Raw genomic sequence first — 112,648 nt, forward strand, 5'->3', positions numbered from 1 at the left:
CTACGGGGGTCTGCCACTCATGCTGGCTGGACGTGGCATTGGTGAACGGCGGGAAACCGTCGGGATCAGCGGAGTGCGGAGCTCTGCGCCTTTGCCCGGAAGAACGGTCCCGGGGACAGAAATCGCCGCGGTGGCGCGCCGGATGGCGTTGCGCGGTTGCAGCTTGCCGGCGTTCCGGCGGAGCGGATCGCGAAAATTACCACCATTTCGCGTCGTCAGGCGCGCTGCCACCCCTCATGTTTCAGGAGGGGACACCGCTTAGACAACCCCGAGCATGCGCTCGCGGGATCATAAAGGCGCGGGTGTCTGAATCTTTTTCCAACTATCAAAACGCATTCATGATGCGTGTTCGAAAAGCCCAATGATCATAGGCTTCGCGCGATTCCCGCCACAATTTATCCGGTAAAATTCGAGCGTTCCGCTGAACGGTTGCGCTAATGGTTGCTGTCATAACGCTGTCAGAAGCGATGAGGACAGCAATGGTTGACAAAACAGAAACATCGGGACGGAACGTCGTCGATCTCAGGTCCTATCAACAGGCGCGCATGGCCAACGGTCGGGCGCAGGCGATGTCTGCGCGTACCTGCCGGCATTGTGGTGCCGGGTTGATGGACGGCGAATCCGAAGACGATTGTTCCAGCGCGGGGATCAGCGCGGCTGCGCCGATGCCGCGGAAATTTTACGCGGACTAGAAAATCCCGCGCTTTTCGAGGAGCGCCAGAATGGCGCGGTCCTCAGCATGACTATTCCCCACCCGTTACCGCTGATCAGACGTGCTGGCCGCCATTGATGTGGATCTCGGCGCCGTTCACGTATGAACTCGTTTCCGTACACAGCACATAGATGATCTTGGCGACTTCGTCGGGCGTGCCGAGCCGATGCAGCGGGATCTGCTGATCGACGATGGTCTGCGTGCCCGGCGAGAGGATCGAGGTGTCGATCTCGCCCGGCGCGATGGCGTTGACGCGGATGCCGAGGCGGCCGAAATCCGACGCCATTTCGCGGGTCAGCGACGCCAGCGCCGCTTTCGATGTGGCATAGGCCGCACCGGCAAACGGATGCACGCGCGAGCCGGCGATCGAGGTGACATTCACCACTGAGCCCTTCGCAGCCTTCAACTGCTCGATCAGCCCGCGGGCCATCATGATCGGTGCGAAGAAGTTGACGTTGAAGACATGGCTCCAGGTCGCGACGTCAGTATCGATCGAGCCCATGCGCGCGCCACCTTCGGCCTTCGGCGAGATGGCGGCATTGTTCACCAGCGCATGCAGCGCGCCGCCGTTCAGCCGTTCCTTGATGTCGTCGATGGCGCGGACGGTGTCGTCATGGTCGGCGAGGTCGACCTGGATGTGATCTTCGGGGCCGGCATCCCATGGGCAGACTTCCGGAAACGGATGCCGCGAACAGGTCAGCACACGCCAGCCGGCGCTTGAAAAGCGCATCACGGTGGCATGACCGATGCCGCGGCTTGCGCCGGTGAGCAGCATGGTGCGCTTGGGCGCGTTCGATCCTGGATGGCTCACGGGTCTGGTTCTCGTCTCGTTGTCGGCGTTCACGGATACAGTCTCACCTTGGTCCAGGACGTATCTGGTGCCGCGGTGTCGCGGCGGAATTCGATGCGGTCGTGCAGGCGATACGGGCGGTCGTGCCAGAATTCGAACCGCTGTGGCGTGATGCGCCATCCGCTCCAGCCTGGCGGACGCGGAACGGCGCCGATCAGGTGCTTTGCGCCTTCCTTGGCGATGGCCTGTTCGAAGGCAAAGCGGCTTTCCAGCGGCTGCGACTGCTTGCTCGCCCAGGCGCCGATCTGCGCCTGTTTCGGGCGGGTCGAGAAATACTCGTCGGCCTCGGCATCGGTCACGCGGGTGACGGGACCGCGAATGCGGACCTGCCGGCGCAGCGACTTCCAGTGAAACAGTAGCGCTGCCTTGGGATTGGCGGCGAGCTCCTGACCCTTCTGGCTGGCGATGTGGCTGTAGAACACGAAGCCGTCGGTGTCGTAGCCCTTCATCAGCACCATGCGGACATCCGGCAGGCCGTCGGCGTCGACGGTGGCCAGCGCCATCGCGTTCGGATCGTTGGGCTCGGACGCCTTCGCCTCGGTAAACCACTCGGAAAACAGCGCAAATGGTTCCGCAGCGGCCGTAAAATCACCTGACGTTAACGGAGTTGAGTCTTTGATGGGGGAGGTCGTGTCGGTCATGTCCGGAGTTCCGCTTGCGTTGGCCTGTTGTAGAGAGCTCGCTGCTGCCCCTGCATAGGCAAGACCTATATAGGATACGGCAACGCATTGGCCTATCGGCCATCTGCCCGCTCGGTGCGGCTTTGACAGCAATTCTTATCGGCAGCACCCTCGGTGGTTGCAGTATGGGCCGAAACGAGTCCGCGCTGGCCAGGATGGAGGGCGGCGATGTCACCGGTTCGATTTCGCCGGCATCCGTCCAGGCCACCAATTACGAGCCTACCGAAGCCGATCTGGTCCTGACGCGTACGGCGGCCTCGGATGTGCTCACCAAGGGCAGCAAGGATTCCAGCCAGCCGTGGGAAAACCCGTCGACCGGCGCGCGCGGATCGGTGACGCCTCTGTCCAGTGCCTATGTCGCGGAAGGTCGCACCTGCAGGGATTTTCTGGCCAGCTATGTCAACGGCACCAGCGAAAGCTGGATGCAAGGTGCGGCCTGTAAGGGTGACCGCGGCAGCTGGGACGTGCATACGCTGAAGCCGTGGAAACGGAGCTAGTTTTCACCGGCGGGCCGCTTGCGGCCGAGTTGCAAAAATGACACGAAGTCACCAGATGAAGAAGCAGGCGGGCCGTGGCCCGCAAACCCAACATGCGGGCCGATTGCCCGCCTTTTAGTTACCTGAAGGAGAGACGACGGATGCGCGACCCCTATGAGGTCTTGGGGGTGCAGCGGGGCGCCAGCGCTGCGGCGATCAAGAGTGCCTATCGCAAGCTCGCCAAGAAGCATCATCCCGACAGCAACAAGGACGATCCGAAAGCCGCCGACCGGTTTTCGGAATTGAATGCGGCCAACGAGATCATCGGCGACGAGGACAAGCGCAAGCAGTTCGACCGCGGCGAGATCGATGCCGAGGGTAAAGCACGCTTCCAGGGATTTCCGGGCGGCGGCCGCGCCGGCGCGTCGCAGCGCGGCTTCGAGCATGCTTTCCGCGGCGGTCCCGGTGCGCAGCAGGGCTTTCCCGGCGGTGCCGGTGGCGGTTTCGAGGATATCCTCAACAGCATGTTCGGCGGCGCCAGCCCGCGCGGCGCGCGTCCCGGCGCGCAGGGCTTTGAATTCGATACCGGTGGCTATGCCGGCGGGATGCCCGATCTGGATCTGAACGTCGCCATGACGGTGACGCTGGAAGAATCTGTGAAGGGCGCCGAGAAGCGCGTGCGCCTGCCGTCCGGCAAGGAACTGAACGTCAAGATACCGGCCGGCGTCACGTCGGGCCAGCAGATCCGGCTCCGCGGCCAGGGCGAAAGCGCGCCAGGACATCGTCCCGGCGATCTGATGATCACCGTCACTATCGCTCCCCATTCCTTCTTCGAGGTGGATGGCAACGACCTGCGCGTCGATCTGCCGATCACGCTTTACGAAGCCGTGCTGGGGGCCAAGGTGCGCGCGCCGACACTCACCGGCGCCGTGGAGCTTTCAATTCCGAAGAACACGTCGAGCGGACGGGTGTTTCGCTTGAAGGGCAAGGGCCTGCCGCTGGCGGGAGGCGCCGCGGGCGATCTCTACTTCACCACCAGGATCATGCTGCCGGACGGCAACGACGCCGAACTGGAAGCCCTGATGGAGAAGTGGCGCGACGGGCACCCGTATCATCCGCGGAGTGATTTGGGGTGAGGCGAGCAGCGATCAGCTCGCTGTCCTCATCCCCCGATCTTCTCCGTCTGGTCATAGATCTGGCGGGCGACCTGGTTGAGCCGGTCCTTGTCGGTCGGGCCTGACACGACATAGCCGACGCCCTTGTCAGCCCAGAACATGGCGCCGTCCTTGTCCTGCGCGGCATAGCGCATCTGGGTGGCGTCGGCTTTCGCCGCACGCGAAGTGTAGAGCGTGTAGCGCTCGCCCGACGGGCTCTCATACATGAAGAAGGCCGCAGGCGCTTCGGGGCCGGGCAGCAAGCGTCCGCCAACCAGCTTCAATCCGGCCACCTCAAGTTCGGGTGCCTTGATCTCATAGCCAACTCGCTTCGACAGCCACTGCTGCAGGTGTGCGCGTTCATTGGCTGCGACTTCGACCGGATGACGGACTTCGACCACATAAGTCCGGTGCGCACCGAGCGCATCCACCGTGAAACTCCGGAATATCGACGGCGTGGTCGCTGCGCCGCGTGCGACCCAGCCCGCGCTGCCACCTGCAACGAAGGCGACCAGCGTTGCGGCGACTGCGCCGTAGACCCAGCGCCGCGGCTGCTGAACCAGTCGCTCGATTTCCAGCCGCTTTGGCACTGCCTCGTCGGCGATCGAATCGTAACGGGCATGCAGCAACTCGGCCATCGCGCGCCATGATGCGACGCGCTCGGCATCGTCGGGATGTGTCGTAAGCCATGCCTCGACATCGGCGCGGCGCTCAGCCGGCAATTCATTGTCGACGAAGGCGTGCAATTCGTCTTCGGTCACGGGAATGTTCGGTCCGGTCATTATCATCTTCCCTTTAAATCATTTGACCGCGCGCAGCGCCGGGCGCTCGCCGTCGAGATAGGCTTTGACATGGGCGCGGGCGCGGGCGAGGCGCGACATCACGGTGCCGATCGGCACGCCCTGGATGTCGGCGACTTCGCGGTAGCTCAGGCCCTCGAGCATCACGAGCAGCAGCACCGAGCGCTGCTCTTCGACGAGGGCGGCAAGGGCGCGCGAGATGTCGCGCCCTTCGGCTTCGGTGCCGCTGGCATCCGGATTGTTGTCGAACAGTTCGGTGAAGACCGGCTTGCGCGCCAGCGAGCGGCGGCGGTTGCGGTTCAGGTTGGTCAGGATCGTATAGAGCCAGCTTCTGAGGTCACCGCCGATGAACAGTTTTTCCGAGCGCAGCGCGCGCACCAGCGTGTCCTGCACCAGGTCGTCGGCAATGTCGGTGTCACGCGCCAGCGCTCGCGCATAGCGGCGCAGCGCCGGAATCATGCTCTCAACGCTTTCGCGAAAGGCGCTCATGGGGCTCGTGCCATCCGTTGCAATCCTGACGGTATCTTGGGCGGTCCGCAATTGCGCCGCATCTATCATAACACCTTGGCGGACCGTCTATTCCGGCGTTAAGCCCCGGACGGTAAACAGCCACATAACCGGGCTTTTGGGCTGTACCGGACGCAAGTGCTGGTGTACCCCCAAGGGCAGATCGGTATGGACTGCCAAGTTATCAGCCAAGCAAATAGGATGTGATATGAGCGAAGTTTCAGGCCTGATGAAGGGCAAGCGCGGCGTCATTCTCGGCGTGGCCAATAACCGTTCCATCGCCTGGGGCATTGCCAAGGCGTGCCAGGCGCAGGGCGCCGAAATCGCGCTGACCTATCAGGGCGATGCGCTGAAGAAGCGCGTGGAGCCGCTGGCGGCGGAACTGGGCGCGCTCGTGCTTGGTCATTGCGACGTCACGGATGCCGCGACCATCGATGCGGTGTTCGACGAGCTCAAGGTGAAGTGGGGCAAGATCGACTTCGTCGTCCATGCCATTGCGTTTTCCGACAAGAACGAGCTCGAGGGCCGCTATGTCGACACCACGGCGGAGAACTTCAGCAAGAGCATGCTCATCTCCTGCTATTCGCTGACCGCGGTTGCGCAGCGCGCCGAGAAACTAATGACCGACGGTGGTTCGATCATCACGCTGACTTATTACGGCGCCGAGAAGTGGATGCCGAACTACAACGTGATGGGCGTCGCCAAGGCCGCGCTCGAAGCCAGCGTGCGCTATCTGGCGGCTGACCTGGGCGAGAAGGGCATCCGCGTCAATGCGATCTCCGCCGGCCCGATCAAGACGCTGGCCTTCGCAGGGATTGCCGACTCCCGCTATCTGCTGAAATACAACGAGGTCAATGCGCCGCTGCGCAAGAACGTCTCGATCGACGAAGTCGGCCAGAGCTCGATGTATTTCCTGTCTGACCTGTCCTCTGGCGTCACCGGCGAAGTGCATCACGTCGATGCTGGCTATCACGTGCTCGGCACCAAGGTGCCGGATGCGCCGGATATCTCGATGGGCGGCAAGGACTGATCGCTTAGTCCATGCCGAAACCAACGATCTATTATATTCGCCACGGTCAGACCGAATGGAATGCCGCCGGTCGCTTTCAGGGCTCGAAGGACATTCCGCTCAACGATCTCGGTCGTGAGCAGGCGGCGCATGCCGGTGGTGTCCTTAAAGATCTGCTGGCGCGCGACGGGCGCACCAACGGCGATGTCGCATTCGTCTCCAGTCCGCTCGGCCGCGCGCGCAACACCATGGAATTGGTGCGCGGCAAGCTGGATCTGCCGCATGACGACTACGGCCTCGACGATCGTCTGCGTGAGATCGGCTTCGGCCACTGGGAAGGATTCACGTTGGCCGAGCAGGAAGCTGCGCATCCCGACATCTTTGCGGCACGTCTTCTGGACAAATGGAGCCTGCCGGCGCCGGGCGGCGAGAGCTATGCTGAGGTGCAACTCCGGATGCGCGAATGGGTTGACGGCCTGACGGGCGATACCGTTGCCGTTGCCCATGGCGGTACGGCGCGGGCGCTAATGGTGGCGCTGGGCCTTGAGACTCCGGACGGGGTCAGTGAGCTGCCGATCCAGCAGGGCGCGGTCTACGTGTTCAACGCCGACGGGATGGACAAGTTTAGTTAAGCATTGCGGCTGACCGGGCGATTTGACCCCTCGGACGGCCCGCGTTACGACATCTGCTCAAGCAGCGAGCGCCCCATGTCCCACAACACCTTCGGCCACATGTTCCGTGTCACCACCTTTGGCGAGAGCCACGGGGTGGCGATCGGCTGCGTGGTCGATGGCTGTCCGCCGCTGATCCCGCTGGATGTTGCCGAGATCCAGGCCGATCTCGATCGCCGCCGTCCCGGCCAGTCGCGCTTCACCACGCAGCGGCAGGAGGCCGATGCGGTCAAGATCCTGTCCGGGGTCATGGCGCATCCGGAAACCGGTGTGCAGGTCACGACGGGGACGCCGATCGCGCTGCTGATCGAGAACACCGACCAGCGCTCGAAGGACTATTCGGACATCAAGGACAAGTTTCGGCCTGGTCATGCCGACTTCACCTATGAAGCCAAATACGGGTTGCGCGATTATCGCGGCGGTGGCCGTTCGTCGGCCCGCGAGACGGCGACGCGTGTTGCGGCCGGCGCGATCGCGCGCAAGATCGTGCCCGGAATGACGGTGCGTGCGGCGCTGGTGCAGATGGGACCGCACAAGATCGACCGCGGCAATTGGGATTGGGACGAGGTCGCCCGCAATCCCTTCTTCTGCCCGGACAAGGACAAGGCCGCCTTCTTCGAAAGCTATCTCGACGGCATCCGGAAATCCGGCTCGTCGATCGGTGCGGTGATCGAGGTGGTCGCCGACGGCGTGCCGGCGGGATTGGGGGCTCCCATTTACGCCAAGCTCGACGGCGATCTGGCAGCGGCGCTGATGAGCATCAATGCGGTGAAGGGTGTCGAGATCGGCGACGGTTTCGGTGCTGCGGAATTGTCCGGCGAGGACAATGCCGACGAGATGCGCATGACCAATCACGGCCCGTCATTTCTCTCAAACCATGCTGGCGGCATCCTCGGCGGCATTTCCACAGGCCAGCCGGTCGTGGCACGTTTTGCAGTGAAGCCGACTTCGTCGATCCTGTCGCCGCGCAAGACCGTCGATCGCAATGGCGCCGATACGGACATCCTGACCAAGGGTCGTCATGATCCCTGCGTCGGCATCCGCGCCGTGCCGGTGGCGGAAGCCATGGCCGCTTGTGTGCTCGCCGATCATTTCATTCGGCATCGCGGACAGGTCGGCTAGAGTAAGTGACTGACCGAAGCCCGCGTTCGCGCGAGTTTGAAAGTGCCAGCCGTGTTGCCCGACAAGCTCAGAGAGATCATCGACTGGCTCAGTGACGGTGCGCGATCCGCGCCGACGCCATCGCGCATGATGGCGGAATGTTGCGAACGGCTTGTCGCTGCGGGGCTGCCGCTATACCGCGTCGGCATCTTCATCCGCACCCTGCACCCGGAAATCTTCGGCCGAAATTTCATCTGGCGTCCGGAGACCGGGGTGGTCCTCAGCTCGGTTGATTTCGACATTCAGGAGGCGCCTGAATTCCTCAGCAGTCCGCTTGCGCTGGTCTTCCGTGAAGGTGTCGAGGTTCGCAGCCGACTTCATGAGCCATCAACCACACCCTTTCCTTTTTTCGACGATATGCGCGCCGAAGGCGTTACCGACTACATCGCGATCCCGCTCACCTTCGTCGACAACATGCTCCACGCATCAAGCTGGACCACGAAGCAGCCTGGCGGTTTTACGGACGAGCAGCTTGCTGCCTTGAAAACGGTGCTGCCGACATTGGCGCGGTTGATCGAGGTCATCGGCATACGACGAGTGACGGTGACACTGCTCGATACCTATGTGGGCAATCGCGCTGGCGGACGTATTCTCGGTGGTCAGATCCGACGGGGCCACACCGAGACCATGCGCGCAGCGATCTGGTTGTCGGATCTGCGCGGCTTTACAGCGCTGTCGGATCGATTGCCGCCGGAAAGCGTCGTCGAGATTCTCAACCTTTACTTCGATTGTCAGGTGCCTGCGATCCTCAAGCATGGCGGCGAAGTGCTCAAATTCATGGGCGATGGCCTGCTGGCCGTGTTTCCCATTGCTGAGGATGATACGGATCGTTCGATGGTTTGCGGTCATGCGCTGGAGGCTGCGCGTGAAGCCAGCGCTGCCGTTGAAGCGCTGCGCTGGTCGGATGCGGCAGGTGCCGAAGAGCGCTTTCGCTTCGGTCTGGCACTGCATGTCGGCAAGGTACTTTACGGCAATATCGGCGGCGGCAACCGGCTCGACTTCACCTGTATCGGCCCGGCGGTGAACCTCGCCGCACGTCTGGAGAAGATCGCGGGCAGGCTGCATCGTACAGTGGTCGCGTCGACCGCTTTTGCTGGTGCGACAGACGCCGACTGGGCCGATCTCGGTGAATTTCCCATCGCTGGCTTCGCCAAGGCCGAGCAGGTCTATGGATTGGGCGATGAAACCGCGGTCGCCGGCTGAGGTCAGTCGCCGCGCAGATGGGATTGCTTGAGGGCCGCGGTCAGGATCATCAGGGTCACCCAAAGCCGCAGCATCGCGAAGCTGAAGATAAAGACGAAGAAGATCAGGTTTCGGATGAAGGTGTTCGTCGTCGGCGCCTGCCCGTAGATCGCAATCGCGTTGCGAACGAGACCCTGGACAAAACCGAGGCCGAAATAGGCGGCGGTCAGGACCAGAAGGCCCACGCCGAGCCACGCGCTTCGCCTGGCGAATTCACGGCAAGCCGCGAAGAAACGAACCCTGTTGTCATGGCGTTCGACGCCGACGATCATCAGCAAGATCAGCGTGGCGATGGAGGCATTCCAGATCTTTCCGGCCGCCGTCGGCTGATCGAACGCCATGCCATCGATGCCGCCCATGAAGTTCAGGTCCAGCGGCGAGATCCCGAGCGATACAGAGATCATGCTTGCTACAAGCATCAGCGCGCCGATACGCACCAGAATGCGCAGCGATAGTCGGAATTCATCCTCGAACGTCATGGCTCCGAGATGGGTCTCGCCGTCGGCAAGCTCGATCGACCGCCGTGCGGTCACCAGAAACGCGAGAAGAACGGCAACCGTGGCGACGAAGATGGCCGGCAAGGCGATAACGCCACCGCTGAACGCGATCACGCGCATTCCCGCTGCCAGCACGAGCCAAGGCAGGCATTCGATGAAGCGCAAAGGCCCGAACGACAATTCCGGCCGGGATACATATTGCTTGCGGAGTGCAATCGACATCTGGCGAGCTTGCCACATGCCGCCCAACCTCGGATTGAGCCGATCGTTAAATTTTTATCGTCTTGGTGGCCAAAGCAGAAGCGCCACGTCCTATTCTTCCGGCTCGGTCGTGAACAGAAGCGGATAGCCCTTGGCGCGGCCGGCATCTGTCGCGCGGGTCGCCTTGGTCTCGGCGACGTCACGGGTGAACACGGCGACGACGCAGACGCCGCGTTGATGCGCCGTCATCATTACCTTGGCGGCTTGATCCTCGGACATGCGAAATTCCGCCTTCAGCACCCGCACGACGAACTCCCGGGGCGTGAAGTCATCATTGACGAGGATAACCTTGTACAATTTCGGCCGCTCGACCTTCGGCTTGGTCTTAGTCTTGGTCTGCGGGGCGGTGACACTCTCGGGCATGCACACTCATCCGGACGATCGCGCTCTGTGGCGGCGGCGCGAGGATGGTCAGTCGGCCGGGCAATCCTTGAGGCGTTGCACGGCATCCTGATCGCCGCGCTGCACGGCCATTGGCTTCAGTTTACAGGCTCCGGGGACGTCGCGAAACTGCGGGTTCTGCGATAGTTTGAGATCGACCAATGCGGCGAGTGCGTCGGGCTCGCCAAGTTCCGCAGCCTGAACTGCCTCAAACAGAACGATGTTAAGCGAAGAGATCTGAATCTGCGGATGGCCGGCCAGCAACCGCAGGGCCTTTAGCCGGGAGTCGTAATCCCAAACCCCGGCAGTGATCAGCAAGTCGATCCCCTTTGGCACGTCGCGTGGCACCAGCTTTCCATCGAGATAAAGCTGGCCGAGCAGGCCACTCGCGCTCGCTTGATGGCGCTGGCTTTGCAAGATCGATAGCGCGCGCTTCGGATCGGCGGAGCCGCCTTCGCCATCGAGCAGCATCTGCGCCAGATCGGTATCGCCTCCCAGATGATCGCGCGCAGCCTCTTCAAATAGTTTGCGGGCGCGCACGGGATCGTTGGGACGCGTGGCTTCAGCCAGCGCCGCCTTGGCGCCAAACGAGCCGCCTTGGGCGAGACGTTCGAGTAAATCCCGGCCGAGGGTCTGCTCGTCCGGCTGCGGGGATCGCGCGAGAAGCCGGGCAAGCCTGATCTGCTGGTCCGCACGGGTGACGTTCTCCGGCAGCGGCAACCGAAGCACGCGCTCGGTCCAGTATCGTTCGGCCGAGGGGGCCCGCTTTACGATGCCGCCACGGCCATAGAGGATGGCGAGCCTGTTTACCGCTGACGGGTTGTCCAGTTCGGCTGCCTTGATCAGCGCGTGCTGTGCCTCGTCGCGCGCAATCAGTTGCGGGCGATCAAGATGATAGTCCCATGAATTGTGCGACTCATAGATTGCGTAATTTGCCTCGCCGTCGTTCCGGGCTGCGGCCTCGCGCAACAGTGCGACCGCCTCGGCGCGCCGTTCATGCGGCAGCGATTGAGCAAAGGCCACCTTGTTGCGGACATCGTCCGGAGCTGCAGCGAATGCTTCGCTGCAGGCGGCCTGGCGCATCCGGTAACGCAGCTTCTCTTGTTGCTCGGGGAGGTATTCGGTGGCGTTCCGCAAAAGACGGCGGCATTCGTTGGCTGCGTTGGCGCCGAACGGCTGAATAGGTTCGTCCTGTTCGGCGGCCCCTGTCTTGCGCTGTTCGGCAGGTGTTGAAACGAACAAAGCGATCGCTGCGCCGATGCAAGCGAGCAGTACGGCCCACACGATTGCGTGCCGCGCTGCGGGCTGGCGGCCACCGTTCATCGGCGCGTTCAAGGCGGCACTCATGTCGGCCATTCTGGTCGGCAATAGTGGATGTGGCGTTGGCGACATCCTGCGCTAGCTTTGTCGCGCGAACGTGCAAACCGTTCAAATCCGGGGGCAGGCGCCCGTTAACTCTGCCGCAGCGGCAGAGCCGCCATGACCGGATTGTGAACATGCCTGCAGGTTCCTGCTTTGCGGCTCGTCATTTGCATGTCACCATTCGATTCTCAACGGGAGGGCCGCTATGCGCTGGTGTGTCTCGATTGGAGCGGTACTCGTCGCGGGAGCGATGGCCGGCGGCGACGTCGCGAGCATGGCTGCGACAGGCCCGAAAGCGCAGTTTGTCCAGAGCAAGCAGGACCCCGTGGTCGATGTCGAACTGGTGCTGGCGGTCGACGTTTCCTATTCGATGGATATGGACGAGCTGGCGATCCAGCGCGAAGGCTATGCCCAAGCCATCGTCTCCAAGGAATTTCTTACCGCGCTCAAGAGTGGCCCGACAGGCAAGATTGCGGTCACTTATTTCGAATGGGCGGCATCGTCAGACCAGAAGCTGATTATTCCCTGGCGTGTCATCGATGGTCCTGAATCCGCCGACGCGGTGGCATCCGAAATCATGAAGACACCGATCCGCCGGGCATCGCGGACCTCGATCTCGGGCGCGATCTACTATGCCATGCCGCTGTTCGACGAAAATGCGCTGCACGGTCTGCGCCGGGTCATCGATATCTCGGGCGATGGGCCGAACAACAATGGAGGACCGGTGACGGTCGCACGCGACGAGGCAGTCGCGAAAGGCATCGTCATCAACGGCCTGCCGATCATGGCCAAGGAACTGTCCTACTCGACCATGGATATCGAAAATCTCGATCTCTATTACGAGGACTGCGTGATCGGCGGCGCGGGCTCCTTCGTGGTGCCGATCAAGGAGCGCGACAAATTCAAGGAAGCGATCCGCACCAAACTGGTGTTGGAAGTCGCAGGATTGATGCCCGAGCCGCGCGCGATTCCTGTCGCCAACACGACGAAGGAGCCCCGCGTCAACTGCCTGATCGGCGAGAAGATCTGGCAGGATCGCTGGGGGCGTTAGTTCCCGTTAGCCATCGACCCGCGCAATCGCGTGGAAAAACGTGCCGGTGACATGGCCGCGCCGTCCGCCGCGTTCTGCCATGGGTTCGGCCTGCGCGTTGCGGAGATCGACCAGCGGGTCGTCGCTGCCCGGATCAATCAGTGACGCATAGTGAAATTCATGGCCGCGGATGAGCGATCCCTTTGGTCCGATCGGACTGTCGGATAGCAATCGCGCCTCGCGATAGCCGAGATGCAAGCGCCGCTTGTGGAAACTCGTCGTGTGGCTGAGCAGCCCCGTCATCTCATGCCGGTTGCCGTCGGCATCCTCCAGGCCTTCACCGAGCACCATATAGCCGCCGCACTCGCCGTGGACCGAACGTGTCTGTGCGAAGCGCACCAGCCCGTCGCGGAATTTTTGCGCCGAGGCAAGCGTCGCCACGTGAAGTTCGGGATAACCGCCTGGCAGCCAGCAGCTATCGCAATCATCCGGGGGAGCTTCATTGGCCAGCGGGGAGAAGCGCAGGATCTCCGCGCCCGCGTTGCGCCAGCCATCGATCAGGTGCGGATAGATGAAAGTGAATGCGGCATCGACGGCAAGCGCAATGCGTTGACCAGGCGGTGGCAATGCTGGCGTGGCATTGAGCGTGGGCTCCCGCTCGATGGGGGCGGCCAGCGCGATGATGGCATCGAGATCGAGGTGCTTCTCCGCCATGTCGGCGAGAACGCCCATCCGTGTGGCAAGGTTGCCATGTTCGCCGGCCTGGATCAGGCCGAGATGGCGCTCCGGCAGCGCCAGCGCGGCATCCCGCGGAATGGCACCGACGACGGGGATGCCGAGTGGCGCGATGGCATCCGTGATGAGGCGGCGATGTCGGTCGCTGCCGACGCGGTTCAGGATCACACCGGCGACGCGGACGTCAGGACGATGACTGGCAAAGCCGCGCACCATAGCGGCTGCTGATTGCGATTGCGCGGTCACGTCGAGCACCAGCAGCACCGGCAACTTGAACCGCGCGGCGATGCTGGCACTGCTGCCGTCGCGGTCGGCGACGCCGGGCACGCCGTCGAACAGGCCCATGACGCCTTCGACCACCAGCAGATCGGCGGCTTCGATGGTGCCAGCCATCAGCGCCTGCAGCAGCAAGGGCGGCATGGTCCAGCTATCGAGATTGATGCAGGGAGCGCCGGTGGCGACCGCGTGAAAGGCAGGGTCGATATAATCGGGCCCGGCCTTGGCCGCGCGCAGTACCATGCCGCGCCGCGCCAGTGCGGCGAGCAGGCCGAGCGTGACCGTGGTCTTGCCCGCGCCGGATCGCGCTGCGGAGACCAGCAGGCCGGCGGTCATGATGGATGAACTTGCGACATCGCGGCGGATTACCGCGGCGACTGCGATGCCGCAAGGGCGAGGTCTAGGCAGACGCCTTTTCGCTCTTCGGCCAGTACTTGTCCCGCAAATGGCGCTTCACCAGTTTGCCGGTCGGCGTGCGTGGCAGTTCGGCCTCGAAGTCGATGCTCTTGGGGCATTTGATCGGGGACAGATGCTTGCGGCAGTACAAGATCAATTCGGCCTCCAGCGCCTTGCCGGCGCGGCTCATGTCGTGCGGCTGCACCACGGCCTTGACCTCTTCGCCCATCTCCTCGTTCGGCACGCCGAACACCGCAACATCGGCGATGTCCGGATGCGTGATGAGAACGTCCTCGGTCTCCTGCGGATAGATGTTCACGCCACCGGAAATAATCATGTAAGACTTGCGGTCGGTGAGGTAGAGGAAGCCCTCGTCGTCGAGATAGCCGACATCGCCGAGGGTGGACCAGCCGCGCGCGTTATAGGCGCGCTTCGTCTTCTCGGGATCGTTGTGATAGCTGAACTGCGGCGTATCGGCGAAATACACCGTGCCGATTTCGCCGGTCGGCGCTTCCTGGTCTTCTTCATTGACGATCTTGACGCTGCCGACCACAGCCTTGCCGACGGTCCCGCGATGCGACAGCCACTGCTGCGAGTTCGACACGGTGACGCCGTTGCCTTCGGAGCCGGCGTAATATTCGATCAGGATCGGTCCCCACCAGTCGATCATCCGCGCCTTGACGTCGACGGGGCAGGGGGCTGCGGCATGGATCGCGCCGTTCAATGAAGAGACGTCGTATTTCAAACGGACTTCATCAGGCAGCTTCAGCATGCGGACAAACATGGTTGGCACAAGCTGCGACTGGGTGATCTTGTGCTTTTCGACAAGCTTGAGGAATTCCTCGGCGTCGAAATGCTCCATGATCACCGACGTGCCGCCGAGCGTGATCGCCATCATGTTAAAACGTAACGGAGCCGCGTGATACAGCGGCGCCGGTGACAGATAGATCGAGTCCGATGTCATGCCGCACATGTTCGCGCAGAGCAGCTTCAGGAACGGATTCGGCACGTCGATCGGATTGTTCTCCGAGGCGCGCTTGATGCCCTTGGGGCGGCCCGTCGTGCCCGACGAATACAGCATGTCGTAGCCGGCAACCTCGTCGGCAATCGGCGTGGCGGGCTGAGTGGCGAGGGCGGTATTCCAGTCGCGGAAACCGGGGCGCGAACCGTCGACGATATAAAACATTGGCTCCGCGGCGTTGGTAATCAGCGGCGCAACCACATCGGCGCATTTCTCGGAAGTGATGACGACCCGTGCGCCGCAGTCTTTCACGATATAGGCGATTTCGTCCTGCGTGAGGTAGCGGCTGATCGCCGTGTAATACAGCCCGCTGCGCTGTGCAGCCCAGCAGATCTCCATGAAGTCGAGGCGATTCTCCATCAAGAGCGCGATGTGATCGCCGGCCTTCAGGCCGAGTGAGCGAAACAACTGCGCGCCGCGGTTGGAGCATTCGTCGAGTTCGCGATAGCTGAGCGCCTGGCCGGAGCCGGCCATGCGGTAGGCAATCTTGTCGGGACTGGTCTTCGCGTGAATCGACGGATGCGTCATGGAGAATTCCTTGGTGTTTCCTCGAAGACCGGCGGATTTTTCCGCTCGTGGTGTGGTTTGGTAGGCTCTCTCAGTTGTCATCCCCGCGAAGGCGGGGATCCATAACCTCCTTCAGTTGAGATGGCACGCGGCGGCCTCCGCGTTCTTGCTATCTCGATCGAGAGTATGGGTCCCCGCCTTCGCGGGGACGACACCATTGTTGTCGGAGTGCTTACAACCGCTCCACGATCGTCACATTGGCCATGCCGCCGCCTTCGCACATGGTCTGCAGCCCGTAGCGCTTCTTGTTCTGCTGGAGCGCATGGACCAGCGTGGTCATCAGCTTGGTACCGGAGCCGCCGAGCGGATGGCCGAGCGCGATGGCGCCGCCATTGACGTTGAGGCGCTTCGGGTCGGCGCCGGTGGCCTTCAGCCAGGCCGTCGGAATCGAGGCGAAGGCTTCGTTGACTTCGAACAGGTCGATGTCGTCGATCTTCATTCCGGCCTTTTCGAGCGCGCGCTTGGTGGCGGGCAGGGGCGCTTCCAGCATGATCACGGGATCGCCGCCCATCATGGTCATGTGGTGGATGCGCGCCAGCGGCTTGATGCCGAGTTGCTTGAGGCCCTTCTCGTTGACAACCATCACGCCCGACGCACCATCGCAGATCTGGCTGGCGGATGCTGCGGTGAGCTTGCCGTTCTCGGCGATCAGCTTGACGCCGCGAATGCCGTCGAGCGTCGCATCGAAACGGATGCCCTCGTCGATGTGATGGGTGTCCACGGAGCCATCGGCGCGGGTGATCTGCAGCGGGATGATTTCGTCCTTGAACCGGCCGGCCTCGGTCGCCGCAATAGCGCGCTGGTGGCTCTCGAAGGCGTATGTGTCGAGGTCATCCTTCGACAGTCCGTATTTCTCGGCGACCATCTCGGCGCCGGTGAACTGGCTGAACTGGATGTTGGGATAGCGCGCTTCCATGCCGGGGCTCTTGTAGTGGCCCATGCCGGCCTTGGACGCGAGAATGCTTGGCGAGCCCATTGGCACGCGGGTCATGCTCTCGACGCCGGCGGCGATCACGATATCCATGGAGCCGGCCATCACGGCCTGGGCGGCGAAATGCAGCGCCTGCTGCGATGAACCGCACTGGCGGTCGATGGAGGTGCCCGGCACGCTTTCCGGAAGCTTCGAGGCCAGCACCGCGTTGCGCGCGACGTTGACCGCCTGCTCGCCGCCCTGGCCGACGCAGCCCATGATGACGTCCTCAACCGAGGCGGGATCTGCGCCGGTGCGTTCAACCAGCGTGTTCAAAACCGAGGCTGCGAGGTCGGCCGGGTGCCAGCCGGCTAAACGCCCGCCCTTGCGGCCACCAGCGGTGCGTGCAGCGGCGACGATATAGGCCTCGGCCATGCGTGATCTCCCTTTTTTGCCTTGTTTGGCGGCGTTTTTCGTGGCGTTGAATGCGCGGGATTTAAGTGTCCGCGGAGAGTTTAGTCAATCGGTCAATTAACTCTTGAGTGCGGCCGATTGTTCGTATTATCTGCGCTCCGAATGGCACCGACTTTGAACCCCAGCACCTCTGTGAAAACCGCCGCTGCCCGTAATCCGACGGCCGACAAGCTGTTGCTCGCGGCGAGCGAGCTGATGATTGCCAGCAACTCCATCGAGGTGTCGCTGAGCGAGATTGCGCAGCAGTCCGGGGTCAATGCGGCGCTGGTGAAATATCATTTCGGCAACAAGGACGGCCTGCTGCTGGCGCTGCTTGCGCGCGACGCCGCCACCGAGATGACCAATCTGGAATATCTGCTGGCGCAGCCGATCTCGGCCACCGCAAAACTGCGGCTGCACATCGCCGGCATCATCAAGGCCTATTACCAGTTTCCCTACATGAACCGGCTGATCCACTACTTGCTGCATGAGAGCAGCAACGAGGCAGCCGATGAAGTATCGAAGTTCTTCGTGGGGCCGCTGCTCGGCTTCCATCGCCGACTGCTGGCAGAGGGGCTCGACTCCGGCGAATTTCGCAAGGTCGATCCGGTGCTGTTCTACACCAGTTTGATCGGCGCCTGCGACAACCTGTTCTTCAGCCGTCATGCCATGTCGCGCGCCATTGGCGTCGGCCCGGTGACCGATGAAGTCTGCCGCGACTACGTCGCCCATATGGAAGCGATGCTGCTCGGCGGGATCCTCACAAACAAGAAGGCCGCCAAGGCCTGACATCACGAGCTCAGAAGAAACGGCCCAAGGAAAACTGCCAAGAAAATTCAAAAATGTCGGGAAACGCCCAAGGAACTAAATTCAAGAACCAACAATAAGAAACGCCCAAGGACCAGTTCCAAGAACAACAACCAAGAAAACGCCCAAGGACCACTTCTTCTTTTTCTTCTTCGTCGCGACTCAAGAATTCAAGAAACGATCAGAAACGCCCAAGGAAAGGCTCTATCCATGCAGTTGAAAGACGTAGCCGTATTCATCACCGGCGGTGGTTCGGGCCTCGGTGCCGCGACCGCACGCGCGATGGCTGCCAAAGGCGCCAAGGTCGCCGTGTTCGACCGCGCGCAGGACAATGCCGAGAAGGTCGCTGCCGAAGTTAAGGGCGTTGCCACCGTCGGCGATGTCACCAGCGAGAGTGACGTGAAGGCGGCGCTCGCCAAGGCAGCGGCTGCGCATGGTACCGCGCGCGTGCTGATGAACTGCGCCGGTATCGGCGGTTCGCAGCGCATCGTCGGCAAGCAGGGCGTTTATCCGCTCGAGAAGTTCACCAATGTCATCATGGTGAACTTGATCGGAACCTTCAACTGCCTGCGTCTGTTCGCCGAGCAGCTTGCCACCGCCGAACCGATCGGCGAGGAGCGCGGCGTCATCATCAACACCGCCAGCGTCGCCGCCTATGAAGGCCAGATCGGCCAGATCGCCTACTCCGCCTCGAAGGGGGGCGTTGTCGGCCTCACGCTGCCGGCTGCCCGCGATCTCGCCTCCAGCAAGATCCGCGTCAACACCATCGCGCCGGGCCTGTTCCTGACGCCGCTGCTGATGGGCCTCAACGAGGAAGCCCGCGCCAGTCTGGGCGCGCAGGTGCCGCATCCGGCCCGCCTCGGCGACGCCTCGGAATACGGCAACCTCGCGGTCCACATCGTCGAGAACCCGATGTTGAACGGCGAAACCATCCGCCTCGACGGCGCCATCCGTATGGCGCCGCGGTAGTACTTGTCTTCTTCCCCTCGTAGCCGCGCGCCGCGGGAGAGGGTGCCTGAGCAAGCGAAGGCGGGAGAGGGCTCGTTGTGGCACCCCTCTCCCAAGTGAGTTTGTTTCTAACTCCTGCGCTGCCCTCTCCCGCAAGGGGAGAGGGCGCGGCAATGAGCGTCGGCAAGGCGCCAACGAGTGAAACGGGAGAGCGCGTGTGTCTAATCCACTGCTGATCGAACACGACGATGGCGTGGACCGGGTGACGCTTAATCGTCCGGACAGTCTCAACGCGCTCGATCCCGTGCTGATCGACGCACTGAACGACTACTTCCAAAGCCTGCAGCGCAATCGCAAGACACGCGTGGTCGTCCTCAAGGGCGCCGGCGCCAATTTCTGCGCCGGGCTCGATCTCAAACACGCAATGGCCGCGCGCTCCGGGCAGAATGCACCGCGCACCGTCACCGAATCCCTCGATTCCCAGCGCCGCATCGCGGATATCGTGATGCTGATGCGCCGCTGTCCGCAGCCGATCATCGCGCTGGTGCAGGGGGCTGCCGCCGGTGGCGGTTTCGCGCTGGCGCTCGCAGCAGATATCCGCATCGCCGCCAAGTCAGCGCGCATGAATTGCGCCTTCATCAAGCTCGGCCTCGGCGGCTGCGACATCGGCTCAAGCTATTTCCTGCCGCGTCTCGTCGGTGTCTCCGTCGCCTCTGAACTGATCCTCACCGGCCGCTTCATCCATGCCGATCGCGCGCTGGCTGTTGGGTTGGTGTCGGAAGTTGTCGACGACGGTCAACTCGAAGCTGCCGCTGCGCCCTATGTCGATGCGATGATGACCGCGTCGCCGGTAGGGCTGCGGCTGTCGAAGGAATGCATCAACATGTCCGTGGATGCCGGCTCGATCGAGGCCGTCATCGCCATGGAAGATCGCAATCAGGTGCTGTGCAGCCGCTCGGAAGATTTCGAGGAAGGCATTCGCGCATTCATCGAGAAACGAAAGCCGGTTTACGTCACACGTTGAAGCGTGATCTCACGCACCGAATACAAGGTCCGACAAACGAGACCATGGTTCGACAAGAACGGTTTTGGGAGAAACTACATGAACGCCCAGGCTGCCGCGGTGCTGACAAAGCCCGCCTTCCGCAAGATCCACTGGATGGAGCGCGACATCGATGTCGAGCGCCGGCCGGACGGCGTCATCGTCATGAAGTCGCTGATACCGTTGATGCCCTATGAGACGCATCTGCCGGCGTCTCTGGCGAAGTGGGCCAAGGAGCGTCCCGATCACACCTGGCTGGCCCAGCGCGCCGGCGATGACCGGCAATGGCGTCGGCTCAGCTATGGCGAGGCGAAGCGGACCGCCGATGCGCTGACCCAGGCGCTACTCGACATGAAGCTCGCGGCCGATGGACCGGTTGCGATCCTTTCGGGCAATTCCATCGAGCATGCACTAATGACCATGGCGGCGATGCAGGCGCGGCATCCGGCAGCGCCGGTGTCGCCGGCCTATTCGCTGATGAGCCAGGATCACGCCAAGCTCAAATATCTGTTCGACCTGATCAAGCCTGTCGCGGTCATGGTGCAGGACGGGCCGACCTTCCAGAAGGCGCTGGATGCGCTCGATCTCACCGACATCAAGATCATCCATGTGGCGCGCCCGCCGACGGGGATCGCCAGCACCGCCTATGCCGACATGGTCGCGACCATGGTTACGCCCACGGTCGACGCATCGCTCGCCCAGATCATGCCCGATACGGTCGGCAAGCTGCTGTTCACCTCGGGCTCCACCGGCATGCCCAAGGCGGTCATCAACACGCAGCGGATGATGACGGCGAATGCCGCGATGATGATGCAGACGCGCCCGCGCGATCCGAACGCGCAGCCGCCGGTCTATCTCGACTGGATGCCGTGGAATCACACCATGGGCGGCAACGCTTTGTTCAACCCGCTGCTGATCGATGGCGGCACGCTCTATATCGACGATGGCCGTCCAATGCCGGGCATGATCGACGAGACATTGCGCAATCTGCGCGAAATCTCGCCGACCTATTACGCCAATGTTCCCGCCGGCTATGCTGCCATCGCCAGCGCGATGGAGAAAGACGATGCGCTGGCGCGCTCGTTCTTCAAGAACCTGAATCTGATGGCCTATGGCGGCGCGCGTCTCCCTGACGATCTCTATGATCGTATGCAGGCGCTGGCCGTGCGCGCCACCGGCGAGCGCATCGTGTTCTATACCGGTTGGGGCTGCACCGAGACCTCGCCGACCTCGACCGGCACCTATTGGGACACCGAGCGCGTCGGCCTGATCGGCCTGCCGTTCCCCGGCGTCGAACTCAAGATGGTGCCGGTGGATTCGAAATACGAATTGCGCTTGCGCGGCGTCAACGTGATGCCGGGCTACTATCGCCAGCCGGACCTCACCAAAGCGGCCTTCGACGAGGAAGGCTTCTACAAGATCGGCGACGCTGGCATTTTCGTCGACGACAATGACCCCGTGCAGGGCCTGATCTTCTCCGGCCGCGTGGTGGAGGACTTCAAGCTGACGACCGGCACCTTCGTGCATGTCGGCTCGTTGCGCACCGATGTGATCGCTGCTGCGACGCCGGTGGTGCAGGACGCGCTGATCACGGGACAGGATCGCCCCTATATCGGCGTGCTCGCCTGGCCCAACCTGCCGGCCTGCCGCATCATGATCGGCGAGCCCGAGGCGACATTTGCCGATGTGGTGAAACATCCTGCGGTTCTTGCCTGTCTGAAGAAGGGGCTGCAGGCACATAATGCGTCGTGCGAAGGCGCCAGCAGCAGGCGCATTGCGCGCGCGATGTTCATGGTCGAGCCGGCGTCCATCGACGGCAACGAACTCACCGACAAGGGCTACATCAACCAACGCGCCGGCCTCGAACGCCGCGCGGCACTGGTCGCCCAGCTTTACGCCGAGCACCCCGGCGAAGACGTCATCATCCTCAACTAGACTTTCCATCGATCAGAACAGAGTACACCGCCATGAACTTCGATTTCTCCGACGACCAGAAGCAGCTCCGCGACGAGGCCCGGCGTTTTCTCACCGAGAAGTGCCCGCCGAAGGCTGTGCGCGCCGTGATCGACGGCAAGGCGCCCTATGATCGCGAGCTCTGGAAGGGCCTTGCGGATATGGGCTTCCTCGGCGTTGCCATCCCGGAAGCCTTTGGCGGCTCGGGTGCCGGTCATCTCGAACTCTGCGTGATCGCCGAGGAAATGGGCCGTGCACTCGCCCCGGTGCCGTTCTCCTCGACGGTCTACCTCGCCGCAGAAGCGCTGCTGCTCGCCGGTTCCGATGCGCAAAAGCAGAAGTGGCTGCCGGCGATTGCACAGGGCAATGCCGTCGGCACGCTGGCGCTGTTCGAAGGTTCCGGTAATCCGTCGCCAAAGGCGATCAAGCTCACCGCGGCTAACGGCGTGCTCAACGGCACCAAGAAGCCGGTGGCCGATGGCGCCATCGCTGACTTCGCGATCGTCGCCGCGCGCACCGGTTCGACTGGCCGCGATACCGACATCGCGCTGTATCTTGTCGATCTCACCAGCGAGGGCGTCGAGGCCAAGGCACTGACATCCATCGATCCCTCGCGCAATCAGGCCGAGATCTCGTTCAAGAATGTCAAGGCTGAGCTGCTCGGCGCTGCGAATGAAGGCTGGAGCATCCTCTCGCAGGTGCTCGACCGCGCCGCGGTGTTGATCAGCTTCGAACAGGTCGGCGGTTCCGACCGCGCGCTGGAAATGGGCCGCGACTACGCGCTCGACCGCATTGCCTTCGGCCGCCAGATCGGTTCGTTCCAAGCGGTCAAGCACATGCTCGCCGACATGTATGTCTCGGCGACGCTGGCGCGCTCGAATTGCTATTACGGCGCATGGGCGCTTTCGACCAACGCGTCCGAACTGCCGGAAGCCGCCGCTGCAGCACGCATCAGTGCGACGCAGGCGTTCCAGCACTGCTCCAAGAACAACATCCAGGTTCATGGCGGCATGGGCTTCACCTGGGAGTTCGACTGCCACCTCTACTATCGCCGCTCCAACGCGGTGGCGGTCGGGCTCGGCTCACTGTCTTATTGGGAAGACCAGTTGATCGAGCGCATGCGCCAGAAGAATGCGGCGTAAGGATCAATCGAGATGAATTTCGATGACACCCCGCAGGAGGCCGCGTTTCGCGCCGAGGCGAAAGCCTGGATCGCGGCCAATGCGCCGAAGCAATATGAAGACGAGCTGAAAAAGGCCGCGCTCGGCCGCATTCAGCTCAAGAGTGCGAATATTCTGGAAGTCGCGAAAGCCTGGCAGAAGAAGAAGGCCGATGCCGGCTGGGCCGTACCGCACTGGCCGAAGGAGTATGGCGGCCGCGGCGCATCGCCCATCGAGCGGGTGATCTGGCAGCAGGAAGAGGGCGTGTTCGGCAAGCTCGGGGCGCTCTTCATTATCGGTCACGGCATGTGCGGCCCGACCATGATGGCCTATGCCGCCGAGGAGCATAAGCGGCAGTATCTGCCGCCGCTGGCGTCCGGCGAGAAGATCTGGTGCCAGTTGTTCTCCGAACCCGCCGGCGGATCCGACGTCGCGGGTCTCCGCACCCGCGCGGAAAAGGACGGCGATGACTGGGTCATCAACGGCCAGAAGATCTGGACCTCCGGCGCGCACTACTCGGATTACGGCATCCTGATCACCCGTACCGATCCCACCGTGCCGAAGCACAAGGGCCTCACCATGTTCTTCCTGGACATGAAGAGCCCGGGCGTGGAGGTGAAGCCGATCAAGCAGGCCAACGGTCAGGCCGAGTTCAACGAGGTGTATTTCACCGACGTGCGGATTCCCGATGCGCAGCGGCTCGGCGCTGTGGGTGACGGCTGGAACGTCTCGCTCACCACGCTGATGAACGAGCGTATGGCGATCGGCGCCAATGTCGCCACCGGCTTCCCGGAATTGTTCGAGTTCTGCAGCAGCCTGATGCTGGATGACGGTCCGGCCATCGACGACCCCGCCGTGCGCTCCAAGCTTGCCAACTGGGCGGTGCGTGCCTCGGGCCTGCGTTATACGGCATTCCGTTCGATCTCGGCGCTGTCGCGCGGTGAACGTCCGGGTCCGGAAAACTCCATCGGTAAGCTCGTTGCCGGCGCCATGCTGCAGGATGTCGCGACCTATGCGCTCGATCTGCAGGGCGCGGCCGGCGTGCTGAACGGGCCGGAGGACGCGGAGGTCGCCGGCAAGTTCCAGGCGATGCTGCTGCGCTCGCCCGCCACGCGCGTCGAAGGCGGCACTGACGAGATTCTGCGCAACATCATCGCGGAACGTGTGCTCGGCCTGCCGGGCGACATCCGCGTCGACAAGGACGTGCCATTCAACAAGATCCCGACCAAGGGACGATAAGTCAGCCTGTAGGATGGGTAGAACGCAGCGAAACCCATCAATGTCCGCGCAAGCCCATCGATGGGTTTCGCAAGGGCTCTACCCATCCTACGCTTTCTTTTCTCATTAAGGACTACTGCCATGAACTTCGATGACACGCCGCAGGAAGCCGAATTCCGCGCTATCGCGCGCAAGTGGATCGATGCCAACGCGCCGAAAGAACTGGAAGCCGAGCTGACCAAGCCGTCGGCCAAGCGCGCCTCTGAGAAGCGCGACGCGATGCTCGATGTCGCCAAGGCCTGGCAGAAGAAGAAGGCAGATGCCGGCTGGGCCTGTCTGCATTGGCCGAAGGAATATGGCGGTCGCGGCTCGACGCCGATCGAGCGCGTGATCTGGCAGCAGGAAGAGGGCGTCTATGACAAGCTCGCGCGGCCCTTCGCCATTGGGCAGGGCATGTGCGGCCCCACCGTGATGGCCTATGCCTCCGAAGACCAGAAGCGCAAATATCTGCCGCCGCTGGCCTCCGGCGAGAAGGTCTGGTGTCAGCTGTTCTCTGAACCCGCCGGTGGTTCCGACGTCGCTGGCCTTCGTACCCGCGCGGAGAAGGATGGTGACGACTGGATCGTCAACGGCCAGAAGATCTGGACCTCCGGCGCGCATTACTCTGATTATGGCATCCTGATCACCCGCACTGACCCGAATGTGCCCAAGCACAAGGGTCTGACCATGTTCTTCCTCGACATGAAGAGTGAGGGCGTCGAGGTAAAGCCGATCAAGCAGGCCAATGGCATGCAGGAATTCAACGAGGTGTTCTTCACCAATGTAAGGATCCCGGATAGCCAGCGGCTCGGCGCCGTCGGTGACGGCTGGAACGTGTCGCTGACCACGCTGATGAATGAGCGTATGTCGATCGGCTCCCGCGTCGCCACGGGTTTCCCGGAGCTGTTCGAGTTCTGCAGCAACCTGATGCTGGAAGACGGTCTCGCCATCGACGATCCCAATGTGCGCTCCAAGCTTGCAAGCTGGGCGGTGAAGAATTCCGGCCTGAAATACACCAGCTATCGCTCGATTTCGGCGCTGTCGAAGGGCGAGCGTCCGGGTCCGGAGAACTCCATCGGCAAGCTGGTCTCCGGCATGATGATGCAGGACATCGCGATGTTCGCCGCCGATCTGCAGGGCGCTTCCGGCGCGCTGGTCGGCGCCGATGCGGAAGCAGCCGGCGAATTCCAGGCGACCATTCTGGGCTCGCCGTCCATGCGTATCGCCGGCGGCACCGACGAGATCCTGCGCAACATCATCGCCGAGCGCGTGCTCGGCCTGCCGGGCGACATCCGCGTTGACAAGGACGTGCCGTTCAACAAGGTCCCGACCAAGGGACGGTAAGCTCTTTCTTCCCCTCTCCCCCGTGCGAAGCGAAGCTTCGCTAGGTGGGAGAGGGTGGCCGCGCGAAGCGCGGACGGGTGAGGGGTGCCACAAGCTCCGAGCCCAGCCGTACCCCTCATCCGTCACGGCCTTCGGCCGTGCCACCTTCTCCCACAAGGGGAGAAGGAAGAAGTCGCGACGACAGAGGCTCCCATGACCGACTCCATCGACACGCTCGAAACCCTTCTGGCGTCACGTTACTCCTGCCGTGCCTACAAGACCGAGCAGGTGCCGCGCGCCATCATCGACCGCATTCTCAATGCCGCGCAAAAGACCGCGTCGTGGTGCAACAGCCAGCCGTGGCAGGTCACGATCACGTCGGGTGAAGCCACCAAGAAGTTTCGCGACGTGCTCTATCCCGTCGCGGCCGCGGGTACGCCGAATTCGGGCGACTTCCCCTTTCCGCGCGAATATCGCGGGGTCTATCTGGACCGCCGTCGCGAAAGCGGCTTCCAGCTCTACAATACGCTGGGCATCGCGCGTGGCGACAAGACGGCCTATGCCGAGCAGGCGCTGCAGAACTTCAATTTCTTCGGCGCGCCGCATGTGGCGATCATCACGTCGGACGAGGCGCTCGGCGTCTATGGCGCAGTGGACTGCGGCGGCTATGTAAACAATTTCATGCTGGCTGCGCAGGCGCTCGGCCTCGCGACCGTGCCGCAGGCGGCGCTGGCGTTTCACTCGGCCGTGGTGCGCCAGCATTTCGGCATGAGCGACGACCGCCGCGTCGTTTGCGGCATTTCGTTCGGCTATCCGGACCGCGAGCACAAGGTCAACAGCTACCGAACCAACCGCGCGCAGTTAGGCGATGTGGCGACGTTTGTGGAGTGACTCTGCTCACTTCCCCTCTCCCCCAGCGCAGCGAAGCTGCGCGCCGTGGGAGAGGGTGGATCGAACGCGAAGCGGTCGAGACGGGAGAGGGGCTGCCACGAGCTCCGAGCTTGGCTACCCCTCTCCCGCCGTCGCTTCGCTCAGGCACCCTCTCCCGCAAGGGGAGAGGGGAAGAAAAGTGCCACGGGCTTAACGTTTAAAACCGCGGTGCCCGTTTCTCCGCGAACGCCTTCGTGCCTTCCTTGATCTCATCGCCCCGCATGCTGTCCCGCGCGCGCTGATCGGCGGCAGCCTCGTCCAGTTCACCGCGGGCGAATTCGTTGATCGCCTGCTTCATGCCGCGCATGGCGATCGGGGCGTTGCCGGCCAGAATCATGGCGAGCTTGTCGACTTCCTCGTCCAGCGCCTCGGTCGGCACCATGGCGGTGAGGTAGCCGATCCGCAGCAGTTCGCTGGCTTCCAGCTTCTGCGCGGTGAGAAACAATCGCTTGGCGTTGTCGACCCCGAGCCGGCTCACGTAGCGTTTGATGCCGCCCTTGTAATAATGCAGCCCGAGCCGGGCGGCCGGCATGAACATCTCGCAGGTGTCGACGCCGATGCGGAAGTCGCAGGCCAGTGCCATGTCGGTGGAGCCGCCATAGACGCCGCCATTGAGCCGGCAGATCGTCGGGAGCGCCAGGTCCTCCAGCCGGTTTGCCACGGCCTCAAAGGCCGATCCGGACGAACCTTCGGCCACGGGCTTGGGCGCGCTGGCAGCCCGTTCGGAGATCGCATTGAGATCGAAGCCGGCGCTGAAAGCGCGGCCGGTGCCGGTGAGCACCAGCACCCGGACGGCGCGATTGGCCTCTACGCGATCGAACAGCTGTACCAAGGTGTCCAGGTCGAGCTGGGACAGCCGGTTCAGCTTTTGGGGGCGGTTCAGGCGGATGGTGGCGCGGGGGCCGTCGATGGTCAGAATGGGGGGCGAGGACTGGTCAGATGCGGTTTCCGTCGTTTCCGACATGTTGTTCTCCTTTGGGATGCGAGCGACGGTGCCCGCACCGGCGGATCGCGTCAATCTGCGCACGACTCCGTGATTTTTGCGGGTTGCAACACGGGCTATTTTAACCAGATGGGCTATATTGCGGCTGCAAAGGCCCGGTCATTCGCGCTTCATAGTCGCGGAGGACGGTGCGGCCGTTCCTGGAAACCCGGTTTGCTCCCATGGATATGTCCTATCTCCATCACTTTGGCAGCGCCGCCGCCACGATCTTCGTGGTCGCGACCGCCACGATGCGGACGATGATTCCGCTGCGGGTGTTTGGCATCATGGCCAATGTCCTGCTAATCGCGATCTCGATCCCAACCCACAACTATCCGACCATGGCATTGCATGCGGTACTGCTGCCGCTCAACATCTACCGCCTGCGCCAGATGCTGCAATTGGTCCAGGATGTGAAAAAGTCGGTGAACTCCGACCTGTCGATGGAATGGCTGAAGCCGTTCATGACCAAGCGTCCCTGTAAGGCCGGTGAGGTGTTGTTTTACAAGGACGAGAAGGCCGAAGACATGTTCTACATCGTCAGTGGCCGTTATCGTCTGGTCGAATCCGGGATCGAATTGCCGGTCGGCGCCATTGTCGGTGAACTCGGCATGCTGTCGCCCTTGAACGAACGCACCCAGACGCTGGAATGTATCGAGCCCGGCATGGTGCTCAGCGTCAGCTACAGCCAGGTCGAAGAGCTCTACGTGCAGAATCCGGAATTCGGTTTCTTCTTCCTGCGTCTCGCCAGCGCGCGATTGTTCGAGAATATCGACAAGCTGGAAGCGCGTCTGATGAAGCAGGACGCGCCCGCATTGCCCATGGCGCCGCAGCACGCATAAGCATCAGGACGTCCCGTGGCAGGTTTCATCAACGTCATCCGCTCCACGCTCGCCGAGCTGGCGAACAGGAGCGAACCTGCAGCGCCGGTTTTGCCGGTGGGGCTGCCGGCTGCGGTGCGTCCTGTGGCGGAAGATGGCGTGGCCCTGTTGATTAACTATCAGAGCGCAGTCTACGCGCAGCTCTACAGCGACCGGCTGCGTCGCTTTGTCGGACGGCGCAACGTCAGCGACGAACTGTTTAGCGAGATTGCGCGGCTGCTCACGATGCGCATGAGCTATCACGATCCGATCCGCATCGCGCAGCTCAAGCTGCAGGAGCCCGTGATGCCCGGCCGGCCGCCCGTCGTCGACAGGCGGCGTTTTCGCCTCGACGAGTTGGTGTCGGCATTGCCGGAGATCGTCGGCGATCCCCTGATGTGGGCGCTCGAGCGCATCTATTGTGCGCATCGCACGGTGCCGATCCGTTTCAGCAAGGCGAGCATCTGGGGCATCAAGCGCCTTGAGTTCGAATCCTGGCTGCGACGTTGGCGCCTGTTGTCGACGCGTTATGAAACCGAGCGCGTCTGGGTCGAACGCTGGCTGCACATGATTGATCGGGCACTGACCAGGCAGCCGGACGCGGCAATGGCCATCGTGCAGACGGCAACCATGATCGAAGGTTACGGCACGGGCTATCGGCAGGGCATGGCCGCCTGGCATCAGATCATCGATGGGCTGGCCAAGCCGGTTTTCGATGGGACGCTGGTTATCACCGATCTGGCGGACGCGATCACGCGTGCCCGTGCGGTGCCGCGCGACCCGAAGGGTGACCAATTACGCAAGGTGATCGGCGAGCTCCGGGCGCATGCCGTCCTGAACTAGCGAGAAAGTGGAACGTGCGCAGTGTTTTCCCGACCAGGCTGGCTCTGCAGGAAGCGGTGGGTTTTCGGTTCCGCGGCGTGCATTCCCGGTTTCGGAGTGTCATAAATAGGGCGAGTGATCGGGCCGGCTAAGCGGGCCAGCCTGTCGTGACCGGTGAGAGGGACGTCAGCTTGTTGTTTCCTGCAATGTCGTCGTCGATTGCTCTGGGCGGGCTCGTCGGGTGGATGCTCGTCCTCACCGTCAAGCATGTGATCGCTGATTTCCTGCTGCAAAACGCCTGGATGGCGATAGGCAAGGATCAACGGACCGGATGGGCGCTGCCGCTGCTGGCGCATTGCGCGATCCATGGCGTGCTGACGACGCTGTTCATTGCCGTCGTACAACCCAAGCTCTGGTTCCTGGGACTGGTCGACTTTGCGATCCACATCACCATCGATCGGCTCAAGGGCATCTGTGTCTCGCATTTCGGTGTGACGCAGGGCCATCGCTGGTTCTGGTGGCTGATCGGCATCGATCAGGCGCTGCATCACCTGACCGACTTCTTCCTGGCCATCTTCATCGTCGCCAACAGCTGATGCGCGTTTGAACGCATCGAGTTCCAATGTGGCGGTAGCAGGGCACGGCTGCCACATTTCAAACTGTTACTCAAGAGTCGCACGCGGCCATTAAGGCTGTTGGTTAACCCTGCGTTAGGAAATTCAACCGCATCCTCATTAACGAGGAGAAACCCCATGCGGTCCAGCCGTCAAGCTTTTGAGAACGATTTTTGCCCCGTCGAGGAAGATCTGCTCGGTGCAATGTATCGTGCAAATGAAAATGGCCTGCCCCATCTCGTGGCCAGCGTTTCATCCGACGTCCGCGCGATGCTGGCTCTGTTCTGCTATCGCCGCAGTCATCTTCACGCTTTGGCAATCTCGATCGCATCGAGCTGCAGCGAGCGTGAGCTGATCGAATTCGGTGGCCGCGTTGGTTCCACGCTCTACGCGCTGTCACACGACACCGCCGTGGCGCGTCCTTCGGTGTCGGCCTATCACAACCGTAAGGCCATCACGCTGTCGACCAAGCCGCTCTCGACGCTGGCGCCGATGGATGATGATCTCGACGACGAGCTGGATGACAAGGAATTCGCTCACGCCGTCACGGCGTAAGCTGACATCAACTACTCTGCAGCTGCCAGAATTGGCAGCCCGTGCCGGCGCCGCGCCATGGCGCATTCGGGATCGCCAGGCATGCAGGTTCGGCACACGTCCGGCCTCACAGCATAAATCCCGCAGGCTGTTGCCTCTCCAACCTTTCCGGTCAATGCGCTGCAGCGGTCTCCGTCGCAGCGCATTCCCGATTCACGGTCGTTGACATATTTGGCCGGGATCAGATCGAGATCGGCATCGTCCTCGATGGTGAAGCGCGGCCAGTTGCTGGAATACGAACAGCACGCACCACAGGCCTGGCATGGGCTGGCGTCGCTGATCGTGGTGGCATCGCTTGTCATGCCGCGGTTTATCCCGATCGGACCGGTTTCGCCAGCCGTGCAGATGCAGGCTCGGCTGTTTCAGGTATCCTGTGGCCGCTCCCAGCTCAGCGTCTTGCGCCATTTGCTGCGCAGCGTCTCACGCCGCTCCGGATACTTCTCATCGAGGAAATGGGCCTCGATTGCGCGATCGGTTCGAAAACTGCGGAAATCCTGGCGGAGCTCGCACCACGCCGCCAGCAGCCGCACCGCTTCCAGATAACCCACCGCGATCGGCCAGACGATGCGCTCGCTGTCGCGACCGGCTTCGTCCCGGTAAAGCAGCCGGACCTTCTTGCCCGCATGAATATGCGCGCGCATCTGCACCATATCCATGCTGTCGGCGGTGCCGCGGAAATGCGGCCGCGCGCGGCTCGCGGGTTCCAGCACGAAGGGGCGCAAGCGCTCGGGCACGGTGTCCGCGATCTTCGCAATGAGATCCTGTGCGGCCTTGGCCAATGCCGGATCGGCGTGCCCCATCACCCATTGCGCGCCGAGCACTGCGGCTTCGATCTCGTCGGGTGTCAGCATCAGCGGCGGCATGTCGAAGCCGCGTTCGAGGATATACCCCATGCCGGCTTCGCCGCGGATCGGGACGCGCTGTGCCATCAGCGTCGCGATGTCGCGATAGATCGTGCGCTTGGACGTTTCCAGTTCGGCGGCAATGGCATCCGCCGTCAACGGCTTCCGCGTGCGCCGGAGTACCTGGATGATCTGAAACAGGCGGTCTGCGCGTCTCATCGTCGTCTCTCTGTCCGTGTTGGTCCGCTGTCGATGCTGACAGCATGTTGGCAGCAGGGGGCAGTCATACAGGACCCAGGTTCAAACGAACGAAGGATTCTGCAATGACCGCTTTCGATAGCCTCGAGGCATTTTCGCATGATGACCGGCTCTGGCGCATCCGGGCATGGCTGCTGGAACGCGCCATTCTCGCCCTGTCGGGCGACCTCCGCTGGGCCCTGATCGGGCTCGGCTGGCGCATGGTCTCCACCGCGGCGGTCCAGGCGCGCGCTTGGGTCGCCGGCGTCATCCGGCGTGACGGCTGCTGACACCACGGTGGCAGCAGCAACTGCCTAGTTTCTTGTCCCTATCACTTGGAGAAACCACATGATCGTCCTTCACGGCGTAGGTGCAGGCTTTGGCCTGCCGGAAATCAGCCCTTTCGTCACCAAGACGGAAGTCCAGCTCAAGATGGCCGGCTTGCCCTACGAGAAGCAACCGGCACGGCCGCAGGATTCGCCGAAGGGGCAGATGCCCTATATCGATGACGGCGCTGAGTGCATTGCCGACTCCACCTTTATCCGCGCCTATATCGAACGCAAATATGAGGTCGATTTCGATAGGGGTCTCGATCTCGCCCAGCGCGCTCAGGCCTGGGCGATCGAGCGGATGATCGAGCATCACCTCTACTGGTCGCTGGTCGGCGTGCGCTGGGTCGATGCCGATAATTTCGCCAAGGGACCGTCGCATTTCTTCGACGGCATTCCCGAAGCGCAGCGCGACGAGATTCGTGCATCCGCGCGCAAATCCGTCATTCAGAACCATCTGGCGAATGGCCTCGGCCGGCATCCTGCCGATGAGGCGCTGCAACTCGCGGATCGTTCGCTGATGGCTCTGTCGGTGCTGCTGGCCGGGAAGTCTCACTTGATGAGCAACCGCCCGGCCGGTGTCGATGCGACCGCATTCGGCGTTCTGGCCGGGATCCTGTCGCCGTTGTTTCCGTCGCCCCTGCAGCGTCAGTTGCACCGCTATGGCAACCTCGTCACCTACGTGGATCGGATGATGGCAGAGTATTATCCCGAACACGTCTGGCAGTGCAGCGTCGCTGCCTGAGGCTGTGTCGCCTTCAATGCGGCGACGCTGCCCCCTTCAGCGTCGCCAGTTCTGCTTCCAACTCCGCAATTCGCGCATCGCGCGCTGCCAGTACTGCTGCAACATCGGCGGCATCGAACTTCTGCGGGATATGTTGCGGGCAATTGGTGTCCCACGCGGCGATCGTGAACAGGATCACCTGTTCCGGCTTGGCACGATAACCTTGCGGCATTAGCGACGCCAGCAGCGCCGGATCGTCCTCGACCACCCGCGCGGTGCCCCAGAGCTTGACGCGTCGGCGATGTGCATAATCCATGATGAAGATGTTGGCCTTGGGATTCTCGGCGAGATTGCCCTGGGTGATGTATTGCCGATTGCCGCTATAGTCCGCAAAGGCCAGCGTCTGCTTGTCGAGGATCTTCACGAAGCCCTTCGGCCCGCCGCGATGTTGCATATAAGGCTGACCGTCAGCGCTGGCGGTAGCCAGAAAGAAGCTGTTCGCCTCGGCGAGAAACGCTGCGAGATTGTCGTCGATCTCGGTGCGCCAGCCGCCGTTTTCCTCGACATGCGCATAGCCGGAACGCGACCCCTTGCGGGTCTGGATCGCCTTGACGGTCGGCGTGAACGCAATGTCGCTGGAATAGGTGTGGATGTCTGACATGACTTACTCCCTGATTGGAGCTTGGGACGGGATGCGTTCCCGCCGCCCCAAGTTGGCTATTTCCTCGCACAAGAACAATCATCGGAATTGACACCTCATTATTGCTGGATATGAAATGGTTCGATGGATCGCATCGAAGCCATGACCGTCTTCGTCGCCGTGGCGGACCTGCAGGGGTTTGCGCCTGCGGCCCGCAAGCTCGGACTCTCCGCGTCGGCGGTCACCCGCATGGTGGCGGCGCTGGAGGAGCGCCTTGGCGCCCGCCTGCTGCAGCGGACCACGCGCTCGGTGATGCTGACCGATGTCGGCGCGCGCTATCTGCAACGAGCGCGCCAGATTCTCGCGGATATCGAGGAGGCCGAAGGCTCCGCGCAGGCCGAACGCGCCAGGCCGACCGGGCGTCTGGTCGTCTCGGCGCCAGTCGGCTTCGGGCGGCTGCATGTGACGCCGCTGATCTCGGCCTATCTGCAGCGCTATCCCGATGTCTCGGGTGAATTGCGGCTGACCGATCGCATGGTCAGTCTGGTCGAGGACGGAATCGATGTTGCCGTCCGGATCGGTCATCTCCCCGATTCGAGTCTGGTGGCGCGCCACGTCGGCAGCATGCCGCGCATCGTCGTTGCGTCGCCGGATTATCTGGTGCGGCGCGGCCAGCCGGAGACGCCGGACGATATCGCGAAGCACGATACGATCCAGTTCGGTGTCATTGCATCAGCGCCGGAATGGCGCTTCGTGCAGGATGGCGATGACATTCGCATCACGCATATGCCGCGTTTCACCACCGATGTCGCCGATGCTGCCATCTGGCATGCCGAGCATGGTGGCGGCCTGACCCGCGTGCTGGCCTATCAGGCGGCAGACGCGCTGGTGGCCGGCCGCCTCAAACGTGTGCTCACGCAGTTCGAGCCGCCGGCGGTGCCGATCCACATCGTCTATCCGACCTCGCGCTTGCTGTCGGCGAAAGTGCGCGTCTTCATCGATCTCGCCGCCGATACCTGCCAGTGGGATTTCGGCAAGCGATAGTCATCGCTACGACTTTGGCGGTGCCACGCTGAATGTGCCATTGGCCCGGGCGCACGGCTCGCCGTCTGCCGTGATTAGTGCCTGCGCAAAGCAGAGACGCTTGCCGGTCTTGATGACCTCGGTCTCGATCTGCAGCCATTGCCCGATCTGCGCGGAGCCAAGAAAATCAGCAGAGAGATTCACGGTGAGCAGCCGCGCACCGCCGCCCAGTACATGGCCGCAGCTCAGGCCCATCGCATTGTCGGCCAGAGCCGTGATCAGCCCACCATGTGCCATGCCGCGCGAATTGGTGTGCGCTTCGGCGATGTGGAGACCAAGGATGATATTGGTGTCGGTCACCTTCGAATAGATCGGCTCCCACGGCGCGGTGAGGGGGCTCTTGCGATAGTGCGGCGCGAAGCCGTCGGGAATAGCGGTGTCAGTCATGGCGCATCGATCCGGATTGTTTGCGCCATAGAAGCGAAAGCACAAGCAAAGGACAGACCAACAAAGTTTGAAACGGGTCTGACGGGATGTTTAAAACAGGTGTGACAGCGATAACGCCAAACTCAGTCTGTCGTCACCCGCGAAAGCGGTGATCCAGTAAACGCAGGCGGTTCGGGTCATCACACTTGCCGGTCTTTACTGGGACACCCGGTCAAGCCGGGTGACGACATGCAGAGTGTGAGTGGGAAGGCCTAATAGGGCAGTCCCACATAATTTTCCGCCAGCGACGCCGTCGCGACATCCGAATGTACGACATAATCCAGCTCGGCCTGCTGCAGCTTGGTGCCGAAACCGTCATTGTCGGGGAAGCGATGCATCATCGAGGTCATCCACCACGAGAAACGCACCGCTTTCCACACGCGCTTCAGCGCGATGGCCGAATAGAAGTCGAGACCGCTCGAGGATTTCTCATCGTAGAATTCGCGCAGCGCCATCGACAGGTAATGGACGTCGGAGGCCGCGAGGTTGAGCCCCTTGGCGCCGGTCGGCGGCACGATGTGGGCGGCGTCGCCGGCGAGGAACAGCCTGCCAAAACGCATCGGTTCCGCGACAAAACTACGCAGCGGCGCGATGCTCTTCTCCAGCGATGGGCCGGTGATGAGGCTTTCGGCGGCCTCCGTGTCGAGGCGACGGCGCAACTCGTCCCAGAACATGTCGTCTGTCCAGTTCTCGACTTTTTCGTCGAGGGAGCACTGGACGTAATATCGGCTGCGCGTCATCGAGCGCATCGAGCACAGCGCGAAGCCGCGTTGGTGATTGGTGTAGATCAGCTCATGCGACACTGGCGGCGTATCCGAGAGCAGGCCGAGCCAGCCGAACGGATAGACGCGCTCGAAGGTCTGTACGGCGGAGGCCGGAACGCTCTGGCGCGAGACGCCGTGGAACCCATCACAGCCGGCAATGAAATCGCAGGCGATCTCGTGGCTTACGCCGTCCTTGACGTAGCGGACGCGGGGGCTTGTGCCGTCGAAATCATGCAGCGAGACATTGTCGGCATCATAGACCGTGGTCAGCCCGGCCTTGTCGCGGGCGTCCATCAGGTCGCGGGTGACCTCCGTCTGGCCGTAGACGGTAACGACCTTCCCGCGGGACGCCTTCTTCAGGTCGAGGCGGTGGCGAATTCCGCCGAACAGAAGTTCGATCCCGTCATGGATCAGGCCTTCGTGATGCAGGCGCTCGGTAATCCCCAGCTTTTCCAGCAGGCCAACGGTGCCCTGTTCGAGCACGCCGGCGCGGATGCGGGCGAGGACATAGTCGCGATCCTTGCGCTCCAGAATGACGTTATCGATCCCATAGGCATGCAATAGTTGCCCTAGCAACATTCCAGCCGGACCAGCTCCAATGATGGCAACTTTTGTTCGCAACGCTTGCTCCCGCGGTTGATATAGGCTCTGTCGTCCGACTGAGTTGACAAGTCAAGCGGGGTCGCGACACTGGCTCCGCAACGCGTGCAATCGCACCGCTTGCAAGGATGATTATAACATATAACAATATTCGCAAAGGGCCATTCAAGGTCCGGTGAACAAGTTCGATAGAACAGGTTCGAGAGAACACGTCCAAACGGGCGTAGAGGGAGAGACGTCGATGAAAAGGGCAATCTTTGCATTGCTGGCGGCTGGCTGTCTGACGACGGCAATGAGCCCGGCCCAGGCGCAAGACAAAACCGTCAATATGAAAGTATCCCTGTGGGTGCCGCCGGCGCATCCGCTGGTGCCGGCCACGCAGGCCTGGGCCGCCGATATCGAGAAGGCCTCGGGCGGCAGCATCAAGATGTCGGTATTCCCTTCGGAACAGCTCGGCAAGGCGTTCGATCATTACGACATGGCGCGCGATGGTATCGCCGATATCACCTATGTGAATCCCGGCTATCAGCCCGGCCGCTTCCCCATCGTGGCCGCAGGCCAGCTGCCCTTCGTGTTCTCGGACGGCAAGAAGGGTACCCTCGCGCTCAACGAGTGGTATCAGAAATACGCCAAGACCGAGATGAAGGACACGAAGCTGTGCTTCGCTTTCATCCACGATCCCGGATCGATCCACGGCAAGAAGAAGATCGTAGTGCCGTCAGACCTCAACGGCGTGAAGGTCCGCCCGGCGCAGAGCACCATCGGCGAAATGGTCAAGCTGTTCGGCGGAACCAATGTGCAGGCCTCGGCGCCGGAATCGCGCGATGCGATCGAGCGCGGCGTTGCTGACGAGATCGCGTTCCCGTGGGGCTCGATCTTCCTGTTCGGTATCGACAAGGTGGTGAAGTATCACATCGACGTGCCGCTCTATTCGACGGTGTTCACCTACAACATCAACCTCGCCAAGTATAATTCCATGTCCGCAGCGCAGAAGAAGATCATCGACGATCACTGCACACCGGAATGGGCCTCCAAGGTCACCGATCCCTGGGTCGACTTCGAAGCCAATGGCCGCACCAAGATGAAGGCGCTGCTGGATCACGAAGTCTACAAGCTGACGCCCGAGCAGCTCGCCGAGTGGAAGAAGGGCGTTCAACCGCTCAACGCCGCCTGGGCTGCGGCCGTGAAGAAGGCCGGCGGCGATGCCGATGCCATCGACGCCGACCTCAAGGCGATGCTGAAGAAGCACGACGCGGGGCTGTAGCTTTCCGCCGAGTCCGTTGATCGCACGGACCTCTCACCACGTCATGGCCGGGCTTGACCCGGCCATCCACTTTCCTTCGCCACCCAGAAGATGAATGCCCGGGTCATCTAGTGAAGTTCGCTTCGCGCTGCCCGGGCATGACGATCGAGAGGGCGGAGGCTGGCTTCTCCTCTTGAGCATTGTGACATCGACGATGACCGCCACGTCCGAAATCTCCCAATCCAGCGCCCTCGGCATTCCGCCGGAGCCGCCCCGCAAGAACGTGATGGATCGCTTTATCGATTCCATCGAGTGGATTGCCGCGTTCTTCGTCGGTATCGTCGCGCTGAACACTTTCATCGCGGTGTTTATGCGAAAATTCTTTGCGGTCACGATCCCCGATTATTACAATATCGGCCAGTTCATGCTTGGCGTGCTGATCTTCTGGGGCATCGCCGCGACGTCCTATCGCGGCTCGCACATCACCGTCGATCTGGTCTGGGCCAATGCCACGCCAAAGTATCAGCGCTGGATCGACGTGTTCGCAACCTTGGTGCTGCTGTTCGTCGTGACCGTGCAGACCTACACGCTGTTCGACAAGGTTGTGGATACTTATTCGAGCCACATCGTCACCATGGATCTGCAACTGCCGGTCTGGCCGTTCTTCCTGCTGTCATGGATCGGCGACGTTTCGGCGGTGCTGTTGATCGCGATCCGCACTTACAGGCTGATCTTCCATCCGGAAGAGATGCATGAACCCGAAATCAAGACGGCAGAGTAAATCGCATGGATCTCAGTAACGAAGCGGTTGCCGTCATCGGCTTTGTCAGCCTGTTCGTGTTGATGCTGTTGCGCGTGCCGGTTGGTATGGCAATGGGGCTCGTGGGCATCACGGGCTTTGGCTATCTCACTGGTTTTGCGCCAGCGCTGAAACTGGTCGGCCAGACTACCATGCGGACGGTGACGGACTATTCCTTTGGCGTGATCCCGATGTTCCTCCTGATGGGCGCCTTCGTTTCGGTGTCGGGTATCAGCCGTGAACTATTTCGCGCGGCCAACACCTTTGTCGGCCACTGGAAGGGCGGATTGGGCATCGCGACCATCGCCGCCTGCGGCGGCTTTGCCGCGATCTCCGGTTCGTCGGTGGCGACGGCCGCGACATTCTCCGCCGTTGCCTATCCGGAAATGCGGCGTTTCAATTATCCGCAGAGCTTCGCCACGGGTGTCATCGCCGTGGGCGGCACGCTCGGCGCGATGCTGCCGCCGTCCACGGTATTGGCGGTTTACGGCATTATTACCCAGCAAGACATAGGCAAGCTGTTCATCGCCGGCATCGTGCCGGGCCTGCTCGCTATCGTCATGCACATGATCACCATTGCGATCATCGGCGTGGTCAAGCCGGGCTTCTTGCCGGCTGGCCCGAAAGCCTCGTGGCGCGAGCGCGCCGCGGCGATCCGCGATGTCTGGTCGCCATTGTTGCTGTTCGTCTTCGTGATTGGCGGCCTTTATGGCGGCTTCTTCATCCCGACCGAAGCCGGTGCGGTCGGCGCGGTCGGCGCCTTCATCATCGGCGTGCTGCGCGGCAAGCTGAACAAGGACGGCATCCTGCAGTCATTGCTGCAAGCGACGCGGACCGCTGCCGCCGTGTTCACCGTGCTCATCGGTGCGCTGTGCTTTGGCTATTTTCTCACGATTACCCAGACCCCGCAGCACGTCACCGAGTTCCTCACCGGCCTCGGCATCGGCCCCTACGGCGTACTGGCGCTGATCCTCCTGATGTATCTGGTGCTGGGCTGCCTGATGGATGCCATGGCCATGGTGATCCTCACCGTGCCGATCGTGTTTCCGGTGATTATGGCGCTTGGTTTCGATCCGATCTGGTTCGGCATCGTCATTGTCATGACCGTCGAGCTCGGCCTGATTCACCCGCCGGTTGGCATGAACGTGTTCGTCATCAAGAGTGTGATCAAGGACGTCAGCATGTCGACGATATTCAAAGGCGTGCTGCCATTCGTGGTTACCGACCTGATCCGTCTCGTGCTGCTGATCCTGTTCCCGCTGATTGCCACCTGGCTGCCGATGCGGATGATTGGATGACATCATGACGACACCGCAGCTTGTGACGAGATATGTCTTCAGCCTGTCGATCAAGGTCGGCACGCCGGTCGTGGCCGGTGATCTCGGATATGGCATCCGTCGCGTCATCCCGGTCCTTGGCGGCACCGTGCAGGGCGAGGGCATCAAGGGCACGATCCATCCAAGCGGCGCCGACTTCCAGGTCATCCGCCCGGATGGCTTTACCGAGCTTGAAGCGAAATACACATTCGAACTCGATGACGGCGCCGTGATCTATATCGAGAATATAGGCGTCCGCTTTGGCCCGAAGGAGGCGCTTGATCGCATCGCTCGGGGCGAGGCGGTCGATCCCACCCTGATCTATTTCCGCTCGGTGCCGAAATTCGAGACAGGGCATCCCAAGTATCGTTGGCTGATGCAGAACCTGTTCATCGGTGTCGGCGCACGGCATCCCGACCGTGTCGAGCTTGCGGTGCATCAGGTGCTGTGACAGCGTTGTGGCAATTCCATGAACGCGGGCGGCGGCGTCCTGACGCGTAGTTTCGCATACGCAACATGATCTTTGTGTAGTTAACTTCCGATCGACCGGCAAAAAGCCGGCCAACATAGGGAGGCGACGAGGCTGAGAGCGTATCTGCTTGGGACTGCCATTTCGCTTGTCATGGTTGTTCCGTCGATAGCGCAGGACTGGACCAAATCTAAATGGGGGCCAAACGACGAAATCGGCGCCGCCAACTACATGAAGCCCGATCTGGTGAAGTCGGCCGCGCAACTGGTGAAGACCGGGAAGACCTATGCGCTCGGCATTCCGGTGGGCGCTGACACGCCGGCCTATCCGCCCCGCGGTTTCAAGATCACCGTGGTACAGCCCGGTCAGGCCGGCAATCCCGGGCTCGGTCCCAATCACGCGACCTACAACGACGACATGCTCAACGGCTGGGTCGGCGTCAATCACGTCTACTATAACGGCAACAAAATTGCAGACTTTGGTGATCCTACTGGCCTTAAGAAGCTCGGCATCGACAAGGTGCCGCCGCTCGTCACCCGTGGCGTGCTGCTGGACATGGCGGCCTACCACAAGACCGACGTGGTCAAGGAAGGCACTGCTTTCAATGTCAAGGAAATCGAGGAGGTCGCCAAGGCGCAGGGCGTTGAGATCAGGCAAGGCGACGTCGTGCTGTTCCACACCGGATGGCTCAGCCTGCTCGGCAAGGACGATAAACGCTACAATGCCGGCGAGCCCGGCCTCGGCGCCGAGGGCGCTAAGTATCTAACCAGCAAGGGTGTCGTCGCGGTCGGCGCCGATACCTGGGGCGTCGAGGTGCTGCCGTTCGAAACCGGCAATGTATTTGAAATCCACCAGATACTTCTGGCGATGAACGGGACTTACATCCTCGAAAACATGGACACATCCGAACTGGCCAAGGACAAAGGCTACGAGTTCCTGTTCGTGCTTGGTCAGCCCCGCTTCAAGGGCGGTGTGCAGAGCATGATCAACCCGGTGGCGATCCGCTAGCCCTGGTAAGAGAGGCGATCCGGTCTATCAGGCGAGACCGGATCGCTGTCGCACCGGAATACCTGACTTTATGCAGGACGAGATCAGCCTATTGCACCGCAAGATTGACTCATGCGCTATTCGTTATAAGATATAATTATTCTAGCCAGGACCTAATCGCGCTCATGAACCAAGCCGTCGCCGCTACCGCTGCCATGCTCCAGATCGAAACCCAAGGCCGCGTGCTGATCGTGGGCCTGAACCGTCCTGCCAAGCGCAACGCGCTGAACGATGGACTGATCCTGGACATCGAGCGTTGCTTCGCGTCGCTGCCCGAGGAAATCGGTGCCGTCGTCGTCCACGGCATCGGCGGGCATTTTTCCGCGGGTCTCGATCTGTCCGAACTCACCGAGCGCGACGCGACAGCCGGCTTGATGCATTCGCGGATGTGGCACCGGGTGTTCGATATCATCCAGCATTGCCGCGTCCCAGTGATCGCCGCACTACAGGGCGCAGTGATCGGCGGCGGCCTTGAACTGGCTTGCTCCGCGCATATTCGCGTTGCCGATCCCTCGGCCTATTACGCGCTGCCGGAAGGCAGCCGCGGTATCTTCGTCGGTGGCGGCGGCTCGATGCGTCTGCCGCGCCTGATCGGTGTGCACCGGATGGCCGACATGATGCTCACCGGCCGTGTTTACAAGGCGGAGGAGGGCGTGGCGCTCGGCTTCGCGCAGTATCTGACGGAAGCCGGCGGCGCCTTGCCCAAGGCCATAGAGCTTGCCGAGCGTGTCGCGCAGAACGCACCGTTGACAAATTTTGCCGTGCTGCAGGCCTTGCCGCTGATCGCCGAAGCCAGTCCGCAGACAGGCCTGATGCTCGAAGCGCTGATGGCCTCGGTGGCGCAGAGCGATCAGGAGGCGAAAAATCGCATCAGGGATTTTCTGGAGCGCAAGGCAGGCAAGGTGAAGCCCGGCTAATCCTGCAAGACGACAACGAACAAAAATAAAAGCAACAATCGGGACGAATACACAGGGCGGAAACAATGTCTGCAAGTGCCGACAAAATCGATCAGACAAAGCGAGCGATAACCGCGCATCCGCTGCGGCCGATTTCCTATGGCGATCCCGCGGTCACCATCGAGCGCCACGACGACGGCACCATCTATCTGCGTCCGACCAATGCCATCGGCGACTATCCGGACCGTGTCACCGACTATCTGCATCACTGGGCCAGGGAAGCGCCGGATCGCGTCTTCATGGCTGAGCGCGCGGAAGGCGGCGGCTGGCGTGAAGTCACTTACGCGCAGATGCTGGATGCGGTGCGCCACATCGCCTCGGCGCTGCTGTCGCGCGAGTTGTCCGCCGACAAGCCCATCGTCATTCTCTCCGGCAATTCGGTCGATCATGCACTGATCGCCTTCGGCGCGCTCTATGCCGGCATTCCCTACGCTCCAGTGTCGCCGGCCTATTCGCTGGTGTCGAAGGACTACGGCAAGCTCGGCTATCTCATGAAGCTGCTGACGCCGGGGCTGGTCTTTGTCGATGACGCCAATGCATTCACGAACGCTATTCACTTCAATGTGCCCGAAGGCACTGAAGTCGTCGTAAGTACCGGCGCTCTGCCGGACCGGCGCGTGACCAAACTCTCTGATCTGCTCGTGACACCGGAGGCCGCCAATCTCGACGCAGCGAACGCAGCCATCGGTCCCGATTCCATCGCGAAGTTTTTGCTGACCTCAGGCTCCACCGGCAATCCGAAGGCTGTGATCAACACCCAGCGCATGATGTGCGCCAACCAGATCATGCTACGCGATACGCTGGCCTTCCTGAAGGACGAGCCGCCGGTGATCATCGACTGGCTGCCATGGAATCACACCTTTGGCGGTAATCACAATATCGGGCTGACACTGTTCAATGGCGGTTCGATGTATCTCGACGACGGCAAGCCGACGCCCGCGGGTATCGAACAGACAATTCGTAATCTCCGCGAGATCTCGCCGACGGTCTATTTCAACGTCCCCAAAGGCTATGAATCGCTGCTGCCCTATCTGCGCGAAGATGCCGCGCTGCGTGAAAAATTCTTCGCGCGGCTGCACGCAATGTTCTTCTCCGGCGCAGCGCTGTCCGCCTATGTCTGGGACAGTCTTGACGAACTGTCGGTGCAAGCCACGGGCGTGCGCGTGCCTATGCTGACGGGTCTCGGCGCGACCGAGACCTCGCCCTTCTTCATGTGCGTCAATCCGGTGACCAGTCGCTCAGGCCATGTCGGCCTTCCGGTGCCGGGCAACGATGCCAAGCTGGTGCCGAACAACGGCAAGATGGAAGTGCGCGCTAAAGGGCCGAACATCACGCCGGGCTATTGGCGCGAGCCGGAACTGACCGCGAAGGCGTTCGACGAGGAAGGCTATTACATCTTCGGCGATGCGCTGAAGGCCGTCGATCCCGATGATCTCTCCGCCGGGTTTGATTTCGACGGCCGCATCTCCGAGGATTTCAAGCTCGGCAGCGGCACCTGGGTCAGTGTTGGCCCGCTGCGCGCGCGCTTCGTCGGCACCTGCGCGCCGCTGGTGCGCGATGTCGTCATCGCCGGCATCAACCGCGACGAACTCGCAGCTCTCGTTATTCTCGATCTCGATGGCTGCCGTGTGATCAATCCCGATCTTCCTGTGGGCGACCTCACTGCGGCGGCCAATGATCCGATCATCCGCAACGCGTTTCGTGAGCGCCTCGCACGTTTCATGGCTGGCGCGACGGGGTCCTCCACGCGGATTGCCAAGGTGGTGCTGCTCGACACACCACTGTCCATCGATCGCGGCGAGGTCACGGACAAGGGCTCGGTCAATCAGCGCGCGGTGCTGGAGCATCGCGCCAGGTTGATCGACGATATCTATGGGAATCCGGAAGTCGCGAAAGTGATCGCGATCTAGTTGAAAGCCGCCAATGAACGGCAGAGAAATCGAACAGGGGAGGACATCATGCAATTGAAGAACCAGGCCGCTATCGTCACGGGTGGCGCTTCCGGTCTCGGCGCTGCGACCGCCCGCAGGCTCGCCGCGCAGGGCGCGAAAGTCGCGCTGCTCGATCTCAACATCGCCCTCGCCGAAGCCGTCGCCAAGGAAATCGGCGGTGTTGCCATTTCCTGCGACGTGTCCGACGCCGCCTCCGCTGAAACCGCGGTCGCCGCCGCCGCCAATGCGCACGGCCCGGCGCGTGTGCTGGTGAACTGCGCTGGCGTCGGCGTCGCCAAGCGCGTGATCGGCCGCGATGGTCCGATGGCGCTCGGCGATTTCGACAAGGTCATTCGCGTCAACCTGATTGGCTCGTTCAATATGATCCGCCTGGCAACGGACCCGATGTCCAAGCTGGAGCCGCTGGAGACCGGCGAGCGCGGCGTGGTGATCTCGACAGCCTCGGTGGCGGCCTATGACGGCCAGATCGGCCAGTCCGCCTATTCGGCGTCCAAGGGCGGCATCGTCGGCATGACGCTGCCCATTGCCCGCGAGATGGCCCAGTTCGGCATCCGCGTGCTGACCATCGCGCCGGGCCTGTTCATGACGCCGCTTTTGGCGGGCCTGCCGCAGGAGGCGCAGGACAGTCTCGCCGCAGCGATCCCGTTCCCACGCCGGCTCGGCCATGCCGACGAATTCGCGTCTCTCGCACTGCACATGATCGATAATCCGTATCTGAACGGCGAGGTGGTCCGGCTCGACGCCTCGCTGCGCATGGCGCCACGTTAAGCCTGCGGCAAAGCATCAGTGCGCCAGCCCTTTACCGGTACGGGCGCACTGACCTAAAGAAGGGGCTGATAAGCCAGCCGAACTTTGATTTAGCTGACCATATAAAAAATGACCTTGAGGGAGAGACCCATGACCAAGCATCACTTGGCGATCGCGGCCGTTGCCGCTTCGCTGGCACTGGCCGGCCCGGCTGTTGCCCAGACCTCTGACATCACTATCGGCATCACCACGTCAACCACGGGCCCCGCGGCCGCGCTGGGCATTCCCGAACGCAACGCGCTGGAATTCGTGCCGAAGGAAATCGGCGGCGTGCCGCTCAAGATCATCGTGCTCGACGATGGCGGCGATCCGACCACCGCGACCACCAATGCCCGTCGTTTCATGACCGAATCCAAGGCCGACCTCATCATGGGCTCGGCGGTGACGCCAACCAGCATTGCGGTGTCCAATGTGGCCAACGAAGCCGGCATCCCGCATTTCGCGTTGTCGCCGCTGCCGATCACGCCGGAACGCGCCAAGTGGTCAGTGGCCATGCCCCAGCCCGTGCCAATCGTCGGCAAGGTGATGTACGACCACATGAAGTCCAAGGGCATCAAGACCATCGGCTATATCGGCTATTCCGATAGCTACGGCGATCTGTGGTTCAACGATCTCAAGACCCAGGCAGTGCCGATGGGTATCAACATCGCGGCGGAAGAGCGCTTTGCCCGTCCGGATACGTCGGTCACGGGCCAGGTGCTGAAACTTATCGCTGCCAATCCTGACGCGATCCTGGTCGGTGCCTCCGGCACCGCGGCAGCGCTGCCGCAGACCGAATTGCGCGACAAGGGCTATAAGGGCCTGATCTACCAGACCCACGGCGCTGCCTCGATGGACTTCATCCGCATCGCCGGCAAGGCCGCCGAGGGCGTGCTGATGGCCTCCGGCCCCGTGATGTATCCGGAAGGCCAGGCCGACACGGCGCTGACCAAGAAGCCCGGCATGGCGCTCAACACCGCCTATGAGGCCAAATATGGCCCCAACAGCCGCAGCCAGTTCGCCGGCCACTCCTATGACGCCTTCGAGGTGCTGAAGCGAGTGATCCCGACGGCGCTGAAGACCGCCAAGCCTGGCACTCCGGAGTTCCGCGAGGCGATCCGGCAGGCGCTGCTCACCGAGCGTGAGATTGCCGCCACCCAGGGCGTCTACAACTTCACGGAAAAGGATCGGTATGGTCTGGATGAGCGTTCGCGCATCTTGCTGACGGTGAAAGACGGCAAATACGTTCTCGCCCAGTAATGCAGATCTGACGGAGGGCAGTGGCGCGAAGCGCCTTTGCTTCGCCGGCATTTTTCGATAACAAGGCCGGCCCTCGCCAGAGGGTCGGCTTTTTGCTGTGCGCGAGCCTTCGCGCGGCCACAACCAGCGCCACGTCTGCCGGTATCGCTGCCGCTTTCGGCGCTCTCCGCTTCCACACGAGAAAGATAAGACATGTCTAAGCTTCACCTGGCGATCGCGGCTGTTGCCGTCTCGCTGGCGATTGCCACCCCCGCCGAAACCCAGACTGCCGACATCACCGTCGGCATCAGCATTTCCACCACGGGCCCCGCGGCCGCGCTGGGCGTGCCCGAGCGCAACGCGCTGGAATTCGTGCCCAAGGACATCGGCGGCGTGCCGTTGAAGCTGATTGTGCTCGACGACGGCGGCGATCCGTCCATCGCCACCACCAACGCGCGCCGGTTCGTGTCGGAATCCAAGGCCGACATCATGGTCGGCTCGTCGATCGTGCCGTCCTCGGTCGCCATCTCGGCGGTCGCTAATGAAGCCGGCATTCCGCATTTCAGCCTGTCGCCGATGCCGTTTACGCCGGCGCGCATCAAGTGGTCGGTGGATATGCCGCAGCCGGTCGAGATCGTCGGCAAGGTCATGTACGACCACATGAAGGTCCACGGCGTGAAGACCATCGGCTATGTCGGCTATTCGGATTCCTATGGCGACCTGTGGTTCAACGACCTCAAGGCGCAGACATCAACGATGGGCATGTCCATTGTCGATGATGAGCGCTTCGCGCGTCCGGATACGTCGATCACCGGCCAGGCGCTGAAGCTGATCGCCGCCAATCCCGATGCCATCCTGATCGGTGCCGCCGGCACCGGCGCCGGCATGCCGCAGTCCGAACTGCGCGATCGCGGCTACAAGGGCCTGATCTATCAGACCCACGGCGCCGCCTCATCAGACTTCATCCGCATCGCCGGAAAATCCGCCGAAAACGTGCTGATGGCTGCGGGTCCGGTGATGTATCCGGAAGGCCAGCCGGAATCCGCGCTGACCAAGAAGCCCGGCCTCGAACTCAATGCGGCCTACGAGGCCAAATACGGCGCCAACAGCCGCAGCCAGTTCGCGGGTCACGCCTATGACGTGTTCGAAGTGCTGAAGCGCGTCGTGCCCGTGGCGTTGAAGACCGCCAAGCCCGGCACCCCGGAATTCCGCGAGGCCATCCGCCAGGCGCTGATGAGCGAGAAGGAAATCGCCGCGACACAGGGCGTTTACAACTACACCGAACAGGACCGCAACGGCGTCGATGATCGCTCGCGGATCCTGCTGACGGTCAAGGACGGGAAGTACGTTCCAGCGAAGTAAACCGGAGCACAGTTCAAACAAAGGCCGGCTGTCACGAGGCAGCCGGCTTTTTCATATGATCGAGATCAGATTGCGCTCGCGCCTTCGTGCTGAAAGCCAAGATAGCTCGCCACCACGCGCTGGTTGCTGGCGATATCGCTGGCGGCGCCATCCAGGATGAACTCGCCGAGCTCCATCACATAAGCGCGGTCGGCGATCTTCAGTGCGGCCTGCGCGTTCTGCTCGACCAGCAGCACTGAGACGCCGGCAGCCTTCAGCTCGCTGACGATGCGGAAAATGTCGGCGACGATGATCGGGGCGAGGCCGAGGCTTGGTTCGTCGAGCATTAGCAGCTTCGGCGCGCCCATCAGTGCGCGGCCCATGGCCAGCATCTGCTGTTCGCCGCCCGATAATGTGCCGGCGAGCTGCTTGCGGCGTTCCTTGAGGCGCGGGAACAGGGTGTAGACGTGCTCGAAAGATCGCGCGGCAGTCGCCTTGTCGATACGGAAGGCGCCGAGCAGCAGGTTGTCTTCCACATTCATCGTGGCGAACAATTCGCGATGCTCGGGCACGAGGCTGAGGCCGGCAGCGACGCGGTCTTCGATGTCGATCTTGGAGACGTCATGTCCGGCGAATGCCACGCTACCCTTCAGCGGCAGGATACCCATCACCGCATTGAGCAGCGTGGTTTTGCCGGCGCCATTGGCGCCAATGATCGTGACGATCTCGTCGGTGCGAACCTCGAGATTGACCGCACGCACGGCCTCGACCTTGCCATAGGCGACATGCGCATCAGAGACTTGTAGCAACGCGCTCATGCGACCGCTCCCAGATAGGCCTTGATGACGTCGGGATTGGTCTTGATGTCAGCCGGTGTGCCCTCGGCGATCTTGGTACCGAAATCGAGCACCACGATGCGGTTGGCGAGATTCATGACGAAGCCCATGTCGTGTTCGACCAGCAGCACCGACATGCCGCCGTCGCGGAGCTGGCGCAGCAGCGATGCCAGTTGCTGCTTCTCCATGTGGCGCAAGCCGGCCGCGGGCTCGTCGAGCAGCAGCAGCATCGGATCGACGCAGAGTGCGCGGGCGATCTCGACGATGCGCTGCTGGCCGAGCGACAAGGATCCCGCAAGCTGGTTCATCTGGTCGCCGAGACCGACACGTTCGATCTGCTTGGCAGCTTCCGCGAGCAGCTTCGCTTCGTCGGCGCGGTCAAGCCTCAGCATGCTGGCGATAGCGCCCGAACGTCCGCGCAGATGCGCGCCGAGGGCGACGTTTTCCAGCACGGTCATATCGGGCACCAGCTTCACATGCTGGAAGGTACGGGCAATGCCGAGCTTGACGATCTCCTGCGGCGGCGCGCCGGACACACCCTTGCCGAGTACCGTGACCTTGCCGGCGGTTGCGGCCAGTACGCCGGTGATTAGGTTGAAGGTCGTACTCTTGCCGGCGCCGTTGGGGCCGATCAAAGCGACGATCTCGCGCGCCTGCACATTGAACGACACGTCGTTGACGGCGACGACGCCGCCGAACTGTTTGCGCGCCTTGTCGACCTGCAGCAAGACGCCGGTATCCGGACGGTGGTCGTTGCGGGCGGGCAGTGCATCGGCTGGCGCGGGGCGCTTGCGGCTGTCGCCGGCCGGCAGCCACGCGGTCAGCCACGGCCACATGCCAGTTGGCGCGAGTTGCAGCAGCGCGACGAGCAGGATGCCGAACACGATGGTTTCGAGCTGGCCTCCGCCGCCGCCGAAGATCAGCGGGAGATAGCTTTGAAGCACTTCCTTGAGGATCACGACCACGGCCGCACCGAGCACACCGCCCCAGACATAGCCGGCGCCGCCGACCACCGCGATGAACAGATATTCGATGCCAAGATGCGGTCCGAACGGCGTCGGATTCGCAGCGCGCTGGAAATGCGCGTAGAGCCAGCCGGACAGGCCGGCGAGAACTGCTGCGTAGATGAAGACCAAGAGCTTTGCGCGTGCGGTCTGTACGCCGAAGGCTTCGGCTGCGATATGGCCGCGGCGTAGCGCGCGGATGGCGCGGCCGGTCCGCGAGTCCAGAAGGTTCATCGACAGCAGCGCGCAGATGATGACCGCGATCCAGATCGGGAAATAGATCGAACCGGGATCCAGCATCTTCCACGTGCCGATCGACAGCGGCGGGATGCCCGAGATGCCGTCGTTACGGCCGAGGAATTCCAGCTTGCTGAACAGATAGAACAGGCTGATGCCCCAGGCGATGGTGCCGAGCGGAAGATAGTGGCCCGACAGACGCATGGTGATGATGCCGAGCAGTACCGCGGCGAGGCCCGAGACGATCAGTGACATCGGCAGCGTCAGCCACGGCGACATGCCATAGGCGGTGCTGAGATAGGCCGTCGTATAGGCGCCGAAACCGCAGAACGCCGCCTGGCCAAATGAGGTCAGGCCGCCGACGCCAGTGAGCAGCACGAGGCCCATGGCGACGAGCGCGGCGAGGCCGATATTGTCGAGCAGCACGATCCAGAATGGCGGCACGCCCGGCACGAACGGGATCGCAGCCATCACCAGCGCGAAGACGAGAATGGGAAGGAGACGCTGTCGCATGGCGCTTAATCCTTCTCTTCTTCGACTTCAGGTGCGGCGAGCGAGCGCAGCACCAAAACCGGAAGGATCAGCGTGAAGACGATGACCTCTTTGTAGTTGCTCGCATAGAAGGACGAGAATGCCTCGACGCAGCCGACCAGGATCGCGGCGGCAGCCGTCAGCGGATAGCTGACGAGGCCGCCGATGATCGCGGCGACGAAGCCCTTCAGGCCGATCAGGAAGCCGGTGTCGTAATAGAGCGTGGTGATCGGCACGATCAGAATGCCTGAGATGGCGCCGATGACCGAGGCCAGCAGGAATGCGATCTGACCCGACAGTGAGGTGCGGATGCCGGCGAGGCGAGCACCGAGGCGGTTTACCGCCGTGGCGCGCAGCGCTTTGCCATAAAGCGTGTAGCCGAAGAACAGCCACAACCCGACGATCAGCGCGATGGTGATGCCATAGACGGCGATGCTCTGGCCGGTGAAGCGCAGCGCGCCGATGGTGATGGCGTCAGACGAGATCGCAGGGCCGCGCTGGCCTTCGGCGCCGAAGAAGACGAGGCCAAACCCCTGCAGCGCGAGGTGGCAGCCCACCGAGGCGATCAGCAGTACCAGAACCGATGTGTGGGCGATCGGCTGGAACGCGATGCGATAGAGATAAAGGCCGATGGCGGCGACGATCAGCAGCGAAAGCGCGATGTTGAGGGCGATATTCCCCGGCCGTCCACCCAGCGCCCACATCACGCCCCAGATCGCCAGCGGGAACACGATATTGACCGCAATCGAGCGCAGTACGCGCCTGGCATGGAGCGCCTTGCGGAAGGTGAAGAGATCGAAGGCAAAGGCCACGACGCCCATGGCGACGGCGAGCTTGATGGTGCCAGGCATCTGGCCGGCCGAGAGGCTGGCATAGGTCAGCGCGCCAAAGGTGATGAATTCGCCCTGGGGGATCAGGATGATACGTGTGACCGCAAAGACCAGCACCAGGGCCAGCCCGAGCAGCGCATAAATCGCGCCATTGGTGATGCCGTCCTGCAAAAGGAACAGCAAAATCGTCGTATTCAAAGCCGCGCGCTCCCCCACACTGTCTGGCGCGCCGGATACCACAGGCGCGGGACGATCAACAATGGCGGTTGAAACCCGCCCTCTATTTGATATACTTCATAACGATTATTGAACATAATCTCAAGGCCTGTCGCACGTCGCCCAGGTGTTTCATTCAAGCCGCCGGGTATCGCGGAAAGCGAGCGATGACTGTTTCAAAGATGACGTCTCAGGATCAAGCCAAGCAGGTCGCGCCCGTCGGGTTCGACGAGGAGGGCGGTGCGCTGCAGCTCGGCGAACTGTCCGAACTGCTAGGCTATTCGCTGAAACGTGCGCAGTTGAAAGTGTTTGAAGACTTCCTACGCTGCATGGCGCCACTGCAGCTGACGCCGGCGCAGTTCTCGGTGCTGCTGCTGCTGGACAAGAACCCGGGCCGCAACCAGACCGAAATCGCCAATACGCTCGGCATTCTCCGTCCGAATTTCGTTTCGCTGCTTGACGCTCTCGAGAGTCGCGACTTGCTGACGCGGATGCGCTCGCCGAGCGATCGCCGCTCCCACGTGCTGATGCTCACCGACAAGGGGCGTGCCACGCTGGCCCGCGCCAAGAAGCTGGTGGCGACGCGGCATGAAGCGCGGCTGATCGAGGTGCTGGGGCCGGCCGAGCACAAGGCGCTGCTCGGGATGATGGCGAAGATTGCCCGCGAGTTTTAGCCAAACACTCGTCATTCCGGGGCGGGACCGGCGCCGCAGGCGACGGGACCGAGCCCGGAACCTCGACATGTGACACTCATATCGGGATCGCCACTCCAAGTGGAGTGGCTGAGGTTCACGCGAGCGGCGCTCGCACGCCCCGGAATGACGGTGTGGGTTACCCCACCAAAATCACCCTGATATCATTCACATTGGTCAGCGTCGGCCCGGTCTGCAGCAGATCGCCTGTCGCGGTGAAGAACGTCGTCGCGTCGTTATTCGCCAGCGTTGCCTTCGCATCGAGCTTCTGTGCGCGCATTGCCTCGAACGTACGCGCATCGATGACCGCGCCGGCGGGATCGCTGGCGCTGCCGGCGCCGCCATCAGCGCCGTCGGTGTCGCCGGCGAGCGCGACGATGCCGGTGGTATCCTTGAAAGCATCCGCGAGCGCTAGCGCGTATTCCTGGTTCGGGCCGCCGCGGCCGTTGCCCGTGACGGTCACAGTGAGTTCGCCGCCGGAGAGGATCGCGAGCTTCTTGCCGTCGGCCTTGGCCTTAAGCGCCAGCTTCGCATGCTCGGCGGCAACCTCGCGCGCTTCGCCTTCGAGATCGGCGCCGAGATCGACAATCTCATAGCCGGCATCACTGGCCACCTTGATCGCGGCATCGAGTGACTCGCGCGGACGCGCGATCAGCTCAAAACGCGCACGTGCGAATGCGACGTCGTTCGGCTTCACGCTTTCATTGGCCTCATCGCTGAGCGCCGCCCGTACCGCGTCATCGATGGCGAGATTGAATTTCGCGATGATGGCACGGGCATCGGCCAGCGTTGTTGTATCCGGCACCGTCGGTCCCGATGCGATCACGGCGGGATCGTCATGCGGCACGTCGGAAATCGCCAGCGACACGATCTCGGCCTTCTGCCCAGCGCGGGCAAGGCGGCCGCCCTTGATACGCGACAGATGCTTGCGCACGGTGTTGATCTCGCCGATCACCGCGCCGGAGCGAAGTAGCGCGCGGTTGAGCTGCTGCTTCTGCTGGAAGGTGATGCCCGCCACAGGCGCGGTCCAGTTGGCGGAGCCGCCGCCCGAGATCAGCACCAGCAACAGGTCGTCGGCAGTGGCTTCCGCCGCGAGCTTGAGGCTGTCATCGGCACCCTTGAGGCCTGCTTCATCGGGCACGGGATGGCCGGCCTCGACCACATGAATGCGCCGTGTCGGCACCCCATGGCCATGGCGCGTGGTGGCGATGCCGGTGAGGCGCGCGGGATCGAGCTTCAGCGTGTCGAGATAATGCGCCTCTGCGGCAGCGGCCATGGCCGCGGCGCCCTTGCCGGCGGCGAGGCAGATGATGCGGCCTTTCGGCGGCGCCGGCAGGTGGGCGCTGAGGATGACATCGGGATGGGCCGCAGCAACTGCGGCATCGAAAATTGCGCGGAGCAGGGGGCGTTTGTCGGTCATGCTCGGGGTTATGCCGCTCTACGGCAGGGACGGCAAGCGCTTCCCCTCGCCCCCGGACGCGGCGCAGTCGCGACTGGTGGGAGAGGGTGGATCGAAGCGCCGAGCGGTTCGAGACGGGAGAGGGGGGCTTCGCTTAAGAAGCAAGGAGCCCTCTCCCGCCTTCGCTTCGCTCAGGCACCCTCTCCCGCGGCGCGCAGCTTCGCTGCGCTGGGGGAGAGGGGAAGTAAGAGCTAACCGCCCTTGCCGCTTTCGCCGAGTTCACCGGTCAGCACGTCGCCGAACAGTTTCCAGTTCTCACCCTCGAACCGCATCAGCTGCATCTGCTCAATGGGCGAGAAGTCGGTGGGCGAGGTGTTGACCTTGACGCCCGGCAGCAGCGTCGACTGCTGGACGTCTTTCAGGTTCGCCGCCTGCTTCATCACATTGGCGCGGGTGAGATCGTCGCCACACTGCTTGAGCAGGATCGCCATGGTCTCGGCGATATTGTAGCCGGACATCAGCGACGAATCCGACGGGTTGCCGTCCGGCACGTATTTGGCGAGAAATTCGCGATAGGCCTTGATGCCCGGATCGTCCTTCCACTGCGGGTCGGTGGCGTCCTTGGAGTAGTGCGCGGAGAGCAAGCCCTGCGCGTTCTCGAAGCCTGCGGGACGCAGCACCTGACCGATCGATACGCTGACGCCCGGAACGATCATGGTCGGCTTCCAGCCGAGTTCGGCGATCTTCTTGATGGTCTGTGCGGCAAACTTCGGCGTCGCGAAGATGATGACAACGTCGGGATTGAGCGACTTCATCTTGACGATGTGGGAATCCACGGTCGGCTCGGTGAGCTCATAACTCTCCTCGATGACGATGGACGAGGCCTTGTCGCCAAGGCCGTCTTTGACGCCCTTCAGGTAGTCCTTTCCGAAGTCGTCATTCTGATAGAGCACGCCGATCTTGGCGCCGGCCTTTTCCTTCAGCAGGTACTTGGCGTAGATGCGGCCTTCGCTCTGGTAGCTGGGCAGCCAGCCCATGGTCCAGGGGAAGTTCTTCGGGTCGGCCCATTTGGTAGCGCCGGTGGCGAGGAACAGCTGCGGCACCCTCTTGGCGTTGAGATATTTCTGGATCGCCGTATTGGACGGCGTGCCGAGCGCCGAGAACATCAAGAGCACTTCGTCGGACTCGACGAGCTTGCGGGTCTGCTCGACAGCCTTCGGCGGCGAATAGGCATCATCATAGCTGACGTAGTTGATCATGCGGCCGTTGATGCCGCCCTGATCGTTGATCATCTTGAAATAGCCTGCCTGCGCCTTGCCCACCGCGCCATAGGCCGAAGCGGGGCCGCTGTAGGGCACGATATTGCCGAGCTTGATTTCGGTGTCGCTGGCGCCGGTGTCGTATTTCTTTTGGGCGAGGACGTGGGTCGAGGAAACGACGAGCAACACGGTGGCGGCCGAGAGCGACAACAGCCGCGCGGACGTGGCAGACATTTGAGTTCCTTCCCTTGCTTGCAAGGCGAGATTTTCTTGTTCTGCAGGCTCTTTTGCGCCTGCGAGATAGTCATACCGCGATTGCACAATGGCTCAAATGGAAAGCGACCAAAAACGCAATAAGGCCCGCGCCGTTTTTGACGCGGGCCTCACGTATTTTCCGTTATGTGGAATGAGGGCGATCAGCCGCCTACATCAGCGCTAATGACCTCGCCGAACAGCTCCCATTTATCGCCTTTGAAACGCATCAGCTGAAGCTGGCTGATCGGCGCGAAGTCGGTCGCAGATGTGTTGATCTTGATGCCGGGCAGCAGCACCTCGGTTCGGAAGTCCTTCAGGCTGGCCGCCTGCTTCATGACGTTTTCGCGGGTCAGGTTGTCACCGCACTTCTTGAGAACCTCAACCAGCGTCTGGGCGACCCCGTAACCGGTGACGATCAATCCATCGAGCTTGTTGCCTTCCGGAAAATCTTTGTCGAGGAAGGCGAGAAATTCCTTCATGCCGGGGTCGTTGTTCCACTGGGTGTCCGCGACGTCCTTCAGATACGCAGCGGAAATAATGTCCTGCGAGTTTTCGAAGCCGGCCGGCTTCATCACGCTGCCGATCGAGTTGGACACGTTGTTGAGGAAGTGCATCGGTTTCCAGCCGATCTCGGCGGCCTTCTTGATAGCCTGCGCCGCAAATTTCGGCGTCGTGATGTTGACGAATACGTCGGCGTTCAACGACTTCAGCTTGACGATGTGATTGTCGATGGTCGGCTCGGAGGTCTCGTAGCTCTCCTCCACTACGATCATCGAGGCGGCCTTTGCGCCAAGGCCGTCCTTCAGACCTTTGAGATAGTCCTTGCCATAGTCATCGTTCTGGTAAAGGACGGCAATCTTCGCGCCGGGCTTTTCCTTCAGAAGATATTTCGCATAGATCTGCGTCTCGCTCTGGTAGTTGGGCTGCCAGCCCATGGTCCAGGGGAAGTCCTTCGGGTCGTTCCACTTCGTGGCGCCGGTGGCCACGAACAGTTGCGGCACCTTCTTGCTGTTCATGTATTTCTGGATCGCCGAGTTCGGCGGTGTGCCGAGCGAGTTGAACACCAGCAGAACTTCGTCCGATTCCACCAGCTTGCGCGCCTGCTCGACGGTTTTTGGCGGCGAATAGGCATCGTCATAACTGATGAAGTTGATCTTGCGGCCGTTGATGCCGCCAGCAGCATTGATCTTCTTGAAGTAGGCTTCCTCGGTTTTTCCGATCACGCCATAGGCGGAGGCGGGTCCGCTATAGGGCATGATGTTGCCGATCTTGATTTCGGTATCTGAGGCGCCGGTGTCATATTTTTTCTGGGCGAGCGCCCCGGTGGCGGACGCGGCGAGCAAAGCCAAGCCAGCCAAAGAGGCGGCTGAAAACGCGGCCAAACGCAAGTGCATTGCGGGCATTTCTGATCTCCCTGATCAATTGTGATGTGTCACGTTTCTTGACGTGGAGCTCTGCGGCTCCTGAGAGCATTCAACACCCACCTGCATGTCGCAGCAAGAAAAAGCCCCCGCGACGATGTCGCGGGGGCGGTATAATTCGTGTTCGCTGATGCAGCAGAGCTGCTGCCGCAGCCGAGCTATTGCGTGACGGCGTCGGCGCTGAAGATCTCGCCGAAGCGCTCCCATTTGTCGCCCTTGAAACGCTGCATCTGCAATTGCGAGATCGGCGCGAAATCGGTGGGCGAGGTATTGATGGTGATGCCCGGCAGCAGCGTGTCGGGGGTAAAGTCCTTCAGGCTGGCGGTCTGCTTCATGACATTCGCCCGGGTCAGGTCGTCGCCGCACATCTGCAGCACCTTGACCAGCGTCTGCGCAGCACCATAGCCATAGACCGTGCTCGAATCCGCCTTGTTGGCGTCCGGCATGTATTTGTCGAGGAACGCATTCCACTTCTTCATGCCGGGATCGTCCTTCCACTGCGAGTCGGTACCGTCCTTGGTGTAGGAGGCCGACAGCACGCCCTGCGCATTGTCGAAGCCGGCGGGCTGCATCACGGCTCCTACGGAGACGCTGACATTGGCGAGGATCTGCAACGGCTTCCAGCCAAGCTCGGCGGTCTTCTTGATAGTCTGTGCCGCGAATTTTGGCGTCGTGAAGATCATTAGCACGTCGGGGTTCGCAGCTTTCAGCTTCACTACATGAGTGTCAATGGTCGGCTCGGCGATCTCGTAGCTGTCCTCGATGGCGATCATCGATGCTGCCTTGTCGCCGAGACCGTCCTTGAAGCCCTTCAGATAGTCCTTGCCGAAATCGTCGTTCTGGTAAAGCACGCCGATTTTCGCGTTCGGCTTCTCCTTCAGAAGATACTTCGCATAGATCTGCGCTTCGCTCTGATAGGAGGGCTGCCAGCCGATCGTCCACGGGAAGTTCTTCGGATCGTTCCACTTGGTGGCGCCGGTGGCAACGAAAAGCTGCGGCACTTTCTTGCCGTTCAGATATTTCTGGATCGCGGTGTTCGAGGGCGTACCCAGTGGATTGAACACCACCAGCACCTCGTCGGATTCGACCAGCCTTCGCACCTGCTCCACGGCTTTCGGCGGCGAATAGGCGTCGTCGTAACTGATGAAATTGATCTTGCGTCCGTTGATGCCGCCCTGTGCGTTGATCATATTGAAATAGGCGGTCTCGGTTTTGCCGATCGTTCCATAGGCAGATGCGGGGCCGCTGTAAGGAATGATGTTGCCGATCTTGATTTCAGTATCGGTGGCGCCGGTGTCGTATTTCTTTTGCGCGAGCGCGCCGGACACACTGGCGGCGGCCAGAAGCGCCATAGCAGCAGGCAGTGCTGCAAGGCGCATGGATCGTGCGAGCATCATGGATCTCCGTGATCATTTCTTCCCAGGTCTTTGGTGGAGTTCTGCGACTCCTGTCCGCATTGAATACCCCTGATGCGCCAGCCACAAGAATAAGCCCCTGCGACCAAATCGCAGGGGCTCCGTTATTTCAGTGGTGCAGTGCAAAGTGCTGCGGCACTAGTCCGGCGCAGTTGTATCGGCATTGATCACGTCGCCGAACAGCTCCCACTTGTCACCCTTGAAGCGCATCATCCGCAACTGCGCGATCGGCGCATAGTCGGTGGCCGAGGTGGAGATGGTAATGCCCGGCAGCAGCGTGTCTGGCGCGAAGTCCTTCAGGCTTGCCGCCTGCTTCATGACATTCTCGCGGGTCAGGTTGTCACCGCACATCTCCAGCACCTTCACTAGTGTCTGCGCGGCGCCATAACCGTAGACGAGGCTGTTGTCGGTGCGATCGGCGCCCGGCATGTATTTGTCGATGAAGGCCGACCATTTCTTCATGCCCGCATCGTCTTTCCATTGCGAATCCGCGCCGTCCTTGCGGTAGTCGGCCGACAGGACGCCCTCTGCATTGGCAAAGCCTGCCGGCTGCATCACTGCTCCGACGGAGACGCTGACATTGGTCACGAGCTGCAGCGGCTTCCAGCCGAGTTCACCGATCTTCTTGATGCCTTGAGCCGCGAATTTCGGCGTTACGAAATGGACGACAACATCAGGATTGAGCGACTTCACTTTCACGATGTGGGAATCGATGGTCGGCTCGGAAATCTCATAGCTCTCTTCCGTGACCAGCATCGTGGCAGCCTTGGCACCCAGCGCGTCTTTGAACGCCTTCTGGTAGTCCTTGCCGAAATCGTCGTTCTGATAGATCACCGCGACCTTGGCGTCCGGCTTCTCCTTCATCAGATATTTTGCGTAGATTTGTGCTTCGACCGCGTAGCTCGGCTGCCAGCCCATCGTCCACGGGAAGTGCTTCGGATCGTTCCACTTGCTGGCGCCGGTGGCGACGAAGAGTTGCGGCACCTTCTTGGCATTCATGTATTTCTGGAACGCGGTATTCGACGGCGTGCCGAGCGAATTGAAGATGAACAGTGCCTCGTCGCTTTCGACCAGCTTGCGGGCCTGTTCGACCGCCTTGGGCGGCGAATAGGCGTCGTCGTAGCTGATGAAATTGATCTTGCGGCCGTTGATGCCGCCCTGGTCATTGATCATTTTGAAATAGGCGGTTTCGGTCTTGCCGATCAGTCCGTAGGACGAGGCAGGGCCGCTATACGGCATAATGTTGCCGATCGTGATTTCGGTGTCAGTGGCGCCGGTGTCGTATTTCTTCTGGGCCAGCGCGCTGCCGCTGGCCGCGACGCTGAGGGCCGCGGCAACCGATAGAGCCAGTGCGCGCGATCGGATCGAAGGCATTTCAGAACTCCCTGATTTTTATTCGTCTTGTTTTGCGGGCCTTTGCGGCTCCGGCCGGATTGAACACCGTTCACGTGTATGCGGCAACAAAAAGCCCCTCGCCATGACACCGCGAAGGGCTGCTTTATTGGGCAATGGATATGCCATCCCCCGGTATAATTCAGCGGCTGATCTCGCCCGAGATCACAGGGCCAAATAGCTCCCATTTGTCGCCCTTGAAGCGCATCATCTGCAACTGTTCGATCGGGTAGAAATCAGTCGCGGACGTGTTGAGCTTGACGCCGGGCAGCATCGTGTCCGGCGCGAAGTCCTTCAGGCGGGCGGCTTGCTTCATTACATTGGCACGGGTGAGATCGTCGCCTGCCTGCTTCAGCACCTGAACCATGGTCTGAGCTGCGCCGTAGCCATAGACCACGGAGATGTCGTTGCGGCGGGCGTCCGGCGCGTATTTGGCGAGGAACGTATAGAAGCGCTGCATGCCGGGGTCATTGTCCCATTGCGGATCTGAGCCGTCCTTGGCGTAATAGGCCGACAGGATGCCTTGCGAACTCTCCTGTCCCGCCGGTTTCAGCACGGAACTGATCGACGCGCTGGCATAGCCCTGGATGTAGAGCGGCTTCCAGCCGAGTTCAGCCACCTTGCGGATACTCTGGACCGCCGACTTCGGTGTCGTGACGCTGATGAAGGTATCGGCGCCGGAGGCTTTCAGATTGATGATGTGGGAGTCGATGGTCGGCTCGGTGACCTCATAGCTTTCGGCGGCGATCAGCATGCCCCCAGCTTTGTCGCCGAGACCATCTTTCAGGCCCTTCAGCACGTCCTTGCCGAGGTCGTCGTTCTGATAGAGCACCGCGATCTTCGCGTCGGGCTTTTCCTTCAGCAGATATTTCGCATAGATGCGGCCCTCGCTCTCATAGGGCGGCTGCCACGCCATGGTCCACGGGAAAGCCTTGTGATTTCCGAAATAGGTCGCGCCGGCGGCGACGAACAGTTGCGGCACTTTCTTGATGTTGAGATATTTCTGGATCGCCGCATTGGACGGCGTGCCTAGTGGATTGAACACGACGAGCACCTCGTCGGATTCGACCAGCTTGCGGGCCTGCTCGACGGCCTTGGACGGATTATAGGCATCGTCATAGCTGATGAAACTGATCTTGCGGCCGTTGATGCCGCCCTGATCGTTGATCATGCGGAAATAGGCAGCCTCGATGATGCCCGCGATGCCATAGGCTGAAGCCGGCCCGCTATAGGGCATGATGTTGCCGATCTTGATCTCGGTGTCGGATGCGCCGGGATCGTATTGCTTCTGCGCGAGGGCATGGCCGGCGCAAGCGAGGCTCAGTGCCGCGGTAAGCGAGATGGTTCGTGGTCGAAAGGCAGGCATCCCGGGTTGGTCCTCGTACAGCAGTCGCGAGGCGTTCATGGCATGTGCATCAACAAAAATCCCCGGCGATGTGAGCGCGAGGGGCACTTTCTGTGTGGCGGAAAGATGGTGGCGGTTCTTCGCCCCGATTGCGGAAGAAGTCGGCGCGCTGCTGATACACTCATACCAACTCGCACAAAAAAAGCGGCCACCGAAGTGACCGCTTGTCTTGCTTCAATTGTCGGATCGAACTAACCGCCCGATCCGCCGATCACTGCGCGGACGGTATCGTCCGGGCCGAAATCTTCCGCGCCATCCACATAGAGAAGAGCGCTGAGCTTCGAACGCGCGCGGTTGACGCGGCTCTTGATGGTGCCGACGGCGCAGCCGCAGATTGTGGCCGCGTCCTCATAGGAGAAGCCCGATGCGCCGACGAGAATAAGCGCTTCGCGCTGATCTTGCGGAAGCTTCTCAAGCGCCGCGCGAAACTCCTCAAATTCCAGATGGGCGTTTTGTGCCGGCTGGGTCTTCAGAGTCTTGGCATAGCTACCGTCCGCATCCTCAACTTCCCGTCGCCGCTTGCGATAGTCCGACCGGAACAGGTTGCGCAGAATGGTGAACAACCACGCAGGGAGATTCGAGCCGACCTGGAAGGAGTCGATATTGGCGAGAGCGCGCAACAGCGTTTCCTGAACGAGGTCGTCGGCCCGGTCGCCGTTGCCGGAGAGCGAGATCGCGAAGGCGCGCAGGCTAGGCACCGACGCCAGAATGTCGTCGCGGAGTGAGTCTGTGAGAGGCATTATTCCCCTCCTTCATTTTTGCCAGGATCGCCAGCGATCTGGGCTTGAGCCTCAGCCCCGTCCAGCTTGCGGATCAGCTCCGCAAATCGGTCCGGCACACCCTGTCGCACGACATCGTCGTACATGGCGCGCAACTGATGCCCGATCCGTGACTGGATTTCGGCGTTTAATCCGCCCTTTGGCTTCACATCTTTCATGACCCGTTCCACATTCCCCAGAAGACATATCCCTGGAATTTGAGAAATTTTCTTGATTTTTGAAGCCTTTGCGGCGTCTGTCGGCGATCTAATGCGGAGCGTGGCCGAAAGTTCCGACCCGATGGAACTTTTGTCTGGCTGGGGCGTAAACAAGCACAACGAGGGAGCCGGATTGTATCCGAATACCCCTTCGACTTTGACGTAGAGTCGTCTTTGACCAGACAGGATGGAGTGGGGATGTCCCGATCACAGCTCGTAGCTGAACACTTGCCGCTGTTGCGGCGCTATGCCCGCGCCCTCACAGGTAACCAGGCCTCAGGCGATGCCTATGTAGGCGCCATGCTGGAAGCGTTGCTACAGGACCAGTCGTTGCTCGACGAGCAACACGGGGCCCGTGCCGGCTTGTTTCGTCTGTTCACCCAGATTTGGAACTCTGTCGCCTTGAACGACAATCCGGACGTCGCGCCGCTGCAGGCCGCCTCCGAGAAGCGCATTTCCAACATCACCCCGCTGCCACGACAGGCCTTCCTGTTGCTGTCGCTCGAAGGCTTCTCGGAAGAGGAAGTCGCCTTCGTACTCGATGCTGATGTGGCGGAAGTGCGTACGCTGGCCGATACGGCCGGCCGAGAAATGGCCGCCGAAATCGCCACCGACGTTCTCATCATCGAGGACGAGACCTTCATCGCGATGGATCTCGAAAGCCTCGTGAAGAATCTCGGTCATAACGTCATCGGCGTTGCACGCACCCATGCAGATGCGGTGGCGCTCGCGAAGAACAAGAAGCCCGGCCTGATCCTCGCTGATATCCAGCTCGCCGATGGCAGCTCGGGTCTTGACGCGGTGAACGAGTTGCTGCGCATCTTCGAAGTGCCGGTGGTCTTCATCACCGCCTATCCGGAGCGTTTTCTAACCGGCGAACGTCCGGAGCCGGCCTTCCTGATCTCGAAGCCGTTCCAGCCCGCGATGGTCTCGGCCGTCGCCAGCCAGGCGCTGTTCTTCCAGCGCAACTCAAAGAACAAGACGGCCAAGGCGTCCTGATTTCAAGGCGTCCTGATTTCAAGGCGTCCTAGCTTCGGGACGCCCTGATCTCGCTGGTATTGATTGACATCGAAGCGGCTGGGCCATGTGCCCGGCCGCTTTCGTTTGGCCAGAAGCCATCCAGAGCGCGCCGGATGATACCTGCTCAATAAGTCCTCTTCGCTTGCGCAAACTATCAGCGGGCAGAAGGAGGGGGCTGACAGTATTGTGTTGATGCAGCGATCAATGCCGATATCATCCCTCGATAAGCGGCAAATTGCCACGTCCCGCAGGGCTCATAGGCTTTGACGGGCTGGCGGGGCTGCGTGACCCTTCTGGTCGAACCGGTGCGCATGAACTCAACTGCCGACGCTGAACCTCATATCTATCAATCCACAGTGACACGCCCCGTTGCGGTCGATGTCAGCAAGGTGTCGCTCACTTTCGATACGGCCGACGGCAAGGTCGAAGCGCTATCCAATGTCGATCTGCAAATCAGTGGTGGGGAGTTCGTCTCCTTCATCGGTCCCTCCGGCTGCGGCAAGACCACGCTGCTGCGTGTGATCGCGGACCTGCAGCAACCAAGCTCTGGTAGCGTCACGGTCAATGGCATGAGTGCCGAGCAGGCGCGGCTCGGGCGCAATTACGGTTATGTATTTCAGGCGCCGGCGCTGTTTCCCTGGCGCAGCATCGAGGCCAATCTCAAGCTGCCGCTGGAGCTGATGGGCTTTTCGCCGACCGAACAAAAGCAGCGCGCCGCGCGCTACCTCGACCTCGTCAATCTCACCGGATTTGAACGCAAGTTTCCCTGGCAGCTCTCCGGCGGCATGCAGCAGCGGGTTTCCATCGCACGGGCGCTGTCGTTCGATCCCGAATTGCTGCTAATGGACGAGCCGTTCGGAGCACTGGATGAGATCGTGCGCGATCATCTCAACGAACAGCTCCTGCAGCTCTGGGCCAAGACCCGCAAGACCGTGTTGTTCGTGACGCATTCGATTCCCGAAGCGGTGTTTCTTTCCACCAAGATCGTGGTGATGTCGCCGCGGCCGGGCCGTATCACTGATATCATCGACTGCAATTTCCGGCGCGACCGCACGCTGGAAATTCGCGAGACGCCGGAATTCATGGCGATCGCGCAGCGCGTGCGCACCGGGCTGCGCGCCGGACATTCCTATGACGAGTAGCACGGTGGATACGATGCCGGTCGCGCGTGCGGCATGGCGCACGCATCCGCTGGTCAAGCGTAGCGCGCCGGTGGTGACCATTGTCGCGGTGCTGATCGTCGTCTGGTACATCGGCGCCGTGCTGATGAACCTGTCGCTTGTGCGCGGCGGCTTCGAGCGCGAGGAAGCGCCTTACACGACGATGGAATTGCTGGAAGGCACCATGAGCGCGGAACGGCCGCTGCTGCCGGCGCCGCATCAGGTGGTCGGTGCTTTCATCGACGGCGTGTTCGGCTATGCGCCGACGGCGCCGCGTAGCCTCGTCTATCATTCCATGGTGACGCTGTCGGCGACGCTGCTCGGCTTCGCGCTGGGCGCGCTGCTCGGCATCGTGCTGGCGCTCGCCATCGTGCACAGCCGCGTGCTGGAGCGTAGCCTGATGCCGTGGATCATCTGCTCGCAGATGGTGCCCATATTGGCGCTGGCGCCGATCTTCATTGTGGTGCTCGGTGCCATCGGCCTACAGGGCCTGCTGCCGAAATCGATTATCTCGGCCTATCTGAGCTTCTTCCCCATCACCATCGGCATGGTGAAAGGCTTCACCTCGCCCGATCCGATGCAGATGGATCTGATGCGGACATGGTCGGCGACATCTAGGCAGGTGCTGTCGAAACTGCGCTGGCCCTCGGCGGTGCCCTATCTCTTTGCCAGCCTCAAGGTCGCCATCACCATTTCGCTGATCGGCGCCATCGTCGCGGAATTGCCGACCGGCGCGGAAGCCGGCATCGGTGCACGCCTGCTGGCCGGCTCCTATTACGGCCAGACCATCCAGATCTGGTCGGCGCTGGTTGCCGCAGCCGTTTTGGCTTCTGGTTTGATCGCTATCGTCAGCTATGCCGAACGCAAGGTGGCGCAGCGGATGGGCGCGCGGTCATGAATCGTCGCCAGATCCGCCTGGGCTTCATCATGTCGGCGGTGTGCGTGCTGATCACACTGATGCTGCCATTGCCGCTCTCGGGTGTGCCTGTCGCCGCGCTGATGGCGCGCCCGCTGACGTTTCTGCTGACCGGCGTCATCGTGCTTGTGTTCGCTTTCGCTGCCGGCTTCCGTGGCCTGCCTGCCATCGTGATCGGGCTTGTCGGGGCAGGCATCACTGCGGATATGACACTGATGCTGCTCCGCGATCCCTTGATCGCCGGCGATGCGGCATCAGGCTTCTGGATGGTGGTGATCGGCGTCTGGCTGGCGTCGTGGATCTGCGTTGTTGCGCTGGCCGGGCTGAGGCCGCGCAGCAGTGTATTCCGCAAGGCTATCGATCTGGCCATCCCGCTGCTGTTCGGTGCGGCCGTGTTCTATCTCTGGGAGGTCGTGGTGCGCGGGGCTGGCGTGCCGCCAGTGCTGCTGCCGTCGCCGAGCGCTGCCGCTGTGAAATTCATGGCGTCGCTGCCGATATTGGGCGCGGATTTCGTGCAGACCTTCATCCGTGGTGTGCTGATCGGCTATGCCATCGGCTGCGGCGCCGGGCTTCTGGTGGCGATCCTCGCGCATCGCTTTGAATTTCTCGGCCGCGGGCTGCTACCCTTGGGTAACTTCTTCTCGGCACTGCCGCTGGTTGGCGTCGCGCCGATCATGGTCATGTGGTTCGGCTTCGACTGGCCGTCGAAGGCTGCCGTGGTGGCGCTGGTGACGTTCTTCCCGATGCTGGTAAATGCGTTGGCCGGTCTGCAAGCTGCCGGCGATATCGAGCGTGACCTGATGCGCTCTTACGGCGCGAGCTATGCCCAGACTCTCATCAAGTTGTATCTTCCCGCTGCTCTACCTTTCATCTTCAATGCACTGAAGATCAATGCCACACTGGCCCTGATCGGTGCCATCGTCGCGGAATTCTTCGGCACGCCGACGCAAGGCATCGGCTTTCGAATTTCCACCGAAGCCGGGCGCATGGCGCTCGATATGGTGTGGGCGGAGATCGCGCTGGCCGCGATCGCGGGAATGGCATTTTATGGACTTGTTGCGCTCGCCGAGCGCGTGACGACGTTTTGGCATCCATCGATGCGGACCTAGTTCGGCAGGTTCGCCAATTCTGGAGTTGAGCATGAAGAAGATCATGGCATTCGGCGCAGCGATGGCTCTCTCGCTCGGCTCCGCGCAAGCGGCGGACAAGGTCACCATCCAGCTCAAATGGGTCGCGCAGGCCCAATTCGCCGGCTACTTCGTGGCCAAGGAGAAGGGCTTCTACAAGGAGGCAGGACTTGACGTGACCATCAAGCCGGGCGGTCCCGACGTCGCCCCGCCGCAGGTGATCGCTGGCGGCGGTGCCGATGTGGTGGTGGACTGGATGCCCTCGGCGCTGGCTTCGCGCGAGAAGGGCGTGCCGCTGGTCAATATCTCGCAGACCTTCAAGAAGTCCGGACTCGAACTCACCTGCCGCGCCGAGACCGGCATCAAGAAGCCGACCGATCTGAAGGGCAAGGTTACCGGCGTCTGGTATGGCGGCAACGAATATCCGTTCCTCTCCTGGATGTCGAAGCTGGGCTACAAGACCGATGGCTCGCCGGCGGGTGTCAAGATCATCAAGCAGGGCTTCAATGTCGATCCGCTGCTGCAGAAGCAGGCCGATTGCGTGTCGACCATGGCCTATAACGAATATTGGCAGGTGATCGACGGCGGCTACAAGCCGAGCCAGCTCACCGTGTTCAAATATGAGGACGAGGGCGTCGCCACGCTAGAGGATGGTCTCTGGGTGCTCGACAAGAACCTCAAGGATCCCGCCTTCGTCGCCAAGATGGCGAAGTTCGTGAAGGCGTCGATGAAGGGCTGGGACTATGCCAAGGCTAATCCGGACGAAGCCGTGAAGATCATCCTGGCTGGCGACTCCACGGGCGCCAAGACTGCCAAAGACCAGAAGCGCATGATGACCGAGGTCAGCAAGTTGCTCGGCGATGCCAATGGCAAGCTCGACGTCAAGGACTATGATCGCACGGTTGCGACGCTGATGTCTGGCGGTTCGGATCCCGTGATTACCAAGAAGCCGGAAGGTGCCTACAGCTTCGCGGTCTATGAGGCGATGAAGTAATTGCGCATCATCGGCGTGCGAACAATGGCTGCGCGCCGATTGATTTGGCAAGGTGATCGCCAAAGGCTTCGCTGATCGGCGGCAGGGTGCGGCCGCTTTTCTTGATGATTGTGATGGCGCGTGAGAAGTCCGCGACGTCGATCTGCCGCGAGCGCAGGTCCGGCTCCGCGCCGATTTCGCGTGCGGAGCCTGGCAGGATGGTGATGCCCAGCCCCGCGCGCACCATGGCGATGGCCGTCATCATATAGGTCGCTTCGCAGGTCGGCTGCGCGATGTGTCCCGCGGTCAGGAAGGCGCTGTCGACGACCGCGCGGACGCTGGTCGCGGGATCCATCAGCACCAGCGGATATTTCATCAGATCGTCGATGGTGACCTTGCGGATGCCGCCGATAGGGTGCTTCGCCGGAAACACCACATGCATGCGGTCGCGCACTTCGAGCAGCACTTCCACGTCGTGGCCGGTGACGCTGCCGCCCATGATGCCGAGATCGACCTCTTCTGAGCGGACGAGGTCTAGGACGCGGTTGGCGATCACGTCCTTCAGGACGAAAGATGTGCCGGGCTGTAACTCGCGAAACGACTTGATGGCCTCGGGCAGGGCACCCGCGGCGACCGAGGGAAGCGCCGCGATCCGGACGATGCCGCGGCGCTTGGCCGCGATATCGCGAGTATCCACGACGACGGCATCGAGATCGCGGATCATGCGCTGAAACACCGGCAGCAGTTCGCGGCCGACCCGCGTCAGTTCGACGGAGCGGGTGTTGCGATCGAACAGTTTCACCTCGAGGGTTTCTTCGAGGCGCCTGATCTGAACCGTCAGCGTCGGCTGCGCCAGATGCAGCAACTCCGCGGCGCGGGTGAAGCTGCCGGCTTGGGCGACGACGACGAAAGACCGGATCTGCCGGAGATTCACATCCATAGAGAATTTCTATCAATGGGATAGAATTAATTCAATTGAATAGAGGGAAGCTTCTGGCTTCAATGCCCGAAAGCGACATGCGCGTGATCGCCTGCTCAGGCCCGTGACATGTCCGTCAAAAGAGATCGGGAGATAGACATGCAGCGGTCGCGGTTTTCGCGATGTGACTGCAGGCAAGTCTGATCCAGGGAGACTGCTCGTGCGTACCATCAGGATCGGATCCGGTGCCGGCTATTCGGGGGACCGGATCGAACCGGCGATCGAACTCGCCGAAAGCGGCAACCTCGACTATCTCGTCTTCGAGTGCCTTGCCGAACGCACCATCGCGCTGGCCCAGCAGGACCGCCTGAAAGATCCGCAAGGCGGTTTCGACCCGTTGCTTGCCGACCGCATGAAGGCGGTGCTGTCCATCTGCCGAAAGAACGGCGTCAAGATCATCACCAATATGGGCGCGGCGAATCCCGTCGCGGCGGCGCAGGCGACGCGTGACATCGCCAGGGCGCTCGGTCTGCCCGGTCTTAAGGTTGCGGCAGTAACGGGCGACGATGTGCTGGAACAGGCGCGCGCGTCCGATGTCGCGCTGGACGAAGGTGGCTCCGTGAAAGCGCTGGGCAACCGCGTGATCTCGGCCAATGCCTATACCGGCGCAGCGCCTATCGCCGAAGCGCTCGCCGGTGGCGCCGATGTCGTCATCACCGGCCGTGCGGCCGATCCGGCGCTGTTTCTCGGGCCGCTGGTGCATGAATTCGGCTGGGCGATGGATGACTGGGATCTGCTTGGCAAAGGCACCATGGTCGGCCATCTCCTGGAATGTGCTGGCCAGATCACCGGCGGCTATTTCGCCGATCCCGGCGTGAAGGATGTGCAGGGCCTCGCGCGGCTTGGTTTCCCGATCGGCGAGGTGCGCGAGGATGGCGGTCTCGTCGTCACCAAGGTCGCGGGCTCGGGCGGCCAGATCACGCGAGCGACGGTGATCGAACAACTGCTCTACGAAATTCATGATCCGACCCGCTATTACCAGCCGGATGTGGTTGCCGATTTCTCGCAGGTGCGTGTCGAGGAGGTTGGTCCGGACCGCATCCATGTCACCGGCGGGAGTGGCACGCCGAAGACTGGCCTGCTGAAGACGTCAGTCGGCTATCTCGACAGCTATATCGGCGAAGGCGAAATCTCCTATGCTGGTGCCAATGCCGTGGCGCGCGGGCGTCTGGCGCTTGAGATTGTGCGCGAACGCCTCACGCTCACCGGCGTGAAAATGACGGAGAGCCGGTTCGACCTGATCGGCGTCAATGCGCTGCATGGTGACGCCCTGGCCGAAGGCCGCGATCCCTATGAAGTCCGCATCCGCGTCGCGGGGCGCACAGACTCTCTCGCAGAGGCCGTGAAGATCGGCAATGAGGTCGAGACGCTTTACACCAACGGGCCTGCCGGTGGCGGCGGGGCCTGGAAATCGGCGCGCGAAATCGTCGGCGTCGCCTCGGCTTTGCTGCCCGAAACTGTCGTGACGTCATCAGTCACATTCATGGAGGCCTGACCATGAAACTCCGTGAGATCGCGCATTCACGCAGCGGCGACAAGGGCGATACGTCCAACATTTCCGTCATCGCTTTCGATGTCGGTGACTTCGGCTTTCTTGCCGAGCACGTGACGGCAGATCACGTCGCGCAGCATTTCGGCGACACCATCACCGGCACCGTCACGCGCTATGAATTGCCGGCGCTCGGCGCGCTAAACTTCGTGCTGACGGGCGCGCTCGGTGGCGGTGTTGTGCGATCGCTCGCGCTGGATACGCACGGGAAATCATTCAGCTCTGCGCTGCTTGAATTCGAGCTGCCGGCCAAAGGAGCGTCATCCGGCTCACCATGATCTTCGTCACAATAGGACGACGATACTTTCATACCAAACCAAAAACGGGAGGACTATTGATGAAGCGACGTACATTCCTGGCTGGCCTCGGTGCAACTGGCGTCAGCGCTGCAGTTTTTTCTCCGGCGATCGTTCGTGCCGCTGCGGATACTCCACTGAAGTTTGGTGTGCTGTCCGACATGACGGGTCTGTTCGCTGACAATGGCGGGCAGGGCTCGGTAGCGGCAGCGCAGCTCGCGATCGAGGAATGCGGCGGCAAGGTGCTCGGCAAGGCGATAGAGCTGATCCAGGCCGACCATCTCAACAAGCCCGATGTCGGCGGCAATATTGCGCGCCAGTGGTATGATCAGGAAGGCGTCGACGTCATTCTCGACGTGCCGGTGTCGTCTGTTTGCATCGCCGTGCAGACCTTCGCCAAGGACCGCAACAAGATGTTCATCACATCGGCCGGCGGCTCGGCGGATCTCAGCGGCAAGTTCTGCTCGCCGAACTTCATTCAGTGGACCTACAATACTTACGCGCTGGCCAATGTCGCCGGCAAGGCGATGCTTCAGCGCGGTGGCGACACATGGTTCTTCGTTGTTGCGGATTATGCCTTTGGTCAGGCGCTCGAGCGTGACGTAACGGAAGTTGCCGTCAAGGGCGGCGGCAAGGCGCTTGGCCGTGCGCCGCATCCGATCAACACGGCGGATTTCTCCTCGCAGCTTCTGACGGCCAAGTCGTCGGGCGCCAAGGTCATCGCCATCGCCAATGCCGGCAGTGACACGCAGAACGCCATCAAGCAGGCAGAAGAGTTCGGCTTGATGGGCGGTGATCAGAAGATGATTGCGCTCTTGATCGACGTGAATGACATCCGCAGCGTCGGATTGAAGAGCGCGCAAGGCCTGCTGGTGACGTCCGGCTTCTACTGGAACATGGACGACCGCACGCGTGCATTCTCCAAGCGCTATGCTGCCAAGATGGGCAAGCCGCCGAGCATGATGCAGGCCGGTGTCTATTCCTCGACGCTGAACTACATCAAGTCGGTGGAGGCCGCGAATACCAAGGATCCTGTCGCCGTGGTCAAGGATCTGCAGGGGCGTACCTTTGACGATGCCTTCCTGCGCAACGGCAAGCTGCGTCCAGACAATCTGATGGTCCACGACATGTATCTCGCCGAGGTCAAGAAGCCTTCCGAGGTCACCGATAGCTATGACGTGTTCAGAATCCTCGCCACGGTGAAGGGCGAAGACGCGTTCTCGCCGCTCTCGGCGAGTACATGCCCAATGGTGATGAGCAAGAAGTAAGAACAGACAACTCTATGAACCGAGCGTCGTGGGCAGGGAAATACCTTTACCCGCGATTCTTTCGAAGGGTGAGAGAGCCTTACCTATTCCTCAAAAGAATGCGGGGTGCAGCTGGCATCACCACAGCTCCACCCCGCGTCGCCGGTCAATTGGGGCAGGGGACGACCGGCTTCCGGGAAGACGCGCGAGGGTGAAAAGCGTTCCCGCGGGCGTCAAATTATTTAACACACGGTTAAGTGATCGCCGTTCTTGAACCTAGAGCCTTGACGCACGTTCCTATTGTGAGCGCCACGCAACGACGCGGTGCAGGGCAGGCGAGGCTCACATGTCAAAGGTATCCAGCTTGGTCTTGGGAATGGTCGCTGGAGCGACCATGTTCGGCGCCATCCAGTATGCTTCCGGCAATGATCTGCGGGGCACGCTGACCGATTCAGACAAGGCTGCGTCCACCGGCGTTAACCGGGCTGCCAAGGGCGACCGGGCATCACTAATTACCACACAGAACGAGCAGAGCCAGACTCTCTCGTTCCGCGTTCAGGGGCTGTCGGATACGTCCGTCCTTCTGCGGATGGGCGTCGCGCCCGTGGTGGCTCCAACCAAGAATGAAGCCGTCAATATCCGGCCCCTCCCCATGAATGCCAAACCGCAGCGTGCGGCGGTGGGCTGCGAACCGCCTGTGAGTGTGCTCAGCGAGATGGCAAAGATGCTGCAGCCGGGTCGCTGTGTGACCTGATCTTCACGCTGACAATTTAAATCAATCGTCGGCGACCTCATCGGGGTCGCCGGTCTCGTTCGTATCATCATCTGCCGCAGCGCTGCTGCGATTGGCCATATAGCCAAGTGCGACGCCGACCAGCGCTAGCAGCGGAATAACCTTCTTGAGGCCGAGCGTGCGCGCGATCTGAATGCCGGTCGCCACCAGCATCGGATCGATCAGCGGCGCATTCGCAGCAGCTCTGGCCGCTGCGCGCGCCGCGGCTGCTGCGCGTTCGCGGGCCTGCTTCTGCTTGGTCGCATAGATCTGTGCGAAGATCGCCGCGATGACCAAAAAGATGCCGGCGATGGTGAGGCAGGCCTCAATGACGCCGTAGCGCTGCATCACCGTGATGAAAGCCGCCGCACACAGGAAGCACAGTGCCACAAAGCCAGCAACACCAGCCAGCGCCATGAGTGAAGTCATGCGCAGGCTGTTGCCTGTGCTGTTCTTCAGATCGTCGATGATACTCTTCAGCATGGAAGCCCCCGAACCCGAACTCTAAAATACAAAGAAAACTGACGGCACCCTCGGGCACCGCCAGTCATCACATCTCAACTCTGCGCATGTGCTCAGCGGCGCCAGGCCATCCCGATCAGCACGCCTAAGCCGAGCGCCAGTCCGACGGCGGCCAGTGGCCGCTGGGTAATGCTGTCTTCCAGCGTTTCCTCCAGTGAATAGGCTGCGTCATGCGCAGCATCATAGGCCGCGCTGCCGCGCTCCCGCATGTCGGACATCATGTCTTCGGCGTCGGCACGGGCTTGCTTGACGCCGCGGCGGGCTTGTTTAGTAGCTTGGCCGGTAAAGGCATTAAGCGCGTCGGTGATCTGTTCGGTCAGGGCGGCAACATCGTTTTTCACGGCGGTGAGATCCTTCTGAAGGCGGCTATAGGTTGCTTTGTCGGTCAGTTTCTTGAGTTCATCCAGGCCATCGATATCCGCCATGCGAAGCTCCCCTGATACTGAAAATCCAATGCAGAAACGCCCGGTTAGACCGTAGGTTCCATCAGTAGAGCTGGATTAATCCGGCGGCAACTGCGGCGAATTGATCGGCATCAAATGCTCTTTCAGGATCAGCCCGACGATCAGGATCGGCGCCGCCAGGAAGCCGCCCATCGGGCCCCAGAGCCAGGTCCAGAACGCCAACCCGATGAACACCGCCAGCGCGTTGAGTTGCAATTTGCGTCCGATGATCGTGGGCGTGATGAAGTGGCCTTCCATGAAGGTGAGGCCGACGAACAGCAGCGGCGCGATCATGCCCGCTGCGATCGTCTCCGACGAAATGATACCTACCGCGACCAGGATGACGAACATGGCGACGGGGCCGATGATCGGGAAGAAGTTGAGCGTGGCTGCCAGCGCGCCGAGGCCGGCCGGGTTGGGCATGCCGGTGGCCGCGCAGATCACGCCGGTGGCAATGCCGACTCCGAAATTGATCATAGTGACCATCAACAGATATTCGCCAAGGCTGGTCTCTATCGCATTGAGAATGCGCAGCGTCCGCAGCCGCCATTCGTGATCGGCGAAGTTCATCACCAGCGCGCGGCGCAGGTCTTTCCAGCTTGCGATGAACAGCACCAGCGTGGCGAAGAACAGCAGGAATTCGGTGAAGGTTGGCGACAGGAATTCGACGGTTGGCTGCACCCAGTCGATCTTGGGCAATTCGAACTTTGTTGTCGCAAGCGTTTCGGCGCTGCTGAACATGCTCTGTATCTGGTGCCAGAGCGCCAGCGGTCGGTCGAAGACATGCAGCTTGTTCTTGAGCAGCGAACCTAGTTCGGGGAGCCGCGTCGTCCATTCCATCAGCGGGGACGAAATAAGCCCCACGATGAAGGCGAGCCCGGCGCAGACCAAGATAACGATCAGGACTGCCGAGACGGATCGCGGAATGCGGCGCTTTTCGAGAAAGCTCGCTGCGGGCGACAACATGGTGCCAATGATGAAGGCTGTCACGATTGGCAGGAAGAATGCCTTGGCGACATAGAGCACCGTAATCACGGTGATCACCAGCATCGATACCAGCGTGAAAGCAACCACTTCGGCACGACGGAACACCGGCGGCTGCTCGATCTTGCTCTCGGGCACCGGCGTGCCTGCAGGCTTTTCGGGGAGAGCGCGGACTTCACTCATGAGCTGTCCCGACATGCCGCCATTTGGTCGCGCAGACCGCGTTCGCGCGTCAGATCGCTGACATGCGATCGGGCTTTACAACACGAGCATACCGCAAAAGTTCCGTCGCGATTTCGTGATGGTTCCTTGGTTGACAAATCATTCGGTGAACGCCCGCGGGGAGGGAACCGTGAGGCTTCGGCGCAGTTGGTTGCGGTCATCACGACGATGACGCGTCGCCAAACGGGGCAGTCACATGTCACAGGCATCATTTGGAAACCGCAAGCTGTCGCTGCGTCTCACAAGCGCGCTCGTTGTTGCAGCCACTCTGATCGTTGCTCCGCCGTTCATCTCCAGCGCATCGGCGCAGGTGATGAACTATGCACCGGCTGCGCAAAGCGCGTTTCCACCGGACGACGACGTGATGGCTGCACCGCGGGTGCGGGAAAATATGGATGCCGCTCTCCCCGAGCGCCTGCGCCGCGCTGAAGTCGGCTATATGACCCGCGAAGCGCCGGGCACAGTGATCATCGATACCGGCAATACCCAGCTTTATTATGTGCTCGGCAACAACCGCGCGATTCGCTACGGCGTCGGTGTTGGCCGCGAAGGATTCACCTGGTCCGGAACGCAGACTGTCACGCGCAAGGCGGAATGGCCGGATTGGCATCCGCCGCAGGAAATGATTGCGCGCCAGCCCTATCTGCCGCGCTTCATGGCTGGCGGCCCCGGCAACCCGCTCGGTGCCCGCGCGATGTATCTCGGCTCCAGCGCTTATCGCATCCATGGCACCAATGATCCGTCAACCATCGGCAAGTTCGTGTCGTCGGGTTGTATCCGCCTGACCAATGAAGATGTGCAGGACCTTTTCAGTCGCGTCAGCGTTGGGACCAGGGTTGTGGTGCTGCCGAAGTCCGTTGCCCCACACTATGAGGCGCGCACGGCTCCGGCGCCGCGCAGCGTCACATCGATCTCGGTTCGCCCTGCCGGCGTGCAGCAGGCTCCGGGCCGTCAGGCGATGAACCTTTCCGCGTCGTCGCTCTACTGAGAGTCGATCATTCTGCTTGATGCCGCGTTGGAGGCCCCATGACCCGATTTCCAGGACAACGGATGGCCCTCGGCGCGGTGGCGGCGATTGTCATACTCGGTGCCGCCCCAGCGCAGGCGCAGGATTTCTTCTCGGCATTGTTCGGCGGGATAGCGCGTGGTCGTGGCCCGGATATCTCGCTGCCTTTCGTCAATGAAGGTCCGCCGGTGCAGGAGCTGCGCCCTCGTGCAGCAAGCGGCGGGCGTCAGGCTTTTTGTGTGCGCACGTGCGATGGACGTTACTTCCCCATATCAGCCACCGACAGTCAGAGCCGTGCGGCGTCGTGCAATAATTTCTGTCCGGCGAGCGATACCAAGGTTGTTTACGGCAGCAGTATCGACACGGCTGCGACCGAGAGCGGCAAGTCCTATTCCGAGCTGCCGAATGCATTCAAGTACCGCACCGAACTGGTGGCCGGTTGCACCTGTAACGGTAAGGACCAGATCGGTCTGGCGCCGGTGAAGCTCGAGAACGATCCGACCTTGCGCAAGGGCGACATCGTCGCCGGTGCCGACGGATTGATGGTCACGGGTCGCGGCGCTGACAAACGCGGTGCATCGCTGAACATGTCGCCGGTGTCGCCGTCGGTGCAGGCGAAGTATGAGCGCATGCCGGTCGTGGCGCGGGAATAATCCGCGCCACGTGATCGATTGCGCTTAAGCCGCGCGGATCTTCCCGAGGAAGTCCGTTACCTGAGTACCGAGCTGGCGTGTCTGCGTCGCCAGGGTCTCTGATGCCACCTTCACATCCTGAGCGGCTGCACCGGCTGCGTCGGCGTCGGCACTGACTCCGCTGATATTGTCCGACACGTTGCGGGTGCCATCGGCCGCCTGCTGGGTGCTGCGGGTGATTTCCTGCGTCGCCGCGCCCTGTTCTTCGACTGCAGCCGCAATCGCGGTGGCGACTTCATTCACTTCGCCGATAATGCCGCCGATCGACTTGATGGCTTCGATGGCCTCATTGGCGACCTTCTGGATATCCGCGATCTGTTCGGAAATATCCTCGGTCGCCTTGGCGGTCTGGCTGGCCAGCGACTTCACTTCCGACGCGACGATCGCAAAGCCACGTCCGGCCTCGCCGGCGCGTGCCGCTTCGATGGTGGCATTGAGTGCCAGCAGGTTGGTCTGCGAGGCGATGTCGTTGATCAGCCCGACCACTTCGCCAATCCGGTTCGCAGTCTGGGCGAGGCCCTGAACGGTATTGTCGGTCTGCTGTGCCTGGCTGACGGCGCGGCTGGCGATGCCGGCTGCATGCGATGCCTGGCGGCTGATGTCGTTGATCGAGGCACTCAGCTCCTCCGCCGCAGCGGCAACGTTCTGCACATTCGCTGAGGCTTCGCCGGAGGCGCGCGCAGCATCTTGCACGCGGGCATTGGTCTGGCTGGACACAGTGGCCATGCCGTCAGATGTCGTATTCATTTGGTCAGAGGCGCTGCCAAGGGCGCCCAGCGTGTCGCGCATCTGGATCTCGAACATGCCGATATACTGCTCGACGGCCTGCTGGCGCTGGCTCGCATTGGCATTGCGATGGCGTTCCTGCGCCTCGATCTCGGCTTTTTCCATCGCCTGCTTTTTGAAGGTCTCCAGCGCACCGGCCAGCCCGCCGATTTCATCCTGGCGATCGGCATAGCCGGCATCGACGGTGAGATCGCCGCCCGCCACTTTCAGCATCGCGTCGCGGATGGTGAGCAGCGGCGTGGTGACACGGCGCGTGATAGTGACTATGGCGCCAACGACGAGCATGATGGCGGCCCCCAGTAGCACCAGTTGCAGTATCAATGAGCGTTGCGCAGCAGACCACTGCACAAGGCTGTGGTTCTTGGCCTCGTCCAGCGCGCGTTCGGCTACGACCACGGCTGTGCTCATCTTGTCGACGGTGAGCGGTGTCCAGGCCGTCGCCGGCATTTCGGGCTTCTCGCCGGTTGCGACAGCCTGAATCAGGCGGTCGCGCAGTGCCAAGTATTGAGGATCGAAATAGGATGCTTTCGCTGCGGCAAGGGCCGTGATGAGACCTTGCGGCAGTTCAGTTCCCGACGATGCGATGTCCAGCGCATTCCATCCAGTTTCGATGCCGCCCGTCAGCTTCACATAGCTTCGCTGCAGCTCCGGCGAGATCTTGTTGACCGCGAGCGCGTTCGATACGATGACCGAGGCGTCGCCCGATGTGTTGCGCATCAGCCAGGCCATCTGCTTGATCGACAGTAACTGATCGATCACCGGATCGTTGTGGGTTACGGCGGCCGTGAGGGCGGAGGAGACTTTTTCGAGCATGGCCAGAACGGAATCGACATTGTCCTGGAATTCCTTGGCAAGGCCAGCGCGGCGCGAGGCCTTTGGCTTGCTCATCTGGTCCCAGGATTCGGTCTGCAACGCGATCAATGCCTGCATCAGCCGGTTGAATTCGGGCACCAGCGTCGCCTTGCCGGGGAAGTCGGCGGTGACCAGCAATTCTCCTGCTGTTTTCATTGCCGGCATTTCGGCGCCGCGGATACGGCGCAGATAGGCCTCAGTATCGGGCTGAATCACGGTATCGGCGTTCAACGTGCGGAACGTCGTGGACCGGTCAGTGCGCAGATTGTGCATTGCCTTGAACACATGGCCGGATGCCTCGGCGATCGTCGACATGCGCCCCGCGACGTTGAGGCGCCCATATGATTCCCATGCGCTGAGAACCAGGAATATGACGACACAGACCGCCATGATGGCGATCACGGACTTGAGCAATGCGGAAACGGTCAATCGATGAAGCACAATGAATCCCCCAAAAAATATTTCGGTATTTAAGGCTGCAATTGGTAAATATTCACGCTCATGCCCGTCTTGATAAATACGTTTCTTATAAAGCTACTTTAGGTGGAAAATTGTCGTGTCCGGCGACGCTTCAACGAAAAAAGCCCCGACGATGCCGGGGCTTTTGATACTTGTCAGCGCTCAATGACGTGACTGATGAGGCCCTGCCTAGGCAGCCCGGATCTTGCCGAGGAAGTCCGTTACTTGAGTGCCGAGCTGGCGCGTCTGCGTGGCCAGCGTTTCCGAGGCTACCTTCACATCCTGCGCGGCGGCGCCAGCTGCATCCGCATCGGCGCTGACGCCGGCGATGTTGTCCGACACATTGCGGGTGCCATCGGCGGCCTGCTGCGTGCTCCGGGTGATCTCCTGTGTCGCGGCTCCCTGCTCCTCGACGGCCGCGGCGATGGCAGTTGCTACTTCATTGACTTCGCCGATGATGCCGCCGATCGACTTGATTGCCTCGATGGCCTCATTGGCGACCTTCTGGATATCTGCGATCTGCTCGGAAATATCGTCGGTTGCCTTGGCGGTCTGGCTGGCCAGTGACTTCACTTCCGACGCGACGACCGCAAAGCCGCGTCCGGCCTCGCCAGCGCGCGCGGCTTCGATAGTGGCGTTGAGCGCTAGCAGGTTGGTCTGCGAGGCGATATCGTTGATCAATCCGACCACCTCGCCGATCCGGTTGGCGGTCTTGGCGAGGCCTTGGACGGTGCCGTCGGTTTCCTGCGCCTGATTGACGGCGCGACTGGCGATTCCCGCGGCGTGCGCGGCCTGCCGGCTGATATCGTTGATCGACGAGCTCAGCTGTTCGGCGGCCGAGGCGACATTCTGCACGTTCAGGGAAGCTTCGCCCGAAGCTTTTGCTGCGACCTGCACGCGGGCATTGGTCTGGCTGGATACGACCGCCATGCCATTCGATGTGGTGTTCATCTGATCGGACGCGTTGCCGAGTGCGTTGAGCGCATCGCGCATCTGGACCTCGAAGGTCCCGATGTGCTGTTCGATGGCCTGCTGCCGCTGGGTCGCGTCGGCGTTGCGATTGCGCTCCTGCTGTTCGATCTGTGCTTTCTCCTTGGCCTGTTGCTTGAAGGTCTCCAGAGCGCCGGCGAGCGCGCCGATTTCGTCCTTCCGTTCGGAATAGCCGGCATCGACGACGAGATCGCCTGCGGCGACTTTCAGCATCGCATCGCGGATGGTGTGCAGCGGGGTGATGACACGGCGGGTGACGGCAACCATGCTGCCGAATGCTATGCCGAGCGCGGCTGCGAGCAACGCCAGTTGCAGGATCAACGCGTGCTGCGCGGCAGTCCACTGCGTCAAGGTGTGGCTTTTTGCTTCATTCAGCGCTCGTTCGGCGACTGTAACCGCACTGGCCATGCGATCAACGGTGATTGGAGTCCATTCGCTCGCGGTGATTTCGGGCTTTTCGCCGCTCACGAGTGCATTCATGACACGGTCACGAAGAGCCATATATTGCGGGTCGAAATAAGCCACCTTCGCAGCAGCCATGGTTGCAGCCAGGTTGGGCGGCAGCTGCATTCCAGACGCGGACAATTCCAGCGCATTCCAGGCAGCGTCGATGCCGCCAACAAACTTGGTGTAGGCGAGCTTATTCTCAGGTGTAGCGCGCCCGACAGCAAGGCCGTTCGCGACGAGGAGGGATCCTTCGCCGGCGGTGTTGCGCAACAGCCAGGCCGCCTGTTTGATCGACAGTAATTGATCGATCATGGGATCGTTGTGGTTCACCGCGGCGGCGAGTTGGGCCGACACCTTTTCCAGTGTTTCAAGCAGAGCTTGCGTGGTCTCCATATACTCCTTGCCGAGGGCTGCACGGCGCGACGCCTTCGGCTTGCTCATCGCGTCCCAGGATTCGGTTTGCAGAGCGGTCAGCTTGTCGACCAGCTGGACCAGCGTCGGGTGCAGCGTCTTTTGATCGGCGAATTCGATGGTGGCAATGAGGTCAGCCGCTGCTCGCATCGCCGGCATCTCGGAATCGCGAATGGAGCGGAGATATTTTTCTCCGTCCGGCTGAATGACTGTCTCGTTGTTCAGGTTCCGGTTCGTCGATGCACGGTCGGTGCGCAGATTATGCATCGCCTTGAAGGCATTCGCGGAGGCGTCCGCAATTACCGAGATGCGGCTGGCTGAACGTAGCCGCCCGTAGGAGTCCCAGGCTGTCGTTGCCAGAACGGCGACCACACAGAGCGCCATGACCACGATGACAGATTGAAGCAATGCGGAAACGGTCAATCGATTGAACATCATGAATCCCCCAAATATTTGATTTAGTAAGGCTTCAAATGGTAAATATTTCCGATTGCACACGTATCGTGAAGTAGGCTTGAATACGGCTACTTTAGGTGGTTGGTGCGTAAGGGTTCTTGCGGCACGGTGAAGGACGATGCCCGGCGATTGATCGGTTCTGCTTCTCCGCGCGGGTTGGGCACTCCGCTGGCGGCGCGGATTCTACGTGACCGTCGGTGACCTGAGAGCCAGCTTGCGTGCCTAGTTTGGCGAGGTTCTTTTGTTCCGGTCCGGGAACCCAATGCTCTCGCCCACGTTGGATCACTGTTGAGCAGCTGTGGCGATGGCCGGGGCTGCTATTCATTTTCATTGAGTCTGGGGGGATACGCACATGCTCGTCGGCGTCTTGATCACTTTTCTCGTCGTCATTCTCATTCTGTACTTGATCAATCTGTTGCCGATCGACGGCCGCGCGAAGCAGATTTGCCGCGTCGTCGTGATCATTCTCGGTGTGATCTCGTTGCTGAAATACATCGCGGTTTTCTAGCGAGATGAACTAACAAAAAAGCCCCGGCGGTTTGCCGGGGCTTTTTTGCTTGCAGCCGATGCGATCGACACTCTCTCATTCGTCATGGCCGGGCTTGTCCCGGCCATGACGACAGAGAGTGTATCAAGCCAGCGCCTTCGCCTCGCGGCGGCGCGCGGTGAGGATGTACTCAGTGTAGCCGTTCGGCTGTGCGCGTCCCTCGAATATCAGGTCGCAGGCGGCCTTGAAGGCGACGCCGTCGAACGAGGGCGCCATGTTCTGATACAGCGCGTCGCCCTTGTTCTGCTCGTCCACCACCACAGCCATGCGCTTCAGCGATTCCATCACCTGATCCCTGGTAATGACGCCCTGATGCAGCCAGTTGGCAAGGTGCTGGGCAGAGATGCGCAGCGTGGCCCGATCTTCCATCAGGCCGACGCCATGAATGTCCGGCACCTTGGAGCAGCCAACGCCCTGGTCGATCCAGCGTACGACATAGCCGAGGATACCCTGGCAGTTGTTGTCGATCTCCTGCTTCACATCATCCGGCGCCCAGTTCGACTGCGACACCGGAATGGTGAGGATGTCGGTGAGCTTGCCGCGCGGCCCGCCCTTGGCGAGATCCTTCTGCCGCGTGGCGACATCGATCTGATGATAGTGCAACGCGTGCAGCGTCGCGGCGGTGGGCGAGGGCACCCATGCGGTGGTGGCGCCCGCCTGCGGATGGCCGAGCTTCTGCGTGAGCATGTCCGCCATCTTGTCGGGCGCGGCCCACATGCCCTTGCCGATCTGGGCATGGCCCGGCAGGCCATCGATCAGGCCGACATCCACGTTCCACTCTTCATAAGCCTTGATCCACGGCGTCGCCTTCATGTCGTTCTTGCGGATCATCGGACCCGCTTCCATCGACGTGTGGATCTCGTCGCCGGTGCGGTCGAGGAAGCCTGTGTTGATGAACATGATGCGCTTGGATGCATTCTGGATACAGGCCTTGAGGTTCACCGTGGTGCGGCGTTCCTCATCCATGATGCCGACCTTCATGGTGTTCTCGGGCAGCGACAGCAGTTTCTCAACGTACGCAAAGATTTCGCAGGTCAGTGCCACTTCATCGGGGCCGTGCATCTTCGGCTTGACGATATAGATCGAGCCGGTGCGGCTGTTGCGGATCGGGCCCTTGCTCTTGAGGTCGTGGATTGCGATCAGGCCGGCAACGGCGGCATCGAGCAGGCCTTCCGGAATTTCCTCGCCGGCGCTGTCGAGCACCGCATCCGTAAACATGTGATGGCCGACATTGCGCATCAGCATCAGGCTGCGGCCATGCAGGGTCAGGTTCTTGCCGTCGATCGTCTTGTAGACACGGTCTTCATTGAGCGCGCGCTTCAGCGTCTTGCCGCCCTTTTCGAAATCGGCTGAGAGCGTGCCGTTCATCAGGCCGAGCGTGTTGCGATAGACCAGCACCTTGTCGTCGGCGTCGACGGTGGCGACGCTGTCTTCCATGTCGAGAATGGTCGAGACGGCCGACTCCATGATCATGTCGGCAACACCAGCGGAGTCGTCCTTGCCAATGGTGTTGGTTCGATCGATCTTCACTTCGATATGCAGGCCGTTATTGACCAGCAGGATCGAGGTCGGGGTGGCGAGCTCGCCGAGATAGCCAGCGAGCTGGGATTCGTTCTTCAGCGCGGTGAGGTTGCCGCTCTTGAGCTTGGCCGAGAGCTGGCCCGCAATGATGCTGTAGGCCGTGACATCGGTGTGGCTGCCGGTGGCGAGCGGCGCGGCCTGATCGAGGAAGGCTTTTGCCTTGGCGATGACTTTGTCGCCGCGTGCCTTGTTGTAGCCTTTGCCACCTTCAGACGGATCGTGCGGGATCGCATCGGTGCCGTAGAAGGCATCGTAGAGACTGCCCCAGCGCGCATTTGCGGCATTCAGCGCGTAGCGCGCATTGGTGAGCGGCACCACGAGCTGCGGGCCGCAGATCTGGCCGATCTCGATATCGACATTGGCAGTCTCGACCTGCTTGGTCGCGGGCTCCGGGAGGAGGTAGCCGATTTCCTTGAGGAACGCCGTATAGGCGTTCATGTCGAAGGCGCCCTTGTTGGCCAGATGCCAGGCATCGATCTTGGCCTGCAGCGTATCGCGCACCTTGAGCAGTTCGCGGTTCTTCGGGCCGAGGTCCTTGATGAGAGCGGCGACGCCGGCCCAGAACGCATCCGGCTGGATGCCGGTCCCGGGGGCGGCTTCCTTGGCGATGAAGTCGAACAGGACGGGGGCGATCTGCAGTCCGTGGGCGTCGATGCGTTTCATGGTGTCTTTCTCGCGAGAAGCGGCAATTCTGCTCTAATTTCAGGGAGTATAAGCATAAACGGCGCCAAACCGCGGCGCCCATGGGACCTTTTAACGCCAAACGCTACCCGGTGAGAAGTCCCCTAAAGGGATCAGTGGCCGGGCGGCCGGGCCGCGGCCTGCGCGTGATCCGGCGAGATCCGCTCCAGCGCCACCTTGATCACGATGGTGAGCAGTGCCACGGCCGTCAGCACCGTTGCCGCTGCGAAGGCGCCGGCGACATTGTAGTCCTGATACAGAAGTTCGATCTGCAACGGCAGCGTCGTGGTCTGGCCGCGGATGTTGCCGGAGACGACGGAGACGGCGCCAAATTCACCCATCACGCGGGCATTGCACAGGATCGCGCCATAGAGCACGGCCCAACGTACGTTGGGCAGCGTCACGCGCAGGAAGGTCGCAAAGCCGGAGGCGCCGAGCGTCACTGCTGCTTCCTCTTCATCGGTGCCTTGCACCTGCATGAGCGGGATCAACTCACGCGCCACGAACGGCGCGGTCACGAACATACTGGCGAGCACGATCGCCGGCAGTGCGAACATCACCTTGATGCCCATGGCTTCGATCAGGGGGCCGAACAGGCCCTGCGAGCCATAGACGAAGATATAGGCGACGCCGGCGACGATCGGCGAGATAGAATAGGGCAGTTCGATCAGCGAAATGAGGAGCGTGCGGCCTGGGAAGACGAACTTGGTCACCGTCCACGCCGCAGCTAGGCCGAACACGATGTTGATCGGCACAGCGATCAGCGCGGTGGTCACTGTCAACAGAATGGCATGCTGCGTGCCGGGCTCGGTGAGGCTGTTGAAGAACGTGCCGATGCCTTGCGACAGCGCTGAACTGAAGATCAACGCCAGCGGTGCGATCAGGAACAGCAATGTGAGGATCGCGACGATGCCAAGTACCACGCGGCGCGTTACCGGGCCGGCACCGACGGGCGTCACCATCCATTCGGTATGGGCGCGTTCTGATGTCGGGCTCGGCATCACACGTCTCCCCGGCCGAGATAACGCAGGTTCCAGGCCTGTACCGCGTTGGTGACAATCAGCATGGCGAAAGCCATCGCCAGCATTACCACGGCAATCGCGGCGGCAGCCTGGTAGTTGTATTCCTCGAGCCGAATATAGGTCAGCAGGGCAACGATCTCGGTCTTCATCGGCTGGTTGCCGGCGATGAAAATCACCGCGCCGAATTCGCCGAGGCTGCGTGCGAAGGACAGCGAGCAGCCGGCGAGGAACGCCGGAAAGATCGCCGGGAAGATTACGCGCCAGAGAATCTGCAGATCATTGGCGCCGAGCGAGCGGCCGGCTTCCTCGACATCGGAGCCGAGATCCTCGATCACCGGCTGCACTGTGCGCACCACAAAGGGAATGCTGGTAAAGGCCATCGCGATGGCGATGCCGAGCGGTGCGTAGGCGACCTGGATGCCAAGTGCATCGAGCGGTGCGCCGAACCAGCCTTTCTTGGAAAACAGCGCCGTCAGCGCGAGGCCGGCCACGGCGGTCGGCAGCGCGAAGGGCACGTCGACCAGCGCGTCGAGAATGCGCTTGCCGGGAAATTGATAGCGCGCCAGCACCCAGGCGAGCAGCAGGCCGTAGATGGCGTTGAATGCGGTGGCCGCCAGCGCCATCGTCACCGTGACGCGGATGGCCGACAGTGTGCGCGGTGACGACAGGATGTCCCACAATTGCGCAGGCCCGACGTCCGAGGCTTTCAGGATCAGCGCGCAGAGCGGCAACAGCACGATCGCTCCGAGATAGAGGAGCGTAATGCCGAGCGAGAGCCCGAAACCTGGAATGACGCTACGTCGCAAGGGAAGGTCCGTGTGTGAAGCCGTTGGGGCTTCTCTTAGACGATTTGCGCGGAAAGGGAATGCGGCGAGGTCGTCTAATGCAGGCGCCCGTCCTCTCCCATGTCATGGCCGGGCAAAGCGCGAAGCGCCGCTTCGCTAGATGTTCCCGGCCATCAACGTCTTTAGTCCATTTGCAGCCAAGACGTGGATGCCCGGGTCAAGCCCGGGCATGACGGAATTTGTGGTTCACTTCCCGCCGAACAGCGTGTCCAGCTTCGCGCCGGGATTGAGGTGTTCGGCATTCAGCTTGTCCCAACCGCCGAATTCGTCCTCGACGCGGTACAGCTTCACTTCCGGGAATTTGTCTTTGTATTTTGCCATCACGGTCTTGTCGGTGACGCGGTTATAGCCCTTGGCTTCGATGTCCTGGCCTTCCGGCGAATACAGGAATTCGAGATAGGCGGTCGCCAGTGCCTTCGTGCCGTGCTTGTCGGCATATTTGTCGACGACGGTCACCGGGAATTCGGCGAGCACGCTGGTCGGTGGTACCACCACTTCATACTTGTCCTTGCCCGCAAGGTCGCGGATCGACGAGGTCTCGGCCTCGAAGGTGATCAGCACATCGCCGGTGCCGCGCTCGACGAAGGTCGTGGTGGCGGCGCGGCCGCCGGTGTCGAACACCGGGACATTGGCGAACAGCTTCTTGATGAAGTCGTCAGCCTTGTCGGCACCATACTTGTTCTTCGCGAAGGCATAGGCGGCCAGATAGGTGTAGCGCGCATTGCCTGAGGTCTTCGGATTCGGGAAAATCACCTGCACGCCCGGCTTCACCAGATCGTCCCAATCCTTGATCCCCTTTGGATTTCCGGCGCGCACGAGGAAGGCCGGCAGCGAGTAATAAGGCGAGGAATTATTCGGCAGCCGCTTGGCCCAATCGGCCGGAATGAGCTTGCCGCGATCATACAGTACCTGCACGTCGGTGACCTGGTTGAAGGTCACCACATCGGCCTCGAGGCCTTCGAGGATCGAGCGCGCCTGGCGCGACGAGCCGTTATGCGACTGGTTGATGGTAACGTCCTGGCCGGTTTTGGCCTTCCACTGCTTGGCGAAAGCAACGTTGATCTCGGCATAGAGCTCACGCGAGATGTCGTAGGAGACATTGAGCAGCGTGTTCGGCGTCTGCGCCTGGGCGGGTGCAGTCGCGAGAATGCCGAATCCGGCGGCGAGAGCGATAATGAAGCGGTTCACGTGTAGTCCCCTGTGAGTGAGAGCGATCGGATCGCCGGGAGCGGCGGCTGCGGCGTTTTGCCCGGCAAACGGTCCGGAATTTGCTGCGCAACGGGGGCGGGCACGGGTGCGATTTCGCGCAACTCCTGCATCGGCCGACCGTTATTGAGAAGAAGCATCTACGACGCTTGGTGTTTGAGGACAAAAATTCTATAGTTAGAACGCCTCGAAGAAGATAAAATCTTCTCTTTGCGCCTCGTTATCGAGAGATATATAGAATATAATTCCAGTCAACCCCCGAATTTCGGGGCAGCGGAGTATGTATGCGGTTTCTGCCTGTCTTCCTCGATTTGCAGACCGGGCCGATCATTCTTGTCGGCCAGGGCGAACTCGTGCGCGCCAAGCTGAGGCTGCTGCTGGCGGCCGGTGCGCGGATTCGCTGGTACGCAACGGACGGCAATCGTGACACGTCCGGGCTCGATACCGATGGCGTGGCGCGCATTGAACATGTCGAGGGCGATCCGGTGACCGCCGATTTTTCGGGGATCACCGCGGTGCTCTGCGCCGGCGCCGGTGAACTCGGCCATGCGGTGGCTGCGCGCGCCAAAGCGAGCGGCGTGCCCGTCAATGTGATGGATGAGCTCGCGCACTCCACTTTCATCTTTCCGGCCATCGTCGATCGCGGCGATGTGGTCGTCGCCGTCGGAACCGGCGGTGCGTCGCCGGTGGTGGCGCGGCGTGTGCGCGAAAAGATCGAGGCGATGCTGCCTGCGCGGATCGGCGATCTCGCCGGCTTCATCGGGCGCTGGCGCAAACCGATCAACGACAAGATCGCGGAGGCTCCGTTACGTCGCAGGTTCTGGGAGCGCATCGTCGATGGTCCGATCGGCGCGCTGGTGCTGGCGGGGCGCGGTACCGAGGCCGAGAAGGCGCTGACGGAAATTGCCGATCTCTCGATCTATGCGGGTGCAGCGCAGGCCGGCGTTGTCGAAGGTCACGTCACGCTGGTGGGAGCTGGGCCGGGCGATCCGGATCTCCTGACCATCAAGGCGTTGCGCGCGCTGCAGGATGCCGACGTTGTATTTTACGACGAACTGGTGTCCCCCGAAGTGCTCGACCGCATCCGCCGGGATGCATCGCGCATTCCCGTGGGGCGCCGGGTCGGCAAGCCCGGTATCGGTCAGGATGCGATCCACAAATTGCTGATCGAAGCCGCGAAAGCTGGGCAACGCGCCGTGCGCTTGAAGGGCGGCGATCCCTTCATCTTCGGGCGCGGTGGCGAGGAGATCGAAGCGCTGCGCGAAGCGGGTGTTGCTTACTCCGTTATTCCCGGCATCACCGCAGGCCTTGGCGCTGCGGCTATGTTCGAGGCGCCGCTGACCTATCGCCGCGAAGCGCTGCGCATCACCTTCCTGACGGCTCACAAGGAAAAGGACGCCGACAAGGTCGACTGGTCGACGCTCACCGACGAGAAGATGACCGTTGTTGTTTATATGGGTATGACCGCTGCCCCCACGATCCGCGCTGGATTGCTCGCTGCCGGGCGCTCGCCACAAACGCCGGTTGGCGTGTTTGCGCGCGTGACGCGTCCGGACGCGCAAGCGGCGGTGGGTGTGCTCGACGATCTCCCGGCGCTGGTCGACCAGATTGATGGCGGTCCGGCGGTTCTCATCATTGGCGATGTCGTGGCGCATTCCGCGCCGTGGCGGGCCGCTCAGATCAACAAGCTCGTTTCAGATTTATTGGTGGCTGCCGAATGACCTCTCCGCTGCAACAGAAAATCAAGATCACCGGCCCGTCGGTGGTGACTGCCAACCGTACCTGGGACGGCGTGGTGATTTATCGCGATGCCCATAAAGGCTGGACCACCGACCTCGCAGAGGCTGCCATCGTGCGCACTGCCGATGATGCGCGTGCGCTGCTTGCTGAATCCACAGCCGATGACGTTGGCGCCATCGGTCCCTATATCGCGCCGGTCGCCGTGAACGACAACGGCACCGTCGAGCCCGGCAATCTCCGTGAACAGATTCGCCGCAAGGGCGTCACCATCGACCTTCCGGCTTCGGCTTAAGGCACCTGAATTATGTATGCTTATGATGAAATCGACCGCACGCTGATCAACGAGCGTGTTTCGGAATTCCGCGATCAGGTGAAGCGCCGCCTCGCAGGTGAACTCACCGAAGATGAGTTCAAGATGCTGCGGTTGATGAACGGCGTCTATCTTCAGCTTCACGCCTATATGTTCCGTGTCGCCATTCCCTATGGCACGCTGTCATCGCCGCAACTGCGCAAGATGGCGCATGTGGCGCGACGCTATGACCGCGGCTATGGCCACTTCACCACACGGCAGAACATCCAGTTCAATTGGATCAAGCTCGCCGATCTGCCGGATGCGCTGGAAGATCTTGCTTCGGTCGGCATCCACGCGATGCAGACCTCGGGCAATTGCACACGCAATGTCACCACCGATCAATGGGCAGGTGTCGCGCCGGGCGAGGTCGAGGATCCGCGCATCTGGGCGGAATTGCTGCGGCAGTATTCGACCATGCATCCGGAATTCTCGTTCCTGCCACGCAAGTTCAAGATTGCGATCACTGCGTCGGCCCATGATCGCGCGGCGATCAAGGTGCATGACATCGGTCTGCGAATTCACAAGAACGAGGCCGGCGAAACTGGCTTCGAAGTGCTGGTCGGCGGTGGCCTCGGTCGCACGCCATTCATCGGCAAGGTGATCAAGCCGTTCGTGCACGGCCGCGACATTCTGAGCTACGTCGAGTCCATCCTGCGCGTCTACAACCAGTATGGCCGCCGCGACAATATCTACAAGGCGCGCATCAAGATTCTGGTTCATGAGCTGGGCATCGAGAAATTCGCCGCCGAAGTTGAGGATGAGTGGCTGGCGACGCGCGAGAGTTCGCTGACGCTGGACAACGAGGTTGTCGAGGATATCCGCTCGCGCTTCAGCTATCCGCACTATCAGAAGCTCTCCGACACGCCGGACGAGTTGGCGGCCGCGTCGGCTGATCCGCATTTTGCGCGCTGGCTCAAGAACTCGGTCGCGCCGCATCAGCGGACCGGCTACGCCATCGTGACATTGTCGTTGAAGCCGGTGGGTGGCCCGCCCGGCGATGCCACGGCCGACCAGATGGATGCGGTTGCCGATCTTGCCGACAAATACTCGTTCGGCGAAATCCGCGTGGGCCATGAGCAAAATCTAGCGCTGCCGAGCGTGGCCAGGCGTGATCTGCCCGCACTGTGGCGGCAGCTGGACAAGCTCGGCCTCGCCACGCCGAACGTCAATCTGGTCACCGACATCATCGCATGCCCTGGCCTGGACTACTGCTCGCTGGCTAATACGCGTTCGATCCCGATCGCGCAGGAACTAACGCGGCGTTTCGCCAATAACGATCTCGCGGAGCTGATCGGTCGGCTGCATATCAACATCTCCGGCTGCATCAATGCCTGCGGCCATCACCATGTCGGCCATATCGGTATTCTCGGCGTCGAGAAGAACGGCGAGGAATTCTTCCAGATCACAATCGGTGGCCGTGCCGACGAGCATGCCGTGGTCGGCACCCTGATCGGACCGGCGGTGCCTTTTGCCGAGGTAGCCGACGTCATCGAGGATATCGTCGAAGCCTATTTGGCACTGCGTGCCCGGCCGGACGAATTGTTTGTCCAGACTGTCGAACGCCTCGGCGTCGAGCCGTTCAAGGAGCGCGTTTATGCCACTCGTTAAGCAAGGCAAGATCGTTGCCGACGGCTATATTCACGTGGCCGACGATGCGGAGATTCCGGTCGACGGAGCGGCGTTGATTCCGGCTGCGCGTTTTCTCGCCGATCCGGAGGCGCTGCTGAAGCGCAGCAGCCCGACCGGTGTGATCTGGCCGAATAACCGCGATCCGGAAGAGCTAGTGCCTTATCTCGACAGGCTCGCGGTAGTCGCGCTGGTCTTCCCGTCGTTCCGCGACGGCCGAGCCTACAGCCAGGCGCGCCTGCTGCGTGAACGCTACAAATACAAGGGCGAATTAAGGGCAACCGGCCAAGTGTTACGCGATCAGTTCGTCATCCTGCTGCGCGCCGGTTTCGATTCATTTGAAGTGAAGAAGGATGCCGATGCGGAAGCGTTCGCGGCTACGGTGAAACGCTACACTGTGTTCTATCAGCCGACCGGCGATGGTCGCATCACGGCGCTGCATCAGCGCATGCAGTTGCGTCATGCGGAGAACGCGCGCTAATTCGCCGCATGTCGACGGCTTTCGCAGCGTTGGTTGATGACAAATGACCAGCGCGCGATACGGTCTCCATACGAAGGCATATTCATAGCACATTGCTGCCGTCATGCCGCCAACATTGGAATCTGGTTTCGTTGACTTAGCGGTGCTTCTTCAAGATTTTGCCCCCACCTCATGACGATCGTGTCGTGAGGTTGGATGGAGATCAAAATGGTCCGTCGTATTCTTCCCGTCATTGCGGGTCTCTTAATTGCAACATCGGCGCACGCGGCAGACATTTCGCTGCTCAACGTGTCGTATGACCCGACGCGCGAGCTGTATGTCGATTTCAACAAATCGTTCGCTGCTGCGTATCAGAAGGAAACCGGCAAGAGCGTCGAGATCAAGCAGTCGCATGGCGGCTCGGGGGCGCAGGCGCGCTCTGTGATCGATGGTCTGCAAGCCGATGTGGTCACCCTCGCGCTCGCCTACGACATCGACGCAATCGCCAATAAGGGCCTGCTGGCGAAGGACTGGCAGAAGCGCCTGGCGCAGAATTCATCACCCTATACGTCGACCATCGTTTTCCTGGTGCGCAAGGGTAACCCCAAGGCCATCAAGGACTGGGACGATCTGATCAAGAGCGGCGTCAGCGTCATCACGCCAAATCCGAAGACTTCTGGCGGCGCGCGCTGGAACTATCTCGGCGCCTGGGGCTATGCTCTGAAGAAATATGGATCGCAGGACAAGGCAAAGGAATTCGTCGGTAACATCTTCAAGAACGTTCCGGTTCTCGATACCGGCGCGCGTGGCTCGACCATCACCTTCGTCCAGCGCGGCGTCGGCGATGTCTTGCTGGCCTGGGAAAACGAGGCGTATCTGGCAATCCAGGAATTCGGCAAGGACAAGTTCGAGATCGTCGCGCCGTCGCTTTCAATTCTCGCCGAGCCGCCGGTCGCCGTCGTTGATACCGTCACTGATAAAAAGGGTACTAAAGCCGCTGCCGAGGCCTATCTGAAATACTGGTACACCAAGGAAGGTCAGGAGATCGCCGCGCGCAATTTCTATCGTCCGCGTGATGCCGATACTGCCAAAAAGTACGAGGCTTCCTTCGCCAAGGTTGATCTGTTTACGATCGACGACGTGTTCGGAGGTTGGACCAAGGCGCAGAGCGAGCACTTTACCGACGGCGGCGTGTTCGACAAGATCTACAAGAACTGATCGTTCGCAGCGAAACATCCGGACCGGTATGCCGGTCTGGGGCTTTTACCAAAGCAAGGGGACATTGTGAGCGCGGCACCTAAACGAAGTTCGTTGCCGGGGTTCGGCCTGAGCATGGGCCTGACCCTGACATGGCTGTCGCTTTTGATTTTGATCCCGCTGGCGGGGTTGTTCGTCAAGACAGCGGATCTCAGCCTCTCGCAATTCCTCGATACCGTCACCAGCAACCGCACATTACACGCGCTCAGGATTTCGTTCGGATTGGCCTTCGCGGCTGCGCTGGTCAATCTGGTCGCTGGCCTGATTATCGTCTGGGCCCTGGTGCGGTACCGGTTTCCCGGTCGCCGGCTGTTTGATGCCATTGTCGATATCCCGTTCGCCCTGCCCACTGCAGTGGCAGGCATCGCGCTGACGACATTGTTCGCGCAGAACGGATGGCTCGGCGCGCCGCTGGCGTCACTCGGCATCAAAGTGGCGTTTACGCCGCTCGGAATTTTCCTGGCGATGGTCTTCATTGGCATTCCGTTCGTGGTGCGGACGGTGCAGCCGGTGCTGATCGATCTCGATGTCGAGATCGAAGAGGCCGCGGCCTGTCTCGGTGCCTCTCGCTGGCAGACCATCACCCGCGTCATCATTCCCAGCCTCACGCCGGCCATTCTCACCGGCTTCGCGCTGGCCTTCGCCCGCGCCGTTGGCGAATATGGCTCCGTGATCTTCATCGCCGGCAACCTTCCAAATGTGTCGGAGATTGCGCCGCTCTTGATCGTCATCCGGCTGTCGGAATTCCGCTACGCCGATGCGACAGCGATCGCGGTGGTCATGCTGGTCTTCTCATTCCTGATCATCTTCGTGCTCAATCGGCTGCAGCGCTGGGCGCAGACACGCGCGCTGGCCGTGAGTTGACCTGACATGACCATTACAATTATCAATTCGCCAGTCACCGTGGAGCGCGCCCAGTCCGTGGCACGACAGGACCTGCATACCGAGCCATGGCTCGTGCGCGGCATCATTATCGGTGTCGCAGTGATGTTCCTGACAGTGTTCGTGGTCCTGCCGCTGATTTTGGTATTCTCGGAGGCATTGTCCAAGGGCGTTGGGTTCTATCTGTCGGCCTTGGGAGATTCCGAGGCGCTCTCGGCCATCTGGCTGACGCTGATCACAGCAGTGATCTCGGTCAGCCTCAATCTGGTATTCGGCGTTGCCGCCGCTTGGGCGGTGGCCAAATTCGAATTCAGGGGCAAGACCTTGCTGGTCACCCTGATCGATCTGCCGTTCTCGGTCAGCCCCGTTATCTCCGGTCTGGTATTCGTGCTGCTGTTTGGTGCGCAGGGTTTCTTTGGGCCATGGCTGATGGCGCATGGCATCAACATTCTGTTTGCCGTGCCGGCGATCGTGTTGGCGACCACCTTCGTCACCTTCCCGTTCGTCGCCCGGGAATTGATTCCGCTGATGCAGGAACAGGGGTCGCAGGAGGAAGAGGCTGCGATATCGCTCGGGGCGAGTGGCTGGCGTACCTTCGTTGTGGTGACGCTCCCCAACATCAAATGGGGCCTGCTCTACGGCGTACTGTTGTGCAATGCGCGGGCGATGGGTGAGTTTGGCGCGGTTTCGGTGGTGTCGGGCCACATTCGCGGCGAGACCAACACCATGCCGCTGCTGGTGGAAATCCTGTATAATGAATATCAACTGGTGGCGTCGTTCGCGATCGCGTCATTGCTGGCTCTGCTGGCGCTCTTGACGCTGATCGCAAAGACCATCCTCGAAGGCCAGATTGAAGAAGGACAGCTGCCCCGTGACGATTGAAGTTCGGAATATCGTAAAGCAGTACGGTGCCTTCAAGGCGCTGGATAATGTCGACCTCAGGGTTGCTGATGGCGAGCTGCTCGCGCTGCTCGGACCGTCCGGTTCCGGCAAGACGTCATTGCTGCGAATTATCGCTGGGCTCGATTGGCCGGATTCCGGCGAAGTCTCATTCGATGGTGAAAATGCGCTGGCCCGCGGCGCCGGCGAGCGCCACGTCGGTTTCGTGTTCCAGCACTATGCGTTGTTCCGCCACATGAGCGTGTTCGAGAATGTGGCCTTCGGCCTGCGCGTGCAGCCGCGCGCCGTGCGCAAGAGCGAAGCGCAGATCCGCGCGCGGGTGAAGGAGCTTCTCGATCTCGTGCAGCTCGACTGGCTCGCCAATCGCTATCCCAGCCAGCTCTCGGGCGGCCAGCGGCAGCGCATTGCGCTGGCGCGTGCACTCGCCATCGAGCCGCGCATTCTGCTGCTCGACGAGCCGTTCGGTGCGCTCGATGCCAAGGTCCGCAAGGAGTTGCGGCAGTGGCTGCGCACGTTGCACGAGGAAATCCACGTCACCTCGATCTTCGTCACGCATGACCAGGAGGAGGCGCTCGAAGTCGCCAACCGCGTCGTGGTGATGGACAAGGGCAAGATCGAACAGATCGGCACGCCTGGCGACGTTTACGATAACCCGGCGACGGCTTTCGTGCACTCATTCATAGGCGAGTCGATCGTGCTCCCGGTCGATGTAAGCGACGGCCAGGTGAAGCTCGGCCATCGCCCGCTCAACATCGATGCGGGCAGTGCAAGCGGACCGTCGAAATTGTTTGTTCGTCGTCACGACATGCAGATCGGTCCGCTCGGCGAGGGAGCCCTCGAAGGCACCGTGCGCCGCGTCCGCACCTTCGGCCCGATCCAGCGCGCCGACATCGCGTTGTCCGGCGATGATACGCTGGTGGAGATCGATGCCCCGCGCGACCGTCCGCTCACCACGGGCGATGCGATCAGCCTGCAGCCGCGGCGCTACCGGATCTTTGCCGGGCAGGAGTGACTGGCGCTTTCTAAAAATCCCCTGCGTTCACCTTTCAGCCACGGTTGGTGTGCAACAACGGCCCCTTGATTTGGGGGATTGCCGATGAAGCGGGTGGCTCTGGCCAGTCTGGGATTTCTGTTGCTGGCAGGGTGCGCGGGGACCGTCGATACCGTGCCGGACCAGCCCACCATGTATCTCAGCATGGCCAATGGTGGCGCCAAGCTCGATCCTGTGGCTGCGGCCTCGATGATCTCGCTGTACCGGCAGAACAATGGCCTCGGCCCGGTTGTGGTCGATCCCGCATTAATGGCGTTGGCTGAAGACCAGTCCACCGCCATGGCCAAACGGAACAAGCTCGATCACGATGTGAAGGCACCGCTGGCCAAGCGTCTGAATGCCGGCGGTTATCCGGCGAGCTTGGCCGTCGAGAACGTCTCGGCGGGCTACCATACCATGGCGGAAGCCTTCTCGGGCTGGCGGGACTCGCCACCGCATCGGGCTAATATGCTGAAGTCCGGTGTCACAAAACTGGGCATTGCGGCGATCTATGCTCCCAACACCAAATACAAGGTGTTCTGGACCATGATCCTGGCTTCGACGGATTCCAAATAGGCCATTCAGGATAGCCGAAGCGTGATGGTGCTCCGCACCATCCATGATTGACGCCGCCGCAAGGGGACGCCACGGTATGATTCCCGTCGCCGACAGGATCGAGTGGTCTCATGGATATGTCCGATCAGCCTCAATCCAGCGCTGCCAGCAAACCCGCCGAAGCAAAGCGTGTCCTGGTGCTGCAAGGGGGCGGCGCGCTTGGCTCCTATCAGGCCGGCGCCTATGAGGCGCTGTGTCATCATGATTTCGAGCCGGAATGGGTGGCAGGCATCTCCATCGGCGCCATCAACGCGGCGATCATCGCAGGCAACGAGCGCGACAAGCGGATTGGCAAGCTCAAGGAATTCTGGGAGATGGCGGCATCGCCGGTCCCCTGGAGCCCGATGCTGACGGATGATCGCGCGCGCTCTTATTTCTACGAGGCAGGCGCCGCTGTCATTGCTACATTCGGCGTGCCAGGCTTTTTCGTGCCGCGGATTCCACCAGCACCACTGTGGCCGCCCGGCAGTCCGCAGTCGCAGAGCTTTTACGATACCGCGCCGCTGAAGGCGACGCTGGAGCGGCTGGTCGACTTTGATCGTCTCAACGATTGCAAGACCCGGTTAAGTGTCGGCGCGGTGAGCGTGACCACCGGCAACTTCACTTATTTCGACAACACGCTCTTCAAGAAAGATCGCAAAAGGATCGAGCCTGAGCACATCATGGCCTCCGGTGCGTTGCCGCCGGGGTTTCCCTCGATCGTCATCGATGGCGAGCATTTCTGGGACGGCGGCATCGCCTCAAACACGCCGCTGGATTTTGTGCTGGACGATGTAACCAGCGATCTGCTGATCTTCCAGGTCGATCTGTTCAGTGCGCGCGGGCCATTGCCGCAGTCGATCCTGGAAGCGCAGGAACGCGAAAAGGACATTCGCTATTCCAGCCGCACCCGCATGAATACCGACAAGAACAAGAAGATCCACAACATCCGCAAGGCGCTGCGTGATCTGATTGGTAAATTGCCGGCAGAACTGAAGCAGGATCCTGGAGTGGCGCTGTTGTCGGAAGCCGCGAAGGAAAATACCGTCACGGTGGTGCATCTGATCTATACGAGCAAGAATTACGAGTCGTCGTCGAAGGACTACAATTTCTCGCGCATCGGCATGGTCGAACACTGGGGCGCCGGCGAGCGCGATGTGTTCCTCTCGATGCGCCACAAGGACTGGTTCGAGCGACCGCAATCCGATGAATCGATGGTGACCCATGCGCTCACCGCCGACGATTACAATGACCTCCCGCAGCATTTGACGTCCAACAGGAGCAAGTAATGGCTAATCTCACAGGCAAGACCGCCGTCGTCACCGGTTCGACCAGCGGCATCGGCCTCGCTTATGCGCGCGCTTTCGCAAGCGCTGGCGCCAATATCGTCATCAACGGCATGGGCGCGCCTGCTGACATCGAGAAGGAACGCGCGGCGATCGAGAGCGATTTCAAGGTCAAGGCGATCCATTCGCCAGCGGACATGACCAAGCCGGCCGAAATTGCCGAAATGATCGCGCTCGGCGAGAAGACCTATGGATCGGTCGATATTCTCGTCAACAATGCGGGTATCCAGTTTGTGTCTCCGATCGAGGAATTCCCGATCGAGAAGTGGGATGCGATCATCGCCATCAATCTCTCCTCGGCCTTCCATGGCATCCGCGCCGCCGTGCCCGGCATGAAGAAGCGCGGCTGGGGTCGCATCATCAACACCGCCTCAGCGCATTCGCTGGTCGCCTCGCCATTCAAGTCGGCTTATGTCTCTGCCAAGCACGGCATCGCCGGTCTGACCAAGACCGTGGCGCTGGAAGTGGCCACTCACAAAATCACCTGTAATTGCATTTCGCCTGGCTATGTCTGGACGCCGCTGGTGGAGAAACAGATCCCCGACACCATGAAGGCGCGCGGACTGACCAAAGAGCAGGTCATCAACGACGTCCTGCTGGAAGCGCAGCCGACCAAGGAATTCGTAACGTCCGAGCAGGTTGCGGCATTGGCGCTGTTCCTGTGCGGCGACGATGCGGCGCAGATCACTGGAACAAACCTGTCGATCGATGGTGGCTGGACGGCGGAATAAGTTTGCTTCCTGACCTCCTCCTGCTTTGCAGGGGGAGGTTGTTAGGCGCGTTGCTTTCCGAAGGCGAGCACGTGCAGTCCAAGCCGCTGTCTCACGATCCAGAACAGCAGGATCGTCTCGAATGTCAGCGCGATCGACGTTGCCGCGGCGGCGCCATGGCCGCCGAATTTCGGCACCAGCACGAGACACAGCACCAGGTTCATCACGAAAGCCGACGCGTAGGCCACGGCGCAAATATGTTGGTGACCGAGCATGTTGAGCAGCCGCTCTACCGGACCGATTGCGGCGCGCACCACGAGGCCGATGGCTGCGATGAACATGATGTCGTAACCGCTGGTGAATTGCGGACCGAACAGCCATAGCAGCGGCTTGCCCAGAGCGAGCAGGATCAGCGTCGCCGCGAGCGACGGCCAGAATGTCCACTTGATCGCGTGGGTGACGTAAGCGGCAAGTCGATCCTTGTCGCCGGCCGCGTGATATTCGGTGAAGCGATGCGCCGTTGTCGCCGACATCGCGTAATGAATGAACGACACCAGCGCCAGAGTCTTCACCACAGCGAAGTACACGCCGACTTCGTCGGATGAGACGAACTGCTGCAGTACCAGCACGTCGGTGTAGGACAGCAGCAGATAGAAGCTCTCGACCAGCAGGATCGGCAACGACACTGCGAGCCAGCCGCGATAGTCATAGGCCTTCGGGCCGGGCTCGATATGGGTGTGAAGCCGGCGATTGAGTACGATCATCTGGCCGATCATCGCAACCCAGACGGCTGCGACGCTGGCCAGCATTGCGATGGTCGCACCAAGCTTAAAGCCCAGTGTGAAGGCGCCGGCGGTGAAGCCGATGATGAGCGCCTGGCGGATGATGAATTGCGGCATCAGGCCGAGGCGCATCCAGTCATGGGAGCGCGCGATACCATCCTGCGTGTTGGCAACGACGAAGGCCGGCAGCGTCAGGCAGCCGAGATAGAGCGGCACCACCGTGTTGGCGTCGATCCACGGCGAGATGAGCTTGATGAGGCCAGCGAGCAGCAGCGAGACCATCACCGAGACGATACCGGTCATCCAGCGGCTGCCGGAGAGAAAGCCGCGCAGCCGTGCGTGATCGCCGCTGGCGCGATATTCCGGGATGATCTTCTGGGCTGAAGCGGCGATGCCGAAATCCATCATCGAGCCGAGCAGCAGTACCCAGGTCCAGACATAGACATAGATGCCGTAGTCTGACGTGCCCATCCAGCGCGCCAGCAGGATCTGCGAGAAATAAGCGAGGCCGGCGGAAATTACGCGGATGAGGAAGATGGTGCCGGCGAGGCGGCGCGTCAGCGAGGCTTCGCCTGTGCCGGTGAACAGCGCGCGCAGCCTGGCCTTGAGGCCGGCGGGCTCGCTTGCGGGTGCGGAGTCTGCGTCCATCACGGCCACGACAAGGTCCTCAGCCGCAGGCGTGCGGCAGCGGTCTGGCGTAGCAAGCAGTCGTTAACATCCGGTTGGACAGAGATGTACAGGTTGCGCGCAACAGGTCATGCGCCAGCGGTATCAGGGCAGGTTGACGTTGAATTCATAGGCGCGGTCGCTGCCGATCAGCGTCAGTTTCAGGGCCGCGCCATCGGTCGTGGCGCCGGGCGGCACGCCATCGAGTTCGAAGCTGAAGCGCTTCACGCCCGGCGGGCTCTTGGCCTCGAGTTTGGGGATTGGCAGCGCCCATTCCGGCGTCGGGCCCTCGACGAACAGGTTGGGTTCGCTGCCTTCGGGCGCCACGACGTCAACGAACACATTCTTGCCCTCGCGCTTGAGGTCGCGCACCGTCAGCGGACTGGTGTCGCCCATGGTTGCCGGCTTAGGCACGGTATCGAGCGCCGCGGTCAGCGCGCCGTCTTCAGTGCTGGCCACGCTGGTAAAAGCGAGCTCGGCATTGGCGTCGACCGGGATGCAGAGCTTGTCGCAGACCGCGTAATTGATCGCCGCACGGAGAATCACCGGCTTGCCGGGGTCCTTGGCGATCACCCGCATGGGCAGCACCACCTGTTTCACATAGCCCAGCGACAGGCCACCGGCCCCATCCTCGAATTTTTTCGGCGCCGGCCACAGGATGGTGACGGTATCCAGGTTCTCCGATTTGGAAAAATCGAAGCGGGGCGGTACCCCGGAATCACCGGGATTCCGCCAATAGGTGTGCCAGCCGGGCTGCAGCTGGATCGCGATGCCTCCCAGCATCACAGGACCGCTACGCGAGCCTGCCACAAGCCTGATCTGCGAATGACTGTCTATCTGCCAAGGTGAGGTGTCGTCCGCCTGCGCGCTGCAGGTGAGGAGCAGGCCCGCGGCGCAGACAGCGACAATGTGGTGCGGAACAGATGCGGTCATCGGGCGTCCTTACAGGGTGGGCCTGTCATAAAGCCAAACCTGTCTTAAGCTATTGAACTGCTTGTGATCCGGTTTTCGTATGCGTTGCGGAAGGCTGATTGACAGAACCCAGACCCAATATCAGGATAGGCAACGAAATGAGAGCGGTTTGCTGATGGAACCCACTCGCAAGCGCCCCCGGAAAAGCCGCGCGAAATCCGGCGCCGGCGACACTGGCAACTACCTCGACGGGCAGTTGCTGATCGCCATGCCTGTGATGGAAGACGAGCGCTTCGCCCGTTCGGTGATTTACGTCTGCGCGCATTCGTCGGAAGGTGCCATGGGCATCATCGTCAATCGGCCTGCGGGGAGCATCGATTTTCCCGAATTGCTGGTTCAACTGGACATCATTGAAAAGTCCGACAGCATCAAGCTCCCGGAAAGCGCCGAAAGCATGAAAGTGCTGAAGGGCGGTCCGGTCGAGACCGGCCGAGGTTTCGTGCTGCATTCCAGCGATTTCTTCATCAAGGACGCGACATTGCCGATCGACGATGGCGTCTGCCTCACCGCGACCGTGGATATCCTGCGCGCCATCGCCAATGGCGGTGGACCCAAGCACGCGATTCTCGCGCTGGGCTATGCCGGCTGGGCGCCGGGCCAGCTGGAAGACGAAATCCAGGGCAACGGCTGGCTGCATTGCGCAGCTGATGAGGATCTCATCTTCGGCGGTGATGTTGAGGAGAAGTATCTTCGCGCGCTGCAGAAGATCGGGATCGCCCCGGGGATGTTGTCGGCCGAGGCCGGGCACGCGTGAGCGTCCGCTAGACTTCCAGCTATCAGCGACGGCCCTACTCAGCTCGCCGCTTCCAATCGCTCTTCCGTCAGCATGCGCATCGCCGCATCCGCATCCATCGGCTCGCCGAAGGCAAAGCCCTGGGCGTATTCGCAGCCGAGCTGATACATCTCCACCGCATCCGAATCTGTCTCGACGCCTTCAGCGACGACGTCCATGCCGAGATCGTGGGCCATGGCGATGATGGATTTGAGAATCACCGGGCGGGTGCCGCGCGAGGTGGTGCGAACGAAGGACTGGTCGATCTTCAGCGTGTCGAACGGGAAGCGCTGCAGATAGGATAGCGACGAGTGGCCAGTGCCGAAATCGTCGAGCGAAAGACCCGTACCGAGTTCGCGGATCCGGTGCAGCATCTGCGCTGCATGTTCCGGATTTTCCATCACCAGCGATTCCGTGAGTTCGAGCTTCAGTGTGCCGCGCGCGACTGACGAGCGTGACAGTACGGTTCGGATGTCATGCAGGAGGTCGTGGCGCAGCAGTTGCCGCGAGGAGACGTTGACGCTGGCGAAGATCGGTTCGCGCGAGCGCATCGCGCGCTGCCAGATCGCGAGCTGCCGTGCAGTCTGATCCATCACGAACATGCCGAGATCGATGATGAGGCCGATCTCCTCGGCGATCGCGATGAATTCCGACGGCGACATCCGGCCGAGCTTCGGATGATCCCAACGTGCCAGCGCCTCGAAACCGGCGATGGAGCGATCTTCCAGCCGCACGATGGGCTGATACAGGATGGTGATTTCCTGGCGCTCTATGGCGCGGCGCAGTTCGGATTCGAGCGTCAGGCGATCCGTTTTGCGGGCGCGCATTGCCGGTTTGTAGACGTCGATACGGTCGCCACCGATCCGCTTCGAATGATACATCGCAAGCTCGGCATCCTTGATGAGCTCGTCGGTCAGGGGCACCGCGGGATCAGAGAGCGCGAGGCCGATCGAGGCCGTGAGGAAGATCTCGCGATCGTTGAAGGCAATCGGGGCGCGGATGGTCTTGCGGATGGTCTCGGCGAAAGCCGTGATCTTGGCGGCGTCTTGTTCGGACATCAGGATCAGGCCGAACTGGTCGCCGGCGAGGCGGGCCAGCGTGTCCTGCGGCTTGAGGATGCGGGTGAGGCGGCGGGCCAGCGTCAGAAGGATCGAGTCGCCGACGGCGATGCCGACGGAATCGTTGACCTGTTTGAAGCGATCGAGGTCGATCACCATGATGGTCGGCCGCATGGTCGGCACCGTCTTGGAGAAATTCGCGACGGCGTTGAGGCGGTCAATGAACAGCTTGCGGTTTGGCAGGCCGGTCAGGTTGTCATGCACCGAGTCGTGCAGCATGCGCTCTTCGGCATTCTTCATCTCGGTGACGTCGGTGAGTGTGCCGACCACGCGTGACACTTCACCGTCGGAGCCAACCACCGGGCGTGCTTTCAGCGCGAACCACATGAAGTGACCGTCGGGGGTGCGCAGGCGGAAGTCCTGCACGAGGCGGCCGCGACGCTGGTCGAGCACGCTGTCCAGCGCCGCCCGGAAGCGATCCTGATCGAGCGGGTGGAGCACTTCGAGCCAGCTTGCTGCAGGGCCTTCCAGCGTGCCGCGTTTGAGGCCGAGCAGTGCTTCGGTCTCGGGCGAGGTGAACACTTTGTCGGCGGAGACGTCCCAGTCCCAGATCAGATCGCCGGAGCCGGTCAGCGCCAGCGCGCGTCGCTCCACGTCCGAGACGATGCCGTTGGTGGCGCCGCCGCCTGCGAAAGCATGCTGCATCACCGTGAAACCGATCAGCATCACGATCAGTACGAGGCCGCCGAGCAGCGCCGGGCCGACGATGTCATTGGTGACGCTGCCGGCGACGGTCATGCCCGCGGCAACAACCCAGACCACGAGCAGGAACCAGGTCGGGATCAGCAACACCGCGCGGTCGAAGCCATGGGTGGAGAGATAGACGATCAGCGCGAAGCCGGCGAAGGCGATCAGCACCAGCGAGATGCGCGCGATGCCCGAGGCGACGGCAGGATCGAACAGCGCGAGACCGACAAGAGAGCCAAGGAAAGCCAGCCAGCCTAGCGTGATGTGCGAGTAGCGGACATGCCATCGACTGAGATTGAGATAAGCAAACAGGAACACCAGCAGCGTCGCCGCCAGGATCGCTTCCCCCGAGGCGCGCCAGACGCGCTCGGCGCCTTGGGACATGTCGAGCACCTTGCCCCAGAAGCCGAAGTCGACACCGATATAGACCAGCACGGCCCAGGCCAGCGCCGCGGCGGCCGGGAACATGATGCTGCCCTTCACGACGAACAGGATCGTCAGCACCAGCGCCAGTAGGCCGGAGATGCCGATGACGATGCCTTGGTACAGGGTGAAGGAGTTGACCTTGTCCTTGTAGGCTTCCGGCTCCCACAGATAGAGCTGCGGCAGCTTGTTGGTGCGCAGTTCGGCGACGAAGGTGATAACAGCACCGGGATCGAGGGTGACGCGGAAGATATCTGCGGTGGCACTATCCTGACGTTCCGGGCGATCCCCGGTTGACGGGGTGATGGTCGCAATGCGCGAGAGGCCAAGATCGGGCCACAAGAGGCCGGACGACACGATGCGATAATGCGGCGCGACGATCAGACGATCGAGCTGATCGTCGGTGTTGTTGGCGAGCGCGAACACCACCCAGTTCTGACCGGCTTCGCGGCCACGCACCTCGATGCGGCGAACGATGCCGTCGGTGCCTGGTGCGGTGGAGACCTGGATGCGGTCGGTGTCGCTATGCTGATATTCGAGGATGCCGGTGAGATCGATCGCAGGCGCGTCACCGCGGACGCTAACAGCGTCAACAGCCTGTGCCGGTGCTGCGGCAACAACAATCATCAGGCCGAGCGCGAGCGGCGCGAGCCACCTGATCAAACGCAATGTCATTCTCCGCGATCAACAAAACATCGACCCTGCGTCACGCAGAAGCAGGGCCATTTCCCGACGCGCGATAAATGACATGAAAGCGAGATAAATCAAAGGGTTTCCGGCTGTTCTCCAGCCCTAAACGACCAACACAATTTTGCCAATATGTGCGCTGGTTTCCATGCGTTTGTGCGCGTCCGCAGCCTTTTCCAGCGGGAAAGTGCTGTCCATCAGGGGCTTAACCTTGCCAGACTTGAGTAGCGGCAGGACATTGGCCTCGATTGCCCTGACCATGGCGGCCTTGTCGGCATTGGTGCGGGGGCGCAGAGTCGAGCCGGTATAGTGCAGCCGCTTCACCATGATCTTGGCGGCGTTGATGGTGGCTTTCGGGCCGTTCAGCACCGCAATCTGCACGATGCGGCCATCGACGGCGGCGGCATCGAAGTTTTTCTCTACATAATCCGCGCCCACCATATCGAGGATCAGCTCGACGCCGGTCTTGGTGATTTCCTTGACGCGTTCGACGAAGTCCTCGGTCTTGTAGTTGATGGCGTGATCGGCGCCGAGCTTGAGGCAGGCATCGACCTTGTCTTGGGAGCCGACGGTGACGATCACCTTGGAACCTAGCGCCTTAGCGAGCTGGATCGCCATGGTGCCGATGCCGGAAGAGCCGCCATGGATCAGCACGGTCTCGCCGGGCTGCAATCCGCCACGCTCAAACACGTTATGCCAGACGGTCATCAGGGTTTCGGCGGTGGCGCCGGCCTCGGTCATCGAGAAGCCTTCGGGGACCGTCATCGCCTGCGCATCCTGTGCGATGCAATATTGCGCGTAGCCGCCGCCGGCGACCAGCGACATCACCTTGTCACCGAGCTTGTGTTTGGTGGCGCCTTCGCCGAGGGCGACGACTTCACCGGAGATTTCGAGGCCGGGCAGATCGCTGGCGCCAGGCGGCGGCGGATAGGCGCCGGAGCGCTGTGCGACGTCCGGACGGTTCACACCGGCGGCTGCGACCTTCACCAGGATTTCGCCGGGACCCGGCTTTGGAACGGGGCGCGTTTCGGGAATCAGCACCTCGGGGCCGCCCGGTTTGCTGATACCAACGACGGTCATTTGCGTGGGCAGCTTTTCCATGATTTGTCCTTGCGGCGTACGGGATGTCGGTTGGCCATCTGATTAAACAGCCGGATCAATGCTGGCAACATCCGGTGCATATTCGAATTTGAGACGGGGAGGGCCCCAAATGGCGATCGACGACGACGACAAACCGAAGAAGAAGGTCAGCCATGAGGTCGGGCAGGACCTCTCGCTGCTATCGGTCGAGGAACTCGCCGAGCGGATCGCGCTGCTCAATGGCGAGATCGCGCGGCTGCAATCGAGCATGACCTTGAAGCGCGCGACGCGCGATGCGGCGGATCGCTTTTTCAAATCGTGACGGGCTATTGAACGGCGCTCTCCCGGCTCTCTGTCATCATTGCGAGGTGAAGGAAAGCTGTCCTGCAGCTTTCCTCTTAGCGAAGCAACGCGGCAATTCAGAAGCCATACGCGAAGAAAACTGGATTGCTTCGCTCTGCTCGCAATGGCGGACGAGAGGCCTGTGCAATACCGCCGACGCTTCCTCAGTCGCGATCCCGACATTGTCTCATTCCGATACAGTTTGCGAGGCGTCGCATGGCAAACGGATCGTGAAGAAAGCCCGCGTATTTACGCGCAATTAAGCTTTCTCGCATATTACTTAAATTGTCCTTGTTTGGACACCGAGTGGCTCCTGTCCACTCTGTTTGACGCCTCCCTGTTATCAACTTTAAAGCCGCCGGAAACGGCGGCTCTTTTTTTGGCACTCATGTCTTCTTTTGGGGCGTCAGCGATCGTTAAATCGCGTTGGAAACCATAAATACTTCTTTAATTTTACGCCGCTGGACTCTCACGCACGCACGCGTAATGATTTGTTCATCATAAGCCCGCCGTTCAGAGCTGGCTGCGAAACCATTTGCGTGAGGCGTTAACTATGTCGGATCGTTTGCACAGCGAACCCGCTCTCGTTCAGTTTAGCGAGCGGCTGACCAATTCTGCTGCCTTCGGCGCCTTGTTTCGCGAGGGGATGGATCTGGTCGAAGAGACCGCGGCCTATCTCGACGGCGTCGGCCGTAGCGAGGCCAAGGCACTGGATCGCTCCGTCAGCCTGACTTACGCCACCGAAAGCATGCGCCTCACCACCCGCCTCATGCAGCTTGCCTCATGGTTGCTGCTGCACCGTGCGGTGAAGGAAGGCGAGATGACGTTGACCCAGGCCAATCGTGAAAAGACCAAGGTCAAGCTCAGCGCCGCCGATCCGAGTCCGGAAGAAATGCTGCTCAAGCTGCCCGAGCAGCTGCAGATCCTGATCACGCGTTCGATGGTGCTGCAGACCAAGGTTCGTCGCCTCGACATCTCGATCCATGCCGCGACCACCACGCATGCGCCGATCGGCAATCCGCTGGTGCCGCAGCTCAATCGCCTGAAGGCTGCGTTCGAACGCTGATCGCGCGTCCCTCACATTCCTGAACGCTGTTCCTCGCTCGCCGCTCATGCGCTAAACATGAGCTAGGCGCAGCGGGGGCATTTGCGATGGCAGACGATATCAGGGCATTGACCGGGGTGCGCGGCGTCGCAGCCGCTGTCATCGTCGTGTATCATTTCGGTGACGTGCAGCTCGCAACCGGTGGCACGGGCTCATTCTTCCGCATTCCCTACGGCTATTTGCTCGTCGACCTGTTCTTCATGCTGTCAGGCTATGTGATGGCGCTGACCTATCGCGACGCGTTCCTGCATCTCACCGGCAAGGCCTTTGCGCATTTCATGCTGAAGCGGGTCGCGCGGCTGTACCCGGCCTATTTCATTATCGGACTGTTCTATGTGGCCAAGATCGCAGCCGGTCTGTCCGGCGAGAAGCTGGAGATGTATTCGGCCTGGGACTGGACCGGCAACCTGCTGATGATGACCGGCTGGGGTCTCTACATTTTCCCGATCATCGGCGTAGCCTGGGCGGCGAGCGCCGAAATGGGCTCCTATCTGCTGCTGCCGATCCTGATGCCCTTCACTCAGCGCGGCAGTAAGTGGATCGCGGGTCTCGCCGTGATCGTGGCGTTGCTCGGCATCTATGCCGTCAGCATCAGCGGCCGCGGGTCGGGCGGACCGCTCGATGTGGTCAACGGCAATTCGCTCTATCCGCTGCTGCGCGCGGTGGGAGGCTTCACGCTGGGCCTCGCGATTTTTCGCTTTGGGGATGTGGTCGATCGACTGTCGGCGGGCGTGCAGGACATTTTGGTGGTCGCGCTGCCGCTGGCCATCATCGCGGTCGGTCTCGCCGATGCCAGCGATCGATTGATGTATCTGCTGTACATCCCGCTGGTCGCGGTGCTCTCGCGTGATGGCCAGATGGCGCAACTGCTGTTCGGCAACGCGCTGGTCTACCGGCTCGGCATCATCTCGTACTCGATCTATCTGATCCATCCGCTGTTCGTCAGTTTCGCTATCAGGACCTGGCGGCATTTAGGCCAGACTGAGGTTGTCTATATCGCTGCATCGCTGGTCTGTTTCGCCATCATCTGGGCGCTGGCGGAAGTGAGCTATCGCTTCGTCGAAATGCCCGGTCGCAACTGGATCACGCAGCGATTCATCCCGCGGAGAAGCGACGCGCCGGTGAAGGCGTAGGCATCGGGGCTATCAAGTCGGTAGTGCGGCGCGATGCCGCAGACGGCGGCGATCCATTCTTTCAGATATTACTGCCACGCTGCCCGGAAATGTGAGCGATGACGCCGCAGGCATAGCGTCATTTATCGCAAAGCCTTGCCTGAATAGGGTTTCTCGCCAGAGAGCTACACTTCTGATGCCGAGCCAATGCGAGTTTGGAGGAGGCGTCGCGCCAGCTATCTTCGCATTGTTGCGGTGACTCCATGTCGCACGGGAGCAATCGCAACGATGTGGCATTGAAGCGCGGCCACACCGAAATTCCGCGCCGATCCAAGTAGGAATCTGATGTCTTTGTCTCCTCGTCTGTTCGGTCTCATTGGTGTGTTGGCTTGTCCGGCGGTTGCGGTTGCGGCTGATCCGGTGGTGATGCTGCCATCGGTGCCCTTCGTGCCCTCGGCCTCCGGTGGCTGGACCGTGACCGTCGGGATAGGCGGCGAAATGCAGCCATCTTACGAAGGCGCCGGGAGTTCTGAACTTGCGCCAAAGCCGATCATCTCGATTCGCCGTGCCGGCACGCCGGCCCGTTTCAAGGGCATGCGCGACAATGCAAGCTTCGCCCTGATCGACGTGGGCGGCTTTCGCGCCGGTCCCGTCGGCAACTATAAAGCAGCGCGCAAGGCCGCCGATCACAGCGAGCTGCGTGGCCTGAGGGACGTTGATTTCGCGGTCGAACTCGGTGGTTTCGCCGAATACTACGCCTTCGACTGGCTGCGCCTACGCTCCGAACTGCGCCGCGGTCTCGGTGGCCACGAAGGTATCGTCGCGGATTTCTCGGCTGACGTGATTGTGCCGATCAACGAGCGGATGACCTTTGCTGCCGGCCCACGCTACCGGGTGACGGATGCGAAATATGCGGAGACTTACTTCAGCGTCAACAATATCGAGGCGCTTGCGTCAGGTTTGCCGGTTTACGACGCCAAGGGCGGTTCGAGTTCGGTCGGTGCGGGCGCGCAATTGCGCTACAAGCTCGATCCGCAATGGGAAGTGCGCGGCTATGTCGAATATGACAAGCTGCTCGGCAGCATCGCCGACAGTCCGCTGGTGAAATTCCGTGGGTCGACCAATCAGGTCACCTACGGCGTCGGCGTGGCCTATTCGTTCGACGTCGGCGTGCGATAGCACGTGCGATTGCACAGCGTGGCCAATACGGCGCACGCTAGCTCACGCTTCTAGCGCTCCCCGATCAGATAGTACGACAACATCGTATCCAGCTCCTGTTCCAGCTCGCCATTGGCGAAGGCATCCGGACGGAATGCGATCGCCGCATCGAGTGCCGAGCCGACCATTCTCGGAATGAAGAAACTTCCGGCTTCGCGATTGAAGCCAGGGCGTAGCTCGTCGGCATGACTGTCAAACATGCCACGCAAGAGGCCTTGCCGCTGCGGAAAGGGGTCGAATGGCCACTGAACAGGGGGACGGCCGGAGGCGGTCTCCATCAAGACCTTCAGCAGCGGCAGCACGCGGGCATGCTGGCTGATCGCGGTGTTCAGACCGGAGCGGACGAATCCACGCAGATCCAGCCCTTCGAATCCTGAAATGGTCTGCCAGATATTTTCTGACATTTGGGCTTCCGTCCGGCCATGGAGGGCCCCGAACAGCGCGTCCCGGTTTGGAAAATATTGATAGAGCGATCCGATGCTGACGCCGGCGCGTTCGGCGATTCTGTTGGTGGTGGCGCGTTCGTAGCCTTCGTCCACCAGCACGAGGGCAGCGGCGTCCAGGAGGATGCCCACGGTCGCAACGGAGCGCGCCTGACGCGGCTTCTTGCGGTGGTGCCCGGTATTGGTCGGCATGGTCTCGTTGCGCCCCCGCGCAAGATGATGTGGCGCACCTTATAAGGAGGGCAACGGAGGCGGTTTTAAGGTACCGCCGTGGCAATGTCGGCCAGCAACGAAAAACGCCCCTGCTGGCTGCAGAGGCGTTTTGAAAGGCAATCGGATAAGCCTGAAAGGCCGATCTTCCTTGTGAAGATCAATCTTCCTTCTTGAGGAAGCCCGAGAACTTCTTCTGGAAGCGCGACACGCGGCCACCGCGGTCGAGAAGCTGGGTGGTGCCACCGGTCCAGGCTGGGTGCGACCTCGGATCGATGTCGAGGTTCAGCTTGTCGCCTTCCTTGCCCCAGGTGGAACGGGTCTGATACTCCGTACCATCGGTCATAACGACCGTAATGTTATGATAATCCGGGTGAATTTCGGCTTTCATGACGGTTCCTTCGGCGCGCCGGCGCCTGAATCTCTGTGATTTCGATGGCGGATTTGGCCGCTCTATATCGCAGGAACGTGCGGGAGACAAGGACTCCCGTCGTGGATCATTGCCCGTGCAATTGACCTAGGTCATTTGCCTCGGGGCCCGCTCCGGCCTATCTCAGGGCAACGACAAGAACGGTTATAAATCATGAGTGCAGTCGAACGGCTTGAGATCCCCCGCGCGGCCAAGCCGACGCTTCCGCAGCCCGATCCGGTGCTTCCGGAGCCGTCGCTGGCGGATACCGTTGTGGAGCCCCAGGTACCACCCAGCCGAGCCAAATTGCGGCCGCTCCTGGCGTTGGCGCCCTATGTGGCGCGGTATCGCGGCCGGGCCCTGCTGGCGCTGGTGTCGTTGACCGTTGCGGCTGTGACCACGCTCGTCGTGCCTGTGGCGGCACGGCGGATGATTGACTTCGGCTTCAGCCCCGAAGGCATCGCGATGATCAACAACTATTTCAGCGTCATGATCGCTGTGGTGGTCGTGCTCGCGCTGGCCAGCGCGGCCCGTTACTACCTCGTCATGACCATCGGCGAGCGCATCGTCGCCGATCTGCGCCGCGACGTGTTCCAGCATCTCACCGCGCTTTCGCCGTCGTTCTTCGATACGTCGCGCTCCGGCGAACTGGTGTCGCGGCTCACGGCCGATACTACGCAGATCAAGTCTGCGGTCGGCGCGTCCGTATCCATCGCGTTGCGCAACCTTGTGCTGTTTCTCGGCGCGGCAGCCATGATGGTCGTTTCTAGCCCCAAGCTCTCCGGCTTCGTGCTCGCGGCGATCCCGCTGATCGTGATCCCGCTGGTGGCCTTCGGGCGTTGGGTGCGGCGTCTGTCGCGCAACGCGCAGGATACGCTGGCGGAAGCCTCGGCCTATGCCGGCGAACTCGTCGGTTCGATCCGTACGGTGCAGGCCTATACCAATGAGCAGTTGGCGAATGCGCGCTTTGGCAAGGAGGTCGAGCAGGCCTATGACGCCGCACGTGGCTCGACCCGTGCGCGCGCTGTGCTGACCGCGGTCATCATCTTCATCGTGTTCTCCAGTGTCGTGGGCATTCTCTGGGTCGGCTCGCACGATGTTCTGACAGGCTCGTTGACGCCCGGCCGTCTCGGACAGTTCGTGCTCTATGCGGCCTTCGCGGCCTCCAGCCTCGGCCAGCTCAGCGAAGTCTGGGGCGAGATTTCGGCGGCGTCAGGCGCGGCGGAACGACTGTTCGAAATCCTCAACGTCAAGTCCGCCGTGGTGGCCCCGGCATCGCCGCGGCCATTGCCGCAGCCCGCACGCGGCGACGTCGTGTTCGACAATGTCTCCTTTGCCTATCCGACCCGGCCGGAGATCCTGTCGGCCGCTGGCGTATCGCTATCGGTGAAGGCTGGCGAAAAGGTCGCCATCGTCGGCCCGTCCGGCGCCGGCAAGAGCACGCTGTTTCATTTGCTGCTGCGCTTTTACGATCCTAAGGGCGGCGCCATCTCGGTCGATGGCGTGCCAATCCGTGATGCCGATCCGCGCGAGCTCCGCAAGCGTATCGCACTGGTGCCGCAAGACTCCGTCGTGTTCGCTACAACCGCCCGCGAGAACATCCGCTTCGGTCGTCCCGATGCGACGGACGCTGAAGTCGAGCATGCGGCATCACTGGCGCATGCCACGGAATTCATTCGCCGCCTGCCTGATGGATTCGAGGCGCAGTTGGGCGAACGGGGCGTCACGCTCTCGGGCGGCCAGCGTCAGCGCATCGCAATCGCGCGCGCCATCCTGCGCGACGCACCGCTGCTGCTGCTCGATGAAGCAACGTCTGCACTCGATGCCGAATCCGAGACGCTGGTGCAGACCGCACTGGAAGAACTGATGAAGCACCGCACCACGCTGGTGATCGCCCATCGCCTCGCCACCGTGCTGTCCTGCGATCGCATCCTCGTCATGGATCATGGCCGCATCGTCGAGCAGGGCACGCACGCCTCACTGGTCGCGGCGAACGGGCTTTATGCACGATTGGCGCGGTTGCAGTTCGGGGTGTGAGTGTCGACGATGGGAGGCTTGCTACGGCTTCCATTCCATCAGGTCGACGGCACGGCCTGACGTGTTCACCTCGTCGCCAGTTTTGACAAAGCCGTTACGCATATAGAATTTGATAGCGCGGGCATTATCGGCATTGACCTTGAGCGTCACGCCGCCCGGCGATAGCCGCTTGGCATCATCGACGAGTAGGCGAGCAACATCCGATCCCCATTTGGCTGGGCTCACCACCAGTTGGTCGAGATATCCGGTGCGGTCGATGGTGACGAAACCGACCATCGCACCGTTTTGCTCGGCGACCACGATCTGCGCCACTGGTACCAGTTCGTCGCGCCATCGCTCGCGCCACCAAGCGACGCGGGCGTCGAAATTGATCGAGGGATAGGCCTGTCGCCAAGTCTCCAGCCACAGGGCTATAGATGAGTCTTCATCGCTCTCGCGATAGGGGCGCAACTCGAATGGCTCAGGCATGCCGTCAGCGCTCGGTGAGCTTGAGTTCGATGCGACGGTTGCGCTTGTAGGCTTCCTCAGTCTGCGCCGTATCCAGCGGCTGGTTTTCGGCGAAGCCGGCGGCGACGAGACGCTGTGCGGGCACGCCGAGCGAGATCAGATATTGCACGACCGAGATCGCACGCGCCGACGACAGTTCCCAGTTCGACTTGAACAGCGGGCTGTTGAGGATCGGCCGCGAGTCGGTATGGCCGTCGACGCGCATCACCCAGGCGATTTCGGCCGGGATTTGCTTGTCGAGTTCGATCAGGGCACTGGCGACTTTGTCCAGTTCGGCGCGGCCTTCGGGAAGCAAAGCCGCTTGGCCGACATCGAAGAATACTTCGGACTGAAACACGAAGCGATCGCCGACAACGCGAATGTCGGGGCGGTTGCCGAGAATGGCGCGCAGGCGTCCGAAGAATTCGGAACGATAGCGCGACAGCTCCTGAACGCGCTGCGCGAGCGCGACGTTGAGGCGCTGGCCGAGATCGACGATGCGTCCCTGCGATTCCTTGTCTCGTTTCTCGGACGCTTCCAGCGCTTCTTCGAGTGCCGCTAGCTGGCGGCGCAGCGCCGAGATTTGCTGGTTCAGCACCTCGACCTGCGCCAGCGCACGGGCGGAGAGCTGCTTCTCGGAATCCAGCGCCTTGTTGAGCTCGGTGTTGCGGCCTGCGGCATCGGAGCCCGCACCGGCGAGGCCGTCATACAAGCCCTTGATCCGGTCGCGCTCCGATTCCGCGGCGGACAGCCCGGCGCGCATCTGAGATAGCTGCTCGTCGAGATTGAGCTTGCCGAGCTTCTCCAGTGATAGCAGGTCGTTCAGCTGAGCCAGTTTGGCGGTGAGCTGCTCCAGCGCCTTGTCCTTGCCGGTGACTTCCTGCGACAGATAGAATTGCACGACGAGGAAGATCGACAGCAGGAAGACGATCGCGAGTACCAGCGTCGACAGCGCGTCGACGAAGCCCGGCCAGTAATTGAATTCGGAAGAGCCGCGGCGATTGCGTGCCAATGCCATGGATCAGTTCTTCTCAGGTTGGCGAGCGATGTGTTCGAGCAGCTTCTTGATCTCGCGGCTCTGCTCGCCCTGACCATCGGCCCATTCGCGGATCATCTCCTGCTCGCTGCGCATATGCGCCACAAGGCTCTGGATCGCATCGGCGAGATTGGCCATGGCGGTCGTGGTGCCACGGTTGTTGTTGCCGTCCTCGATGGAGCGACGCAGGCGCTCGATGGCATCCTGCAACTCGGCCGGGGTGCCGGATGAGGTAACGGGGGCTGTCTCGCCGGAATATTCCTTCACGGTGGAGGCGAGCCAGTCTTCCAGATCCGTATAGAACCGGTTCTGGGCCTGGCTGGATTGCAGGTCGAGGAAGCCGAGGATCAGCGAGCCGGCGAGGCCGAACAGCGATGACGAGAACGAGATGCCCATGCCGGCGAGCGGCGCGGCGAGGCCTTCCTTCAGCGTGTCGAACAGCGAGCCGGCATCGCCGCCGACCTTGAGGCCTTCGATCACCTTGCCGACGGAGCCAACGGTCTCGATCAGGCCCCAGAAGGTGCCGAGCAGCCCGAGAAATACGAGGAGGCCGGTCATATAGCGCGAGATGTCGCGGGATTCGTCGAGGCGCGTCGCGATCGAATCGAGTAGATGCCGCATGGTCTGCTGCGAGATGGTCATACGGCCGGTACGCTCGCCGCCGAGGATCGCAGCCATCGGCGCCAGCAGGGTCGGGCGTCGGTCCAGCGCGAGGCCAGGATCGGAAATCCGAAAGCTGTTGACCCACGAGACTTCCGGATAGAGCCGGATGACCTGCCGGAACGACAGGATAATGCCGATCGCCAATACCGCGCCGATCAGCGCGTTGAGCCCGGGATTGGCAAAGAAAGCGAGAACGATCTGCTTGTAG

The 112,648-nt window shown here is 61.5% G+C and carries 108 protein-coding genes (1 of these 108 cut by a window edge); 62 read left to right on the forward strand and 46 right to left on the reverse strand.

The genetic code is table 11. The features are described 5' to 3' along the window. Nucleotides 1-767: 767 nt before the first annotated feature. Together HP556_RS19795 and pdxH are read right to left on the reverse strand one after the other, a co-directional pair. Nucleotides 768-1,487 carry an SDR family NAD(P)-dependent oxidoreductase gene (locus HP556_RS19795; protein ID WP_089265492.1) on the reverse strand — a complete coding sequence of 240 codons (720 nt, stop codon included), beginning with the start codon at nt 1,485-1,487 and terminating at the stop codon, nt 768-770. Nucleotides 1,488-1,552: 65 nt separating this feature from the next. Then, the gene (gene pdxH / locus HP556_RS19800) at nt 1,553-2,203 is read right to left on the reverse strand and encodes a pyridoxamine 5'-phosphate oxidase (protein ID WP_175368250.1); all 651 of its coding nucleotides are present in this window, start codon (nt 2,201-2,203) and stop codon (nt 1,553-1,555) included. 164 nt (nt 2,204-2,367) lie between these two features. On the opposite strand from pdxH, the gene HP556_RS19805 reads away from it, so the two are divergent. Together HP556_RS19805 and HP556_RS19810 are read left to right on the forward strand one after the other, a co-directional pair. Beyond that, entirely contained in the window at nt 2,368-2,739 is a 372-nt protein-coding gene (locus HP556_RS19805) for an RT0821/Lpp0805 family surface protein (protein ID WP_338117596.1), read from the forward strand. Between the two features lie 140 nt (nt 2,740-2,879). Further along, nucleotides 2,880-3,854, forward strand: coding sequence for a DnaJ C-terminal domain-containing protein (locus tag HP556_RS19810; protein WP_175368251.1), 975 nt, complete (start codon nt 2,880-2,882; stop codon nt 3,852-3,854). Nucleotides 3,855-3,880: 26 nt separating this feature from the next. Here the strand turns inward: HP556_RS19810 and HP556_RS19815 are convergent, their stop codons facing one another. Both HP556_RS19815 and HP556_RS19820 read right to left on the reverse strand, forming a co-directional pair. Next, nucleotides 3,881-4,654 carry an anti-sigma factor family protein gene (locus HP556_RS19815; RefSeq protein WP_175368252.1) on the reverse strand — a complete coding sequence of 258 codons (774 nt, stop codon included), beginning with the start codon at nt 4,652-4,654 and terminating at the stop codon, nt 3,881-3,883. A gap of 18 nt (nt 4,655-4,672) precedes the next feature. Beyond that, entirely contained in the window at nt 4,673-5,161 is a 489-nt protein-coding gene (locus HP556_RS19820; RefSeq protein WP_089265487.1) for an RNA polymerase sigma factor, read from the reverse strand. Nucleotides 5,162-5,387: 226 nt separating this feature from the next. Between HP556_RS19820 and fabI the strand changes: the two genes are divergently transcribed. The 4 genes from fabI (at nt 5,388) to HP556_RS19840 (ending at nt 9,223) form a co-directional block, all read left to right on the forward strand. Then, nucleotides 5,388-6,209 (forward strand): enoyl-ACP reductase FabI, encoded by an 822-nt coding sequence (gene fabI, locus HP556_RS19825; RefSeq protein WP_175368253.1) that lies wholly within the window; start codon nt 5,388-5,390, stop codon nt 6,207-6,209. An 11-nt stretch (nt 6,210-6,220) separates the two neighbouring features. Next, the gene (locus HP556_RS19830) at nt 6,221-6,820 is read left to right on the forward strand and encodes a histidine phosphatase family protein (protein ID WP_175368254.1); all 600 of its coding nucleotides are present in this window, start codon (nt 6,221-6,223) and stop codon (nt 6,818-6,820) included. Nucleotides 6,821-6,895: 75 nt separating this feature from the next. After that, nucleotides 6,896-7,981: a chorismate synthase gene (aroC, locus tag HP556_RS19835; RefSeq protein ID WP_089265485.1), complete on the forward strand. Its 1,086-nt coding sequence runs from the start codon at nt 6,896-6,898 to the stop codon at nt 7,979-7,981. 51 nt (nt 7,982-8,032) lie between these two features. Next, nucleotides 8,033-9,223, forward strand: a complete 1,191-nt coding sequence (locus tag HP556_RS19840; protein ID WP_175368409.1) for an adenylate/guanylate cyclase domain-containing protein — start codon at nt 8,033-8,035, stop codon at nt 9,221-9,223. A 2-nt stretch (nt 9,224-9,225) separates the two neighbouring features. Here the strand turns inward: HP556_RS19840 and HP556_RS19845 are convergent, their stop codons facing one another. From HP556_RS19845 to HP556_RS19855, 3 genes are all read right to left on the reverse strand, one after another. Continuing rightward, nucleotides 9,226-9,981 (reverse strand): hypothetical protein, encoded by a 756-nt coding sequence (locus tag HP556_RS19845; protein ID WP_175368255.1) that lies wholly within the window; start codon nt 9,979-9,981, stop codon nt 9,226-9,228. A 90-nt stretch (nt 9,982-10,071) separates the two neighbouring features. Continuing rightward, the gene (gene clpS / locus HP556_RS19850; RefSeq protein WP_120291842.1) at nt 10,072-10,383 is read right to left on the reverse strand and encodes an ATP-dependent Clp protease adapter ClpS; all 312 of its coding nucleotides are present in this window, start codon (nt 10,381-10,383) and stop codon (nt 10,072-10,074) included. Between the two features lie 48 nt (nt 10,384-10,431). Beyond that, nucleotides 10,432-11,748, reverse strand: coding sequence for a tetratricopeptide repeat protein (locus tag HP556_RS19855; protein WP_175368256.1), 1,317 nt, complete (start codon nt 11,746-11,748; stop codon nt 10,432-10,434). 220 nt (nt 11,749-11,968) lie between these two features. Here HP556_RS19855 and HP556_RS19860 point away from each other — a divergent pair, with 220 nt between their 5' ends. Continuing rightward, the gene (locus HP556_RS19860; RefSeq protein ID WP_175368257.1) at nt 11,969-12,814 is read left to right on the forward strand and encodes a DUF1194 domain-containing protein; all 846 of its coding nucleotides are present in this window, start codon (nt 11,969-11,971) and stop codon (nt 12,812-12,814) included. A 6-nt stretch (nt 12,815-12,820) separates the two neighbouring features. Here HP556_RS19860 and HP556_RS19865 read toward each other — a convergent pair whose 3' ends face one another. The 3 genes from HP556_RS19865 to HP556_RS19875 all read right to left on the reverse strand — a co-directional run bounded on the left by HP556_RS19865 (nt 12,821) and on the right by HP556_RS19875 (nt 17,133). Continuing rightward, on the reverse strand, nt 12,821-14,140 hold the full coding sequence (locus HP556_RS19865; protein ID WP_175368258.1) for a cobyrinic acid a,c-diamide synthase CobB: 1,320 nt from the start codon (nt 14,138-14,140) through the stop codon (nt 12,821-12,823). Between the two features lie 64 nt (nt 14,141-14,204). Next, nucleotides 14,205-15,749 carry an acyl-CoA synthetase gene (locus tag HP556_RS19870; protein WP_175368259.1) on the reverse strand — a complete coding sequence of 515 codons (1,545 nt, stop codon included), beginning with the start codon at nt 15,747-15,749 and terminating at the stop codon, nt 14,205-14,207. A 211-nt stretch (nt 15,750-15,960) separates the two neighbouring features. Further along, nucleotides 15,961-17,133, reverse strand: coding sequence for an acetyl-CoA C-acetyltransferase (locus HP556_RS19875; RefSeq protein ID WP_175368260.1), 1,173 nt, complete (start codon nt 17,131-17,133; stop codon nt 15,961-15,963). A gap of 141 nt (nt 17,134-17,274) precedes the next feature. Between HP556_RS19875 and HP556_RS19880 the strand changes: the two genes are divergently transcribed. From HP556_RS19880 to HP556_RS19915, 8 genes are all read left to right on the forward strand, one after another. Further along, entirely contained in the window at nt 17,275-17,940 is a 666-nt protein-coding gene (locus HP556_RS19880; protein WP_120291832.1) for a TetR family transcriptional regulator, read from the forward strand. A gap of 228 nt (nt 17,941-18,168) precedes the next feature. Continuing rightward, on the forward strand, nt 18,169-18,927 hold the full coding sequence (locus HP556_RS19885) for an SDR family NAD(P)-dependent oxidoreductase (RefSeq protein ID WP_093756859.1): 759 nt from the start codon (nt 18,169-18,171) through the stop codon (nt 18,925-18,927). 196 nt (nt 18,928-19,123) lie between these two features. After that, a complete protein-coding gene (locus HP556_RS19890) occupies nt 19,124-19,930 on the forward strand; it encodes an enoyl-CoA hydratase-related protein (RefSeq protein WP_175368261.1) in 807 nt (268 codons plus the stop codon). Between the two features lie 78 nt (nt 19,931-20,008). Then, nucleotides 20,009-21,883, forward strand: a complete 1,875-nt coding sequence (locus tag HP556_RS19895; protein WP_092145060.1) for an AMP-binding protein — start codon at nt 20,009-20,011, stop codon at nt 21,881-21,883. 32 nt (nt 21,884-21,915) lie between these two features. Further along, nucleotides 21,916-23,043: an acyl-CoA dehydrogenase family protein gene (locus HP556_RS19900; protein ID WP_175368262.1), complete on the forward strand. Its 1,128-nt coding sequence runs from the start codon at nt 21,916-21,918 to the stop codon at nt 23,041-23,043. 12 nt (nt 23,044-23,055) lie between these two features. Then, nucleotides 23,056-24,300 (forward strand): acyl-CoA dehydrogenase, encoded by a 1,245-nt coding sequence (locus HP556_RS19905; protein WP_175368263.1) that lies wholly within the window; start codon nt 23,056-23,058, stop codon nt 24,298-24,300. Between the two features lie 120 nt (nt 24,301-24,420). Continuing rightward, on the forward strand, nt 24,421-25,662 hold the full coding sequence (locus HP556_RS19910) for an acyl-CoA dehydrogenase (RefSeq protein WP_175368264.1): 1,242 nt from the start codon (nt 24,421-24,423) through the stop codon (nt 25,660-25,662). A gap of 192 nt (nt 25,663-25,854) precedes the next feature. Next, nucleotides 25,855-26,532 carry a nitroreductase gene (locus HP556_RS19915; RefSeq protein WP_175368265.1) on the forward strand — a complete coding sequence of 226 codons (678 nt, stop codon included), beginning with the start codon at nt 25,855-25,857 and terminating at the stop codon, nt 26,530-26,532. Nucleotides 26,533-26,728: 196 nt separating this feature from the next. Here HP556_RS19915 and HP556_RS19920 read toward each other — a convergent pair whose 3' ends face one another. After that, nucleotides 26,729-27,535: an enoyl-CoA hydratase/isomerase family protein gene (locus HP556_RS19920; protein ID WP_175368266.1), complete on the reverse strand. Its 807-nt coding sequence runs from the start codon at nt 27,533-27,535 to the stop codon at nt 26,729-26,731. A 200-nt stretch (nt 27,536-27,735) separates the two neighbouring features. Here HP556_RS19920 and HP556_RS19925 point away from each other — a divergent pair, with 200 nt between their 5' ends. The 4 genes from HP556_RS19925 to HP556_RS19940 all read left to right on the forward strand — a co-directional run bounded on the left by HP556_RS19925 (nt 27,736) and on the right by HP556_RS19940 (nt 30,404). Further along, entirely contained in the window at nt 27,736-28,395 is a 660-nt protein-coding gene (locus HP556_RS19925) for a Crp/Fnr family transcriptional regulator (protein WP_089265467.1), read from the forward strand. 15 nt (nt 28,396-28,410) lie between these two features. Then, nucleotides 28,411-29,256, forward strand: a complete 846-nt coding sequence (locus tag HP556_RS19930) for a DUF6537 domain-containing protein (protein ID WP_175368267.1) — start codon at nt 28,411-28,413, stop codon at nt 29,254-29,256. A gap of 170 nt (nt 29,257-29,426) precedes the next feature. Next, nucleotides 29,427-29,831: a DUF3307 domain-containing protein gene (locus HP556_RS19935; RefSeq protein WP_068735395.1), complete on the forward strand. Its 405-nt coding sequence runs from the start codon at nt 29,427-29,429 to the stop codon at nt 29,829-29,831. A 156-nt stretch (nt 29,832-29,987) separates the two neighbouring features. Continuing rightward, nucleotides 29,988-30,404, forward strand: a complete 417-nt coding sequence (locus tag HP556_RS19940; RefSeq protein WP_068735003.1) for a hypothetical protein — start codon at nt 29,988-29,990, stop codon at nt 30,402-30,404. An 11-nt stretch (nt 30,405-30,415) separates the two neighbouring features. On the opposite strand, the gene HP556_RS19945 is transcribed toward HP556_RS19940, so the two are convergent. Then, the gene (locus HP556_RS19945; RefSeq protein WP_175368268.1) at nt 30,416-30,745 is read right to left on the reverse strand and encodes a YkgJ family cysteine cluster protein; all 330 of its coding nucleotides are present in this window, start codon (nt 30,743-30,745) and stop codon (nt 30,416-30,418) included. Between the two features lie 60 nt (nt 30,746-30,805). Further along, on the reverse strand, nt 30,806-31,504 hold the full coding sequence (locus HP556_RS19950) for a helix-turn-helix transcriptional regulator (RefSeq protein ID WP_175368269.1): 699 nt from the start codon (nt 31,502-31,504) through the stop codon (nt 30,806-30,808). A 104-nt stretch (nt 31,505-31,608) separates the two neighbouring features. Between HP556_RS19950 and HP556_RS19955 the strand changes: the two genes are divergently transcribed. Together HP556_RS19955 and HP556_RS19960 are read left to right on the forward strand one after the other, a co-directional pair. Then, nucleotides 31,609-31,812 (forward strand): hypothetical protein, encoded by a 204-nt coding sequence (locus HP556_RS19955; protein ID WP_175368270.1) that lies wholly within the window; start codon nt 31,609-31,611, stop codon nt 31,810-31,812. A gap of 58 nt (nt 31,813-31,870) precedes the next feature. Further along, complete coding sequence (locus HP556_RS19960; protein WP_175368271.1) at nt 31,871-32,596, forward strand: glutathione S-transferase family protein; 726 nt, start codon at nt 31,871-31,873, stop codon at nt 32,594-32,596. Between the two features lie 13 nt (nt 32,597-32,609). Here the strand turns inward: HP556_RS19960 and HP556_RS19965 are convergent, their stop codons facing one another. Beyond that, nucleotides 32,610-33,236, reverse strand: a complete 627-nt coding sequence (locus tag HP556_RS19965) for a pyridoxamine 5'-phosphate oxidase family protein (protein WP_175368272.1) — start codon at nt 33,234-33,236, stop codon at nt 32,610-32,612. A 123-nt stretch (nt 33,237-33,359) separates the two neighbouring features. Here HP556_RS19965 and HP556_RS19970 point away from each other — a divergent pair, with 123 nt between their 5' ends. Beyond that, complete coding sequence (locus HP556_RS19970; protein WP_175368273.1) at nt 33,360-34,259, forward strand: LysR family transcriptional regulator; 900 nt, start codon at nt 33,360-33,362, stop codon at nt 34,257-34,259. Between the two features lie 6 nt (nt 34,260-34,265). Here the strand turns inward: HP556_RS19970 and HP556_RS19975 are convergent, their stop codons facing one another. After that, on the reverse strand, nt 34,266-34,685 hold the full coding sequence (locus tag HP556_RS19975; protein ID WP_175368274.1) for a PaaI family thioesterase: 420 nt from the start codon (nt 34,683-34,685) through the stop codon (nt 34,266-34,268). A 251-nt stretch (nt 34,686-34,936) separates the two neighbouring features. Further along, nucleotides 34,937-36,109 carry a 4-hydroxybenzoate 3-monooxygenase gene (pobA, locus tag HP556_RS19980; protein ID WP_175368275.1) on the reverse strand — a complete coding sequence of 391 codons (1,173 nt, stop codon included), beginning with the start codon at nt 36,107-36,109 and terminating at the stop codon, nt 34,937-34,939. A 220-nt stretch (nt 36,110-36,329) separates the two neighbouring features. Here pobA and HP556_RS19985 point away from each other — a divergent pair, with 220 nt between their 5' ends. The 10 genes from HP556_RS19985 (at nt 36,330) to HP556_RS20030 (ending at nt 47,257) form a co-directional block, all read left to right on the forward strand. Continuing rightward, nucleotides 36,330-37,352, forward strand: a complete 1,023-nt coding sequence (locus HP556_RS19985; protein ID WP_175368276.1) for a TRAP transporter substrate-binding protein — start codon at nt 36,330-36,332, stop codon at nt 37,350-37,352. A 265-nt stretch (nt 37,353-37,617) separates the two neighbouring features. Further along, complete coding sequence (locus HP556_RS19990) at nt 37,618-38,112, forward strand: TRAP transporter small permease (protein WP_231081064.1); 495 nt, start codon at nt 37,618-37,620, stop codon at nt 38,110-38,112. A 5-nt stretch (nt 38,113-38,117) separates the two neighbouring features. Then, complete coding sequence (locus tag HP556_RS19995; RefSeq protein WP_089265454.1) at nt 38,118-39,428, forward strand: TRAP transporter large permease; 1,311 nt, start codon at nt 38,118-38,120, stop codon at nt 39,426-39,428. A 4-nt stretch (nt 39,429-39,432) separates the two neighbouring features. Continuing rightward, nucleotides 39,433-39,897, forward strand: coding sequence for a DUF3237 domain-containing protein (locus HP556_RS20000; protein ID WP_175368277.1), 465 nt, complete (start codon nt 39,433-39,435; stop codon nt 39,895-39,897). Nucleotides 39,898-40,068: 171 nt separating this feature from the next. After that, nucleotides 40,069-40,923, forward strand: coding sequence for a cyclase family protein (locus tag HP556_RS20005; protein WP_175368278.1), 855 nt, complete (start codon nt 40,069-40,071; stop codon nt 40,921-40,923). Between the two features lie 164 nt (nt 40,924-41,087). Next, nucleotides 41,088-41,879 (forward strand): crotonase/enoyl-CoA hydratase family protein, encoded by a 792-nt coding sequence (locus HP556_RS20010; RefSeq protein ID WP_120291800.1) that lies wholly within the window; start codon nt 41,088-41,090, stop codon nt 41,877-41,879. A 65-nt stretch (nt 41,880-41,944) separates the two neighbouring features. Continuing rightward, nucleotides 41,945-43,828 (forward strand): feruloyl-CoA synthase, encoded by a 1,884-nt coding sequence (locus tag HP556_RS20015; RefSeq protein WP_175368279.1) that lies wholly within the window; start codon nt 41,945-41,947, stop codon nt 43,826-43,828. Nucleotides 43,829-43,876: 48 nt separating this feature from the next. Further along, entirely contained in the window at nt 43,877-44,638 is a 762-nt protein-coding gene (locus tag HP556_RS20020; protein WP_175368280.1) for an SDR family NAD(P)-dependent oxidoreductase, read from the forward strand. Nucleotides 44,639-44,767: 129 nt separating this feature from the next. Further along, nucleotides 44,768-45,916: an ABC transporter substrate-binding protein gene (locus tag HP556_RS20025; RefSeq protein WP_175368281.1), complete on the forward strand. Its 1,149-nt coding sequence runs from the start codon at nt 44,768-44,770 to the stop codon at nt 45,914-45,916. Nucleotides 45,917-46,108: 192 nt separating this feature from the next. Continuing rightward, nucleotides 46,109-47,257: an ABC transporter substrate-binding protein gene (locus HP556_RS20030; RefSeq protein WP_175368282.1), complete on the forward strand. Its 1,149-nt coding sequence runs from the start codon at nt 46,109-46,111 to the stop codon at nt 47,255-47,257. 65 nt (nt 47,258-47,322) lie between these two features. Here the strand turns inward: HP556_RS20030 and HP556_RS20035 are convergent, their stop codons facing one another. The 3 genes from HP556_RS20035 to HP556_RS20045 are packed head-to-tail and all read right to left on the reverse strand — an operon-like array spanning nt 47,323 to nt 50,872. Continuing rightward, a complete protein-coding gene (locus HP556_RS20035; RefSeq protein WP_175368283.1) occupies nt 47,323-48,054 on the reverse strand; it encodes an ABC transporter ATP-binding protein in 732 nt (243 codons plus the stop codon). Beyond that, the gene (locus HP556_RS20040; protein WP_175368284.1) at nt 48,051-49,826 is read right to left on the reverse strand and encodes a branched-chain amino acid ABC transporter ATP-binding protein/permease; all 1,776 of its coding nucleotides are present in this window, start codon (nt 49,824-49,826) and stop codon (nt 48,051-48,053) included. Before HP556_RS20040 ends, HP556_RS20035 begins: the two co-directional genes overlap by 4 nt. Nucleotides 49,827-49,831: 5 nt before the next feature. After that, on the reverse strand, nt 49,832-50,872 hold the full coding sequence (locus tag HP556_RS20045; RefSeq protein WP_175368285.1) for a branched-chain amino acid ABC transporter permease: 1,041 nt from the start codon (nt 50,870-50,872) through the stop codon (nt 49,832-49,834). 185 nt (nt 50,873-51,057) lie between these two features. Between HP556_RS20045 and HP556_RS20050 the strand changes: the two genes are divergently transcribed. Then, nucleotides 51,058-51,564: a MarR family winged helix-turn-helix transcriptional regulator gene (locus HP556_RS20050; RefSeq protein WP_081421958.1), complete on the forward strand. Its 507-nt coding sequence runs from the start codon at nt 51,058-51,060 to the stop codon at nt 51,562-51,564. A 157-nt stretch (nt 51,565-51,721) separates the two neighbouring features. On the opposite strand, the gene HP556_RS20055 is transcribed toward HP556_RS20050, so the two are convergent. From HP556_RS20055 to HP556_RS20090, 8 genes are all read right to left on the reverse strand, one after another. After that, a complete protein-coding gene (locus HP556_RS20055; protein ID WP_175368286.1) occupies nt 51,722-53,002 on the reverse strand; it encodes a glycerate kinase type-2 family protein in 1,281 nt (426 codons plus the stop codon). Between the two features lie 230 nt (nt 53,003-53,232). Further along, nucleotides 53,233-54,474 carry an ABC transporter substrate-binding protein gene (locus tag HP556_RS20060; protein ID WP_175368287.1) on the reverse strand — a complete coding sequence of 414 codons (1,242 nt, stop codon included), beginning with the start codon at nt 54,472-54,474 and terminating at the stop codon, nt 53,233-53,235. A 182-nt stretch (nt 54,475-54,656) separates the two neighbouring features. After that, on the reverse strand, nt 54,657-55,898 hold the full coding sequence (locus HP556_RS20065; RefSeq protein WP_175368288.1) for an ABC transporter substrate-binding protein: 1,242 nt from the start codon (nt 55,896-55,898) through the stop codon (nt 54,657-54,659). Nucleotides 55,899-56,074: 176 nt separating this feature from the next. Continuing rightward, nucleotides 56,075-57,310: an ABC transporter substrate-binding protein gene (locus HP556_RS20070; RefSeq protein ID WP_420878683.1), complete on the reverse strand. Its 1,236-nt coding sequence runs from the start codon at nt 57,308-57,310 to the stop codon at nt 56,075-56,077. Nucleotides 57,311-57,469: 159 nt separating this feature from the next. After that, nucleotides 57,470-58,705, reverse strand: coding sequence for an ABC transporter substrate-binding protein (locus HP556_RS20075; RefSeq protein WP_175368290.1), 1,236 nt, complete (start codon nt 58,703-58,705; stop codon nt 57,470-57,472). Between the two features lie 160 nt (nt 58,706-58,865). Beyond that, a complete protein-coding gene (locus HP556_RS20080) occupies nt 58,866-60,089 on the reverse strand; it encodes an ABC transporter substrate-binding protein (protein ID WP_175368291.1) in 1,224 nt (407 codons plus the stop codon). Nucleotides 60,090-60,319: 230 nt separating this feature from the next. Further along, nucleotides 60,320-60,868 (reverse strand): sigma-70 family RNA polymerase sigma factor, encoded by a 549-nt coding sequence (locus HP556_RS20085; RefSeq protein ID WP_068735058.1) that lies wholly within the window; start codon nt 60,866-60,868, stop codon nt 60,320-60,322. Further along, nucleotides 60,868-61,065, reverse strand: coding sequence for a NepR family anti-sigma factor (locus HP556_RS20090; RefSeq protein WP_068735402.1), 198 nt, complete (start codon nt 61,063-61,065; stop codon nt 60,868-60,870). The genes HP556_RS20085 and HP556_RS20090 overlap by 1 nt, the downstream gene beginning before the upstream one ends. A gap of 237 nt (nt 61,066-61,302) precedes the next feature. Here HP556_RS20090 and HP556_RS20095 point away from each other — a divergent pair, with 237 nt between their 5' ends. The 5 genes from HP556_RS20095 to HP556_RS20115 all read left to right on the forward strand — a co-directional run bounded on the left by HP556_RS20095 (nt 61,303) and on the right by HP556_RS20115 (nt 66,321). Continuing rightward, the gene (locus HP556_RS20095; RefSeq protein ID WP_068735059.1) at nt 61,303-62,103 is read left to right on the forward strand and encodes a response regulator; all 801 of its coding nucleotides are present in this window, start codon (nt 61,303-61,305) and stop codon (nt 62,101-62,103) included. 332 nt (nt 62,104-62,435) lie between these two features. After that, the gene (locus HP556_RS20100) at nt 62,436-63,266 is read left to right on the forward strand and encodes an ABC transporter ATP-binding protein (protein WP_120291931.1); all 831 of its coding nucleotides are present in this window, start codon (nt 62,436-62,438) and stop codon (nt 63,264-63,266) included. Further along, entirely contained in the window at nt 63,256-64,182 is a 927-nt protein-coding gene (locus HP556_RS20105; protein ID WP_175368292.1) for an ABC transporter permease, read from the forward strand. The genes HP556_RS20100 and HP556_RS20105 overlap by 11 nt, the downstream gene beginning before the upstream one ends. Beyond that, on the forward strand, nt 64,179-65,309 hold the full coding sequence (locus HP556_RS20110) for an ABC transporter permease (RefSeq protein WP_420878684.1): 1,131 nt from the start codon (nt 64,179-64,181) through the stop codon (nt 65,307-65,309). The genes HP556_RS20105 and HP556_RS20110 overlap by 4 nt, the downstream gene beginning before the upstream one ends. 31 nt (nt 65,310-65,340) lie before the next feature. Continuing rightward, on the forward strand, nt 65,341-66,321 hold the full coding sequence (locus HP556_RS20115) for an ABC transporter substrate-binding protein (RefSeq protein ID WP_175368293.1): 981 nt from the start codon (nt 65,341-65,343) through the stop codon (nt 66,319-66,321). 7 nt (nt 66,322-66,328) lie between these two features. Here the strand turns inward: HP556_RS20115 and HP556_RS20120 are convergent, their stop codons facing one another. Then, nucleotides 66,329-67,240 carry a LysR family transcriptional regulator gene (locus HP556_RS20120; protein WP_175368294.1) on the reverse strand — a complete coding sequence of 304 codons (912 nt, stop codon included), beginning with the start codon at nt 67,238-67,240 and terminating at the stop codon, nt 66,329-66,331. A gap of 199 nt (nt 67,241-67,439) precedes the next feature. Between HP556_RS20120 and HP556_RS20125 the strand changes: the two genes are divergently transcribed. From HP556_RS20125 to HP556_RS20140, 4 genes are all read left to right on the forward strand, one after another. Beyond that, a complete protein-coding gene (locus HP556_RS20125) occupies nt 67,440-68,774 on the forward strand; it encodes an acyclic terpene utilization AtuA family protein (RefSeq protein WP_175368295.1) in 1,335 nt (444 codons plus the stop codon). A gap of 2 nt (nt 68,775-68,776) precedes the next feature. Beyond that, the gene (locus HP556_RS20130; protein ID WP_175368296.1) at nt 68,777-69,106 is read left to right on the forward strand and encodes an AtuA-related protein; all 330 of its coding nucleotides are present in this window, start codon (nt 68,777-68,779) and stop codon (nt 69,104-69,106) included. Between the two features lie 59 nt (nt 69,107-69,165). Further along, entirely contained in the window at nt 69,166-70,392 is a 1,227-nt protein-coding gene (locus HP556_RS20135) for an ABC transporter substrate-binding protein (protein WP_175368297.1), read from the forward strand. A gap of 373 nt (nt 70,393-70,765) precedes the next feature. After that, nucleotides 70,766-71,125: a hypothetical protein gene (locus tag HP556_RS20140; protein WP_175368298.1), complete on the forward strand. Its 360-nt coding sequence runs from the start codon at nt 70,766-70,768 to the stop codon at nt 71,123-71,125. 21 nt (nt 71,126-71,146) lie between these two features. Here HP556_RS20140 and HP556_RS20145 read toward each other — a convergent pair whose 3' ends face one another. From HP556_RS20145 to HP556_RS20155, 3 genes are all read right to left on the reverse strand, one after another. Continuing rightward, complete coding sequence (locus tag HP556_RS20145) at nt 71,147-71,626, reverse strand: hypothetical protein (RefSeq protein ID WP_175368299.1); 480 nt, start codon at nt 71,624-71,626, stop codon at nt 71,147-71,149. 92 nt (nt 71,627-71,718) lie between these two features. Continuing rightward, nucleotides 71,719-72,090, reverse strand: a complete 372-nt coding sequence (locus HP556_RS20150; protein WP_175368300.1) for an ElaB/YgaM/YqjD family protein — start codon at nt 72,088-72,090, stop codon at nt 71,719-71,721. A 75-nt stretch (nt 72,091-72,165) separates the two neighbouring features. Continuing rightward, nucleotides 72,166-73,275: an AI-2E family transporter gene (locus HP556_RS20155; RefSeq protein WP_120291925.1), complete on the reverse strand. Its 1,110-nt coding sequence runs from the start codon at nt 73,273-73,275 to the stop codon at nt 72,166-72,168. A 235-nt stretch (nt 73,276-73,510) separates the two neighbouring features. Here HP556_RS20155 and HP556_RS20160 point away from each other — a divergent pair, with 235 nt between their 5' ends. Further along, complete coding sequence (locus HP556_RS20160; RefSeq protein ID WP_175368301.1) at nt 73,511-74,302, forward strand: L,D-transpeptidase; 792 nt, start codon at nt 73,511-73,513, stop codon at nt 74,300-74,302. Between the two features lie 38 nt (nt 74,303-74,340). After that, complete coding sequence (locus HP556_RS20165) at nt 74,341-74,973, forward strand: DUF2865 domain-containing protein (RefSeq protein ID WP_175368302.1); 633 nt, start codon at nt 74,341-74,343, stop codon at nt 74,971-74,973. Between the two features lie 24 nt (nt 74,974-74,997). Here the strand turns inward: HP556_RS20165 and HP556_RS20170 are convergent, their stop codons facing one another. Further along, nucleotides 74,998-77,091: a methyl-accepting chemotaxis protein gene (locus HP556_RS20170; protein ID WP_175368303.1), complete on the reverse strand. Its 2,094-nt coding sequence runs from the start codon at nt 77,089-77,091 to the stop codon at nt 74,998-75,000. Nucleotides 77,092-77,298: 207 nt separating this feature from the next. Then, nucleotides 77,299-79,392: a methyl-accepting chemotaxis protein gene (locus tag HP556_RS20175; RefSeq protein WP_175368304.1), complete on the reverse strand. Its 2,094-nt coding sequence runs from the start codon at nt 79,390-79,392 to the stop codon at nt 77,299-77,301. 373 nt (nt 79,393-79,765) lie between these two features. Here HP556_RS20175 and HP556_RS20180 point away from each other — a divergent pair, with 373 nt between their 5' ends. Then, a complete protein-coding gene (locus HP556_RS20180; RefSeq protein WP_086937086.1) occupies nt 79,766-79,921 on the forward strand; it encodes a Thivi_2564 family membrane protein in 156 nt (51 codons plus the stop codon). 123 nt (nt 79,922-80,044) lie between these two features. Here the strand turns inward: HP556_RS20180 and HP556_RS20185 are convergent, their stop codons facing one another. The 4 genes from HP556_RS20185 to cysP form a co-directional block, all read right to left on the reverse strand. After that, on the reverse strand, nt 80,045-82,204 hold the full coding sequence (locus HP556_RS20185) for a malate synthase G (RefSeq protein WP_175368305.1): 2,160 nt from the start codon (nt 82,202-82,204) through the stop codon (nt 80,045-80,047). A 131-nt stretch (nt 82,205-82,335) separates the two neighbouring features. Further along, entirely contained in the window at nt 82,336-83,223 is an 888-nt protein-coding gene (gene cysW / locus HP556_RS20190; RefSeq protein WP_175368306.1) for a sulfate ABC transporter permease subunit CysW, read from the reverse strand. Next, a complete protein-coding gene (gene cysT, locus HP556_RS20195) occupies nt 83,223-84,050 on the reverse strand; it encodes a sulfate ABC transporter permease subunit CysT (RefSeq protein WP_120291743.1) in 828 nt (275 codons plus the stop codon). The genes cysW (HP556_RS20190) and cysT (HP556_RS20195) overlap by 1 nt, the downstream gene beginning before the upstream one ends. 225 nt (nt 84,051-84,275) lie before the next feature. After that, nucleotides 84,276-85,277, reverse strand: a complete 1,002-nt coding sequence (cysP, locus tag HP556_RS20200; RefSeq protein WP_175368307.1) for a thiosulfate ABC transporter substrate-binding protein CysP — start codon at nt 85,275-85,277, stop codon at nt 84,276-84,278. A gap of 302 nt (nt 85,278-85,579) precedes the next feature. Here cysP and cysG point away from each other — a divergent pair, with 302 nt between their 5' ends. The 11 genes from cysG (at nt 85,580) to HP556_RS20255 (ending at nt 96,213) form a co-directional block, all read left to right on the forward strand. Further along, entirely contained in the window at nt 85,580-87,016 is a 1,437-nt protein-coding gene (gene cysG / locus HP556_RS20205; RefSeq protein WP_175368308.1) for a siroheme synthase CysG, read from the forward strand. Then, on the forward strand, nt 87,013-87,327 hold the full coding sequence (locus tag HP556_RS20210; protein WP_089265421.1) for a DUF2849 domain-containing protein: 315 nt from the start codon (nt 87,013-87,015) through the stop codon (nt 87,325-87,327). The genes cysG and HP556_RS20210 overlap by 4 nt, the downstream gene beginning before the upstream one ends. Nucleotides 87,328-87,339: 12 nt before the next feature. Beyond that, entirely contained in the window at nt 87,340-88,995 is a 1,656-nt protein-coding gene (locus HP556_RS20215; protein ID WP_175368309.1) for a nitrite/sulfite reductase, read from the forward strand. Next, a complete protein-coding gene (locus HP556_RS20220; protein WP_175368310.1) occupies nt 88,982-89,494 on the forward strand; it encodes a DUF934 domain-containing protein in 513 nt (170 codons plus the stop codon). The genes HP556_RS20215 and HP556_RS20220 overlap by 14 nt, the downstream gene beginning before the upstream one ends. Nucleotides 89,495-89,701: 207 nt before the next feature. After that, the gene (locus HP556_RS20225) at nt 89,702-90,691 is read left to right on the forward strand and encodes a sulfate ABC transporter substrate-binding protein (protein ID WP_093757326.1); all 990 of its coding nucleotides are present in this window, start codon (nt 89,702-89,704) and stop codon (nt 90,689-90,691) included. A 66-nt stretch (nt 90,692-90,757) separates the two neighbouring features. Beyond that, nucleotides 90,758-91,594: a sulfate ABC transporter permease subunit CysT gene (gene cysT / locus HP556_RS20230; protein ID WP_420878685.1), complete on the forward strand. Its 837-nt coding sequence runs from the start codon at nt 90,758-90,760 to the stop codon at nt 91,592-91,594. A 6-nt stretch (nt 91,595-91,600) separates the two neighbouring features. Then, the gene (cysW, locus tag HP556_RS20235; protein ID WP_175368311.1) at nt 91,601-92,494 is read left to right on the forward strand and encodes a sulfate ABC transporter permease subunit CysW; all 894 of its coding nucleotides are present in this window, start codon (nt 91,601-91,603) and stop codon (nt 92,492-92,494) included. After that, nucleotides 92,484-93,524: a sulfate/molybdate ABC transporter ATP-binding protein gene (locus HP556_RS20240; protein WP_089265416.1), complete on the forward strand. Its 1,041-nt coding sequence runs from the start codon at nt 92,484-92,486 to the stop codon at nt 93,522-93,524. Before cysW (HP556_RS20235) ends, HP556_RS20240 begins: the two co-directional genes overlap by 11 nt. Before the next feature lie 84 nt (nt 93,525-93,608). Beyond that, entirely contained in the window at nt 93,609-94,118 is a 510-nt protein-coding gene (locus HP556_RS20245) for a CAP domain-containing protein (RefSeq protein ID WP_093756814.1), read from the forward strand. A 110-nt stretch (nt 94,119-94,228) separates the two neighbouring features. Continuing rightward, the gene (locus tag HP556_RS20250; protein WP_093756813.1) at nt 94,229-95,425 is read left to right on the forward strand and encodes a DUF3734 domain-containing protein; all 1,197 of its coding nucleotides are present in this window, start codon (nt 94,229-94,231) and stop codon (nt 95,423-95,425) included. Further along, entirely contained in the window at nt 95,425-96,213 is a 789-nt protein-coding gene (locus HP556_RS20255) for a 3-hydroxybutyrate dehydrogenase (protein WP_089265413.1), read from the forward strand. Before HP556_RS20250 ends, HP556_RS20255 begins: the two co-directional genes overlap by 1 nt. 41 nt (nt 96,214-96,254) lie before the next feature. Here the strand turns inward: HP556_RS20255 and HP556_RS20260 are convergent, their stop codons facing one another. Together HP556_RS20260 and HP556_RS20265 are read right to left on the reverse strand one after the other, a co-directional pair. Next, nucleotides 96,255-97,631 (reverse strand): oligosaccharide flippase family protein, encoded by a 1,377-nt coding sequence (locus HP556_RS20260; protein ID WP_175368312.1) that lies wholly within the window; start codon nt 97,629-97,631, stop codon nt 96,255-96,257. A gap of 114 nt (nt 97,632-97,745) precedes the next feature. Further along, the gene (locus HP556_RS20265) at nt 97,746-98,573 is read right to left on the reverse strand and encodes a protein-disulfide reductase DsbD domain-containing protein (RefSeq protein WP_175368313.1); all 828 of its coding nucleotides are present in this window, start codon (nt 98,571-98,573) and stop codon (nt 97,746-97,748) included. Between the two features lie 154 nt (nt 98,574-98,727). Between HP556_RS20265 and HP556_RS20270 the strand changes: the two genes are divergently transcribed. Continuing rightward, nucleotides 98,728-99,366 carry a YqgE/AlgH family protein gene (locus HP556_RS20270; RefSeq protein ID WP_089265410.1) on the forward strand — a complete coding sequence of 213 codons (639 nt, stop codon included), beginning with the start codon at nt 98,728-98,730 and terminating at the stop codon, nt 99,364-99,366. Between the two features lie 38 nt (nt 99,367-99,404). Here the strand turns inward: HP556_RS20270 and HP556_RS20275 are convergent, their stop codons facing one another. Together HP556_RS20275 and HP556_RS20280 are read right to left on the reverse strand one after the other, a co-directional pair. After that, nucleotides 99,405-102,281, reverse strand: coding sequence for an EAL domain-containing protein (locus HP556_RS20275; RefSeq protein ID WP_170849563.1), 2,877 nt, complete (start codon nt 102,279-102,281; stop codon nt 99,405-99,407). A gap of 123 nt (nt 102,282-102,404) precedes the next feature. Next, on the reverse strand, nt 102,405-103,400 hold the full coding sequence (locus tag HP556_RS20280; RefSeq protein ID WP_093756808.1) for an NAD(P)H-quinone oxidoreductase: 996 nt from the start codon (nt 103,398-103,400) through the stop codon (nt 102,405-102,407). Between the two features lie 109 nt (nt 103,401-103,509). Here HP556_RS20280 and HP556_RS20285 point away from each other — a divergent pair, with 109 nt between their 5' ends. From HP556_RS20285 to HP556_RS20300, 4 genes are all read left to right on the forward strand, one after another. Continuing rightward, entirely contained in the window at nt 103,510-103,701 is a 192-nt protein-coding gene (locus tag HP556_RS20285; RefSeq protein WP_089265408.1) for a DUF1192 domain-containing protein, read from the forward strand. Nucleotides 103,702-104,274: 573 nt separating this feature from the next. Next, nucleotides 104,275-104,787: a protease adaptor protein RcdA gene (gene rcdA, locus HP556_RS20290; protein WP_089265407.1), complete on the forward strand. Its 513-nt coding sequence runs from the start codon at nt 104,275-104,277 to the stop codon at nt 104,785-104,787. A gap of 86 nt (nt 104,788-104,873) precedes the next feature. Beyond that, complete coding sequence (locus tag HP556_RS20295; RefSeq protein ID WP_175368314.1) at nt 104,874-105,959, forward strand: acyltransferase family protein; 1,086 nt, start codon at nt 104,874-104,876, stop codon at nt 105,957-105,959. Nucleotides 105,960-106,283: 324 nt separating this feature from the next. Continuing rightward, on the forward strand, nt 106,284-107,117 hold the full coding sequence (locus HP556_RS20300; RefSeq protein ID WP_175368315.1) for a MipA/OmpV family protein: 834 nt from the start codon (nt 106,284-106,286) through the stop codon (nt 107,115-107,117). A gap of 50 nt (nt 107,118-107,167) precedes the next feature. Here the strand turns inward: HP556_RS20300 and HP556_RS20305 are convergent, their stop codons facing one another. Then, entirely contained in the window at nt 107,168-107,791 is a 624-nt protein-coding gene (locus tag HP556_RS20305; RefSeq protein WP_175368316.1) for a TetR/AcrR family transcriptional regulator, read from the reverse strand. A gap of 178 nt (nt 107,792-107,969) precedes the next feature. Next, nucleotides 107,970-108,200 (reverse strand): 50S ribosomal protein L31, encoded by a 231-nt coding sequence (gene rpmE / locus HP556_RS20310; protein ID WP_089265403.1) that lies wholly within the window; start codon nt 108,198-108,200, stop codon nt 107,970-107,972. Between the two features lie 192 nt (nt 108,201-108,392). Here rpmE and HP556_RS20315 point away from each other — a divergent pair, with 192 nt between their 5' ends. Next, nucleotides 108,393-110,255 (forward strand): ABC transporter ATP-binding protein/permease, encoded by a 1,863-nt coding sequence (locus HP556_RS20315; protein WP_175368317.1) that lies wholly within the window; start codon nt 108,393-108,395, stop codon nt 110,253-110,255. 21 nt (nt 110,256-110,276) lie between these two features. Here HP556_RS20315 and HP556_RS20320 read toward each other — a convergent pair whose 3' ends face one another. The 3 genes in view from HP556_RS20320 to HP556_RS20330 are tightly spaced (at most 4 nt apart) and all read right to left on the reverse strand, a layout consistent with a single transcriptional unit that may run on beyond the window. Continuing rightward, nucleotides 110,277-110,723 (reverse strand): GNAT family N-acetyltransferase, encoded by a 447-nt coding sequence (locus HP556_RS20320; protein ID WP_175368318.1) that lies wholly within the window; start codon nt 110,721-110,723, stop codon nt 110,277-110,279. Between the two features lie 4 nt (nt 110,724-110,727). Then, entirely contained in the window at nt 110,728-111,759 is a 1,032-nt protein-coding gene (locus HP556_RS20325) for a peptidoglycan -binding protein (RefSeq protein WP_089265400.1), read from the reverse strand. Nucleotides 111,760-111,762: 3 nt separating this feature from the next. Beyond that, nucleotides 111,763-112,648 carry the 3' portion of a flagellar motor protein MotA gene (locus HP556_RS20330; protein WP_089265399.1) on the reverse strand. The gene runs 125 nt beyond the window's last position, so the window shows 886 of its 1,011 coding nt (coding positions 126-1,011); its start codon lies beyond the right edge, outside the window — the gene reads right to left on this strand; the stop codon is at nt 111,763-111,765.

The sequence above is a fragment of the Tardiphaga robiniae genome, assembly GCF_013359755.1.
Taxonomy (GTDB): domain Bacteria; phylum Pseudomonadota; class Alphaproteobacteria; order Rhizobiales; family Xanthobacteraceae; genus Tardiphaga; species Tardiphaga robiniae.

Excerpts from the sequence above, each read along its gene's own strand:
- HP556_RS19795 (WP_089265492.1), bottom strand. The coding sequence starts at position 1,487 with ATGCTGCTCACCGGCGCAAGCCGCGGCATCGGTCATGCCACCGTGATG.
- pdxH (WP_175368250.1), bottom strand. The coding sequence starts at position 2,203 with ATGACCGACACGACCTCCCCCATCAAAGACTCAACTCCGTTAACGTCA.
- HP556_RS19805 (WP_338117596.1), top strand. The coding sequence starts at position 2,368 with ATGGGCCGAAACGAGTCCGCGCTGGCCAGGATGGAGGGCGGCGATGTC.
- HP556_RS19810 (WP_175368251.1), top strand. The coding sequence starts at position 2,880 with ATGCGCGACCCCTATGAGGTCTTGGGGGTGCAGCGGGGCGCCAGCGCT.
- HP556_RS19815 (WP_175368252.1), bottom strand. The coding sequence starts at position 4,654 with ATGACCGGACCGAACATTCCCGTGACCGAAGACGAATTGCACGCCTTC.
- HP556_RS19820 (WP_089265487.1), bottom strand. The coding sequence starts at position 5,161 with ATGAGCGCCTTTCGCGAAAGCGTTGAGAGCATGATTCCGGCGCTGCGC.
- fabI (WP_175368253.1), top strand. The coding sequence starts at position 5,388 with ATGAGCGAAGTTTCAGGCCTGATGAAGGGCAAGCGCGGCGTCATTCTC.
- HP556_RS19830 (WP_175368254.1), top strand. The coding sequence starts at position 6,221 with ATGCCGAAACCAACGATCTATTATATTCGCCACGGTCAGACCGAATGG.
- aroC (WP_089265485.1), top strand. The coding sequence starts at position 6,896 with ATGTCCCACAACACCTTCGGCCACATGTTCCGTGTCACCACCTTTGGC.
- HP556_RS19845 (WP_175368255.1), bottom strand. The coding sequence starts at position 9,981 with ATGTCGATTGCACTCCGCAAGCAATATGTATCCCGGCCGGAATTGTCG.
- clpS (WP_120291842.1), bottom strand. The coding sequence starts at position 10,383 with ATGCCCGAGAGTGTCACCGCCCCGCAGACCAAGACTAAGACCAAGCCG.
- HP556_RS19855 (WP_175368256.1), bottom strand. The coding sequence starts at position 11,748 with ATGAGTGCCGCCTTGAACGCGCCGATGAACGGTGGCCGCCAGCCCGCA.
- HP556_RS19860 (WP_175368257.1), top strand. The coding sequence starts at position 11,969 with ATGCGCTGGTGTGTCTCGATTGGAGCGGTACTCGTCGCGGGAGCGATG.
- HP556_RS19865 (WP_175368258.1), bottom strand. The coding sequence starts at position 14,140 with ATGACCGCCGGCCTGCTGGTCTCCGCAGCGCGATCCGGCGCGGGCAAG.
- HP556_RS19870 (WP_175368259.1), bottom strand. The coding sequence starts at position 15,749 with ATGACGCATCCGTCGATTCACGCGAAGACCAGTCCCGACAAGATTGCC.
- HP556_RS19875 (WP_175368260.1), bottom strand. The coding sequence starts at position 17,133 with ATGGCCGAGGCCTATATCGTCGCCGCTGCACGCACCGCTGGTGGCCGC.
- HP556_RS19880 (WP_120291832.1), top strand. The coding sequence starts at position 17,275 with ATGGCACCGACTTTGAACCCCAGCACCTCTGTGAAAACCGCCGCTGCC.
- HP556_RS19885 (WP_093756859.1), top strand. The coding sequence starts at position 18,169 with ATGCAGTTGAAAGACGTAGCCGTATTCATCACCGGCGGTGGTTCGGGC.
- HP556_RS19895 (WP_092145060.1), top strand. The coding sequence starts at position 20,009 with ATGAACGCCCAGGCTGCCGCGGTGCTGACAAAGCCCGCCTTCCGCAAG.
- HP556_RS19900 (WP_175368262.1), top strand. The coding sequence starts at position 21,916 with ATGAACTTCGATTTCTCCGACGACCAGAAGCAGCTCCGCGACGAGGCC.
- HP556_RS19905 (WP_175368263.1), top strand. The coding sequence starts at position 23,056 with ATGAATTTCGATGACACCCCGCAGGAGGCCGCGTTTCGCGCCGAGGCG.
- HP556_RS19910 (WP_175368264.1), top strand. The coding sequence starts at position 24,421 with ATGAACTTCGATGACACGCCGCAGGAAGCCGAATTCCGCGCTATCGCG.
- HP556_RS19915 (WP_175368265.1), top strand. The coding sequence starts at position 25,855 with ATGACCGACTCCATCGACACGCTCGAAACCCTTCTGGCGTCACGTTAC.
- HP556_RS19920 (WP_175368266.1), bottom strand. The coding sequence starts at position 27,535 with ATGTCGGAAACGACGGAAACCGCATCTGACCAGTCCTCGCCCCCCATT.
- HP556_RS19925 (WP_089265467.1), top strand. The coding sequence starts at position 27,736 with ATGGATATGTCCTATCTCCATCACTTTGGCAGCGCCGCCGCCACGATC.
- HP556_RS19940 (WP_068735003.1), top strand. The coding sequence starts at position 29,988 with ATGCGGTCCAGCCGTCAAGCTTTTGAGAACGATTTTTGCCCCGTCGAG.
- HP556_RS19945 (WP_175368268.1), bottom strand. The coding sequence starts at position 30,745 with ATGACAAGCGATGCCACCACGATCAGCGACGCCAGCCCATGCCAGGCC.
- HP556_RS19950 (WP_175368269.1), bottom strand. The coding sequence starts at position 31,504 with ATGAGACGCGCAGACCGCCTGTTTCAGATCATCCAGGTACTCCGGCGC.
- HP556_RS19955 (WP_175368270.1), top strand. The coding sequence starts at position 31,609 with ATGACCGCTTTCGATAGCCTCGAGGCATTTTCGCATGATGACCGGCTC.
- HP556_RS19960 (WP_175368271.1), top strand. The coding sequence starts at position 31,871 with ATGATCGTCCTTCACGGCGTAGGTGCAGGCTTTGGCCTGCCGGAAATC.
- HP556_RS19965 (WP_175368272.1), bottom strand. The coding sequence starts at position 33,236 with ATGTCAGACATCCACACCTATTCCAGCGACATTGCGTTCACGCCGACC.
- HP556_RS19970 (WP_175368273.1), top strand. The coding sequence starts at position 33,360 with ATGGATCGCATCGAAGCCATGACCGTCTTCGTCGCCGTGGCGGACCTG.
- HP556_RS19975 (WP_175368274.1), bottom strand. The coding sequence starts at position 34,685 with ATGACTGACACCGCTATTCCCGACGGCTTCGCGCCGCACTATCGCAAG.
- HP556_RS19985 (WP_175368276.1), top strand. The coding sequence starts at position 36,330 with ATGAAAAGGGCAATCTTTGCATTGCTGGCGGCTGGCTGTCTGACGACG.
- HP556_RS19990 (WP_231081064.1), top strand. The coding sequence starts at position 37,618 with ATGGATCGCTTTATCGATTCCATCGAGTGGATTGCCGCGTTCTTCGTC.
- HP556_RS19995 (WP_089265454.1), top strand. The coding sequence starts at position 38,118 with ATGGATCTCAGTAACGAAGCGGTTGCCGTCATCGGCTTTGTCAGCCTG.
- HP556_RS20000 (WP_175368277.1), top strand. The coding sequence starts at position 39,433 with ATGACGACACCGCAGCTTGTGACGAGATATGTCTTCAGCCTGTCGATC.
- HP556_RS20005 (WP_175368278.1), top strand. The coding sequence starts at position 40,069 with ATGGTTGTTCCGTCGATAGCGCAGGACTGGACCAAATCTAAATGGGGG.
- HP556_RS20010 (WP_120291800.1), top strand. The coding sequence starts at position 41,088 with ATGAACCAAGCCGTCGCCGCTACCGCTGCCATGCTCCAGATCGAAACC.
- HP556_RS20015 (WP_175368279.1), top strand. The coding sequence starts at position 41,945 with ATGTCTGCAAGTGCCGACAAAATCGATCAGACAAAGCGAGCGATAACC.
- HP556_RS20020 (WP_175368280.1), top strand. The coding sequence starts at position 43,877 with ATGCAATTGAAGAACCAGGCCGCTATCGTCACGGGTGGCGCTTCCGGT.
- HP556_RS20025 (WP_175368281.1), top strand. The coding sequence starts at position 44,768 with ATGACCAAGCATCACTTGGCGATCGCGGCCGTTGCCGCTTCGCTGGCA.
- HP556_RS20030 (WP_175368282.1), top strand. The coding sequence starts at position 46,109 with ATGTCTAAGCTTCACCTGGCGATCGCGGCTGTTGCCGTCTCGCTGGCG.
- HP556_RS20035 (WP_175368283.1), bottom strand. The coding sequence starts at position 48,054 with ATGAGCGCGTTGCTACAAGTCTCTGATGCGCATGTCGCCTATGGCAAG.
- HP556_RS20040 (WP_175368284.1), bottom strand. The coding sequence starts at position 49,826 with ATGCGACAGCGTCTCCTTCCCATTCTCGTCTTCGCGCTGGTGATGGCT.
- HP556_RS20050 (WP_081421958.1), top strand. The coding sequence starts at position 51,058 with ATGACTGTTTCAAAGATGACGTCTCAGGATCAAGCCAAGCAGGTCGCG.
- HP556_RS20055 (WP_175368286.1), bottom strand. The coding sequence starts at position 53,002 with ATGACCGACAAACGCCCCCTGCTCCGCGCAATTTTCGATGCCGCAGTT.
- HP556_RS20060 (WP_175368287.1), bottom strand. The coding sequence starts at position 54,474 with ATGTCTGCCACGTCCGCGCGGCTGTTGTCGCTCTCGGCCGCCACCGTG.
- HP556_RS20065 (WP_175368288.1), bottom strand. The coding sequence starts at position 55,898 with ATGCCCGCAATGCACTTGCGTTTGGCCGCGTTTTCAGCCGCCTCTTTG.
- HP556_RS20070 (WP_420878683.1), bottom strand. The coding sequence starts at position 57,310 with ATGCTCGCACGATCCATGCGCCTTGCAGCACTGCCTGCTGCTATGGCG.
- HP556_RS20075 (WP_175368290.1), bottom strand. The coding sequence starts at position 58,705 with ATGCCTTCGATCCGATCGCGCGCACTGGCTCTATCGGTTGCCGCGGCC.
- HP556_RS20080 (WP_175368291.1), bottom strand. The coding sequence starts at position 60,089 with ATGCCTGCCTTTCGACCACGAACCATCTCGCTTACCGCGGCACTGAGC.
- HP556_RS20085 (WP_068735058.1), bottom strand. The coding sequence starts at position 60,868 with ATGCCTCTCACAGACTCACTCCGCGACGACATTCTGGCGTCGGTGCCT.
- HP556_RS20090 (WP_068735402.1), bottom strand. The coding sequence starts at position 61,065 with ATGAAAGATGTGAAGCCAAAGGGCGGATTAAACGCCGAAATCCAGTCA.
- HP556_RS20095 (WP_068735059.1), top strand. The coding sequence starts at position 61,303 with ATGTCCCGATCACAGCTCGTAGCTGAACACTTGCCGCTGTTGCGGCGC.
- HP556_RS20100 (WP_120291931.1), top strand. The coding sequence starts at position 62,436 with ATGAACTCAACTGCCGACGCTGAACCTCATATCTATCAATCCACAGTG.
- HP556_RS20105 (WP_175368292.1), top strand. The coding sequence starts at position 63,256 with ATGACGAGTAGCACGGTGGATACGATGCCGGTCGCGCGTGCGGCATGG.
- HP556_RS20110 (WP_420878684.1), top strand. The coding sequence starts at position 64,179 with ATGAATCGTCGCCAGATCCGCCTGGGCTTCATCATGTCGGCGGTGTGC.
- HP556_RS20115 (WP_175368293.1), top strand. The coding sequence starts at position 65,341 with ATGAAGAAGATCATGGCATTCGGCGCAGCGATGGCTCTCTCGCTCGGC.
- HP556_RS20120 (WP_175368294.1), bottom strand. The coding sequence starts at position 67,240 with ATGGATGTGAATCTCCGGCAGATCCGGTCTTTCGTCGTCGTCGCCCAA.
- HP556_RS20130 (WP_175368296.1), top strand. The coding sequence starts at position 68,777 with ATGAAACTCCGTGAGATCGCGCATTCACGCAGCGGCGACAAGGGCGAT.
- HP556_RS20135 (WP_175368297.1), top strand. The coding sequence starts at position 69,166 with ATGAAGCGACGTACATTCCTGGCTGGCCTCGGTGCAACTGGCGTCAGC.
- HP556_RS20140 (WP_175368298.1), top strand. The coding sequence starts at position 70,766 with ATGTTCGGCGCCATCCAGTATGCTTCCGGCAATGATCTGCGGGGCACG.
- HP556_RS20145 (WP_175368299.1), bottom strand. The coding sequence starts at position 71,626 with ATGCTGAAGAGTATCATCGACGATCTGAAGAACAGCACAGGCAACAGC.
- HP556_RS20150 (WP_175368300.1), bottom strand. The coding sequence starts at position 72,090 with ATGGCGGATATCGATGGCCTGGATGAACTCAAGAAACTGACCGACAAA.
- HP556_RS20155 (WP_120291925.1), bottom strand. The coding sequence starts at position 73,275 with ATGAGTGAAGTCCGCGCTCTCCCCGAAAAGCCTGCAGGCACGCCGGTG.
- HP556_RS20160 (WP_175368301.1), top strand. The coding sequence starts at position 73,511 with ATGTCACAGGCATCATTTGGAAACCGCAAGCTGTCGCTGCGTCTCACA.
- HP556_RS20165 (WP_175368302.1), top strand. The coding sequence starts at position 74,341 with ATGACCCGATTTCCAGGACAACGGATGGCCCTCGGCGCGGTGGCGGCG.
- HP556_RS20175 (WP_175368304.1), bottom strand. The coding sequence starts at position 79,392 with ATGTTCAATCGATTGACCGTTTCCGCATTGCTTCAATCTGTCATCGTG.
- HP556_RS20180 (WP_086937086.1), top strand. The coding sequence starts at position 79,766 with ATGCTCGTCGGCGTCTTGATCACTTTTCTCGTCGTCATTCTCATTCTG.
- HP556_RS20185 (WP_175368305.1), bottom strand. The coding sequence starts at position 82,204 with ATGAAACGCATCGACGCCCACGGACTGCAGATCGCCCCCGTCCTGTTC.
- cysW (WP_175368306.1), bottom strand. The coding sequence starts at position 83,223 with ATGCCGAGCCCGACATCAGAACGCGCCCATACCGAATGGATGGTGACG.
- cysG (WP_175368308.1), top strand. The coding sequence starts at position 85,580 with ATGCGGTTTCTGCCTGTCTTCCTCGATTTGCAGACCGGGCCGATCATT.
- HP556_RS20210 (WP_089265421.1), top strand. The coding sequence starts at position 87,013 with ATGACCTCTCCGCTGCAACAGAAAATCAAGATCACCGGCCCGTCGGTG.
- HP556_RS20215 (WP_175368309.1), top strand. The coding sequence starts at position 87,340 with ATGTATGCTTATGATGAAATCGACCGCACGCTGATCAACGAGCGTGTT.
- HP556_RS20220 (WP_175368310.1), top strand. The coding sequence starts at position 88,982 with ATGCCACTCGTTAAGCAAGGCAAGATCGTTGCCGACGGCTATATTCAC.
- HP556_RS20225 (WP_093757326.1), top strand. The coding sequence starts at position 89,702 with ATGGTCCGTCGTATTCTTCCCGTCATTGCGGGTCTCTTAATTGCAACA.
- cysW (WP_175368311.1), top strand. The coding sequence starts at position 91,601 with ATGACCATTACAATTATCAATTCGCCAGTCACCGTGGAGCGCGCCCAG.
- HP556_RS20245 (WP_093756814.1), top strand. The coding sequence starts at position 93,609 with ATGAAGCGGGTGGCTCTGGCCAGTCTGGGATTTCTGTTGCTGGCAGGG.
- HP556_RS20250 (WP_093756813.1), top strand. The coding sequence starts at position 94,229 with ATGGATATGTCCGATCAGCCTCAATCCAGCGCTGCCAGCAAACCCGCC.
- HP556_RS20255 (WP_089265413.1), top strand. The coding sequence starts at position 95,425 with ATGGCTAATCTCACAGGCAAGACCGCCGTCGTCACCGGTTCGACCAGC.
- HP556_RS20265 (WP_175368313.1), bottom strand. The coding sequence starts at position 98,573 with ATGACCGCATCTGTTCCGCACCACATTGTCGCTGTCTGCGCCGCGGGC.
- HP556_RS20270 (WP_089265410.1), top strand. The coding sequence starts at position 98,728 with ATGGAACCCACTCGCAAGCGCCCCCGGAAAAGCCGCGCGAAATCCGGC.
- HP556_RS20280 (WP_093756808.1), bottom strand. The coding sequence starts at position 103,400 with ATGGAAAAGCTGCCCACGCAAATGACCGTCGTTGGTATCAGCAAACCG.
- HP556_RS20285 (WP_089265408.1), top strand. The coding sequence starts at position 103,510 with ATGGCGATCGACGACGACGACAAACCGAAGAAGAAGGTCAGCCATGAG.
- rcdA (WP_089265407.1), top strand. The coding sequence starts at position 104,275 with ATGTCGGATCGTTTGCACAGCGAACCCGCTCTCGTTCAGTTTAGCGAG.
- HP556_RS20295 (WP_175368314.1), top strand. The coding sequence starts at position 104,874 with ATGGCAGACGATATCAGGGCATTGACCGGGGTGCGCGGCGTCGCAGCC.
- HP556_RS20300 (WP_175368315.1), top strand. The coding sequence starts at position 106,284 with ATGTCTTTGTCTCCTCGTCTGTTCGGTCTCATTGGTGTGTTGGCTTGT.
- HP556_RS20305 (WP_175368316.1), bottom strand. The coding sequence starts at position 107,791 with ATGCCGACCAATACCGGGCACCACCGCAAGAAGCCGCGTCAGGCGCGC.
- rpmE (WP_089265403.1), bottom strand. The coding sequence starts at position 108,200 with ATGAAAGCCGAAATTCACCCGGATTATCATAACATTACGGTCGTTATG.
- HP556_RS20315 (WP_175368317.1), top strand. The coding sequence starts at position 108,393 with ATGAGTGCAGTCGAACGGCTTGAGATCCCCCGCGCGGCCAAGCCGACG.
- HP556_RS20320 (WP_175368318.1), bottom strand. The coding sequence starts at position 110,723 with ATGCCTGAGCCATTCGAGTTGCGCCCCTATCGCGAGAGCGATGAAGAC.
- HP556_RS20325 (WP_089265400.1), bottom strand. The coding sequence starts at position 111,759 with ATGGCATTGGCACGCAATCGCCGCGGCTCTTCCGAATTCAATTACTGG.